Origin of the sequence: Micromonospora sp. FIMYZ51 (genome assembly GCF_038246755.1) — a bacterium.
Lineage (GTDB): Bacteria > Actinomycetota > Actinomycetes > Mycobacteriales > Micromonosporaceae > Micromonospora.
On sequence record NZ_CP134706.1, the window covers coordinates 454,617 to 567,166 of the forward strand.

The 112,550-nt window shown below is 71.0% G+C and carries 107 protein-coding genes, 1 tRNA gene, 3 pseudogenes and 1 riboswitch (2 of these 112 cut by a window edge); of the genes and pseudogenes, 60 read left to right on the plus strand and 51 right to left on the minus strand.

Annotated features, from left to right (window positions below; translation table 11 throughout):
• Positions 1 to 1,251 (minus strand): annotated as a pseudogene (locus QQG74_RS02235) (metallophosphoesterase) (its annotated part extends 525 nt beyond the left edge of the window); the annotation flags it as partial.
• Positions 1,252 to 1,373: 122 nt separating this feature from the next.
• Here QQG74_RS02235 and QQG74_RS02240 point away from each other — a divergent pair.
• Positions 1,374 to 1,447: transfer RNA gene (locus QQG74_RS02240), tRNA-Thr, on the plus strand.
• A 124-nt stretch (positions 1,448 to 1,571) separates the two neighbouring features.
• On the opposite strand, the gene QQG74_RS02245 is transcribed toward QQG74_RS02240, so the two are convergent.
• The 4 genes from QQG74_RS02245 to QQG74_RS02260 form a co-directional block, all read right to left on the minus strand.
• Positions 1,572 to 2,315 carry an LPXTG cell wall anchor domain-containing protein gene (locus tag QQG74_RS02245; protein WP_341718620.1) on the minus strand — a complete coding sequence of 248 codons (744 nt, stop codon included), beginning with the start codon at positions 2,313 to 2,315 and terminating at the stop codon, positions 1,572 to 1,574.
• Positions 2,316 to 2,400: 85 nt separating this feature from the next.
• Positions 2,401 to 2,883 (minus strand): hypothetical protein, encoded by a 483-nt coding sequence (locus QQG74_RS02250; protein WP_341718621.1) that lies wholly within the window; start codon positions 2,881 to 2,883, stop codon positions 2,401 to 2,403.
• 126 nt (positions 2,884 to 3,009) lie between these two features.
• Positions 3,010 to 4,023: a MerR family transcriptional regulator gene (locus tag QQG74_RS02255; protein WP_341718622.1), complete on the minus strand. Its 1,014-nt coding sequence runs from the start codon at positions 4,021 to 4,023 to the stop codon at positions 3,010 to 3,012.
• 6 nt (positions 4,024 to 4,029) lie between these two features.
• Positions 4,030 to 4,689, minus strand: coding sequence for a HEAT repeat domain-containing protein (locus tag QQG74_RS02260; RefSeq protein ID WP_341718623.1), 660 nt, complete (start codon positions 4,687 to 4,689; stop codon positions 4,030 to 4,032).
• A 303-nt stretch (positions 4,690 to 4,992) separates the two neighbouring features.
• Between QQG74_RS02260 and QQG74_RS02265 the strand changes: the two genes are divergently transcribed.
• From QQG74_RS02265 to QQG74_RS02290, 6 genes are all read left to right on the plus strand, one after another.
• A complete protein-coding gene (locus tag QQG74_RS02265) occupies positions 4,993 to 5,463 on the plus strand; it encodes a hypothetical protein (RefSeq protein WP_341718624.1) in 471 nt (156 codons plus the stop codon).
• Positions 5,464 to 5,649: 186 nt separating this feature from the next.
• Positions 5,650 to 6,057 (plus strand): VOC family protein, encoded by a 408-nt coding sequence (locus QQG74_RS02270; RefSeq protein WP_341718625.1) that lies wholly within the window; start codon positions 5,650 to 5,652, stop codon positions 6,055 to 6,057.
• A 33-nt stretch (positions 6,058 to 6,090) separates the two neighbouring features.
• Positions 6,091 to 6,288, plus strand: coding sequence for a hypothetical protein (locus QQG74_RS02275; protein WP_341718626.1), 198 nt, complete (start codon positions 6,091 to 6,093; stop codon positions 6,286 to 6,288).
• A 34-nt stretch (positions 6,289 to 6,322) separates the two neighbouring features.
• Positions 6,323 to 6,829, plus strand: coding sequence for a DUF2231 domain-containing protein (locus QQG74_RS02280; protein WP_341718627.1), 507 nt, complete (start codon positions 6,323 to 6,325; stop codon positions 6,827 to 6,829).
• Complete coding sequence (locus QQG74_RS02285) at positions 6,826 to 7,359, plus strand: Hsp20/alpha crystallin family protein (protein WP_341718628.1); 534 nt, start codon at positions 6,826 to 6,828, stop codon at positions 7,357 to 7,359. The genes QQG74_RS02280 and QQG74_RS02285 overlap by 4 nt, the downstream gene beginning before the upstream one ends.
• A gap of 10 nt (positions 7,360 to 7,369) precedes the next feature.
• Complete coding sequence (locus QQG74_RS02290) at positions 7,370 to 8,476, plus strand: glycosyltransferase family 9 protein (RefSeq protein WP_341718629.1); 1,107 nt, start codon at positions 7,370 to 7,372, stop codon at positions 8,474 to 8,476.
• 45 nt (positions 8,477 to 8,521) lie between these two features.
• Here QQG74_RS02290 and QQG74_RS02295 read toward each other — a convergent pair whose 3' ends face one another.
• Complete coding sequence (locus QQG74_RS02295; RefSeq protein ID WP_341718630.1) at positions 8,522 to 9,406, minus strand: glycosyltransferase; 885 nt, start codon at positions 9,404 to 9,406, stop codon at positions 8,522 to 8,524.
• A gap of 338 nt (positions 9,407 to 9,744) precedes the next feature.
• Positions 9,745 to 11,679 (minus strand): annotated as a pseudogene (gene rfaE2, locus QQG74_RS02300) (D-glycero-beta-D-manno-heptose 1-phosphate adenylyltransferase); the annotation flags it as partial.
• Positions 11,680 to 11,808: 129 nt separating this feature from the next.
• Between rfaE2 and QQG74_RS02305 the strand changes: the two are divergent.
• Positions 11,809 to 12,357 carry a type 1 glutamine amidotransferase domain-containing protein gene (locus tag QQG74_RS02305; RefSeq protein WP_341718631.1) on the plus strand — a complete coding sequence of 183 codons (549 nt, stop codon included), beginning with the start codon at positions 11,809 to 11,811 and terminating at the stop codon, positions 12,355 to 12,357.
• 105 nt (positions 12,358 to 12,462) lie between these two features.
• Here QQG74_RS02305 and QQG74_RS02310 read toward each other — a convergent pair whose 3' ends face one another.
• The 7 genes and pseudogenes from QQG74_RS02310 to QQG74_RS02340 form a co-directional block, all read right to left on the minus strand.
• Complete coding sequence (locus tag QQG74_RS02310) at positions 12,463 to 12,954, minus strand: NUDIX domain-containing protein (protein ID WP_341718632.1); 492 nt, start codon at positions 12,952 to 12,954, stop codon at positions 12,463 to 12,465.
• A gap of 248 nt (positions 12,955 to 13,202) precedes the next feature.
• Positions 13,203 to 14,213, minus strand: coding sequence for an NADPH:quinone reductase (locus QQG74_RS02315; protein ID WP_341718633.1), 1,011 nt, complete (start codon positions 14,211 to 14,213; stop codon positions 13,203 to 13,205).
• Between the two features lie 84 nt (positions 14,214 to 14,297).
• Positions 14,298 to 14,954, minus strand: a pseudogene (locus QQG74_RS02320) (HAD family phosphatase).
• Between the two features lie 65 nt (positions 14,955 to 15,019).
• Complete coding sequence (locus QQG74_RS02325; protein WP_341721110.1) at positions 15,020 to 15,847, minus strand: hypothetical protein; 828 nt, start codon at positions 15,845 to 15,847, stop codon at positions 15,020 to 15,022.
• A 48-nt stretch (positions 15,848 to 15,895) separates the two neighbouring features.
• Positions 15,896 to 16,549 carry an FKBP-type peptidyl-prolyl cis-trans isomerase gene (locus QQG74_RS02330; protein ID WP_341718634.1) on the minus strand — a complete coding sequence of 218 codons (654 nt, stop codon included), beginning with the start codon at positions 16,547 to 16,549 and terminating at the stop codon, positions 15,896 to 15,898.
• A gap of 211 nt (positions 16,550 to 16,760) precedes the next feature.
• A complete protein-coding gene (locus QQG74_RS02335; protein WP_341718635.1) occupies positions 16,761 to 18,185 on the minus strand; it encodes a M1 family metallopeptidase in 1,425 nt (474 codons plus the stop codon).
• A gap of 75 nt (positions 18,186 to 18,260) precedes the next feature.
• On the minus strand, positions 18,261 to 19,367 hold the full coding sequence (locus QQG74_RS02340) for a Ku protein (protein ID WP_341718636.1): 1,107 nt from the start codon (positions 19,365 to 19,367) through the stop codon (positions 18,261 to 18,263).
• 85 nt (positions 19,368 to 19,452) lie between these two features.
• Between QQG74_RS02340 and ligD (QQG74_RS02345) the strand changes: the two genes are divergently transcribed.
• The 3 genes from ligD (QQG74_RS02345) (at position 19,453) to QQG74_RS02355 (ending at position 22,413) form a co-directional block, all read left to right on the plus strand.
• Positions 19,453 to 20,394, plus strand: coding sequence for a non-homologous end-joining DNA ligase (gene ligD, locus QQG74_RS02345; RefSeq protein WP_341718637.1), 942 nt, complete (start codon positions 19,453 to 19,455; stop codon positions 20,392 to 20,394).
• Positions 20,395 to 20,417: 23 nt separating this feature from the next.
• The gene (ligD, locus tag QQG74_RS02350) at positions 20,418 to 21,335 is read left to right on the plus strand and encodes a non-homologous end-joining DNA ligase (RefSeq protein WP_341718638.1); all 918 of its coding nucleotides are present in this window, start codon (positions 20,418 to 20,420) and stop codon (positions 21,333 to 21,335) included.
• Between the two features lie 325 nt (positions 21,336 to 21,660).
• A complete protein-coding gene (locus QQG74_RS02355) occupies positions 21,661 to 22,413 on the plus strand; it encodes a TIGR03089 family protein (RefSeq protein WP_341718639.1) in 753 nt (250 codons plus the stop codon).
• Here the strand turns inward: QQG74_RS02355 and QQG74_RS02360 are convergent.
• Positions 22,397 to 22,690, minus strand: coding sequence for a hypothetical protein (locus tag QQG74_RS02360; RefSeq protein WP_341721111.1), 294 nt, complete (start codon positions 22,688 to 22,690; stop codon positions 22,397 to 22,399). The genes QQG74_RS02355 and QQG74_RS02360 overlap by 17 nt on opposite strands.
• A 435-nt stretch (positions 22,691 to 23,125) precedes the next feature.
• Here QQG74_RS02360 and QQG74_RS02365 point away from each other — a divergent pair, with 435 nt between their 5' ends.
• From QQG74_RS02365 to QQG74_RS02375, 3 genes are all read left to right on the plus strand, one after another.
• Positions 23,126 to 23,335 carry a winged helix-turn-helix domain-containing protein gene (locus QQG74_RS02365; RefSeq protein ID WP_341721112.1) on the plus strand — a complete coding sequence of 70 codons (210 nt, stop codon included), beginning with the start codon at positions 23,126 to 23,128 and terminating at the stop codon, positions 23,333 to 23,335.
• Between the two features lie 117 nt (positions 23,336 to 23,452).
• Positions 23,453 to 24,592 (plus strand): bifunctional glutamate N-acetyltransferase/amino-acid acetyltransferase ArgJ, encoded by a 1,140-nt coding sequence (gene argJ, locus QQG74_RS02370; RefSeq protein ID WP_341718640.1) that lies wholly within the window; start codon positions 23,453 to 23,455, stop codon positions 24,590 to 24,592.
• Positions 24,589 to 25,824: an aminotransferase class I/II-fold pyridoxal phosphate-dependent enzyme gene (locus QQG74_RS02375; RefSeq protein WP_341718641.1), complete on the plus strand. Its 1,236-nt coding sequence runs from the start codon at positions 24,589 to 24,591 to the stop codon at positions 25,822 to 25,824. Before argJ ends, QQG74_RS02375 begins: the two co-directional genes overlap by 4 nt.
• Before the next feature lies 1 nt (position 25,825).
• Here QQG74_RS02375 and QQG74_RS02380 read toward each other — a convergent pair whose 3' ends face one another.
• Genes QQG74_RS02380 through QQG74_RS02410 form a run of 7 tightly spaced genes read right to left on the minus strand, consistent with a single transcriptional unit; the run spans position 25,826 to position 34,597 of the window.
• On the minus strand, positions 25,826 to 26,914 hold the full coding sequence (locus QQG74_RS02380) for an aminotransferase class I/II-fold pyridoxal phosphate-dependent enzyme (protein WP_341718642.1): 1,089 nt from the start codon (positions 26,912 to 26,914) through the stop codon (positions 25,826 to 25,828).
• A complete protein-coding gene (locus QQG74_RS02385) occupies positions 26,881 to 28,683 on the minus strand; it encodes a M28 family peptidase (protein WP_341718643.1) in 1,803 nt (600 codons plus the stop codon). The genes QQG74_RS02380 and QQG74_RS02385 overlap by 34 nt, the downstream gene beginning before the upstream one ends.
• A 2-nt stretch (positions 28,684 to 28,685) precedes the next feature.
• A complete protein-coding gene (locus QQG74_RS02390) occupies positions 28,686 to 29,729 on the minus strand; it encodes a TauD/TfdA family dioxygenase (protein ID WP_341718644.1) in 1,044 nt (347 codons plus the stop codon).
• The gene (locus QQG74_RS02395; protein WP_341718645.1) at positions 29,726 to 31,876 is read right to left on the minus strand and encodes an FAD/NAD(P)-binding protein; all 2,151 of its coding nucleotides are present in this window, start codon (positions 31,874 to 31,876) and stop codon (positions 29,726 to 29,728) included. The genes QQG74_RS02390 and QQG74_RS02395 overlap by 4 nt, the downstream gene beginning before the upstream one ends.
• Positions 31,873 to 33,333 (minus strand): amidase, encoded by a 1,461-nt coding sequence (locus tag QQG74_RS02400; RefSeq protein ID WP_341718646.1) that lies wholly within the window; start codon positions 33,331 to 33,333, stop codon positions 31,873 to 31,875. Before QQG74_RS02400 ends, QQG74_RS02395 begins: the two co-directional genes overlap by 4 nt.
• Positions 33,323 to 33,535 (minus strand): hypothetical protein, encoded by a 213-nt coding sequence (locus QQG74_RS02405; RefSeq protein ID WP_341718647.1) that lies wholly within the window; start codon positions 33,533 to 33,535, stop codon positions 33,323 to 33,325. Before QQG74_RS02405 ends, QQG74_RS02400 begins: the two co-directional genes overlap by 11 nt.
• A gap of 15 nt (positions 33,536 to 33,550) precedes the next feature.
• Positions 33,551 to 34,597 (minus strand): alkaline phosphatase family protein, encoded by a 1,047-nt coding sequence (locus tag QQG74_RS02410; RefSeq protein WP_341718648.1) that lies wholly within the window; start codon positions 34,595 to 34,597, stop codon positions 33,551 to 33,553.
• Positions 34,598 to 35,038: 441 nt separating this feature from the next.
• Between QQG74_RS02410 and QQG74_RS02415 the strand changes: the two genes are divergently transcribed.
• The 10 genes from QQG74_RS02415 to QQG74_RS02460 all read left to right on the plus strand — a co-directional run bounded on the left by QQG74_RS02415 (position 35,039) and on the right by QQG74_RS02460 (position 45,500).
• Positions 35,039 to 36,025 (plus strand): nucleoside-diphosphate kinase, encoded by a 987-nt coding sequence (locus QQG74_RS02415; RefSeq protein WP_341718649.1) that lies wholly within the window; start codon positions 35,039 to 35,041, stop codon positions 36,023 to 36,025.
• Positions 36,022 to 37,020: a hypothetical protein gene (locus QQG74_RS02420; protein ID WP_341718650.1), complete on the plus strand. Its 999-nt coding sequence runs from the start codon at positions 36,022 to 36,024 to the stop codon at positions 37,018 to 37,020. The genes QQG74_RS02415 and QQG74_RS02420 overlap by 4 nt, the downstream gene beginning before the upstream one ends.
• Before the next feature lie 641 nt (positions 37,021 to 37,661).
• Complete coding sequence (gene asnB, locus QQG74_RS02425) at positions 37,662 to 39,884, plus strand: asparagine synthase (glutamine-hydrolyzing) (RefSeq protein WP_341718651.1); 2,223 nt, start codon at positions 37,662 to 37,664, stop codon at positions 39,882 to 39,884.
• Position 39,885: 1 nt separating this feature from the next.
• A complete protein-coding gene (locus QQG74_RS02430) occupies positions 39,886 to 40,653 on the plus strand; it encodes a CPBP family intramembrane glutamic endopeptidase (RefSeq protein WP_341718652.1) in 768 nt (255 codons plus the stop codon).
• A complete protein-coding gene (locus tag QQG74_RS02435; protein ID WP_341718653.1) occupies positions 40,650 to 41,435 on the plus strand; it encodes a hypothetical protein in 786 nt (261 codons plus the stop codon). The genes QQG74_RS02430 and QQG74_RS02435 overlap by 4 nt, the downstream gene beginning before the upstream one ends.
• Positions 41,435 to 41,719 (plus strand): PqqD family protein, encoded by a 285-nt coding sequence (locus QQG74_RS02440; protein ID WP_341718654.1) that lies wholly within the window; start codon positions 41,435 to 41,437, stop codon positions 41,717 to 41,719. Before QQG74_RS02435 ends, QQG74_RS02440 begins: the two co-directional genes overlap by 1 nt.
• Positions 41,716 to 42,552: an ABC transporter permease gene (locus QQG74_RS02445; RefSeq protein WP_341718655.1), complete on the plus strand. Its 837-nt coding sequence runs from the start codon at positions 41,716 to 41,718 to the stop codon at positions 42,550 to 42,552. The genes QQG74_RS02440 and QQG74_RS02445 overlap by 4 nt, the downstream gene beginning before the upstream one ends.
• Positions 42,553 to 42,559: 7 nt before the next feature.
• Positions 42,560 to 43,558, plus strand: coding sequence for an ABC transporter ATP-binding protein (locus QQG74_RS02450; RefSeq protein ID WP_341718656.1), 999 nt, complete (start codon positions 42,560 to 42,562; stop codon positions 43,556 to 43,558).
• Positions 43,555 to 44,373, plus strand: a complete 819-nt coding sequence (locus tag QQG74_RS02455; protein WP_341718657.1) for an ABC transporter permease — start codon at positions 43,555 to 43,557, stop codon at positions 44,371 to 44,373. Before QQG74_RS02450 ends, QQG74_RS02455 begins: the two co-directional genes overlap by 4 nt.
• Positions 44,374 to 44,417: 44 nt before the next feature.
• Positions 44,418 to 45,500 carry a diiron oxygenase gene (locus tag QQG74_RS02460; RefSeq protein ID WP_341718658.1) on the plus strand — a complete coding sequence of 361 codons (1,083 nt, stop codon included), beginning with the start codon at positions 44,418 to 44,420 and terminating at the stop codon, positions 45,498 to 45,500.
• On the opposite strand, the gene mca is transcribed toward QQG74_RS02460, so the two are convergent.
• The 6 genes from mca to QQG74_RS02490 form a co-directional block, all read right to left on the minus strand.
• On the minus strand, positions 45,425 to 46,426 hold the full coding sequence (gene mca / locus QQG74_RS02465) for a mycothiol conjugate amidase Mca (RefSeq protein WP_341718659.1): 1,002 nt from the start codon (positions 46,424 to 46,426) through the stop codon (positions 45,425 to 45,427). The genes QQG74_RS02460 and mca overlap by 76 nt on opposite strands.
• Before the next feature lie 106 nt (positions 46,427 to 46,532).
• Positions 46,533 to 47,615 (minus strand): hypothetical protein, encoded by a 1,083-nt coding sequence (locus QQG74_RS02470; RefSeq protein WP_341718660.1) that lies wholly within the window; start codon positions 47,613 to 47,615, stop codon positions 46,533 to 46,535.
• Positions 47,612 to 47,899: a PqqD family protein gene (locus QQG74_RS02475; protein ID WP_341718661.1), complete on the minus strand. Its 288-nt coding sequence runs from the start codon at positions 47,897 to 47,899 to the stop codon at positions 47,612 to 47,614. The genes QQG74_RS02470 and QQG74_RS02475 overlap by 4 nt, the downstream gene beginning before the upstream one ends.
• The gene (locus QQG74_RS02480) at positions 47,899 to 48,681 is read right to left on the minus strand and encodes a nucleotidyltransferase domain-containing protein (RefSeq protein WP_341718662.1); all 783 of its coding nucleotides are present in this window, start codon (positions 48,679 to 48,681) and stop codon (positions 47,899 to 47,901) included. The genes QQG74_RS02475 and QQG74_RS02480 overlap by 1 nt, the downstream gene beginning before the upstream one ends.
• Positions 48,682 to 49,100: 419 nt before the next feature.
• Positions 49,101 to 50,384 carry a phosphopyruvate hydratase gene (gene eno / locus QQG74_RS02485; protein ID WP_341718663.1) on the minus strand — a complete coding sequence of 428 codons (1,284 nt, stop codon included), beginning with the start codon at positions 50,382 to 50,384 and terminating at the stop codon, positions 49,101 to 49,103.
• Positions 50,385 to 50,589: 205 nt separating this feature from the next.
• Complete coding sequence (locus tag QQG74_RS02490; protein ID WP_341718664.1) at positions 50,590 to 51,051, minus strand: transposase; 462 nt, start codon at positions 51,049 to 51,051, stop codon at positions 50,590 to 50,592.
• A gap of 105 nt (positions 51,052 to 51,156) precedes the next feature.
• On the opposite strand from QQG74_RS02490, the gene clpX reads away from it, so the two are divergent.
• The 4 genes from clpX to QQG74_RS02510 all read left to right on the plus strand — a co-directional run bounded on the left by clpX (position 51,157) and on the right by QQG74_RS02510 (position 55,592).
• Entirely contained in the window at positions 51,157 to 52,509 is a 1,353-nt protein-coding gene (clpX, locus tag QQG74_RS02495) for an ATP-dependent Clp protease ATP-binding subunit ClpX (protein ID WP_341718665.1), read from the plus strand.
• Positions 52,510 to 52,809: 300 nt separating this feature from the next.
• Positions 52,810 to 53,634 carry a phytanoyl-CoA dioxygenase family protein gene (locus QQG74_RS02500; RefSeq protein WP_341718666.1) on the plus strand — a complete coding sequence of 275 codons (825 nt, stop codon included), beginning with the start codon at positions 52,810 to 52,812 and terminating at the stop codon, positions 53,632 to 53,634.
• Between the two features lie 439 nt (positions 53,635 to 54,073).
• Complete coding sequence (locus QQG74_RS02505) at positions 54,074 to 54,286, plus strand: hypothetical protein (RefSeq protein ID WP_341718667.1); 213 nt, start codon at positions 54,074 to 54,076, stop codon at positions 54,284 to 54,286.
• Between the two features lie 121 nt (positions 54,287 to 54,407).
• Positions 54,408 to 55,592 carry a hypothetical protein gene (locus QQG74_RS02510; RefSeq protein WP_341718668.1) on the plus strand — a complete coding sequence of 395 codons (1,185 nt, stop codon included), beginning with the start codon at positions 54,408 to 54,410 and terminating at the stop codon, positions 55,590 to 55,592.
• A 42-nt stretch (positions 55,593 to 55,634) separates the two neighbouring features.
• Here QQG74_RS02510 and QQG74_RS02515 read toward each other — a convergent pair whose 3' ends face one another.
• Positions 55,635 to 57,314 (minus strand): DNA repair helicase XPB, encoded by a 1,680-nt coding sequence (locus QQG74_RS02515; protein ID WP_341718669.1) that lies wholly within the window; start codon positions 57,312 to 57,314, stop codon positions 55,635 to 55,637.
• 462 nt (positions 57,315 to 57,776) lie between these two features.
• Between QQG74_RS02515 and QQG74_RS02520 the strand changes: the two genes are divergently transcribed.
• Positions 57,777 to 58,007, plus strand: a complete 231-nt coding sequence (locus QQG74_RS02520; RefSeq protein WP_341718670.1) for a hypothetical protein — start codon at positions 57,777 to 57,779, stop codon at positions 58,005 to 58,007.
• A gap of 57 nt (positions 58,008 to 58,064) precedes the next feature.
• On the opposite strand, the gene QQG74_RS02525 is transcribed toward QQG74_RS02520, so the two are convergent.
• Complete coding sequence (locus QQG74_RS02525) at positions 58,065 to 60,533, minus strand: helicase-associated domain-containing protein (RefSeq protein WP_341718671.1); 2,469 nt, start codon at positions 60,531 to 60,533, stop codon at positions 58,065 to 58,067.
• 83 nt (positions 60,534 to 60,616) lie between these two features.
• Between QQG74_RS02525 and QQG74_RS02530 the strand changes: the two genes are divergently transcribed.
• Together QQG74_RS02530 and QQG74_RS02535 are read left to right on the plus strand one after the other, a co-directional pair.
• Complete coding sequence (locus QQG74_RS02530; protein ID WP_341718672.1) at positions 60,617 to 61,240, plus strand: HAD family hydrolase; 624 nt, start codon at positions 60,617 to 60,619, stop codon at positions 61,238 to 61,240.
• Between the two features lie 29 nt (positions 61,241 to 61,269).
• A complete protein-coding gene (locus tag QQG74_RS02535; RefSeq protein ID WP_013731110.1) occupies positions 61,270 to 61,656 on the plus strand; it encodes a cold shock domain-containing protein in 387 nt (128 codons plus the stop codon).
• Here QQG74_RS02535 and QQG74_RS02540 read toward each other — a convergent pair.
• From QQG74_RS02540 to QQG74_RS02550, 3 genes are all read right to left on the minus strand, one after another.
• Positions 61,617 to 62,465: a 1,4-dihydroxy-6-naphthoate synthase gene (locus QQG74_RS02540; RefSeq protein WP_341718673.1), complete on the minus strand. Its 849-nt coding sequence runs from the start codon at positions 62,463 to 62,465 to the stop codon at positions 61,617 to 61,619. The genes QQG74_RS02535 and QQG74_RS02540 overlap by 40 nt on opposite strands.
• 92 nt (positions 62,466 to 62,557) lie before the next feature.
• On the minus strand, positions 62,558 to 63,229 hold the full coding sequence (locus tag QQG74_RS02545) for a futalosine hydrolase (protein ID WP_341718674.1): 672 nt from the start codon (positions 63,227 to 63,229) through the stop codon (positions 62,558 to 62,560).
• Complete coding sequence (locus QQG74_RS02550) at positions 63,226 to 64,884, minus strand: MFS transporter (RefSeq protein WP_341718675.1); 1,659 nt, start codon at positions 64,882 to 64,884, stop codon at positions 63,226 to 63,228. The genes QQG74_RS02545 and QQG74_RS02550 overlap by 4 nt, the downstream gene beginning before the upstream one ends.
• A gap of 88 nt (positions 64,885 to 64,972) precedes the next feature.
• Here QQG74_RS02550 and QQG74_RS02555 point away from each other — a divergent pair, with 88 nt between their 5' ends.
• Positions 64,973 to 65,800: a DUF3027 domain-containing protein gene (locus QQG74_RS02555; RefSeq protein WP_341718676.1), complete on the plus strand. Its 828-nt coding sequence runs from the start codon at positions 64,973 to 64,975 to the stop codon at positions 65,798 to 65,800.
• Between the two features lie 43 nt (positions 65,801 to 65,843).
• On the opposite strand, the gene QQG74_RS02560 is transcribed toward QQG74_RS02555, so the two are convergent.
• Positions 65,844 to 66,086: a DUF2530 domain-containing protein gene (locus QQG74_RS02560; protein WP_341718677.1), complete on the minus strand. Its 243-nt coding sequence runs from the start codon at positions 66,084 to 66,086 to the stop codon at positions 65,844 to 65,846.
• A gap of 88 nt (positions 66,087 to 66,174) precedes the next feature.
• Between QQG74_RS02560 and QQG74_RS02565 the strand changes: the two genes are divergently transcribed.
• From QQG74_RS02565 to QQG74_RS02585, 5 genes are all read left to right on the plus strand, one after another.
• Complete coding sequence (locus QQG74_RS02565) at positions 66,175 to 67,653, plus strand: NCS2 family permease (RefSeq protein ID WP_341718678.1); 1,479 nt, start codon at positions 66,175 to 66,177, stop codon at positions 67,651 to 67,653.
• A gap of 125 nt (positions 67,654 to 67,778) precedes the next feature.
• Positions 67,779 to 68,228, plus strand: a complete 450-nt coding sequence (locus QQG74_RS02570) for a MarR family transcriptional regulator (protein WP_341718679.1) — start codon at positions 67,779 to 67,781, stop codon at positions 68,226 to 68,228.
• 77 nt (positions 68,229 to 68,305) lie between these two features.
• Positions 68,306 to 69,583, plus strand: coding sequence for an MFS transporter (locus QQG74_RS02575; protein ID WP_341718680.1), 1,278 nt, complete (start codon positions 68,306 to 68,308; stop codon positions 69,581 to 69,583).
• A gap of 156 nt (positions 69,584 to 69,739) precedes the next feature.
• A complete protein-coding gene (locus QQG74_RS02580; RefSeq protein WP_341718681.1) occupies positions 69,740 to 70,249 on the plus strand; it encodes a hypothetical protein in 510 nt (169 codons plus the stop codon).
• A 37-nt stretch (positions 70,250 to 70,286) separates the two neighbouring features.
• Complete coding sequence (locus tag QQG74_RS02585; protein WP_341718682.1) at positions 70,287 to 71,018, plus strand: 2'-5' RNA ligase family protein; 732 nt, start codon at positions 70,287 to 70,289, stop codon at positions 71,016 to 71,018.
• Positions 71,019 to 71,308: 290 nt separating this feature from the next.
• On the opposite strand, the gene sepH is transcribed toward QQG74_RS02585, so the two are convergent.
• The 3 genes from sepH to QQG74_RS02600 form a co-directional block, all read right to left on the minus strand.
• Positions 71,309 to 72,379 (minus strand): septation protein SepH, encoded by a 1,071-nt coding sequence (gene sepH, locus QQG74_RS02590; RefSeq protein WP_341718683.1) that lies wholly within the window; start codon positions 72,377 to 72,379, stop codon positions 71,309 to 71,311.
• 258 nt (positions 72,380 to 72,637) lie between these two features.
• Positions 72,638 to 73,765 carry a phosphoserine transaminase gene (gene serC, locus QQG74_RS02595; RefSeq protein WP_341718684.1) on the minus strand — a complete coding sequence of 376 codons (1,128 nt, stop codon included), beginning with the start codon at positions 73,763 to 73,765 and terminating at the stop codon, positions 72,638 to 72,640.
• A gap of 609 nt (positions 73,766 to 74,374) precedes the next feature.
• Positions 74,375 to 75,481: a citrate synthase 2 gene (locus QQG74_RS02600; protein WP_341718685.1), complete on the minus strand. Its 1,107-nt coding sequence runs from the start codon at positions 75,479 to 75,481 to the stop codon at positions 74,375 to 74,377.
• Positions 75,482 to 75,713: 232 nt separating this feature from the next.
• On the opposite strand from QQG74_RS02600, the gene pdxH reads away from it, so the two are divergent.
• The 7 genes from pdxH to QQG74_RS02635 all read left to right on the plus strand — a co-directional run bounded on the left by pdxH (position 75,714) and on the right by QQG74_RS02635 (position 81,772).
• A complete protein-coding gene (pdxH, locus tag QQG74_RS02605; RefSeq protein ID WP_341718686.1) occupies positions 75,714 to 76,388 on the plus strand; it encodes a pyridoxamine 5'-phosphate oxidase in 675 nt (224 codons plus the stop codon).
• Positions 76,385 to 77,680, plus strand: coding sequence for an MFS transporter (locus tag QQG74_RS02610; RefSeq protein ID WP_341718687.1), 1,296 nt, complete (start codon positions 76,385 to 76,387; stop codon positions 77,678 to 77,680). The genes pdxH and QQG74_RS02610 overlap by 4 nt, the downstream gene beginning before the upstream one ends.
• 18 nt (positions 77,681 to 77,698) lie before the next feature.
• Positions 77,699 to 78,628 carry an aldose 1-epimerase family protein gene (locus QQG74_RS02615; protein WP_341718688.1) on the plus strand — a complete coding sequence of 310 codons (930 nt, stop codon included), beginning with the start codon at positions 77,699 to 77,701 and terminating at the stop codon, positions 78,626 to 78,628.
• Positions 78,629 to 78,649: 21 nt separating this feature from the next.
• Positions 78,650 to 79,252: a nitroreductase family protein gene (locus QQG74_RS02620; protein ID WP_341718689.1), complete on the plus strand. Its 603-nt coding sequence runs from the start codon at positions 78,650 to 78,652 to the stop codon at positions 79,250 to 79,252.
• Positions 79,253 to 79,441: 189 nt separating this feature from the next.
• On the plus strand, positions 79,442 to 79,747 hold the full coding sequence (locus QQG74_RS02625) for a type II toxin-antitoxin system VapB family antitoxin (RefSeq protein WP_204037961.1): 306 nt from the start codon (positions 79,442 to 79,444) through the stop codon (positions 79,745 to 79,747).
• Complete coding sequence (locus QQG74_RS02630) at positions 79,744 to 80,910, plus strand: acyl-CoA dehydrogenase family protein (protein WP_341718690.1); 1,167 nt, start codon at positions 79,744 to 79,746, stop codon at positions 80,908 to 80,910. Before QQG74_RS02625 ends, QQG74_RS02630 begins: the two co-directional genes overlap by 4 nt.
• Before the next feature lie 115 nt (positions 80,911 to 81,025).
• Positions 81,026 to 81,772: a DUF4230 domain-containing protein gene (locus tag QQG74_RS02635; protein ID WP_341718691.1), complete on the plus strand. Its 747-nt coding sequence runs from the start codon at positions 81,026 to 81,028 to the stop codon at positions 81,770 to 81,772.
• A gap of 96 nt (positions 81,773 to 81,868) precedes the next feature.
• On the opposite strand, the gene QQG74_RS02640 is transcribed toward QQG74_RS02635, so the two are convergent.
• A complete protein-coding gene (locus tag QQG74_RS02640) occupies positions 81,869 to 82,075 on the minus strand; it encodes a PspC domain-containing protein (protein WP_341718692.1) in 207 nt (68 codons plus the stop codon).
• Between the two features lie 264 nt (positions 82,076 to 82,339).
• On the opposite strand from QQG74_RS02640, the gene QQG74_RS02645 reads away from it, so the two are divergent.
• The 8 genes from QQG74_RS02645 to QQG74_RS02680 all read left to right on the plus strand — a co-directional run bounded on the left by QQG74_RS02645 (position 82,340) and on the right by QQG74_RS02680 (position 93,650).
• A complete protein-coding gene (locus QQG74_RS02645) occupies positions 82,340 to 83,167 on the plus strand; it encodes an ABC transporter permease (RefSeq protein ID WP_341718693.1) in 828 nt (275 codons plus the stop codon).
• The gene (locus QQG74_RS02650; protein ID WP_341718694.1) at positions 83,167 to 83,913 is read left to right on the plus strand and encodes an ABC transporter ATP-binding protein; all 747 of its coding nucleotides are present in this window, start codon (positions 83,167 to 83,169) and stop codon (positions 83,911 to 83,913) included. Before QQG74_RS02645 ends, QQG74_RS02650 begins: the two co-directional genes overlap by 1 nt.
• Before the next feature lie 11 nt (positions 83,914 to 83,924).
• Positions 83,925 to 85,748, plus strand: coding sequence for a DUF5941 domain-containing protein (locus tag QQG74_RS02655; protein WP_341721113.1), 1,824 nt, complete (start codon positions 83,925 to 83,927; stop codon positions 85,746 to 85,748).
• A 15-nt stretch (positions 85,749 to 85,763) separates the two neighbouring features.
• Positions 85,764 to 87,974 (plus strand): bifunctional glycosyltransferase family 2 protein/CDP-glycerol:glycerophosphate glycerophosphotransferase, encoded by a 2,211-nt coding sequence (locus QQG74_RS02660; RefSeq protein ID WP_341718695.1) that lies wholly within the window; start codon positions 85,764 to 85,766, stop codon positions 87,972 to 87,974.
• Between the two features lie 104 nt (positions 87,975 to 88,078).
• A complete protein-coding gene (locus tag QQG74_RS02665) occupies positions 88,079 to 89,380 on the plus strand; it encodes an ABC transporter ATP-binding protein (protein ID WP_341718696.1) in 1,302 nt (433 codons plus the stop codon).
• A 445-nt stretch (positions 89,381 to 89,825) separates the two neighbouring features.
• The gene (locus QQG74_RS02670) at positions 89,826 to 90,290 is read left to right on the plus strand and encodes a DUF4442 domain-containing protein (protein WP_341718697.1); all 465 of its coding nucleotides are present in this window, start codon (positions 89,826 to 89,828) and stop codon (positions 90,288 to 90,290) included.
• A gap of 235 nt (positions 90,291 to 90,525) precedes the next feature.
• Positions 90,526 to 91,278: a beta-phosphoglucomutase family hydrolase gene (locus QQG74_RS02675; protein WP_341718698.1), complete on the plus strand. Its 753-nt coding sequence runs from the start codon at positions 90,526 to 90,528 to the stop codon at positions 91,276 to 91,278.
• Positions 91,275 to 93,650: a glycosyl hydrolase family 65 protein gene (locus QQG74_RS02680; RefSeq protein ID WP_341718699.1), complete on the plus strand. Its 2,376-nt coding sequence runs from the start codon at positions 91,275 to 91,277 to the stop codon at positions 93,648 to 93,650. The genes QQG74_RS02675 and QQG74_RS02680 overlap by 4 nt, the downstream gene beginning before the upstream one ends.
• Before the next feature lie 126 nt (positions 93,651 to 93,776).
• Here QQG74_RS02680 and QQG74_RS02685 read toward each other — a convergent pair whose 3' ends face one another.
• Together QQG74_RS02685 and QQG74_RS02690 are read right to left on the minus strand one after the other, a co-directional pair.
• Positions 93,777 to 93,956 (minus strand): hypothetical protein, encoded by a 180-nt coding sequence (locus tag QQG74_RS02685; protein ID WP_341718700.1) that lies wholly within the window; start codon positions 93,954 to 93,956, stop codon positions 93,777 to 93,779.
• A gap of 124 nt (positions 93,957 to 94,080) precedes the next feature.
• Positions 94,081 to 94,971, minus strand: a complete 891-nt coding sequence (locus tag QQG74_RS02690) for an IS5 family transposase (protein ID WP_341718701.1) — start codon at positions 94,969 to 94,971, stop codon at positions 94,081 to 94,083.
• A 225-nt stretch (positions 94,972 to 95,196) separates the two neighbouring features.
• Between QQG74_RS02690 and QQG74_RS02695 the strand changes: the two genes are divergently transcribed.
• Positions 95,197 to 95,880, plus strand: coding sequence for an alpha/beta fold hydrolase (locus tag QQG74_RS02695; protein WP_341718702.1), 684 nt, complete (start codon positions 95,197 to 95,199; stop codon positions 95,878 to 95,880).
• A 215-nt stretch (positions 95,881 to 96,095) separates the two neighbouring features.
• On the opposite strand, the gene QQG74_RS02700 is transcribed toward QQG74_RS02695, so the two are convergent.
• Together QQG74_RS02700 and QQG74_RS02705 are read right to left on the minus strand one after the other, a co-directional pair.
• Entirely contained in the window at positions 96,096 to 97,250 is a 1,155-nt protein-coding gene (locus QQG74_RS02700) for an AI-2E family transporter (RefSeq protein ID WP_341718703.1), read from the minus strand.
• Between the two features lie 128 nt (positions 97,251 to 97,378).
• Positions 97,379 to 97,972 (minus strand): ABATE domain-containing protein, encoded by a 594-nt coding sequence (locus tag QQG74_RS02705; RefSeq protein ID WP_341718704.1) that lies wholly within the window; start codon positions 97,970 to 97,972, stop codon positions 97,379 to 97,381.
• 115 nt (positions 97,973 to 98,087) lie between these two features.
• Here QQG74_RS02705 and QQG74_RS02710 point away from each other — a divergent pair, with 115 nt between their 5' ends.
• Positions 98,088 to 99,317 carry an MFS transporter gene (locus QQG74_RS02710; RefSeq protein ID WP_341718705.1) on the plus strand — a complete coding sequence of 410 codons (1,230 nt, stop codon included), beginning with the start codon at positions 98,088 to 98,090 and terminating at the stop codon, positions 99,315 to 99,317.
• Here QQG74_RS02710 and QQG74_RS02715 read toward each other — a convergent pair.
• The 3 genes from QQG74_RS02715 to QQG74_RS02725 form a co-directional block, all read right to left on the minus strand.
• Complete coding sequence (locus QQG74_RS02715) at positions 99,280 to 100,068, minus strand: hypothetical protein (RefSeq protein ID WP_341718706.1); 789 nt, start codon at positions 100,066 to 100,068, stop codon at positions 99,280 to 99,282. The two genes, QQG74_RS02710 and QQG74_RS02715, sit on opposite strands and share 38 nt — an antisense overlap.
• A gap of 185 nt (positions 100,069 to 100,253) precedes the next feature.
• The gene (locus tag QQG74_RS02720) at positions 100,254 to 100,652 is read right to left on the minus strand and encodes a hypothetical protein (RefSeq protein ID WP_341718707.1); all 399 of its coding nucleotides are present in this window, start codon (positions 100,650 to 100,652) and stop codon (positions 100,254 to 100,256) included.
• A gap of 113 nt (positions 100,653 to 100,765) precedes the next feature.
• Positions 100,766 to 101,104 (minus strand): helix-turn-helix domain-containing protein, encoded by a 339-nt coding sequence (locus tag QQG74_RS02725; protein ID WP_341718708.1) that lies wholly within the window; start codon positions 101,102 to 101,104, stop codon positions 100,766 to 100,768.
• A 193-nt stretch (positions 101,105 to 101,297) separates the two neighbouring features.
• On the opposite strand from QQG74_RS02725, the gene QQG74_RS02730 reads away from it, so the two are divergent.
• Positions 101,298 to 101,996 (plus strand): carbonic anhydrase, encoded by a 699-nt coding sequence (locus tag QQG74_RS02730; RefSeq protein ID WP_341718709.1) that lies wholly within the window; start codon positions 101,298 to 101,300, stop codon positions 101,994 to 101,996.
• A 251-nt stretch (positions 101,997 to 102,247) separates the two neighbouring features.
• On the opposite strand, the gene QQG74_RS02735 is transcribed toward QQG74_RS02730, so the two are convergent.
• The 3 genes from QQG74_RS02735 to QQG74_RS02745 all read right to left on the minus strand — a co-directional run bounded on the left by QQG74_RS02735 (position 102,248) and on the right by QQG74_RS02745 (position 105,589).
• Positions 102,248 to 103,264 (minus strand): hypothetical protein, encoded by a 1,017-nt coding sequence (locus tag QQG74_RS02735; RefSeq protein ID WP_341718710.1) that lies wholly within the window; start codon positions 103,262 to 103,264, stop codon positions 102,248 to 102,250.
• Between the two features lie 3 nt (positions 103,265 to 103,267).
• A riboswitch (cyclic di-AMP (ydaO/yuaA leader) is annotated at positions 103,268 to 103,399 on the minus strand.
• A 166-nt stretch (positions 103,400 to 103,565) separates the two neighbouring features.
• Positions 103,566 to 104,930 carry a YibE/F family protein gene (locus QQG74_RS02740; RefSeq protein WP_341718711.1) on the minus strand — a complete coding sequence of 455 codons (1,365 nt, stop codon included), beginning with the start codon at positions 104,928 to 104,930 and terminating at the stop codon, positions 103,566 to 103,568.
• A 362-nt stretch (positions 104,931 to 105,292) separates the two neighbouring features.
• On the minus strand, positions 105,293 to 105,589 hold the full coding sequence (locus tag QQG74_RS02745; RefSeq protein WP_137781575.1) for a metal-sensitive transcriptional regulator: 297 nt from the start codon (positions 105,587 to 105,589) through the stop codon (positions 105,293 to 105,295).
• 119 nt (positions 105,590 to 105,708) lie between these two features.
• On the opposite strand from QQG74_RS02745, the gene QQG74_RS02750 reads away from it, so the two are divergent.
• From QQG74_RS02750 to QQG74_RS02765, 4 genes are all read left to right on the plus strand, one after another.
• The gene (locus tag QQG74_RS02750; protein ID WP_341718712.1) at positions 105,709 to 105,936 is read left to right on the plus strand and encodes a cation transporter; all 228 of its coding nucleotides are present in this window, start codon (positions 105,709 to 105,711) and stop codon (positions 105,934 to 105,936) included.
• Between the two features lie 14 nt (positions 105,937 to 105,950).
• Entirely contained in the window at positions 105,951 to 106,925 is a 975-nt protein-coding gene (locus QQG74_RS02755; RefSeq protein ID WP_341718713.1) for a hypothetical protein, read from the plus strand.
• Between the two features lie 11 nt (positions 106,926 to 106,936).
• Positions 106,937 to 109,186 carry a heavy metal translocating P-type ATPase gene (locus QQG74_RS02760; protein WP_341718714.1) on the plus strand — a complete coding sequence of 750 codons (2,250 nt, stop codon included), beginning with the start codon at positions 106,937 to 106,939 and terminating at the stop codon, positions 109,184 to 109,186.
• A gap of 78 nt (positions 109,187 to 109,264) precedes the next feature.
• Positions 109,265 to 109,438, plus strand: a complete 174-nt coding sequence (locus QQG74_RS02765) for a CsbD family protein (protein ID WP_341718715.1) — start codon at positions 109,265 to 109,267, stop codon at positions 109,436 to 109,438.
• Between the two features lie 106 nt (positions 109,439 to 109,544).
• Here QQG74_RS02765 and QQG74_RS02770 read toward each other — a convergent pair whose 3' ends face one another.
• Complete coding sequence (locus tag QQG74_RS02770; RefSeq protein ID WP_341718716.1) at positions 109,545 to 110,504, minus strand: sensor histidine kinase; 960 nt, start codon at positions 110,502 to 110,504, stop codon at positions 109,545 to 109,547.
• A 224-nt stretch (positions 110,505 to 110,728) separates the two neighbouring features.
• Between QQG74_RS02770 and QQG74_RS02775 the strand changes: the two genes are divergently transcribed.
• On the plus strand, positions 110,729 to 111,313 hold the full coding sequence (locus QQG74_RS02775; protein ID WP_341718717.1) for a sigma-70 family RNA polymerase sigma factor: 585 nt from the start codon (positions 110,729 to 110,731) through the stop codon (positions 111,311 to 111,313).
• Between the two features lie 46 nt (positions 111,314 to 111,359).
• On the opposite strand, the gene QQG74_RS02780 is transcribed toward QQG74_RS02775, so the two are convergent.
• Entirely contained in the window at positions 111,360 to 112,169 is an 810-nt protein-coding gene (locus QQG74_RS02780) for a zf-HC2 domain-containing protein (RefSeq protein WP_341718718.1), read from the minus strand.
• Between the two features lie 69 nt (positions 112,170 to 112,238).
• Positions 112,239 to 112,550: the 3' end of a glycoside hydrolase family 15 protein gene (locus QQG74_RS02785; protein WP_341718719.1), read on the minus strand. It continues 1,488 nt past the right edge of the window; 312 of the gene's 1,800 nt are visible here — the last part of the coding sequence; its start codon lies beyond the right edge, outside the window — the gene reads right to left on this strand; it ends in the stop codon at positions 112,239 to 112,241.

Sequence of the window (112,550 nt, forward strand, 5' to 3'; positions counted from 1 at the left end):
CTGCGAGCGGAAGTCGGTCACCCCGGCCATGGAGAACATCAGCAGGGTGTGCAGGATGCCGAGCAGGGTGGCGAAGCCCGGATTGCGGCGGGGCAACCGGCCGAAGATCCCCCAGCCGTACCGTCGGGAGCGGGCCGCGTCCGGGTAGCGGCCGGCCAGCTCGTACGTCTGGGAGGGGCTGGACCGGCGGGCCATGGTGTCCCGGGGCGGCACCTCGATCCGCTCGGGCAGCTTGTGGGTGGGGTACAGGTAGGCGCCGCCGCTGCCGGAGGTGACCAACTGTCGGTCGTCCGGCCCGGTGTACCGGGAATAGTGGTGCAGGTCGCCGGAGATCAGCAACCGGACCCGGGCGCCGGTGGGCGCGACGATGCTCCGGATGAAGTAGTCGATCGAGTCGTACGCCGTGGGGTGGTCGACGGCCTTGACCCACGCGGGCGCCGGCACGGCCAGGATCACCTTGCTCTGTGGCCCGAGCCGCTTCGCCACCGCGTCAAAATAGGTCAACTGCGGATCGTCGACGTACGAGCCGGACTGGTCGTCGAGGCCGAGCAGCCACCAGTCGGCGGGCAGTTCGATGGCGAAGTAGGAGCGGGACTGGCCGGTACGCCAGCCGCCGAAGTGCCGGTCCCGGGTGCGGACGAAGAGCCGCAGGAACGCGGTCAGCCCGTCGTACCAGTCGTGGTTGCCGGGGACCGCGAAGACCGTCGGCTGCTCGGGTGGGGTGCCCGGCAACGCCGCCTGGTAGGGCCCCTTGCAGCGATCCTCGTAGGCCGCGTACTCGGCCGACGGGTAGACCTGGTCGCCGCCCATCACCAGGGTCTGCGCCCGGGGCAGCCGGTGCCCGTCCACGGTGATCTCCGGCTGGGCGAGCAGATAGGCCACCGAGTACGTGGCGTTGAAACCGTCGCCCAGGTCGGCCACGTAGTCCAACCAGAGCCCGCCGTCCGGCCCGACCTGCTTGGCGACCTCCGCATCGAGGGCCTTCTGCAACTCCCGTTTGTCCAGGTACGCGCCGAAGAGCAGCGCCAGCAGCGTACGCAGGCCGGTGCTGATCAGCAGCAGCGGCGCGAGCCACGGCACCGGCTTGCGCGGCGTGAAGCCCAACTCCAGCGGATCGGTGCTACGCGGCCGTCGGGCCGCCCGCCCGCCGGCCGCCTCCTCGGCGTATGGCGTTGGGTTGGCGGGCTCGGGGCGCGGACCGTCGTCGGGAGTGCCGACCGGTTCGTCGCGGGGGGTGGGATCCTCGGTCACCCGCCGCAGCCTAGTGCCGACCGGGTGAGCGCGCTGCGCCGAAACCGCCCCGGCGTCCGGTTCGCGACTCGGCAATCCCGCTCCAACCGGGGTCGGCGCGTGCCGTACACTTGACCACCGTTGCCGCCTTAGCTCAGTCGGCTAGAGCGACGCACTCGTAATGCGTAGGTCGACGGTTCGATTCCGTCAGGCGGCTCAATGAAAGGCCCTGACCAGCATCAGCGCTGGTCAGGGCCTTATTTTCATCGGGCGCGCGACGCGTGCAACCATCCCGGTCCGGGAGAGCACCGCCCGTTGCGGCCCGGGGACCGGATCGCGGGCTACGCCACGAAGCGGGAACGGCGTCGGCGTCCGATCAGGTAGCCGGCACCGCCGAGGAGCAGAAGCGCACCGCCGATGCTGGCCACGGTCGCGGTGTCGGCACCGGTGACGGGCAGCCCACCGCCCTCGCCGTCGCCGGGAGCGCCCAGGCTGGCGGAGGGAGAAGGAACCGGTGCAACGGTCGCCGTGGCGCTGGGCGTGACGCTCGGCGTGGTGCTGGGCGTGGTGCTGGGCGTGGCGCTCGGCGTCGGGGTGGGCTGCGACGCGCAGTCGAGTTCACGTGCGGCGTACAGGTCGTTGTTCAGGTAAGCCAGGGAGGCATCGACGGTCCCCTCATCGAGCGCCTTCTGCGCCGCCGCCTGCACGTTGGCGCCAGCGCTCACCAACGTCCGGGCCACCGCGATCCGTAGGTCCGTTGTCCAGGCTTTCTGCACGTCCGTCTTGAGGAATGCCCGCAGATCATCCGGGGTGCCGTCCAGCCGCTTCTGTAGCGCCCCAGGCAGGACGGTCAACGCGTCGGCCTTCGCTGCGGCCAGGATCTGGTTGGCCAACACGCGCAGCTCTACATTGGTGGCGGTGTCCAGGTCGATGGTGACCAGCTGGCGGATGTCCTTGTACACCTTGCGCTCGACCGTTTGGCAGGCATCGTTCAGCACAGGCGGTTCGGTCTGCGCCATCGCCGGCACCGCCGGAAGCAGGAAGGCCAGCGCCATCAGGACGCCAGCCGGTAACTTCCATCGCATTTGGGTCTTCCTCCCCGTGGCAAGCAAAAACGTGGAGATGCTACCCGTCGCTCACGCAAAAGGTTGCCCCGTTTGTGACCGGCGGTCAGATTCGGGGAACGATCTGGATGATGCTGGTCCCGGTGGCTGTGGCGTCGTCGTCGATCATCGAGCTGACCAGCTTGTAGTAGCCGGGCTTGGCCTCGGGGGCGATTGGGATGACGCTTACCGGCTGCTCGTCGGGCGTACCGGTGGGTCGCACCGGCTCGGCGGTGTAGGTGGCCAGTCCGGGGACGGTGACGGTACCTGTCTCCGCGTCCTTGAGCTGTGCCTCGGTCGCGTACGGGCCGGTCAGGCTAGCCTGAAGCTCGACCCGGACCGGGGTGGTCGCGGCGGCGTCGCGTACGCCGACGATCCAGTGCAGGGTGAACGTCTGCCCGGGTTGGTAGAGCTTTTCGAGGTCTGCGGTCTCGCAGCAGCTGTATTCCAGTCGCGAGGCTGCCGGTGCGTGGGAGACCTCCGCGATGCACCCGGCCAGCAGCGGTACGACCGCCAGACAGGCAAGTAGCCGAACCAGGGGCGCCTTCATGCGCCGGAGCGTACTTCCGGCGCGCCACCCTGGGCCGCGCCGCCTGCGGCGACTGCTGGCGGCCCACCGGCTGCTGGATCGCCAGCGGGCGGTCGGTCCGGGCGGGCCAGACGTACTGGTCAGGGGTTAGTGTGCGTTGCGCAGGGTGCGGATGTAGGCGGCGGTGAGCGCGACGCCGCGATCCTCGTCGGTCGACAACTCGGCGAGGGCGCGAGACGCGACGGTCCCCGGAATGCCCGCGAGCGCCTGGGCCAGCCGTCGCCGGGCCGACGGATCAACGGTGCCGGGTGCGAGGCGGCCGACGAGGCTGGCGGCGATCTGATCCGCCATTGCGAGATCATCCGCCAGTCCGCTCAGCGCGTCGGCCGCATCGACGTCGTTCGCCTCCTCGACGATCATCTCGATGAGGGTCGGGACGGCGTCGGCCACGCCGCGGGTGCCGAGGGCCAGGGCGGCGTACCTGCGGACCACGACGTCGGAGTTGGCGAGCGCGTTACGCAGCAGTGCGGTCGCCGCGTCGTCCGGGATCTCGGCGATGGACTGGACGGCACGTTTGCGTACCTCGGCTTCCGGTGCGTCGATGCCCTCCGCCAGCAGGGCCAATGCACGCTCGCCCGACTGGGCCAGAGCCCAGCGTAGGGCCCCGGCGACGTTCGGGTCCGACTCGCTCAACACCGCCTCGACAAGCGCCTCCACCGGCACCGGAGCCTCGCCGACCGAAGAGACCGAGGAGAGGGCCGCGCGCTGACGCTTCCCGGCGCTCTCCGATCCCAGCGCATGCAGCAGGGCGACGATCTGGAGGACGTCCTCCCAGCCGGCGGGTTCTGCGGCACCGATCCGACGCAGTCGGTTGAGCAACTCCGTCTCCGCCGCGATGCGTGCCCGGGTCTGCCGGATCAAGTTGTCGACAAGCGCGGCGGGGGCGAAGTTGGGGTCGTCGAGCGCACGCCCGACTTCACGCAGCGACAGCCCCAGCGACCGCAGGCTCTCGATGTGGAAGATCCGCCGGATGTCCTCGCTCGAATACTCGCGATAGCCCGAACCGGTGCGACCCGTGGGCCGCAGCAGGCCGAGCGAGTCGTAATGCCGGAGCATGCGGGCGCTGACGCCGGACCGTCGGGCCACCTCACCGATCAACACTGCCGGTCACCCTTCCTGGCCGCTCCCACCGAGGGCCACGATTCGTTTCGCTTCCTCGATCGCATACTCGAAACCGGCATCCGGGTCGTGCAGCAGCCGTTGCGTGGCGATCGCGTGGTGGCGTACCCGAGGGTCGGGGTCGGTGGTCGCGGCGCGCAGGGTCGCCACGATCATCTCACCGAGCGCGATCAGCGCCCGGCTGAGACTCAGTTGCAGCTCACGCCCGCCGCGCCCGAGCTGGGTGGCCAACACCCGGGCCAACTCCGGTTTCTCATTTTCGGGTACGAGCGCGACCGCTGCCCGCCAGGCGCTCCGCGCCACCTCGTCGTCGGCGTCGGTCAGCAGTGCCTGCGTGATCGCCGGCCAGGCGCGCCGATCACCGATCTTGGACAGCGTGTGCAACGCCTGACTTCGTGCCTGCGTACGCGCCGAACGCAGTTCCGCCGTGAGTTTCGGGACCGTCATCGAGGCTGGGTGGCGGATGAGTGCCCAGGTGAGCATCTCGCGTACGGAGAAGTCGGGCTCGATCGCGCATCGTTCGATAAGCGGGTCGATGAACTGTGCGTCCGGGGTCGTGCCGACGGCCAACGCGGCCCGCAGCCGCATAGACGAATTACTGTGCTTCAGCCCCTGGAGAAGTCGAATGTCCTGTTCCGGCCCGCCCATCGGGATCACCTCCTGACCCCAAGGAAAGACCTTGTCACCGTGTCAAGGTCAAACGAAGCGTGCGGCCGGGGTCAAACGAAGCGCGCGGCCGGGGTGGAACGAAGCGCGCGGCCGGGGTGGAACGAAGCGCGCGGCCGGGGTGGAACGAAGCGTGCGGCCGGGGTCAAGCGGGGCACTATGCGGTGAACGGCCCGGCGGCGGGGTCGCGCTCCTGAAGACCGGCGGCTCTGCAAACCGGCCGGTGGCCTACGATCCGTAGACATAGCTGAATGCGATCGGGTGAGTGTCTTACGGGGAGGCATCATGGTCGGAAGGCTCGCTCGGCACCTCGCTGGTGCGGCTGCCGCCTGGTTCGTGTTCGTCGTGCAGACAGCCCTCGTCTATCTCGGACTGTTCGCGTACGCGGGAGTGACCAACGCGGATCTGGGTGGACCGCTCGGCGGGCCGTTCCTGGTGCTGCTCGCGGGCATCGTGGGGGCCATCCTGGTGCCGCTGCTCTTCGTACCGGCCGGCTTGATCGGGGACGCAGCCGCGAGGAGCGGACGATTCCTCGTGAAGATGCTGATCACGAGCGCTGCTGCGATGGTGCTGGCCGCGATCTACATGGCCGTCGTAGCCCTGACAACCGGGGATTCGCTCGACGTGATGTTGTGGTCGTGCCTCGGCGCTGCGGTTACCGTGCTCGTCCCGGCCGTCGCGCACGTCGCCGTCGCCGACGGCGTACTCAAGGTTGGTCGGATCTGGCGGCGCTTCCGCTCGCCGGCACCCGTCTGAGCGAGCCGGTGACGGTCTGAGCGAGCCGGCACCGGTCTGAGCGAGCCGGTAACGGTCCGGGCGAGCCGGACAGCCCGCAGCCGGCGTCGCCCCCGCGTGGCGGCGAGCGTGATGATGCAATCACTCACCGGGATGTCCGGCGTCTCCTGCACAATGACGAGATCCCGCTCGACTTTGGAGGTTGCTGTGCAGCATGCGCCGGTCATCGTCAGCCTGCCGATCGCCGATCGACGGGTCGCCCACGACTTCTACCGGGACGCGCTCGGTCTGGTCGGCATCGGGGAACCCGCCGAGGACGGGCTGCCCGAGCCGTTGCAGTTCGAGGTGAACGACGGTCTGCGGCTGATGCTGGTGCCGACCGGGGGCTTCGGCTGGGTGCTCGGTGGGCGGGAGGTGGCCGACGCTCGGCACAGCGAATGCGTCCTCGGGCTGAGCGCGACCGGGCCGGATGAGGTCGACGACCTGATCAAGCGGGCCCGGAACGCCGGCGCCGAGGTGGTTACCGAGCCCGGCCAGCAGCCCTGGGGGTACGCGGGCACCTTCGCCGATCCAGACGGCCACGTGTGGATGGTCGCCGTCACGGCGGGCACCTGACGACACCTGACGCGTTCCAGGGTGCGGGCGCGGGTGCCGAGCAGGTCGCGCGACTTCGCCGCCGACGTGATCTCCACCGTCACGTTCTGCCTTCCCGTGGCGTTGACCATGGTGACGGCACCCGGGCGGGACCGCCACGTTCGGTGTGGTCGCGTCTACCGCGAGGTTTGTCCGGTGCGGGCCGGGGTACGGCTCCACTGCGCGAAAGACGCCGCCATGACGCCGCAGTGACAAGCAGAACGCAGGAAGCAGTGGAGGCCCGGAGATGGAGAGTCGACTCAAGATCCTGGGTCACCCCGTCCACCCGATGCTTGTGATGTTCCCGGTCGCCCTGCTGACCACGGCCGTGCTCTTCGACATCATCGACACCGTCGGTGGGCCGGACTTTCTCGGCGAGGTGGCGTACTGGAATCTCACCGTGGGCCTGATCGGCGGCCTGCTGGCTGCGGCGGCCGGACTGTTCGACCTGTTGGCCATCCCCGCCGGCACCCGGGCCAAGCGGGTGGCGCTCACCCACGCCGCCGCGAACGTCGCGGTGATCCTGCTCTTCGCCGCGGTCTGGGTGGTGCGGCTCAACGCCGATTCGCGGGGTGCCGGTGGGGCGCTGATCGCCATCGAGGTGGTGGCGCTCGGCATCCTCGGCGTGAGCGCCTGGCTCGGCGGCGAACTGGTGGACCGGCTCGGCGTGGGCGTCGACTCGGACGCCAACCTGGACGCGCCAAGCTCGTTGCGGTCGAGCCCGGCGAGCCAACGGATAGGAGACGTGCGATGAGCGGACCGGGACGTGGCTGGCGGGGCGGGCAGCAGGGCTGGGACCCGCTGGGCGAGTTGCAGTCGCTGCGGGCCGAGCTGAGTCGGCTGGTCGGTGGCCGGCCAGGCCCGCCCGAGGTGGAACTGGGCGAGACCGCCGACGGCTGGGAGGTGGTCGTCCGGCTGCCCGGGGTGGCCCCCGAGGAGGTCGCGGTGGAGGTGGACGACCGCGAGTTGTGCGTACGCGCCCGGACGGAGGCCGAGGTCAACGCCGACCACGGGATTCCCGGCGGCTTCGAGACCCGGGGCTTCGAGTATCGGGTGCCGCTGCCGGCGCGGGTGGACGCGGACTCGATCGACGCCGTGATGGATCACGGTCTGCTCCGGGTGCGGCTGCCCCGGGCCAACCGGCCCACGCCGCGCACCATCACCGTCGGCCGCACCGGGCCGCACCGCGCCGGCTTCTCCGGCGGTACGCCGGTCAGCGTCGACCCGGCGGCGGATCGGGAGCTGCACCAGCCGGATGTCGCCGTCGGCGAGTCCGGCCGGTAACGGCCGGCCCGTGGGTCCCCCGGGCCTGCTCACTCCGGCCGTCGGACGGGTGCCCGACGTGGCCCGGATCGCCGTGTTGCGCGCCAACGCGCTCGGCGACTTCATCTTCGTCCTACCGGCGCTGGAGGCGCTGCGCGCGGCGTACCCGGCGGCGGAGATCGTGTTGCTCGGCGCGCCGTGGCACGCGGCGCTCTGGCGTGACCGGCCGGGCCCGGTGGACCGGGTGCTTGTGGTGCCGCCCGCGCCCGGGATCCGCGCGGCGACCGACGGCGAGGCGACGGCCGGCATTGTCGACTTCCTGGCCGACGTCCGCGCGGAGCACTTCGACCTGGCGCTCCAGTTGCATGGCGGCGGCGCGAACTCGAATCCGCTTGTCGCCGCGCTCGGTGCCCGGGTCACCGCGGGGCTGCGGGCGGAGGACGCCCCGCCGCTGGACCGCTGGCTGCGCTACGTCTACTACCAGCCCGAGGTGATCCGCTACCTGGAGGTGGCGGCGCTTGTGGGTGCCCCGGCCACCACGATCATCCCGACCTTGGCGGTGACCGACCCGGACCGCGCCGAGGCGCGGCGCGTGCTCGGTGCGCCGGAGCGTCCCCGGGTGGCGCTGCACCCGGGGGCGACCGACACCCGGCGGCGCTGGCCCACCGACCGGTTCGCCGGGGTGGCCCGAGTGCTGCACGCCGACGGGTACCAGGTGCTGGTCACCGGCACCCCCGCCGAGCAGGACGTGGTCGACGAGGTGGTCGCGGCGGCCGGGGTGCCGATCCGGCCGCTGGTGGGCACGCTCAGCCTGGGCGGGCTGGCGGCCTGCTATGCCGACTGCGCCCTGGTGATCTCCAACGACACCGGTCCGCTGCACCTCGCCGCCGCCGTGGGTGCCCCCACTGTCGGCATCTTCTGGGTCGGCAACCTGATCACCACGGCCACCGCGCTGCGGGGCCGGCACCGGCCGATCATCTCCTGGACGGTGCACTGCCCGGTCTGCGGTGTGGACTGCACACCCGGCATCTACCCGCACCGGCCCGGTGACGGTGAGTGCCCGCACCGCGATTCGTTCGTGACGGACGTGCCGGTAGCCGAAGTGCTCGAAGCCGCCCGCGAACTCCTCTTCACGTAAGGAAGGGCACCTTATTAACGCCTCAGGTAGAGCACGGGCCCCCTGTTAACACCCGGCCTCACGCCCGACCGGACCGTCGCTGAGTACGACCTCCCATGCCTCCACGTCACGTTCGGTGACCGTGGTCGGCGACTCCAGGTGGTAGGCGCCGCTGGGCAGGACACCGGCGCCGCCGTGGCGCGCCAACACGGCGAGCTGGGCGGCAACGTCCTCGCCCTGGTGCGCCGCCGGCACCCGGCGCCAGAATTCGAAGCCACCGGAGTCGACAAGCTTGGCACGGTCGTACAGCACGCATCCGCCGATCCAGGAGACCTTGTACGCCCGCCAACTATCCGGTGGCAGCGCCAACGCCTCGGTGACGTGCAGCAGGTTCGCCGCGGAATGGATCTGCGACCGGTCCCACTCGGGGGTGCCCGGTCGGATCCGCTCCGGCTCGGGCCGACCGGTCCACTCCTGGTAGTGCCGGTGCGTCTGGGGCCGTACGTCGTCCAGGTAGGACAGCCCGTGCACCGCGTTGCCGACGAAGCCGCAGCCCAGTTCCTCGATCGCGGTGACCAGTCGGCGCAGCGTCCCCGGTTCCAGCCAGACGTCGTCGTCGAGGCAGAGCACGTACCGGGCGGCGGACGCGGCAAGCAGGGCGGCCCGGTGTTCGGCCAGGCCGCGCCGGGGCAGCCGGCGGGTCAGCAGCACCGGATGGCCCCGATGCCGCAGGACCCGGACCATGGTGGCGGTGGCCGGGTGGGCGTACCCGGGTTCGCCGTCGGACTGGTCGCTGACCACCACCCCGAAGCCTGGCACCCCCTCCTGCGCGGCCAGCCCGGCGAGCGTGACGGCCAGTTCGGCGGGCCGGTCGCGGGTCGGCACCAGCACGTCGAGCAGGCGGTCGGCCCGGAAGTCGCGGTGCGTGCCGCCGTCCAGCGGTCGGTTCACGGCGCCTTGCCGGTGAGCGGCGGCGTGGCCGTACCGCCCGGCGGCGCGGTCGCGTCAGGCGGCGGCGCGATCGCCGCAAGCGGCGGCGTGGCCGTACCGCCCGGCGGCGCGGTCGCGTCAGGCGGCGGCGTGGTCGCCGCGAGCGGTGGCGTGGACTCAAGCGGTGGCGTGGTGGCCTCACCCGGCGGCGTGGTCGCCGCAAGCGGTGGCGGCGCGGACTCAAGTGGCGCGGTGGGCTCACCCGGCGGCGTGGTGGACTCAAGTGACGGCGCGACGGCGTCGGCCGTGGCGGGCGGCGGCGTCGGGCTGCCGGCACCGACCTCTGCCGCGCCCTGCTGACCGTACGCCCGGATTCGCTCGATGATCGCTGAGGTGGAACGGTCCGGCACGTATCCGAGGGTGCGTACCTGGCCGCCCAGCCGCTGCACCAGCGGTGCCTCCGGCACCAGGTCCGGCGGGTAGTCGCCACCCTTGACGTACACGTCCGGACGGATGGCCTCGATCAGCTCGGCCGGTGAGTCCTCCTCGAAGATCACCACATGGTCCACACAGGACAGAGCGGCGAGCAGGGCGGTGCGGTCCTCGACCGGGTTGACCGGTCGGTCCGGCCCCTTGAGCCGCCGTACGCTGTCGTCGGAGTTGACCGCCACCACCAGCAGGTCGCCGAGGGCGCGGGCCTGTTCCAGGTAGCGCACGTGGCCCCGGTGCAGCACGTCGAAGCAGCCGTTGGTGAAGACGACGGAGCGGCCCGCCCGACGCTGCTCGGCGATGATCGTGGTCAGTCCTTCGGCGCCGACCAGCACCTCCCGGCCATTGCCTGCCGGCGTCGGCCGGCCCAGCGCCGCCAGCAGGTCCTCCTGGTGGCAGACGCAGGTGCCGGTGCTGGCGACGGTGCTCGTCGCGGCGAGCTGCGCCAACTCGGCGGCGGTCGACAGCGGCGCGTCGGCAGCCAGCGCGAGCGTCATGGCCGCCAGGTACGCGTCCCCGGCGCCGACGGCGTGGCTGGCCGGCACCGGGGTGCTGTGGCTGCGGGCCGGCCGGCCATCGGCCCCGCCGACCACCGCGCCGTCGGTGTCCAGGGTCACCGCGACGACGTCCGCGCCGGTGTGCGCGCGTAGCTCGGCCAGTCGGGACTCGGCCAGCACCGCCCGGTCCACGCCGGCACCGGCGTCGGCGTTCACGGTCACACCGGTGCCGGTCACGCTGAGCCCGTCCCGGGTCATCGCCACCCGCCCCTCGGCCGGGGTGGGCTCGCCGGTCGGCCCGTCGGTACGCCGCAGTCCGGCACCGCCGGGTGCGGCGCCGACGGTCAACTCGGACGGACCGTCGGCCAGGTCGACCTCCGGATGCTCCAGACGCAGCCGGCGGCCACCGCCATCGCGGTCGCCCTCCTGGTGGAGGCTGCCCCGGTGATCACCGTTCTGGTCACCACCGGGGACAGGCTCGTCGTTCGGGGCGGCGCTGCGGCTACCGCCCGCGGCCGGGGCTACAACTCCCGGGGCTACGGCTCCCGGGGCTACAACTTCCGGGGCTACGGCTCCCGGGGCGACGGCGGGCGGGGGGTTGGCGGCGGCCAGGGCGACGGTGCCGGCGCGGGCGAGCAGCCGGCTCGCCTCCGCGAAGCTCGGAGTGACCACGGTCGGGGCCAGGCCACGCCAGTCGGCGAGGTCATGCGCGTCAAGCGCGACAGTGGCGTACCGGGTCCGTTCGGCGACCAGCCAGGCGCGCACCGGCGCGGGCAGCGCACCCAGGCCGTAGTCGCAGATCACCAGGGCCGGGGCGGCACCACCGGCGGCGGCCTGCAACTCCTCGGTCGCACATTCGAGCGCGGTGAGCAGGCAGTCCACCCCGAGATCGTTCAGCGGATCGTCCGGTTCGCCGGAGTCCTCCCGCAACAGGATCTGGTCGCCGGCCAGCATCCGGCGCTTGACCGGCGTGGGACGGCCGGGCTGGCTGACCGTACGGTCCCAGACTCCCGCCCGGTCCAGACAGTCGTGCAGCTCGTCACCGGCGGCATCCGCCCCGACGGGTGCCACCAGCGCCGACCGCCCGCCAAGCGTGGCGATGTTGACGGCGGTGTTGGCGGCTCCGCCCGCAGCGGAGATGCGGCGGCGCAGAGTGAGCACCGGTGCCGGGGCCTCCCGACACAGCCGGTCCGAGTCGGCGAACCGCCATTCATCGAGCATGGCGTCACCGATCACCAGCACCGGGCGCCCACGCCAGCTCTGCACGACGTCGGCGAGTCGGAGATGGTCCGCTGCTGCTCGTGCCATGCCGGCGGATCCCCCGGGCCGGCGGGGTCAAACCTGCCGCCGGCAAGCGACGCGGACCACGCCAGGAGGCCGTTTCGGGCGTTCCAGGGCGGGAACCGTTTCTGCTGAACCTCGGAGAGGAGAAACAGCATGACAGCCACGTTGCAGGGCAAACGAGTCGCCTTCCTGGCCACCGATGGTGTGGAGGAGGTCGAGTACGTGCAGCCGCGCAAGGCGGTCGAGCAGGCCGGTGCCGCCGCCGAACTGGTGTCGATCAAGACCGGCAAGATCACCTCTTTCGAGCATCTGGACCAGTCGACGGCGTACGAGGTGGATGTGACCGTCGCCGACGCGGACCCCGAGCGGTACGACGCGCTCGTGCTGCCGGGCGGGGTGGCCAACCCGGACTTCCTGCGCGCCGACCCGGACGCCGTACGGTTCGTGCGGTCGTTCTTCGACGCGGGCAAGCCGGTCGGGGTGATCTGCCATGGCCCGTGGACGCTTGTCGAGGCGGATGTGGTGCGCGGTCGGCGCCTGACGAGCTGGCCGAGCTTGCGTACCGACCTGGTCAACGCCGGTGCCGAGTGGGTCGACGAGCAGGTCGTGACCGACAACGGGCTGGTCAGCAGCCGCAACCCGGACGACCTGCCGGCCTTCTGCGCCAAGATCGTCGAGGAGTTCGCCGAGGGTCGACACTGACCGCCGGACGCCTTCGATCGTGGGGCTCGCGACCCTCGCCCGCACGGGCGAGGGTCGCGTCCGGTTTCGGGAGGCGTCTCTCTGCGACGATGCTCCGCGCCGGCCCTACTTCAGGATCAGGCGGTTGGTCTGCTCGAAGACGTCCAGGTCGGCGAGGGTCTCCGAGACGCTGGCGGAGAGCGGGTACGGCATCGCTTCGCGGTGGAAGAACCCGGCGTCGCTTGTCTCGTCGGTGACCCGGGCCAACTGACCGTCCCACTCCTCCACCCGGAACGCCGTGGTGAAGATCTGGTACGTGTGGCCGTACATGTTGGTGTGGGTGCGGTCCGGGCCGGTGTAGAGCGCGAAGGCGCTGACCCGCAGGGCGCGCAGGCCGGTCTCCTCGCGTACCTCCCGCACGGCGCAGTCGGCGATCGACTCGCCGAGTTCCATGGCCCCGGCGGGCATCGCCCACTGCCCGTTGTCGGAGCGACGGATCAACAAGATCCGGGCCGCGTTGTCGCGGACCACGGCACGGGCGCCGACGAACATCAGCGTCCGGTCGCCGGCCAGCGCGCGTAGCTGCCCGACGTACGAATCAGCCCAGGAGATGCTCACCCGGACAAATTTACGGCGGCGGCCCGCGTACGACGGCCCGGATCTGCGAAAACAGGCCCGGCGTAACGTTTTTGAGCGCATCATCGCCATTAGGGACAGCGGCCTCGCACAGACCTCTCTCCCGGTGGGCGGCCCCGGCGTTCGCACCGCGCCGGGGCCGCCCTTTTTGCGGGCGACCCGCACTGTCAGTATTGCGAAACTTGTTCGCCTGTGTCCCGGCGATGGGGAAATCAACCCACTACCGCCCGTTACTCGCTTGCGCTGACCAGCACCTTGCCCACCACGGCGTCCTCCACCGCCTGATGCGCGGCGGCCGTCGCCGACAACGGGTACCGGTGCAGCGGCAGGCCGGCCTCCTCGCCCACCCGGATGCCGCCCTGTGCGGCAGCCGCCGCCACGTCCACCACCGCCTGTGCCTTGGCCGCCTTCGGCAGGGTGTAGACCAGCACGAACTGCCAACGGGCGTTCGGCACCATGAGCGGTCGGATCGGCAGGGTCACCTCGTCGCCGCCGTCGTCGGCGTAGACGCAGACCACCCCGCCGTGGTGGAGCAGTTGGGCGTCGGTGGCGGCGTTGCGGGCGGCGGAGACCTCGACGATCGTGTGGACCCCGTCGGGCGCGACCTTGCGGACCTCCTCGACCACGTCCTGGTCCCGATAGTTGATCACCACCGAGGCACCCGCCGCCGCAGCCAGTTGTGCCTTCTCGGCGCTGCTCACCGTGGCGATCACGCAGGCATCGGCCCAGGCCGCGAGCTGGATCGCCGCGTTGCCCACCGCGCCAGCCCCGCCCTGCACCAGCACCGTGTGGTCGCTCAACGCGCCCGGGCCCAGGCTGTCCGGCAGGTACTCACCGGCGGTCAGGCACCGGTGCGCGGTCAGGAACGGGATGCCCAGGCAGGCACCCAACTCGAAGGAGGCGTCACCGAGGCGGACCGCCTGGCGCACCGGCACCACCGTGTACTCGGTGGCCGTGCCCCAGGGGCGCTGCCAGGCCGCCTCCCAGAGCCACACCCGCTCGCCGATCAGGTCCTGGTCGACGCCCTCGCCGACCGCCTCGACCACCCCGGCACCGTCCTGCCCGGGGATCTGCCAGCCGGCCGGCAGCGGAAAGCTCCGGCGGGCCTTCCAGTCGGTCGGATTCACCCCGGCGTACGCGATGCGCACGAGCACCTCGCCCCGGCCCGGCTCGGGCACCGGCCGGTCGACCAGTTCGAGCACCGAAGGGTCGCCCGTGCGCTCGTAAACGATCGCCTTCATCCCCGTCTCCTCCCGTTTACCGCCCCGGTCGAGATGCTGATCCACCACCGACCGTAGGCGGGTCGGGGAGCGGCCGGTAGGGGTTCAGCCGAGCTGGGCCACGACCTCCGGGGTCAGCTCGTCGATCGAGTCCAGCACGGTCGACGCCAACCGCTGCGCGTCCGGATCGAGCGGGTACGCCCCGTGCGGCACCGCCACCACCCGCATCCCGGCCGCGGCGGCCGACCGTACGCCGTTTGCGGAGTCCTCCACCGCCACGCAGCGGGTCGGGTCGACGCCGAGCCGCTGTGCCACGGTCAGGTAGACATCCGGCGCCGGCTTGCCGCGCTCGGTCTGCTCGGTCGAGAGCGTGGTGCGGAACGTGTCGGTCAGCTCGGTGGCGGCCAGCGCCGCCGCGATCAACCGGGTCGGCGAGGAACTGGCCAGGCCGAGCGGCCACCGCGCGGCCAGCCGGCGCACCACCTGGTCCGCCCCGTCGATGAGCGGTACCCGCACCGCGTACCGCCGGGCCATCTCCTCGACCACTTCGGCGGCGACCTGCTCGGCGGTACGCCGTACGCCCAACTCGCCGCTGAGGTAGCGGGCCCACTCCCCGGTGCTCATCCCCATCAGCCGGCGCTGGGTGTCGTCCTGCCAGGTGCCGCCGTGCTCCGCCACGTACGCCCGCCGGACCTCCTCCTAGACCGGCTCGGAGTCCACGATCACGCCGTCAAGATCGAACACCACCGCATCCACCGTCATCCCGCCATCCTTCCAGGCAAGGAAGGGCCCCTTTTTAACGCCTCAGGTAGAGGAAGGGCCCCTTATTAACATCCGGGTTCGGGAAGACCGATCGGGTTGTCCGAGGGGATGACGCGGTACGCGGCATTGGCCAGGGGCGCCAGCAGGGCACGCAGGCGGTCCAGGGCGTCGGGATCGAGGGCCTGCCAGGGGCGGGCGGCGCTGGCGTCGGTGGCGTCCTCGACGGCCTGGAAGCCGGCCCGGCCGCGCTCGGTCGGTTCGCCGGCCGGGGTGAGCCAGCCACGGGCGGCCAGCCGCTCGCGGGCCTGGACCCACTCTTGCTCCGACCAGCCCCGGCGGAGCAGGGGCTGCGCGGCCATGCCGGTCGCGATCCGCCAGGCCAGCGTCTCCACCGGGTCGAGGTCGGCGGCGACCAGCGCCGCCACGTGCCCGTCCCCGCGGTGCTCGCGCAGTGTCGTGGTGGCCTGCCAGAGCCGGGCCAGCGGATAATCGCCGCGCGGCAGGGCGGCGTTGGCCGCGCCGAGCACCCGGCCGGGCGCGGTACCGACCGCCTCGGCGGCGGCCTCCAGCAGCTCGGCGGTCTCCGCCAGGTGCCGCTCCGGCAGCTCGTACGTCAGCTCGGCGAGCGCCTGCACCGCCCCGGTGAGCCGGGCCCGCAGCGCCTCCTCCGGCGTGGCCAGCTGCCACACGGCGGGCAGGGCCCGGGTCACCATGTGCGGGGCGAAGGTGAAGAAGGTGGCGATCACCGGCGCGGGTCCGATCGGCCCGAGCGGGGCGGCCCGGCCCGCGAAGTAACCGCGCCAGAATCCGCGCAGCCCGACCGCCTCGTAGGCGGCGCGGGCGCGCGGATGGAAGTAGGTGACGGCGTGCACCGGCTCGTAGTAGGTCCACATCAACCGGGCGAGCCGCCCGGGTTCGTCCACCGCCGTCACCACGACCCCCTACTGAGCGGCGAGCACGTCCACCACGAAGCGCAGCGGGCCGCCGGGGCGTCCGCCCGCGCCGTCGCCGTACGCCAGTTCGGCCGGGATGTCGAGCTGCACCCGGCTGCCCACGGTCACCCCGACCAGGCCCTTGTCCCAGCCCTCGATGACCTGGCCGACGCCGATCGGGAAGGTGGCCGGCTCGCCCCGGTCCCACGAGGAGTCGAACTGCTCACCGTTCTCGTAGAACACGCCCACGTAGTTGGTGGTGATCGTCTGGCCGGCCGTGACCTTCGGACCGGTGCCCTCGATCAGCGGGGTGACGGAAAGCTCGGTCAGCTTGCCCTCGCCGGCCGTGACGTTCGGCTTGCTGCCCAGCGCCGGGTCGGCACCCTCCGGCAGCTGCGGCGCCGGTGGCGCACCCGGGGCCGCCGGGTCCACGTCGCTCGGCGACGCCGACGCGGTGCCCGCCGCCTGCTCGGGAGAGTCGTCCCCACCGCGCTGTCCGATGATCACGAACACGGTGATCAGTACGCCGACCACGGCGACGGCGGCGAAGGCCCCGGCCCAGGCCTGCCGGCGGCGCTTGGCCTCGGCCGCCTTCTGCTCGGCCAACTGTTCGGCCAGTCGCCGCCGTGCCTTGCTCTCCTGCCCGCCCGCGTGCTCGCTCACGTCCTCGGCTCCCTGATGAGAGATGGATGCGTCCGGCCACGGACGCCGTCGCCGACACACGGTACCTGGTGGCCGGCGTACTTCCGACGGTCGATCGTGACCGGTGGGATTCCTGCGTCGATTGGGACAGATGTGCGGGGCCCGGAAAGGATTCCGGGCCCCGCATCGATGCCGACGCCGATCGGCCGCCACCTGCTGAGGACAGGGCGGTTCACCAGGAGGTCGGCTTGCCCTTCTGGAACAACCACACGTCGAAGAAGGCGGTCAGATCCTGCCCGGACTCCCGCTCGGCCAGCCCGATGAAGTCGGCCGTGGCGGCGTGGCTGTACTTGTAGATCTCCGCCCACTGCCGCAGGATCCGCAGGAACGCCTCCTCACCGACCTTGCCGCGCAGCGCGTGCAGGGTCATCGCGCCCCGGTTGTACGGAATGCTGCTGAACATGTCCATCGGGCCGGGGTCGGCCAGGACCACCTGCCAGAACGACGAGGAGGCGGCCCGCCCGTAGTTGCTGCTGCTGTTGAAGGTCTGGTTGACCGTCGCACCGCCGTTGTGCTCGGTGTACATCCACTGGCCGTAGGTGGCGAAGCCCTCGTTGAGCCAGATGTCCTTCCAGCGTTCCGGCGAGACGCTGTTGCCGTACCACTGGTGCGCGATCTCGTGGGCCATGGTGCCGACGCTCGCCGTGTTCGAGAAGATCGGCTTGGTCTGGGTCTCCAGGGCGTAACCCACCTGCGGGGCGTAGTCGACGATCGCCCCGGTCGAGGCGAACGGGTACGGCCCGAACAGCTCGGTGAAGAACTCCATCATCTTCGGGATCTGGGACACCGCGTTTGCCGATCCGGCGACCAGGCGGGGGTCGATCGCCACGTACGACGGGATGCCGCTGGGCGTGACCGACTCGGTGACCACGAACCGGCCGATGGTGATCGTCGCCAGGTAGGTCGCCATCGGCTCGGTGTTGTCCCAGACGTACGTGGTCCAGCCGTCGCGGGTCTGCTGGGAGAGGAGTTGGCCGTTACCGACGGCGGTCAACCCCTCCGGCACCTTCGCGGTGAAGCGGAACGTCGCCTTGTCGGTCGGGGTGTCGTTGCTCGGCAACCAGGCGGGCGTGCCCTGCGGCTCGCCGACGACGAAGGCACCGTCGTCGGTCGGGATCCAGCCCTCGATCGAACCGTCCGGATCGGTCACCGGGCCGGGCACCCCGGCGTACGTGACCACCACGGTGAACATCTGCCCGGTCTTCGGCTTCGGGCGTGGGGTGACGATCAGTTCCTGGCCGTCCCGGGTGAAGTCGTTCTTCTTCCCGTTCACGGTCAGCGAGGAGATCTCCGGCCCCCGGAAGTCCAGGTTGAACTGATCGAGATCCTGGGTGGCTCGGGCGGTGATCGTCGCGGTGGCGGCCATGAAGCGGGTCGCCGGGTCGTAGGAGAAGTTCAGATCGTAGTGCTGGACGTCGTACCCGCCGTTGCCCTGGTCGGGGAAGTACGGGTCGCCGACGCTCGGCGCGCCGGGCGAGAAGCGGGGAGCGCCGGGGTTGCCGGGTGCCGCGCCAGCCGTGCCCGGTGCCGCCAGCGCACCGGCGGCCAACAGGCCGGCGGTGGCCAGCGCGGCACCACGCGAGCGAGGAAATCGCATGTGAATCCTCTCCATGGGGGTTGCCCGGGAGCGTAAGGATTCACGATTTACCTGGTCAATGACTAACGGTCAGGATCAGGCGGTCTTGCGCGGGGCGGCCTTCTTCGCTGTCCTCGTCGTCTTCTTCTCAGCGGCCTTCTTGCCCGGCTGGGCCTTCTTGGCCGGCGTCTTCTTCTCCCCGGTGGCCTTTTTCGCCGTCGTGGCCTTCTTCTCGGTGGTCTTCTTCGCCGGCGCCTTCTTCGCCGCCTTCTGCTGGGCGGAGCGCGCTGACGTGATCGGGGTCGGCTCGCCAGCGCCACCGCCGGCGGCACGACCGCCACCGCCACCGCCACCACCGCCACCGCCGGCACGACCGCCGCCACCACCACCGCCACCGCCGCCGCCGGTTGCCGCGCCCGCCTCGCCGCGCGCCGCGCGAGCCCGCTCGACCGACGCCTTGAGGGCGGCCATCAGGTCGACGGCAGCCGGCGGAGCCTCCTCGGCCTCCTCCGGCTGGACCACCTCGCGTCCCTCCACCTTCGCGTCGATGACCTCCTGCAACGCGGTCCGGTAGTCGTCGGTGAACTCGTCCGGCTGGAAGTCGCCGGCCATCGAGTCGATGAGCGAGGTGGCCATGGCCAGCTCCGGCGGCCGGACCTTCAGGTCCTCGTCGAGAAAGCCGAAGTCCGGCTTCCGGATCTCGTCGGGCCAGAGCATGGTGTTCAACAGCAGCACGCCGTCGCGGACCCGCAGGGTCGCCAACTGCTCCCGCTGGCGCAGCGCCACCTTGACGATGGCCACCCGCTCGGAGTCGGTGAGCGCGTCCCGCAACAGCAGGTACGGCTTGGTCGCGGTGCCCTCCGGCTCCAGGAAGTACGCCTTGTTGTAGAGGATCGGGTCGACCTGCTCGGCCGGTACGAACTCCAGCACGTCGATCGCGTGCGAGGTGCTCAACGGCAGGTCGGCGAAGTCGGAGTCGGTGAGGATCACCATCTCCCCGCCGCCGATGTCGTAGCCCTTGGCGATGTCGTCGTAGCTGACCTCCTCGCCGCAGACCTGGCAGGTGCGCTTGTAGCGGATTCGCCCGCCATCCTCCCGGTGCACCTGGTGGAACCGGATGTCCTTTTCCTCGGTCGCCGAGTAGAGCTTGACCCCGATCGAGACCAGCCCGAACGACACCGCTCCCTTCCAGATGGCCCGCATCCTGCGCCCCCTTCCCCGGTATCGACCATGCTCGCACCAGATGGAACCGGGCGCGAGGCGTTCTGCCTGGTACTACAGTCGGAACGTGCCCGGCGCGCCGCTCAAGCCGATGCTCGCGATGACCGGGCAACTCCCGGCCGGCGACGGCTGGGCGTACGAGTTCAAGTGGGACGGCGTACGCGCGCTTGCCGACATCGGTGCCGGGCGGCAGCGCCTCTACGCCCGCTCCGGCGCGGAGATCACCACTGCGTACCCCGAACTGATCCCGCTCGCCGAGCAGGTGGACGACGCCCTGCTCGACGGGGAGGTGGTCCTCTTCGACGAGGCCGGACGACCCTCGTTCACCGCACTGGCCGAGCGGATGCACGTACGGAATCCGGTCAAGGCGGCCCGGCTGGCGGCGAGCGTGCCCGTCACTTACATGATCTTCGACCTGTTGCGGCTGCGTGGCGCGGACCTGACCGGCTGGTCGTACGCCCGACGCCGGGAGGCGCTCGACGAGCTGGGACTGGGTGCGGCGCGCTGGGCCGTGCCCCCGGTCTTCGCCGACGGCCCGGCCACCTACGAGGCCGCCGGTGAACACGGCCTGGAGGGGGTGATGGCCAAGCGGCTCGACTCGGCCTACCGGCCCGGGGTCCGCTCGCCCGACTGGCTCAAGGTCAAACTGGAGGTGACCGGCGACTTCGTGGTCGGTGGCTGGCGGCCCGGTGCGCGGCGGATCGGCGGCCTGCTGGTCGGGGTGCCCGGTGCCGGCGGGCGGCTCGTCTACCGGGGTCGGGTCGGCGGCGGCATCGGCGCGGCGCTGGAACGGCAACTGCTGCGCGAGTTGGAGCCGCTACGCACCACCGCCTCGCCGTTCACCGGTGACGTGCCCCGGGAGGATGCCCGGGGCGCGATCTGGGTAACCCCTCAGGTGGTGGTGGAGGTCAAGTACGGCCAGCGCACGCCGGACGGGCGGCTCCGGTTTCCCCGGGTGCTGCGGCTGCGGCCGGACAAACCGGCCGAGGAGGTCTCGGATGGCAGCTGAACGGCTCCGGGTGGAGGTCTCCGATGGCAGCTGAACGACTCCGGGTGGAAGTCGAGGGCCACACCCTTGAGCTGTCCAACCTGGACAAGGTGCTCTACCCGCAGGTCGGCTTCACCAAGGGTGAGGTGATCGACTACTACACCCGGATCGCGCCCGTGCTCCTGCCGCACCTGGCCGACCGCGCACTGACCCGGATCCGCTACCCGAACGGGGTGGAGGGCAACTCGTTCTTCGAGAAGAACGCGCCGGCCGCCACCCCGGCCTGGGTCCGCACCGAGAACCTGCCCGCTCCCGGGTCGAGCAAGGGCCGGGAAACCATCGACTACGTGGTCGCCGACGACCTGCCCACCCTGGTCTGGCTGGCCAACCTCGCCGCGCTGGAACTGCACACCCCGCAGTGGAAGGTCGGCGCGCACCCGGACCTGATGGTCGTCGACCTCGACCCGGGCCCGCCCGCCGGGCTGGAGGAATGCTGCACGGTGGCGATCCTGATGCGGGACCGGCTCGCCGACGAGGGTGTCGACTCGTACCCGAAGACCTCCGGCAAGAAGGGCATGCAGCTCTGCTGCCCGATCGCCGGCACCCAGTCCGCCGACGACGTGTCGGCTTACGCCCGGCGGATCGCCCAGGACCTGGAACGCGAACACCCGAAACTGATCGTGTCGAAAATGGCGAAGAAACTGCGTCCCGGAAAGGTGTTCATCGACTGGAGTCAGAACAACGCGGCGAAGACCACGGTCGCGCCGTACTCGCTGCGCGCCCAGGCCGTCCCGTCGGTGTCGACGCCGCTGACCTGGGAGGAGGTGGAGGCCGGCACGCGCGGAAAGCGGCCGGCCGTCCGCCGGTTCACCGCCGCCGAAGTCCTGGAACGAGTCGAAGAGTACGGCGACCTGTTCGCCCCTCTGCGAAGGAAGGGCCCCCTATTAACGCCTCGTGCATAGGAAGGGCCCCCTATTAACGCGCGGTCGCCACGGACCGGTTAACGCGCGGTCGCCAGGGATCGGCTGTCCACCGGCACCATCAGCCGAGGCGATCGTGGGCGTCGAGGACCTCGGCGATCACGTGCTGGTTGGCGGCGGCCAACTCGGGTGCGGTGTCGAGGTGCTGTCGCACCAACAGCAGCGCCTTCCACAGCGCCCAGCCGCGCGCCCGCGCCCAGGCGCCGTCGTCCTGGCCAATCGCCTCCCGGACCGCCCGGCGTACTTCAAGTCCCGGAACTGACGGGACGGGCTCGACAGGTCGGGCAGCAGATAGTAGGACGTAGCTATGTCTGCTGCCCTGCCCGTGCTCTCCGTCGTCGGCCTCGCCGAGCGGGAGCAGCCGCTGCTCGCCTACCTCGACCAGCGGACCGGGCAGCGCCAGCAGTTGACCGCCGCTGAGCTGGGCGATTGGTCGGCGCGAGCCGCTGGCCTGCTGCGGGACGGGTGCGGGCTGATCCCGGGCAGCCGGGTGGCGGTGCTGCTGCCGCCGCATCCGCGTACCGCTGCGGTTTTGCTCGGGGCCTGGTCGGTGGGGCTGGAGGTGTCGTTCCGGCCGCGCGCCACCGCCGGGCTGCCGGTGCTTGAGCCGGGCGGCGAGCGACCGTACGACGCCGTGCTGGTCACCCCGGAGCGGCTCGACGACTGGCTGGAGGACGTGCCCGACGGCGTGCACCGCTACCTGGTCGGCACCGGGCCGGAGCCGCTGACCGAGGTGCCGGCCGGCTGGCTCGACTGGTCTTCTGAGCTGCTGCGGCATGGCGGCTTCCCGGCCGACCGGCCACTGTTGCACGCCACCGACTCGGCCACCCCGGACGGCACCAGCTATGCCGAATGGGGCCAGCTCGCCCAGGCCGTCGCCGAGCAACTCGACCTGCGGGCCGGTGACCGGCTGCTGGTCGATGTCGCCGAGCACGACCATCCGTTGAAGTGGCTGCTCGCGCCGCTGGCGGCCGGCGCTTCGGTGGTGCTCTGCACCAACCTGGACCCGGCCCACCGGGACACCGTCGCCACCGCCGAGCAGGTCACCCGCATCCTCTGAACCGGCGCGTCGTCCGGCGGTCGAGCCGCGCCGGGCGCGCGGAACAGGGCGGGCTGTGATCCACCGCAAGCACGCACCGCCCGCCGCCGGGCATCCGCTGGTCACAGAAGACCCAATGGCGTACGCACTGCTGGTCCTCGGCCGAGACGGTCGCCCCGCCCGGCTCGACGCGGGCGCTGAGCCGGGCCAGCAACCGAGCGACGGTACGGGCGAACATCCGCGCCCGAGCCAGATCGGGCGCACTGACCGGCAGATGGATGACCCACCGTTCACCCACCGGTGGCCGCTCGTCGTCGATGGAAAGTTGATCTCCGCGTGGTGTCGATTCGTGCTGCACGGGTTGCCGCCCTTCCTCGGATCACGTGAAGTGGAAGGGCGGCCTCCGCCACGGTGCCGGCGGCGGAGGCCGCCCCTGCCCTACCGCCGCAGCCTCGATCGGCGGTACGACAGCAGGGCCGCGCGGGGGAAGCGCGCGGGAGTGGGGGTCTACCAGCGGCGACACGAAATCTGGTACGAGAGGCGCCAACCGACCGCAACAGCCCGCATCACCGAGAGTCACAGTATTGCCACTGAACCACCTATGTCAAGGATGTCTCTGAGTCAGCTACCTACCTATGTCATCAGCGCTACATGTGTTGCCTGCGTCTCGATCGCTGACTGATACTGGGTCCGCCAATCGACCGCAGGGGACCCTGTGCCAATTCCGCCCACCATGGACGAGCTGCTCGATGCTCTCCTTGGCAAGATCAAGGACGGGACCTACCCGCCCGGCTCTCAGCTGCCCTCCGGACGCAAGCTGGCAGCCGAGTACGACGTCTCGCAGTCCACAATCAGCCGCGCGGTCGCCACGCTGCGGAAGCAGGGTGTGCTTGTCGGTCGCCCGGGTCGCGGCGTCTTCGTGGCGGAGGCTGCCGAGCGCTGAGGACAGGGCGGGGCCGGCGCATCCGCCACCGCGTACCGCTCTCCAGCGGGACAACGGGGGTGATCGACGACTGCCATACTGATGTCGAGCGTTGTCCATGACGGGGGAATCAGGACGATGAGCGACCCACGGGGCTTTCGATCGGTCGTGACCAATGCCGGGCTGCGCGCCGATGGTGATGACTTCGCGGTCCTCGTCTCGGCCGCCCCGGCCACCTGTGCCGCAGTCTTCACCCGGTCCCGGCTGGCCGGGCCGAGTGTCGAGCTCAGTCGGTCGGCGCTGCGGGCCGCCGCCCCGCAGGGGGTGATCGTGGCCTCCGGCAACGCGAACGTGGCCACCGGCCAGGAGGGCCTGGCGAACGCCCGGGAGACCCGCGACCTGGTGGCCGACGCACTCGGCATTCCCGCCGAGGAGCTGCTCATCGCCTCGACCGGGTCGATCGCGCGCCAGTACCCGATGCCGACGATGCGCAAGCGGCTCGCGGCGCTGCCCAGCTCCTTTCCGCCGGCCGACTTCCACCGGATCTCCCGGGCGATCCTCACCAAGGACACCCGACCCAAGATCGTCCACCGTCGCTGCGGCTCGGCTTCCATCGTCGGCTTCGCCAAGGGCATCGGCATGATCGAGCCGGACATGGCGACGATGCTCGCCTTCTTCGCGACCGACGCCCTGCTGCCGGCGGACGCCCTCGACAGGATCTTCCGGCAGGTGGTCAGCTCCACGTTCAACGCGGTGAGCGTCGACTCCGACACCTCGCCGAGCGACACCGCCGCCGTGTTCGCAAACGGACTGGCCGGCCCGGTCGACGAAGCGGAGTTCACAAGCGTGCTGCACGACGCGGCCCTGGCCCTCACCCGGATGATCGCCCGCGACGGCGAGGGGGCGACCAAACTCATCGAGGCGCGGGTGGGCGGGGCGCGGGACACCGCCCAGGCGACGAGGGTCGGTAAGGCGATCATCAACTCGCCACGGGTCAAGACCGCCGTCCATGGCGGTGATCCGAACAGCGGCCGGGTGCTGGCGGCCATCGGCACCTGCGTCGACGACACGGACATCCACGCCGACCGGGTTCGGCTGTCCTTCGGTGGGGTGCCCGTCCACCCCGGCGGCGTCGCTGCGCCCCACCGCACCGCGCTTACCGACCACCTGCGCGGCGACCACGTCGTCATCGGAGTCGACCTGGGCATCGCCGACGGGGCCTTCACCGTTTACGGCTGCGACCTCAGCGCGGCGTACGTGACGGTGAACGCCCGATGACCGTCACGGAACACTCCTGGCCGGACCACCCGGCAGCACCGTCCGATCTCGTTGTCGCACCGCACGACTGGCCCGCCCTCACACCCACCGAACTGGCCCGCGCCCGCCGAGCCGGGCAGAGCAAACGGTGGCACGCCGTCGGGCCGGATCACCTCGCCCTCGGCGTGGCCGACATGGACCTACCCTCTCCGCCGATGGCGTTGCAGGCGATCGAGGACCGGCTGCGGCATCCGATCCTGGGCTACCATCGCCTGCTGCCGACGCTGCCCGAACAGGTGTCGCAGTGGTACGTCCGACACACCGGGTGGAAGCCTGACCCCGACGCCATGGCCGTGTTGCCGTTCGGTCTGAAGACCGCCATCCGGTTGCTGCTGGAGACGCTTGCCGACCGGAACCACCCCGTCGTCGTGCTCACGCCCTGTTACGACGGGCTGCGTCGGGTAGGCCGCGACGCCACGTGTGGGCTGGTGGAGGTGCCGCTGACCCGCGGCCCTGACCTGGCGTACGGACTCGACATCGAACTCCTGCGGGCGAGGATCCTCGCCACGGGAGCCCGGACCCTGCTGCTGTGCAACCCGCACAACCCCCTCGGCCGGGTCTGGTCGATCGACGAACTGCGGTCGCTCGCCGGTCTCGCCGAGGAACTTGATCTCTTGGTGGTCAGCGACGAGGTGCACAGTCCGCTGACCCATCCCGGGCGGCGGCATCATCCCTGGCCGCTGGTGGCGCGCCACGACCGATGGGCGGTGGCCAGTTCGCTGGGTAAGGCTTTCAACGTCTCGGGGATCGCCGGAAGCTGGCTGATCTGCGGCCGACCGGCCGAGCGGGCTCCGCTGCTGCGGGCGCTGAAGTCCTGGGGACACCACCAGGGCAGCCTGCTGGGCGACCAGGTGATGGACGCCTGCCTGCGGCACGGCGACGACTGGCTGGCCGAGCGAACGGCGTTGGTGCAGCGCCTCGTCCAGCACGCGCGGCGGGTGCTGGCCCGGGATGCGCCGTCGATCGGATGCGCCGCACCGGAGGCCGGCTACCTGCTCTGGTTGGACCTGCGCCGGGTCGTGCCGGCGTCGGCACCCGACGACCTCTCGGCGTACCTCGAAGAACGCTGCGGCCTGCGGCTCGTGGCCGGCGCTCGCTTCGGCGGCGACCATGCCGGCTTCGCGCGGATGAACGTGGGTACGTCCTGGCCGGTGCTCGACGAGGCCCTGCGGCGGCTCGGCCGGCTGGCCTGACCTACGCCGTGAGCCCGCCCAACTTCGCCCGCAACAGCGCCATCCGGTCGCTGCGCAGCGGCACGCTGAGCCGGTACCGGTAGGCCGTGCTCCGCTGCCGTTCGCTCCAGTACGTGTGCCGCTTGCCGAGGATCCCGAGCGACCGTAGCCGGACCGGCCCGGGATCATCCTCGTCGGCGAAGAAGAGAAATGGCACGTGCCGGGCTGCCGGACGTGCGCCGTGCACGCCAGCGTCGTCGAAGACGGCCAGCGTCTCGCTACGGGCCTGAGCGACCCGGCTGCGCAACGGCCCGAAGACGTCACCGGCCGCGAGGATCGCCCGGGCCAGGCGTAGGGAGAGCGAGGACGGCAACATCGGCGGGAGCAACTCCCGTAACCGGGGGGTCACCTCGGGCGAGGACACCGCGAAGCCCACCCTGAGGCCGCCCATGCCGTATCCCTTGGACACGCTCCGGACGACCACCAGGTTGGGCACCTCGTCGACCAGCGGCACCACGCTGTCCTCGGGCGGGAGATAGTTCGCGTACGCCTCGTCCACGACGACGGTCACCTGCTCGGGCAGCCGGCTGCACAACTCCCGCAGCTCGTCATGCGCCATGGACACCCCGGCCAGTGCCGGCCGGTCGAGCAGGACGAGCCGTGCCCCGCCACGCACGATGTTCCGGACGTGGTCCGCAGTTGCGAAGTCGAACCGCGAGACGCACCGCCCGCCGGCCATCCGCACCCAGTGCGGCAGGTCGGGATACACGTCACCCAGGATGTAGGCCGACTCGCGCCCGGCCAGACCGGCGAGCGCGTGCAACAGCGGAATCACCCCGGCGGCGGCGGTGACGTGGAGTCGGCCGGCGGCCGTCGGGTTGAGTGCCGCAACGGTCGGGCCCAGGAACGCCTCCCCGTACGGATCCTGCACCAGATAACTGCCGATCGTGGGCAACCCGGTGGCGATCTCGTCGGCCAGCTCACCGGTGAGCAGAGCAGCCAGGTCGACCGCGAGGAACTCGCGCTCGTCCACCGTCCAGGCCAGGTTCAGCAGGTCACCGTCGTCAGCCAGGGAGGTCAGCCCGCGGTACGAGTCGTTGGCGAGGGGCATTGCGTTGCTCCTTCCGTGACCCAGCCGGACTCCAGCAGCGCGTCCACAAGCAGGTCGACGACCGGTCCGGCCAGCGGCCGGCGCAGGGCGTACGAGGTGGTGGCCACCAGACCGTGGCGGTCGGTGCTGCCGTCGGCCCGGATGGCGAGGTTGAAGAGCACGGACAGCCAGGACTTGTCCGTCGCGATCGCCCCGGCCACCGCCGCGCGGGTCCCGCCCGGCAGGGCCTGTTGCATGGCCCGTAGATTCAGCGGCCCTTCCCAAGCTGCGGTGAGCCCGCCGAGGTCCCGCCGGTCCGGGGCAGCTACGGGTGCGCCGTAAAGCAGTGCGCCGACGCCGGCCGTGTAACGCGCCACGTGGTCGCGAAGTCCGTACCCCCACGGGTCGCCGTGCCGGGCGGCGATCCGCGCCGCCGCCTCCTGCTGCGCTGCGCACCACCGCCGCACCGCGCCGGGCCGGGCCGAGCCCGGCTCACCGGGACCCGCCGCCAGGTGGACGAAGGCCGCTGCGGCGGCGGTCGAACGACGCATCTCCAACGGTGAGACCTTGTCCGGCGTATCGGCGGCGGAGTGGTTGAACCGGTCAGCCGGATGGCAGAACTGCACGGCGGGTCGCTGGATCGAGGGGTCGGCGAAGAGGGCGTGATCGGAGAAACCGTCGAACTCCACGGCCGTCCAGGTGTCGCCCGTCCCGGTCGACGTGCCCGCGAACACCGCGTCGACCACATGTTCCGCAAGCGCCGGCACCAGCGAGGGCCGCAGATCCGGCGGTCGCTCGACGACGAACGGGGAACCACACCTGGCCTGGTCCTCGCCGACCATGTCGAGGTTGAGCACGGCAGCGGGTAGCCGCCCGTCGCGGTGCTCGTGCAGCACGGCGGCTACGCCGAGGAACTCCGGCCCCCAGAACCAGCGGATCCCTCGGGCGGGTCGATCCGGACGGCCCGACCGGCCGGCACGACCGATGGCGGCGGCGGCACCCAGAGCCGCCGCCACCCCGGAGGCGTTGTCGTTGGCGCTGGGACGCGGGTGACACAGGTGGGCGGTCACCCAGATCTCGTCGGCCTGCGGATCCATGCCTGGCAGCAGGCCCGACACCACCGGCATCCTCGCCGTACGGTCGACGACGATCCGGACCGTCGCCTGCCCCCCGGCCCGGGCCAGCTCAGCGGCGACGCGGAACTCGGGCGGGGTCAGGCTGAACGCCAGCAGGCTGGTGTCGGGCGGTAGTTCGATCCGTCCGCGCCAGGTGGTTCCGCCGTCGTCCCGGGCCGGCCCGTCGGTGACGAAACCGATGGCGCCGGCCGCCACCAGCCGGGGCAGCAGGGAACCGTCCAGGTAGTCGGGCCGGTCCACCACGACGAGCGCACCGCCCAGGGGGGTGGCACCGTGCAACTCGACCAGAGGCGCGGTCGTGCCGCCGGCCGGTGTGGCCGAGGAGTACGTGGCGACGGCGAACGGGCTGCGGTGGTGGTCGAGTTCGACGGCGGCACCGCCGGGACCGCTGAGCCGGAGGAGGGCCTCTCGGGGGGTCCAGCTCACGGGGGCCCGGAACGACCACCAGTGCGCGGCGCCGTCGGCGGGATACTGACGGATCTGCACCTCGGTGAGCCCAGCCCGATCGGCGGCGTCGGCCACGACATCGGCGGCCCTGGTCAGCCCGGTGGACGCCTGGTAGCGGTCGAGGCCGGCCAGCCGCTCGACACAGGAGAGAGTCTCGTCGACCGCGACCTCGGCGAGGTAGTGGTTGACGATCGGGTCCGGCCCCACGGTCAGTCCACCGGGTAGCCGTCGTACGTGGGTGCGCCGTGGTCGCGGTACCAGACCCGGATGAGATGCCGCTTGCGTTCCGGCTCGTCGAAGTCTTCGAAGGTGCTGCGGTAGTGCCCGCACTCCAGGTTGTTGAGGTATTGCAGCTGGCCGGGCTCGATGGTGAACTCCACCTGCAAGGACTCGTCGGCGAGCACGGAGTCCAGCAGGTCGAGCGCAGCCACCAGCGGAGCGTCCATCTCCTCTTCCATCAGGGTGTATCCCCGACGGACCAGGTTGCGGACAAGGCGTACCGAGAGCTGCCCGTCCTCATACCGGAACATCGGCGCCCACAACACGGCGGGCGCGCCGGGCGCGAACTCGGCCTGCCGGTCGAAGTACATCGGCTGGTACAGCCGGCGCAGCAGGTCCGGCGCCCGGCTGAGCAGCTCGTTGTGCACGGTGTAGAGGCTGCAAAACCGGCTCACGCCGCCGGAGCGTGCCTGTTGCAGGCAGAGCAGCCCGACGAACCGGGGCAGGGTCACGCCGAACCCGTTGTCGGTGTGGAAACTCAGCTCGACGTTCGTGGCGGAGCCACGCACACCGAAACCGAACCGCTGCCCGGTGTCGCGGACGTCGTAGAGCATGGTTCCGTCCCACTTCGTCGCCACCGGGCTGCTCATGAGCTGCCCGAGCACCCAGTAGGCAGCCGTCGCCTCCTCCCGGCTCAGTTGCTCAAGCGGCAACCGGTCCACCACGGCGAGGCCGATGCCGTCGGTCAGCGTGTGCCGGACCCGGCGCATCAGTTCCCTGCTCTGCGGCAGGTCGAACTGCTGCGGGGCGCGTAGCAGCAGTGGCAGCGGTGCCTTCCGCATCTGCGTGACCAGGTGGGTCACCTCGTCCAGGACCTCGCCAGGCAGGCGGATCAGCCAGTCCTGCGGACCGATGTCCTTCCCCCGCCAGGCGCGGTCCGGTCCCACCTCGGTGTCCAGCATGGTCACCGGCGCGTTGTCGGCCACGAGTCGCAGCACCCGCGAGTCGTCGATCTGGGCACGGACCATGGTCATGAGTGGGCTCCTTCCCGCGCCCGGGGCGTCGCGCCACGGGCCGCCAAAACGTCCACGAAGTTGTTGGCCCACCGGGCCACGAGGTTGATGACGCTGCTGTCGGCGTGCGGGCGGGCGGCGGAAAGCTGGAAGAAGACCATTCCCTCCACGGGCGCACCCAGCACCGTGAGGCGTTCGTCCACCCAACCGTCGCGGTCGCGCGGATGGAAATCGGGGGAGACGTCGATCGCTCCCGGCAGGTAGTCGTCGGCGGGGTCGGCAGCCGGGTTGCGCCACTGCCGCAGCAAGCCGCGTCGGATGAGATTGCGGTAGAGCGGGCCCCGGTCCAGGTGCGGGTCGAAGGGATGGCCTCGGCCCTCCACCACGACGTCCACCTCGTGACACACCTGGCCGTCGCGGTCGCGCAGCCGAAACGCCGGCCGGCCGGCAACCGGTTCCACCACCGGGTCCGGGCCGACCGAGAGGTCAAGTACGCCGCTCTCGACAAGCGCCAGCAGCTTGAGCATCGGCTCCACCCCGGTGCCGTTGGACATCCGGGCGTAGTGCCGGAGATACACCTCGCGGAACTGCCGGTGCGACCGGGCGGTGAGTCCGCCGAAATCGAGCACCGCCGAGAACACCTGGCGCAGGTCACGCCACACCCCGTCGCAGGCCGCCTTCACCGGGTTGCGCAGGTTGCCCTGCACGGCGGCGGTGATGTCCCGGCGCAGATGTCGGATGACCCGCAGCTGCCAGCCGGTCCCGTCATCCGGCCCGGCACTGTCCAGCGGGTCGAAGAGCGTACGCCAGTCGAAGGCGTGGTCGCGCAGGTCGGTGGAGTGACCCCACGGCGACGTACGGGCGGGTCCGTCGCCGAAGACGAAGCGGCGGAACGACTCGGTCTGCTCCGGGTCCGCGCAGCCCCGCGCGAACCGGTCGCTCACCTCGTCGAACCAGGCGGCCACGGGGGCCAGGAGGTGATCGACGGCGTGGTCCCTGGGGCAGTGGACGACGCCGTTGAGGAACTCGAGATACCGAGGGCGTGCCCGTTCCCGCAGTTGGGTGGCGGCGGTGCTGCCGAGCAGCGTGCGGTGGTACGCGTAGGCCATCTCGAGCACCACCAGCGGGAAGATGTGCGCCTCGAAATCGAGCTGCCGCACGGTACGCCCGTCGAGGACGGTCGGGCGGCCGACCGAGGCCCGCAGTGCCGCGACGGCCGCCAGGGTGAGGAACGCCGGCTTGTGCTCCAGCGCCGCGTGGCCGTTCCCGGTGCCGTCGTCGGCCTTCTGGTTGTCCGGTCGACACCAGGGTGGCAACCCGCTCGGGCTGACCGCCACGATCTGCCGTGGCTCCGCGCCTGCCGGCTGGTATCGCAACCATGGCACCGGACCGTCCGCGACCGGCACGAACGACCCGCCCCGTCCCTCGGTGAGGTGGAGTACCAGGTCGATCGAGGTAAGCCCGAGACCGAGGACGCCGAGCCGGCAGCCCGGCGGCACCGTTTCGGTGGTCAGCCGATCGCCGAGCGGGTAGGGGCTCGGGACGTACCGTGCGTGGGGTTGCCTGGCGGCGTGGCGTTGCAGACTCGCGGCGAGCGAGCCCGGCGCCGGCCGGTTCTCCGACTGGCCGGTGACGAGCAGCACGTGGTCAACCGGGACGGCCAGCTTCTCGGTCCGGACCACCAGTCGGCCCTGGATGTCCTCGATGTCGATGACCTCACCGGCGTGCAACCGGACCCGCACCCCCGCGACGGACCGCAACAGGTCGACGTACCGGTCGAACATCTCGCGCAGCGCGATGCCGTGCAGGTACCGGCGTGGCACGTCGCGCGGGCCAAGGTCGAAGCGGCGGTCGCCGCTCTCGGCGAACCGGCGGCGGCACCACTGCACGAACGTGGGGCGTAGCTGCGGCGCCAACAGGTGCCGCGCTTCCCGGTTCGACTCGTCCGCGGCGAACGACAGTTGGCTCGCGACCCGGTTGAGGTAGTTGGTGGTGGGTTGCTGATCGTCGTGTGCCGCCCCGGAGCCGAACCGGCCGGTCCGCTCGATCACCGTGACGTCCAGACCATCGGGCAGCGGCACGTGCGGAAGCTCGGCACAGAGCCGTTCCAGGGCGTACGTGCACCAGGGGCCGCCGCCGACGATGGCGAGCCCGGGGGAACCGGTCATGGCACGTCCCGTCCGCTGTCGGCGCCGGTCGCGGTCAGCTCCGGCGACCGGCTGAGGAAGTCCGACGCCGATTCCAGCGCGGCGGCGACGCGGAACACCGTCCGCTCGTCGAAGGGCCGACCCACGATCTGCACGCCGAGCGGAAGCCGGGCCTCGGAGAGGCCCACCGGCAGTGCGAGCGCAGGGTTTCCCGTGACGTTGAACGTGGGAGTCTGCACCGACACGGCGTGGCTGGGCGGCGGCCAGTCGAGGGGGAAGTCGTGGAACGGCGCCGCCGGGGCGATGCCGGTATTGGTGAGCAGCGCGTCGTGGTCCCGGAACACGGTGTTGAGCGCCACGGTGAGCTCGCGGCGGGTGCGCAGGGCCTGGACGAGGTCCGCCGCGCTCAACGTCGCGGCTGGCGCGATGCGCTGGTACGTGTACCGGCCGTAGTCGTACGGGCGGGTGCGCAGGGTCTCTTCGTGGATCGCGTACGCCTCGGCCAGCATGATGATCCGCCCACACGCCTTGAACAGGTCGAAGGGCGGCAGCTCCACCTCGTCGACCACCGCGCCGAGCCGCGCGAGCCGGTCCGCTGCGGCGTCCACCGACGAGACGACCTCGGGGTGGATGCCCGGCAGCGTGGCGAACATCTTCCGGGCGTAGGCGATCCGCATGCCGGCCACCCCGGCGTCGAGTTCCCCGGTGTAGTCCTGCGGGGCGACCGGCGTGCTGCTCGGGTCTCGCGGGTCGAAGCCGGCCAGCACCGACAGCGCCAGCGCGGCGTCGGCGACCGTGCGGGTGAGGGTGCCGCAATGGTCGAGGGAGTACGACAGGGGATACAGACCGAACCGGGACACCAACCCGTACGTGGGTTTCAGCCCGACGACGCCGCAGTTGAAGGCAGGGGAACGGATCGAGCCGCCGGTGTCGGAGCCGAGCGCGAGCGGCACCAGCCGGGCGGCCACCGCCGCAGCCGACCCGGCCGACGAGCCGCCGGTGAAGTGGGTGGGCTTCCACGGGTTGCGGGCGGGCGGAAAGGGCAGGTCGAAGCCGGGACCGCCGAGCGCGAACTCGGCGGTCGCGAGCTTCCCGACGAGCACCGCACCACCTGCCCGCAGCAGCGCCTCGCTTGTGGCGTCCTCGGCCGGCACGTGATCGAGCAGGAGCCGGGAGTTGCAGGTTGTCGGGATGCCGGCCGAATCGATGATGTCCTTCAACCCGTACGGGATGCCGTGCAGCGGGCCGCGATCGACCCCGGCGGCGAGTTCGACGTCGGCGCGGGCCGCGTCGGCACGGGCCCGCTCCGGAGTCACCCGGATGAAGGTGTGCAGCTCCGGGTCGACCGAGGCGATTCGGTCCAGGACGTGTTCGGTGAGCGCCCGGGAGCTCAACGTCCCCTCGCGCAGGGCGGCGCCCAGTTCGGTGATGGTCCACTCGTGCACCGGTCGGTCCGGGGCGATCAGGTCACTCCGCACGGAGCACCTCGGCCAGATCGAAGACGATCGCCGGCTCCGCCGAGGCATCCCGGGGCTGGCGCATCATCGCCGCCATGGCGCTGAGTTCCCGGAAGCCGGCGAGGACACCGGCCCGGCGGTCATCGGGCGGGCTGATCCCGGCCCGTGCCATCAGGACGTCCAGGACGTGGTCGTCCGCTGCCTCGCTGCGGATGTCTGTCATGCGTGTCTCCATCCGTCACAGCCCCCAACTGGCCAGGGGGGTGTCGACCTCGTCGGCAAGCGACGACCCGTGCTCGTAGCGGTAGCCCGGATCGACGATGAAGCGTTCGCCAAGTGCCGTGAGCACCAGTTCGCCGACCCGGTGGCGCGCCCGCGAGGTGCCGGTGGTGGCGAAGACCTCGTCGGCGTGGTGCAACCGGACCGAGGTCGGCAGTCGCGCCCGGAGTCGGTCGGCGACCCGGTCGACGGCGCCAGCCGGGGGATACAACCAGCGGGTACGGCCCGCGCCGCCCATCTCACAGCGCTGCTCGACGCAGCTGGCGCGCAGCAGTTCGGCCAGTTCGTGATCTGGTGTGGTCGGCACCAGGCCGTGGTCGGCGTGCGCGAGCACCACCGCGCCGTCGTCGGCCAGGTCGCACGCGAGGCGCTCCAGGCCGGTAAGCACCGCGAGGGTGTGGGCGTCGTAGCCGTGGTGATGGAGGTGTCGATCGATCTCGACGTAGCACCACAGCAGACGCGGCCGGCGTCGCGGCTCGGCCAGCCCGGCGCGCACCGCCGCCCGGAGGAGCGCGACGAGTTCGTGGGGTGGCCGCTGCTGGTACGGACCCGGGGCCGGGGTGTAGAAGCGGTGCCCGGTGAGCTGGTGTGCGCCCGCCAGGACCGCGTCGCGCCACCGACCCGGGCACGTCTCCATGTCCCCCAGCACCGCGACCGGCGTGTAGCCGAGCCGGGTCGCGTCGTGGAAGACGGTCGTCAGGGGCGGGACGAGATCCTCGCCCGGGTAGCTGAAGGCGTTTACCAGACCGGCGCCGGCCGTGGCACGGAAGACCACTCCCGGTACCCCGTGTGTGGCGACGTCGACGCCGGTGGTCTGGCTGAGCCAACTCGTCGCGGTCGTGGTCGGCCAGACCGAGCGGCGCAGCACGGTGTGTGCCGACGGCCAGCCGTCCCGGGCGACCCGGTAGCCGATGCCGTCGAGCGCGAGCACCACCACGTCTCGCGGCCGACCGGTGCCGCTTTCTGCGGCGAGGACGCCGGCCAGGTCGGTACGGAAGTGGGTCACCGACAGACCGTCCGCACCGAGGGGGCCCGCCGGGAGGGGCCTGGTGGTCGGCCCGGCCGGGGCCACTACAGCATCCACCCCCGGTTCACCCCCGTTCGCAGTTCCGGCTTTCCGAAAGCCTTGACGTGGAACTGTCCGTCGTCAAGGTCGCGTTCACTCCGATTAGTGACAGGCGGATGCCGCGATGAGATGACCGCTGCTCAGGTGCCTAATTTTTGTGCTCGTCGGGTAGCCGTCGGTGCGATATCCAAACTGTCTCTGATGGTTCGAGGAGATGCGTTGTCTCAGATGGCGGAGAAACATTCGGCCACCCTGGTTCAGGGGCCTGCTGGAATCGCTTCTCCTGGTACGTTGCTGGGCGGCCCGACCACGCGGACAATGGAACGGCCACGACGATCGGAACGGGGGAACGGGCAGATGGATTGGGCGAGGCTCACCCGTATGCCACGGAAGGCCGAGGCGTACCGGCGGGAGACCTACTTCCGGGATGCGCTTGTCGACGCCACGGACCTGTTCGGCGACGCGGCGCTCGACGTCGTGCACGACGGCGCGTTGGTCATGATGAAGCCCGACGGGCTGCGGTCGGGCAAGCTGGGCATGGTCCATGACTTCGTCACCGACCACGGGTTCGAGGTGGTCGCCGTCGAGGAGGTGACGTTCACCCGGCACATGTGGCGGGAGTTGTGGCGTCACCAACTCAACGCGGCGACCCTCGACCGGCTTGCGATCAAGGATGCGCTCTACACCGACCGGGACGTGCTGGTGCTGGTGCTGCGCTGCACCGCTTGTGGTGCCCTGCCCGGCACGGTGCGGCTGAGCCGGCTGAAGGGCTCGGCCGACCTCACCGTGCAGGCGTACGACACGCTTCGTAGCCGCCTGCGGCAACCCAACCGGGTGTTCAGTCTGGTGCACTTCGCCGACGAACCCGCGGATCTGCTGCGTGAGCTGGGCGTGCTCTTCCCGGACGAGACACGCCGCCGCCTCCTCGGCGCACTCGCCAGTGGCCGGCTGGCAGGCCGGGACCGCGCGCGACTGGACGCGGCCCTGGCCCACGAGGCGACCATCGAAGGTGACCCCTTCGCACTGCCGGATGCGGTGGCCCGGGTCGAGGCCGCGCTTGCCGACACGCCGCTGGACAGCGCCGAGAAGCGGTCCCGGGCGGCATCGGTCGCCGAGCACGTCCGCACCGCGACCGCCGGAGCGGGCATCGACTGGCGCTGGCTGGTCGCCGAGTTGTCCGCCCTGGGCTGTCCGGTCGATCCCTGGGACGTCCTGGTCGTGGGCAGCTACACCGTCGTCGCCGACGAGCCCGGCGAGCCGAAGTTCATCGGCAACCCCGACCAGTTCGCGTGGGACGGGCCCGTGCTGTCTTCGGTCGGCGCCGTACCCGTGCTTGTACCCGACCTGGGCCGCGAGGAGCGACAGTGAACCCCACCACCTGGTCCGATCCGTTGCCAGACGCCGCCGACTGGTTCGCGCTCACCGCGTCGGACCGTAAACGCCAGGCGTACGCCCAGGATCTCCACTTCAGGGAGAGCTGGGCGGACGTGGTCGACCTGTTCGGCGCGGAGCGTCATGCGAAGCTCGGCGCATTGGCGATGTTCACGTTCAAGGCCGACGGGGTCGCCGGGCGTCGCCTGCGCGCCACGATGGAGTTCTTCGACACGCACGGTTTCCGGGTGGTCGGGGTGGCGCCGTTCCAGCACAACCGCCAGTCGATGCGGGCCGTCTGGCAGTACGACTGGCACATGTATCCGGTGGAGCGCCTGCTGCTCTGCTCGGTGATGCACGCGGCGGCGCCGACGCTCCTGCTGCTGCTCGTCGACACCCGGTACGACGGGGTGGTGCCGGGCACGATGCGGCTGTCGGAGCTGAAGGGGTCCAATGCGGTAGCCGAACGCCAGGAGCAGCATCTGCGTACCGTCCTGGCACCGCCGCACAAGGTGATCAATTTTGTCCATGTGGCGGACGAGCCCGCCGATCTGGTCCGCGAGATCGGCATCCTGTTCGAACGCGATGTCCGGCGCATACTGCTCACCCAGGCGCGTGACCACTTCGACGACGACCTGGCTGACCTGGCCGAGGCGGAGATCGACCGGCTTGAGCGGCGTTGTCCGGCGAGCGACTTCGACATCGAGGCGGCCTTTGAGCGGCTGGCCGCACGGGGCGTCGCCGGAGCCGATCTCGACCGGCTACGGGCAGCCCGTGGTGCGGCCGAAAAGCTGTCCTGGGACGAACTGGTCTCGGTGGTCGACCCGGCAGAGCCCGACCTGGTCTGGGACTTCGTCCGCATCGCAACCGAGGTCCTGCCGATGGAACGCCCCGGCTTCACCGGCACCATGCCGGCTCCGACGTCCGCCGAGTGGATGATGCGGGCGAATCAACGAGCGGTCCGCCAGCCGGACGCGCTTGTCGCTGACTAGCCCGCACGGGCCCGGCTTTCCCGCCTGCACCGGGGAATCCACAGCTGGCGCCGGTGCCGGCCGTGGCCGGGATGACGGCTGTTCGGAAACGCTTCAAAAAGGCGGGAGCAGCAAGTCGAATATTGGTCATGGCGTGTATCTATTGGCGGACCTGCGCCGGTTGGTGCATCCCTCCAGCGGGTCGAAGAATTTGCGTCGGAAACTGGTTACCGGTTGTCGGTTGAATCGCAAGTGGTCGCCATGAGGAGCTCTTGCGTTCGGCGTGGAACTTTGCTTGACTTGCGTCACTGGCTGACGACGGATTGATCAATCCTTGATCAGCCAGTCTGCGGGGGCGGAATCGGGGGAATGTCATGACGAGGTCAGTGCAGTGAGCTGTGCTGTCTCAGTTTCGTGCCTCTCTCGACGTGAGTCGCCAGCCCGCTGAAGCCAATTCCTGCGGGAGGGAGGTGGACACGATGCGTAAGTACACCAAGCCGGTCGCCAAGAAGGTGACCTTCGGCGCCATCCTCGGCGTCTCGCCGTGAAACACGGCCGGGGTCGTGCTGTTCGCAGCAGGGCCCCGGCCTCGCCGTGGTCCATGCCCAGGTACCGACCGACGACGGTGCGGGCAACGAACGACGTTCGAATGAGGTGCGCAGATGTGTGGTCTGGCGGGTGTGGCGCGGGTGGACGGCAGCGCCCTTCCGGAGCACGCCGACAGCCTGCTCGACCGGATGGCGGACGCGGTCGCCCATCGCGGTCCGGACGACCGGGAGATCCTCCGGGACGGTCCCGTCGGCCTGGCGTTCGTGCGTCTCTCCCTTGTCGATCCCGCGCACGGCGGGCAGCCACTGACCAGCCCGGACGGCAGCGTGGTGTTGATCGCCAATGGCGAGATCTACAACCACCACGAGTTGGCGGCGGAGTTGCCGGCCGGGACCCGGTTCCGGACGCGGTCGGACTGCGAGGTCCTGCTGCACCTCTACCAGCGCGACGGTCTGCGCTTCCTGGACCGCGTCCGGGGCATGTACGCCATCGTGCTCTGGGACCGGGCACGCCACCGGCTGGTCGTCGCCCGGGACCGGTTCGGGGTCAAGCCCCTCTTCCTCCACCAGGACGCCGAGCGAGTGGTCTTCGGGTCGGAGATGAAGGCCCTTTTCGAGGATCCGCGCTGCCCACGGCGGGTGGACTGGGCCGGCTCCCTGGCCGACCAGATGGTCAGTGGCGCCCCGGCATTCTCCGAGGCGCCGATCAACACCTGGTTCGAGGGGATCGAGCTGGTGCCGGCGGGGACGATCGTCACCATCGATCTGCGTACCGGAGCCCGTGGCGGTCGCCGGTACTGGGAGTTTCCCCGGTTCGCCGACGGCGGCGACATCGGCGAGAGCGAGCTGGTCGGCGCGTACCGGGACGCCTTCGTCTCCGCCGTGACGGACTGCGGTATGGCCGACGTGGAGATCGGTCTGTTCCTCAGCGGCGGAATCGACTCGGCCGCGGTGGCAGCGCTCGCCCGGGAGAAACCGCGCACCTTCACGGTCCTGCACGGCAGCACCCTGGCCAACGGTGACGCCGAGCACGCGCACCGCCTCGCGGCCTCCCTGGGCCTGGTGAATCACCAGCTTCTCGTCGACGCCGAGGACGTGCCGAGCGTGGCCGAATGGCGGCAGCTCGTGTGGCTGCTGGAATCGCCGCTGTGTGGTCCCGAGGTGTACTACAAGTACGAGCTGTACCGGTACGTCGGACGCTACGCCCCGGAGATCAAGGCGATGCTCCTCGGCGGCGGAAGCGACGAGTTCAACGGCGGCTATTCGGTCCAGTCGGCGGGCGGCGGAGACTGGACCGACCTGCTGCACAACCTGCGCCGGATGCGGCAGCGTCAGCTCCGCTACGGGCGACCCCTGCTGGGCGAGTGGTGGGAGCAGTCGGAGTTGCCGCTGCTCAGGGACGCCGTGCTGGGGGAGCCGCCCGGTGGGCTTGAGCTGTCTCCGCTCGAAGCGATGTTCCGGTGGAAGTACCGCGACGTCCAGCAGTACAACTGCTGGCACGAGGACCGGACGGCGGCCGGTAACGGGATCGAGGCCCGGGTGCCCTTCCTCGACCACCGCCTCGTGGAGATCGTGGCGTCGATCCCGCCGGCACTGCATCACCGGCTCATCTGGGACAAGCAGATCCTGCGGCGCGCGATGGAGGGCCTGCTGCCCGCGGAGGTCATCCACCGGCCGAAGGTGCCCTTCTTCTACGGCGACGGGGTGCGACACACCTACCGGACCTTCGCCCGGATGGTCGCGCAGAACGACTGGGCGCTGCTGGAGGAGGCCACCGCCGGTCCACAGGCCCGCGAGTTCATCGACATCGACGCGGTGCGCGCCACCGTGAGCAGCCTCGTCCACCAGCCGGATCGGGGACACGTCGAGTTCCTGCTGCGGGTGCTCAATCTCGGCCTCCTCGAACAGTTGGTCACCGAGCCGCCGACCCGGCACGTGGCCGCGGTCAAGGCACCGGTCCGCGAATCCGTCACCATTCGGGACTGGGACGCGGACGCGCCGGCGATCCGGGACCAGGTGCTGCGTCCCCGTCCGATCGAACTGGACCTGACCCCCACGGTGGCGGAAAACGTCCTCTTGCTTCGCGCGGCGGACGACCCGTCCACCTGGTACGTGGCCGTGGACGGGTCGATCGAGTACGTGATCGACAGCGACGAGCAGCCGGAGTGGCTCGGCCTGCTCAGTGCGATGGACGGGCAGAAGACGCTGCGATCGTTGCTCGCCGAGGTGGGCTGCGATCTGGACACCGTGCTGAATCCGCTCACCGAGGCAGGTGATCTGGGTCTGGTCCTGCTTGCCGTCGCCGAGCCGGCCGAGCCGGTGTCGGTCGGACCCTGACATGGTGACGCAGGCTGAGCGCGTCAGCGGCCCGCTGTCCACCTGGGACTGGTCGAGTTGGCGACTGAGCCCGCGTCGGCTGGCGGCGGCGGCAGTCGTGGCGGCGTACGCCGTGCTGCTGGCGGCCAGCGCGGAGACGGCGCTGCGTTGGCTGGCGGTGTTGTTGGCGATCGAGGTGGTGCTGCTCTGCCTGCCGTGGCGGCTGCCGCGCAACCGGCGCAGTCGACCCAGCTTCTGGCTGGAGGTTCTGGTCGGTCTGTCCGCACCGCTCGGGGCGTTGCTGGTCGCCGCCGTCGTCGATTCGAGCCTGTGGGGCGGCTGGCCCGCGTGGTGGTGGTATCCGGTGGCGCTGCTGTGCGGCGCAGGGCTGGTGCTGCTTGGCGGAATGGATCTGCGCAAGCTGCGCAACGGTGATCTGGCGTTCCTGATGGGGCCGACACCGCACGGCCGGGCCCGGGCAGCCTCCGGGGCCCTGGCACCGCCGGGCGAGGAACTGCTGTTCCGCGCGCCGCTGCTCGTCGTCTCGTCCCCGGCCGCACTGCCGCTCGGGTTGCTCTCCGGGCTGGCGTTCGTGGCCATCCACTATGTCCAGCCGGGGTCGAACGGCCGTGACTCGACCCGATCGTTGGCGGTGGCGATGGTGGCGGCCGTCATCCTGGCTGCCTTGACGCTGCTGTCCGGATCGGTCTATCCGGCGATCCTCGCCCACCTGCTCAACAATGCGCCGGGCGTCCTGCTGCACCTTCAGTGTGAAAGGGAAGATCCGTGATCGAGGAACGCTTCGCCGGTTGTCTGCCGGAACTCGGCCGACGGCAGCTTCTCCCGGCCGAGCTGCGGGCGGCCCTGTTGGTCGGCTCGATGGCGCGTGGCTGGGACAACAGCACAAGCGACTACGACATCAATCTGATCTGTGCCGGCGAGATGTGGCCGGGGTCCGGCCCACAACTTGCCATACCGCTGGATCCGCCGGTCGTGACGACGGAGCTGCTGCACGCCGACGGGCGGCGCTGGGAGGTCAAATACTGGCTCGACAGCCAGGTGGACCAGATGCTCGACAAGGTCACCTGGGAACGGTTCGAGCAGACCGGTGCGGCCAGTGAGGTGCTGTCGAAGATCGAGGAACTCTTCCTGGAGCGGCTGGTCACCTGCGTACCGCTGGCGGGCGGTGACTGGCTTGCCGCGCGGCGTGCCGCCCTGGAAGCCACGGCGTTCCGCGCCATCGTGGTGACCCGGTCGCTGGAGAAGGCGGACAACGCCGCCGAGGACGCCCTCGGTCAGCTGGCCGCCGATGACATCGAAAGCGCTGTGCTCTCGGCGCGTCAAGCCTTCTCGTACACGGCCGATGCCCTGTTGGAGAGCCTGGGACAGTACGGCTCGCACACACCGAAGTGGCGGGCGCGTCGGTTCCGGGCCGCCGCCCCCGCAGTCCTTTCCTTCACCGACTACTGGGCGATCGAGACCATGACCGACCTACGCCCGGGCGCGGAGCGGCAGTGGGTCTCCGACGTCGTGACCACGTGCAAGAACATCGCCATGAAGGTCGAGATCTGATGACTGATCGATTCGTACCACCCTCGCTCGAGTGGATTCCGCAGCGTCGGCTGGAGGCCCGGATCCGCCGCTTCCGGGGCCGGACGCTTGTGGCGGTCGACGCCGAGGCGATGGAGTTGGATGAGGTGGCAGCCTTCATCTTCGGGCAGGTGGACGGGGCCACGAGCCTGCGTGAGATCGGCGAGCGGGTCGCCGCCACGTACGACGTGTCGGTCGAGGAGGCGACCACCGACAGCGCGGAGCTGCTGGCCCAACTGGTCGACGTCAACCTGGTCGGCGCATGAGCCGCAGTCCCACGCGAGACCGTTACGCCGGCAACGTCGTGTGGGCCACGTTCGTGCGTAGCTGGACGATGAACCGTCGCGCCTACCCGTGGACCTACTTCACCTCCACGGTGCTCGCCGGGGCGCTTACCATTTCGCTTGCCTACCTGGCCTTCCATGCGGTGGGCGGATCTGCCGTCAACGCCGAGTTCGCGCAACGCGCCGGCTCGGCTGATTACGTCGGGTACGTGGCGGTCGGCGCGCTCGCCTACGCCTTCATGGTCCGGATGCTGCTGTGGACTGCGAAGGCGCTCATCACGGAGGAACGGGAAGGGACGATCGCGGCGCTGGCCGTGGCGCCGGCGCACCGACTGCCGTACCTCATGGGGTTCTCGCTGTTCGCAGTGGCCAGCACCGGCCTGGAAGTGGCCGCGTTGTCCGGTTTCGCGCTGCTGCTGGGGGTGCAGCTACCCGTGCCGTCGCTGCTCAACCTGGCGCTGGTCCTGCTGATCCTCACCATCGCGGTGTTCAGCCTGTCCCTGGTGGTGAGCGCGGTGATGCTGTACGCCGGTGAGGCGCACATCACCCAGAACACCGTCTTCCTGCTCCTCGGCTTGATCTGTGGGTTCACCTTTCCGCGGTCGTATCTGCCGGACCTGCTGCGTTGGCTGGCGGAACTGGTGCCGATAACCGCCGCCCTGGACGTGGCGCGACCGTTGCTCAACGGCGCGATCGACGCCGCAGAACTCACGCCGCGTCTGGCCGTGGCACTCGGCGTCAGCGTGATCTACCTGATCGCCGGATTCTGGCTGCTGCCCCGCGCGGAGAGCCGGGCGATCGAGAGGAGCTTCTGAAGCCGCCATGACACAGGGAATTGTCACCCGACGGATGCGTAAGACCTTCCGCGTGCGCCGTCGGCTGTTCGCAGCCGCGACGGAGAAGGTCGCGGTAGACGGTCTGGACCTCGAAATCCCCCGGGGTCGCGTGACAGGTCTGCTCGGGCTCAACGGCGCCGGCAAGACGACCACGATCAAGATCCTTTCCACCCTGCTGCACCCGAGTTCCGGCGAGGTGACAGTTGACGGGCTCGACGTCGTGCGCGACGCCCGGGAGATCCGTCGGCGCATCAACCTGATCGCCGGTGGCGAACGCATGGTCTACGCCCGGATGACCGGCAGGGAGAACCTGTTCTACTTCGGCAATCTGTACGGCGTGCCGAACCGGGTGCTACGCCGACGGAGCGAGGAACTGCTCGACCTGGTCGGCCTGAGCGACGCCGCCGACACCCTGGTCGAGCAGTACTCGCGCGGCATGACCCAGCGCCTCTCGATCGCGCGCGGGCTGGTCAACGAGCCCGACTACCTGCTCCTGGACGAACCCACCCTCGGGCTTGACGCGCCGATCGCCCGGGACCTGCGCAAGGTGATCGGCCGCCTGGTGGACGACGGGAAGGGGATCCTGCTCACCTCGCACTACCTCGACGAGGTGGAGGAACTCTGCGGTCACGTCTACGTGATCGCGGACGGCCGGCACCTGGCTGCCGGCAGCCCTCGGGAACTGACCGCACTCACCCGCTCCGACCACCTGACCGCAGTCACGTTGCCCCGCGCCGACGAGCAGGTGGTCGCCGCGGTGCAGGCGTTCGCCGACCGGATCGGCGCGGCGGTGGTGACGGAGCCCGACGACACCGGCGCGCTGGTGGTCAGGTTGACCCATGCCGACGACATCGTCGGTGCGCTGGTGATGGCGATCGTGGCGGCGGGCGGCACGATCGGTGGGCTGGAGACCCGGAAACCGACCCTGGAGAGTGCCATCCTGTCGCTCACGGCCGACCGGGTCAGAGGCGCGGTGCGGGCGTGATCAGGGCAAGCATGAAGGTCTTCGCGGCGGAGGGGCTGAAGCAGCACCGCCGGATGGCGAGCAACAAGACGATGGTCTTCTCCCAGCTGTTGTGGCCGTTGCTGGAACTTTTCACGATCTACTTCACCATCCGTCCGGTGGCGGACAGCGGCGAGCAGCGCTGGCCGCTCGCGGCCACCCCGGGCGGCCTGCTCGCGTTCCTGGCCACCGGCGCGCTCGGGTTCGCCTTCTTCTTCGCCCTCGTGCAGTCGGCCTGGCACTTCTCGTTCGAGCGGCAGACCGGCACCCTGGAACTGCTGTTCCTGTCGCCGGCGAATCGGTTGGTCCTGGTCATCGCCAACGGCGTCGGCGCGCTCGTGCAGAACCTGTGGCTGTTCCTGTGCTTCGCGGGGGCGCTTGTCTTCGTCCCCGGCGTGCTGCGCCTGGCGCACCCCGCCATGTTCGTGGTGGTCTTTCTCGCCCTGCTGATTCCGGCCATCGCCTGGGGGGCCTTCCTGAACAGCATGCTGATCTTCTCCCGGGACTCGGCCTTCCTGTTCACGGTGTTCAGCGATCCCATGGCGTTCGTCAGCGGGGCCCGGATCCCGGTGGCATTCCTGCCGGGTTGGATCGCCGCGGTCGGCACCGTGCTGCCGCTGACCGCCAGCCTGGTCGTCGTCCGGGGCGCGTTGCTACAGGCAAACACCTTGGCTGACCTCGGCGGCAGCCTCATCCAGTTGGCGGTCATCAGTGCCGTGCTGGTGGCCCTCGCCGCGCTCCTGCTCAAGCTCGGTGAGCGCAGGGCACAGCGGACGGGGCAGCTGCGCTTGTTCTAGTCGTTGTTACTACCACGGGGGTTTCTGTGTGCGGCATCGTCGGGATGTTCGTGGGGTGCGCTGCGCTCACCTTCTGCCCGCGAAAGCTGGCGCTGCCCGACCCCGCCGACATCGACGGCGCCGGGACGACCGGGCCCGGCGTGGATCAGTACCGCAGCCCGTTCCGGAGCTGGGACACCCGGGCCACGGTCCGCCAGGCGGAACGTCGGGTCCTGAGCGAAGGCGCCGACGACGGGCGGTTCTTCTTTCCACCGGAGCTGGTGCCGGTGACCCGCCACCCACTGGTGCAGGCCCTGCCGCCCGAGGTGTTCGACAGCCTGCTCGTCCAGCACCTCTACCGATTCCTTGACTTCACTGCGAAGTTGGAGACCCTGGTGGTCAATCGGACCGTGCTGGGCATCGCGCACGGCAGCGTGGGTATCGACGTACCCGAGGAGATGCGCTTCGACGCTTACAAGATTTACTGCGACGAGGCCTACCACGCGCTCTTCTCGGTCGACCTGGCTCGGCAGGTCACCGACCGTACCGGCATCGCGCCCCGGCTTCCGGCCCAGCCGTTCTTCCTACAGCGCCTGTCTGCGGTCCTGGAGGACCTGGCGCCCGCGGAGAGACCGCTCGCCGAGCTGCTTTTCGTGATCGTCTCGGAAACCCTGATCACGGCATACCTGGCCGACGTGCCCGCCGCCGACTCGGTCGAGCCGGCGGTGCGCGCCACGATTCGGGATCACGCGATCGACGAGGGCCGCCACCACGCCTACTTCGCGGTGTTTCTCCGCTATCTCTGGGGCCAGCTGGACCGGGCGCAGCGCCGTCGTGCGGCCCTGCTGGTGCCACGTCTGATCGACGCATTCGTCCGGCCCGACACGGCGGCGATGACGGCGGAGTTGACCGGCTACGGTCTCAGTCGCCAGCAGGCCGAACAGGTGGTCGCCGAGATCTACACGCCGGACATCCTCCGTGCCCATGCCGCGGGGACCGCCCGACAGACCGTCGCCTATCTGCGTGAGCTGGAAGCGTTCGGGGACCCAGCGGTGATCGACGAGTGTCACCGCTACGGCTTGCTCCCGGACATGCCAGCCGGCACCGTCGTGGGCGCACCCGCCGTCGCAGCGGAGCGCTCGACCTGAGCTTCGGCGGTCGACCGGGCGGACGATGCGGGCGTAGCTTCCACCATCGACGCATGCAGCTGCCAGCGGACGCCAGCGAACAGGTCGGATTCCGGTACGGAGGTCTCGACAAGCGAGTGGACGAGTTCGAATTCCTCGGTCGGCCAGGCACGTTGCTCGACCTTGACCGGGGCGCAGCACCAGAGACTGTCCGGGGCGATCTGGGTGGCGTGGGCCCGCATCGCCTCGTTCCGGGCCGGAAAGTAGGTCGCGCACTCCACCCGGGTGGTGGTCCGCTCGCCCCGGTCGTAACGGCGGCCCTTCTCCAGTAGCCACCCGGCGAACGGTGACTCCAGCCCGGCCTCCAGCATGCCCTCATGGAGGGCGGCCATCCGTGCCCTGGTCCGGCGGGCGTGATAGTAGAGCTTCAAGGGCTGCCATGGCGGCCCGAGTTCCGCGTGCCGAGCCGCGTCGCCTGCGGTGTCGAAGGCCAGGCGGCTGATCGTGTGGCACATGACGTGGTCCGGGTGAGGGTAGCCGCCCTCCTCGTCGTAGGTCGTCACGACGTGCGGGCGGAACTCGCGCATCAGCCTGATCAGAGGCATGGCCGCGACTTCGGGATCCATCGCGGCGAAACAGCCCTCCGGCAGGGCGGGGGCAGGATCGCCCTCGGGCAGACCGGAGTCCACGAAGCCGAGCCAGGCATGTCGTACGCCCAGCGCGCGGCTTGCCGCAGCCATCTCGGCGCGCCGTACCGCAGCCATGTCCACACCGGGCGCGAGCCGATCCAGCAACGGGTTGAGGACCTCGCCGCGCTCGCCGTTGGTGCAGGTCACGACCAACACCTCGACCCCTTCTGCGGCGTACCGAGCGGTCGTCGCACCGCCCTTTGTCGCCTCGTCGTCGGGGTGGGCATGCACCGCCATCAGTCGTAGCCGCGCCGTCATGCGTACTCTCCGTCTCGTGCTTGTGGTCCCGCCGCGCTTCCGGGCGGGGACAGGGCACCTGCCGCCGGCCGAGGGGTCGAGACTCAGGAATCTGAAGCGGTGCTGCTCATCGCGGCACGTCCCCGGCCAACTGCCGACAGTGGCGGATCGTTGCCCGCGCCTCGGCGGAGACCGCTGACGCGAAGGTGGTGCCCCACCGTTCCAGGAACGGGTCGGCCACCTCCGTCCGGTCGCCGGAGAGCGACTCGATGATCCGCAAAAAGCACAGTGGCAGGTACGACAGCGCGTAGCCGCCCTCGTGGGTCATCAGCAGGCGGCCGTTCGCGTACCGGTCCGCCACGTCGACCAGCTGCTGCGTCATCCAGCCGTAGTCGCCGGAGTGCAGGGCGAGGCGGGCCGAGGGGTCGAGGTAACTGGCGTCCAGCCCACTGGCGACGAGAACCAGGTCGGGGCGGAAGCGCTCGGCGGCCGGAATGATCACGTCCTCGAAGACCGCGCGGTAGACCCCGCCACCGGACCCCATGGGCACCGGCACGTTGATATTGCTCCCGAACCCTTGGCCGGCACCGCGTGCGTCGGTGCCCCCGGTGCCTGGCGGAAAGGCTCGATCCTGGTGGACGGAGATGGTGAGGACGGCCGGATCTTCCCAGAAGGCGTGCTGCTGGCTGTTGCCGTGATGGGCGTCCCAGTCCACCACGAGGACCCGCTCGGCACCGTGCTGGCGCGCCCGGAGCACGGCCAGGACGCCGTTGGCGAAGAGACAGCCGCCGCCCGCCGAGTTCGGCTCGGAGTGGTGGCCCGCCGGCCGGACCAGAGCGTAGGCGTTTGTCAGCTCCCGTGCCCACACCTGGTCGCACAGCTCCAGTACGGTGCCGACGGCGTGCAGCCCCGCCGCCAGCCGCCCGTCGGGTTCGACCGGCTCCAGCAGGCCCTGCGACCTGGCGTACTGCGGCTTGTGGAACTGCATGATGGTTTGTGGATCGGCGGCCGGTGCGGAGGTGACCAGGCGGACCGATGAGAGCGCCGGCAGGAGCTGCCGTAGCAGGTCGTGCAGACAGCTGACCCGGATGCCGCGGTCCCACCTGTCGTCGGGCAGCAGGTCGTGTGGCCCGAGGAACGCCGCGCCGGGCTCATCGGCGTAGTCGGCGAACAGCGACGACCAGCCGACCCCGGTCACTGTCGGGGTCACGGCACCATCGTCAGCAACTCGTGCTCGATCATCTGGTCGAGCAGTTCGAGGGTGTCCGCCTCCGCCTCGGCGGGTGACAGGTTGTACTCGGTCGCCAGTCGGCTGGCGAGTTCCGCCACCGTACGCGACCCGTCGACGCTCATCAGGAGGAACGCCGCGGCGTCGTGCAACTCGAACGCGTGGCTGGCCGTGGCGACCATGACCGCCCCGCGGAATCGCCGAATCCGGACGTCGAGCCTGCGGGACGGCACCCTGGTCAGCGGGGCGATGACGCGGTTTGGCATCAGATCTCCACCTCTAGGGAAAGTTGCTTGCAGAACAGGATCACGCTGTCGATCCAGGGACGTGGGTTGTCCTTGTCGAAGCCGGCCATGGTCTCGTAATCCCAGTAGCGTTCGAACGGCAGCATGGGGAGCCGGGCTTCGCGAACTCGCCGGGCCCGCCACTTGGGCAGTTGGCTGCCGTAGTGGCCGCGACTCTCCAGCAACGCATCGACCGAGTGGCCGAGTGCCTTACGGGCGGAGAGGACGGCGCTCGGTGGATCCCCGTCGGCCAGTTGCCCGAGTGCCTCCTCGGCGCAGGCGTCGGAGAGGGCTAGCGACCGGGTCACCAGAATGGCCTGGAAGGCGCTCTCCTTGAGCTCGGCCCGGCGCCGCCGTACCCAGTCCGCGCCCTCCACCGGGATGCAGGTGAACAGCCGCTCCAGGAACAGTTCCTCGGTCTCCGACAAGGGGCCGGCCGCGGAACCACCCGCCTCGAACCGTGCCCAGCTCACCTTTTGCAGCATCTGGTCCACCTGGCGGTCGAGCCAGTATTTGAGTTCCCAGCGGCGACCGTTCACCCGGAGCGCCTCCCGGGCGACCTGGTTGGGCTGGAGCGGGACCGCGGTGGTGACGCCGCCACGGCGGCGCCAGGGTGTCCGGGTGATGACGTAGAAGTCGTGGTCGCTTCCCCGGTTGGCCCAACCACGGGCCACCGACCCCACGATCACGACCGCGATCCGGTCAGACGGAATCAGCGCACGAGCGGTGAGTTCCCTTCGGCATTGGTCTAAGTCCACTTTCATCGACGGGTCCTGCGCGTCGCGTCGGGCGGCGCGGACCGTACCTCGTCGGCATAAAGATGACTGGCGGAATAAATCCGGATCACCGAAGGTGGGCGGAAATTATTTCCTGCTGCGAATGCGCTCCGCCCGAAATTCTTGACACAAATCCTAAATGTACCTGTTAAACCCAGGTCAAGCATGCGGCAGCTCCCCGTTAGCGCGCAGAGCACCATTCGATCAGCCGCTGCCAACCCATGTCAAGAGGTCGATCAGGGGGTACGCCACCGTTGAAGACTGATGGCCGGAGGATGTGCAAGATCGGTCGACGGCCGTCAAGACCGATCATGGTGGAATGGTAAGTGCGACGGCAATCACACTCGGCGCTGGACTGTCGCCGTTCGGGCCGCGCCGCTGAGGCCCGGAACGACGACTGTCGAGGATCAGCGCCGGACGGTAAGCGCGGCACGACCGGCGTAGATGGCCTGGTCGCCCAACTCCTCCTCGATGCGGATGAGCTGGTTGTACTTCGCCGTCCGGTCCGATCGCGACAGCGAGCCGGTCTTGATCTGTCCACACACCGTGGCGACCGCCAGGTCCGCGATCGTGGTGTCTTCGGTCTCTCCGGACCGGTGCGACATCACGACCGTGTAGCCGGCCTTGTGCGCGGTCTCCACGGTGGTCAGGGTTTCGGTCAAGGTGCCGATCTGGTTGACCTTGACCAGGATCGAGTTGGCGTACCCACCCTCGATGCCGTCGCGCAACCGGACCACGTTGGTGCAGAAAACATCGTCACCCACGAGCTGTGCCCGGTCCCCGGCGACCGCCGTCAGGTGCTTCCACCCGTCGATGTCGTCCTCGGCCATCGGGTCTTCGATGGAGGCGATCGGGTAACGGGCGATGAGCTCGTTCAGGTACGCGACGTGCTCCTCCATGGTCCGCTTGCGGCCCTCACCCGCGTAGTCGTAGACCCCGTCCCGGTAGAACTCGGAGCTGGCGGGGTCCAGGCAGATCGAGATCTGCTCACCCGGTTCGTAGCCGGTCTCCTCGATCGCCCGCACCACGAACTGGAGCGCCTCGTCGGCGGTGGCCAGGCGCGGGGCAAAGCCGCCCTCGTCGCCCACGTTCACGTTGTGTCCCGCCTTGGCCAGGGACTTGCGCAGGGTGTGGAAGACCTCGGAGCCCATCCGCACGGCCTCGGCGAAGCTCGGCGCGCCGATCGGCGCGATCATGAACTCCTGGAAGTCGAGGGGATTGTCGGCGTGCGCACCGCCGTTGATGATGTTCATCATCGGAGTGGGCAGCAGCCGCGCCCCGACACCGCCCACGTACCGGTACAGCGGCTGACGGTGGGCGGCAGCCGCCGCGCGAGCGGTGGCCAGGGAAACCCCGAGGATGGCGTTGGCGCCGAGGTTGCTCTTGTTCGGGGTGCCGTCCAGGGCGATCATCGCCTCGTCCACACCGGCCTGGTCCTCCGCGTGCAGACCCGTCACGGTGTCGGCGATCGTGCCGTTCACCGCGTCGACCGCCTTGCGGACGCCCTTGCCGTGGAACCGGTCCGCATCGCCGTCGCGCAGCTCAACGGCCTCATTGGCGCCGGTCGACGCCCCGGACGGTACGGCCGCCCGGCCGAAGGAGCCGTCTTCCAGTACCACGTCGACCTCGACGGTCGGGTTGCCCCGACTGTCCAGGATCTGGCGGCCGATGATGCGACTGATTGCGGTCATCTCACTCCTCCGAATATGGCTCGTCCTGATCCGTACGGGACGGACCGGTGCAGAGCATATCGGTCGGCTGCTTCGGGGACGTGCCGTCGATGAGCTGGTGGAGGCCCCGGTGTTGGTCCCGGAAATGATTGCTGATTGGTAAATCGGCAGGTCGCATCCGCCGAGCCGATAGGCGGCCCGGGACGGCGGGGTCAGGTCGTGATCCTTAGGCGCGCTTTCTGGGGCCGAAGATCCGTTCAGCGAAGTCCGCAGGCAGGTGACGGCGGATCGCCAGCCGCCGGGCCGCCGAGTCGAGGGCCGCACCGTCGGTCAGGGACTGTCGCCGGCTGGTGGCCCGCGCGGCTGCGGCCAGGGCGAGCACCTCCCCCCAGTGCCGCACGTCGGATGAGGCGTTTCGCCCGGTGGCGGCCCTCAGGCGGGGCCACAGGTCGACGTCGGTCCAGTCGCCGAACCGACGGTGAGCGGTCTGCCACGCAACGTCGAAGACCCGCGGGAGGGTACGCCACGCGGACGCCGTGACCAGCACGAAGGAAATGGCGGCAAAGGTCGCCTCGTCGTCGGTACGTCGGGCTCCGCCGCCCTGTGGCCGGACCGTCTGCACCGGCAGCAGCTCCTGGGCCGTCGGCCATACGGACATCGGCGCCAACCACGAGAACCTCTCCGACATGGCTCAATGATCGATAGACCTGCGTCGCCTGTCCAGCACCGGGGGAGGTGCAGGGGGCGACCTGAGTGCAACTTCTGTGCCACAATGGTCTGCGCTAACCAACGCATGTATCTCAATGTGGTGCGCGACGGTGAAACTGTCGCAATTCGTGCAGGTAGCGAACGGGGAGCAGGTCGAAGATTGCGGTGCTCATTCTGCAACAAAGAAGAAAAAGCCACCGGTCCGTTCATCAAAGGACCCGACGGTCGTATCTGTGCGGCCTGCGTCGCGATCTGCGGTGAGGTCATCCGGGAGCGGCGTGGGCAGGCTGCGACGCAGGAATTCCGCGCGCTGCCCAGGCCGCACGAGATCCGGGCCTTTCTCGATCAATACGTGGTCGGCCAGGACCGGGCCAAGAAGGCCCTGTCCGTCGCCCTCTATACGCACTACAAGCGGGTCCAGTTCCACGCCGCCGGCGGTGACCGGCACGGCGCCGAGATGAGCAAGTCCAACATCCTCCTGCTCGGTCCCACGGGCTCGGGCAAGACCCTGCTGGCGCAGAGCCTGGCCCGCAATCTCGATGTGCCCTTCGTGGTCGTGGACGCGACTGCCCTCACCGAGGCCGGCTACATCGGCGAGGACGTCGACTCGATCCTGGTCCGGCTGCTTCAGGCGGCGGGCAACGACGTCGGCAAGGCCGAGACCGGCATCGTCTACATCGATGAGATCGACAAGATCGCCGGCCGCGGTGGCTCCACCGGTGGGCGGGACGTCTCGGGTGAGGGTGTCCAGCAGGCGTTGCTGAAGATGCTGGAGGGCAACGTGGTCTCCCTCGGCTCGGCCGCGAAGTCGGCCGCCGCCCCCGGCGGGCGCGGATACTCCCGCGCCGAGCAGACGAAGATCAACACATCGAACATCCTGTTCATCGCCGGTGGGGCCTTCGCGGGCCTGGACGACATCGTCGCCACGCGCCTGGGCGCGGGAAACGTCGGTTTCGGCGGCACCGTCCGTTCCCGGGTCCAGGACGACGTCGACTACTTCGCCCAGGTGACGCCGGACGACCTCATCGCCTTCGGGATGATTCCGGAGTTCATCGGCCGCCTGCCGATCGTGACCTCGGTGCAGCCGTTGGACCGGGCAGCCCTGGTGCAGGTGCTCACGGAGCCGCGTAACGCCCTGACCAAGCACTATCGGCTGCTCTTCCAGATGGACGGCGTCGAGTTGGAGTTCACCCGGGAAGCCATCGAAGCGGTCGCGACCAGGGCCATCGAGCGCGGAATCGGTGCCCGTGGCCTCCGGTCGATCCTGGAGGAAGCGCTCATCTCGATGATGTACGACGTCCCGTCCCTTGAGGACGTCGTGAGGATCGTGGTGACCGAGGAGTCCATCCTGCATGCCGGCGAGGTCACCATGGTCCGGGGCGAGCGATCGCCGAACCCTCGGCTCCTGCCCGTCGGGGCGACGACCGGCACCGCCTGACCGCGAAATCCAGTGGGCGGGGGCGACCGCCCCGGCAAGGCTGCACGGCACCGACCGGCATGCAGGGCGCCTGCGTGTGGCTCGACCACACCGCTTGCCGTCCGGATCCACGACTTCCGAGTGGTGCCGCGTTCGGCGGCGCTCGCCGGCCATCCGTGACTGGAGGTGATCCGCCAGGTCCGACCCTGATCCGGGCACGGCCACGTGTCCCGGCGACACCCCTGGCCGGTGCGTTCGCCTGACGCGCCGGCGATCCGAAGCCGGACCGGTAGTGGCCCGGCCGACATGAGTGAGGTACCGATGTCCGTCACAGAGTTCGCGGCAGCCGTCCGACCCGTAACCGACGACGAGGTCGAACATTTCCGCCTGAACGGTTGGGTCAAGCTCGAAGGACTGATCGACATGTCGATCGTCGAAGGCATTCTCGCCAGAGCGAAGGCGAGGATGGGCGAGAACCCCCTGACCCTGAGCACCGACCGCCCGAACGACCTACGGCCCAACGACTTCAACTGGTACGAGCGCTGGGACGGCTGCTCGCACCATGACGACTGGATCAGAAGCTTCTCGCATTCCTCGCCCATCGCCACGGTCGCCGCCCGGCTGATGAACAGCGCGGTGCGCTTCTACTACGACCACATCTTCGTGAAGGTGCCGGCGCGCTCGGCGGGCACGGAAACCCCGTGGCACCAGGACCTGCCCCATCACCCGCTCGACCGGCAGGGCGCGCTCACCATGTGGATGGCGCTTGTCGACTGCCCGCCGGAGAAGGGCACGATGCGGTTCCTCAGTGGCTCGCACCGGTCGGGTCCCCTGGGTCGGTATCTGAACCGAGCCGATGGGATCAACCTCCTGGACGAGCATCCGGAGATGGCGGAGCGCTTCGAGATCTCGCCGCCGCTGCATCTCAAGCCGGGTGACGCGACAGTGCACGACCTGGGCATCGTCCACTACGCGCCGCCGAACGTGACGGACACGCCGCGGTGGGTGTACGCCTTGCAGTGGCTTCCGCCGCACGCCCGCTACACCGGGGCGCCGAATCACCGTACCGACAACCATGGGCTCGAGTTGGACAAGCCGTTGGACCACCCGCGCTTCCCGATCATTCCGACCGACTGGCCCCGCTGACCGGGCGTCGATCGTCGCCGCGACCAGCGGTCGGCCCGAAGCAGCCGGCGACGCGGTGCACCGGCCGCGATGATCTGGTACGGCCCACCGGGAGCTGCTCGCCGGGGCCGGTGCCCTACCGACGGTGTCGAGAAAAACGACGGCCGAACCCGGTCGGGCGAGAGTTCCGAGCAGACCATCAATGATCATTGACGCGCGTGGTGTCGCCTGCGCCAAGAACCATCTGAGACACAATTTTGTACGGGTGCCACCTGAGACAGATTCCCTCGGTTGGCGCGATCGCTTTGGTCGTCCCGGTAAAGTGCCCGCGACCTGCCATTAGGAAGCGGGTTCGAAGTGGTCAACGCTTATGTCATGAGGGTCGGTCTTGACAGGCTGACATCGGATTGGTGAGCCTGATCCAGCGGGAACAAGTCCCGTACGGAGATTGGAGGGGCAGATGCGGGAAGCAATTTCGACCGCTGTCCAGAGCACCAACTTCAACCTCAAGAACGAGCACGTTGCGCTGATCCCGGCCGCTGGCCGGGTGTCGGACGTCGTGGTCTCCGTTCGCGAGCTCGAGGGCATGCGGACGGGCGCGGCCTTCGTCCCGGCGTCGAAGCACGGGCTCGAGGTCATCACCGGGGCGAGCTGCGAGACCGGCGCCCAGTGATGTGCCGGGCGGGCAGCCTGTCGGGCTGCCCGCCCACCCGCTTCCACGTGCCTTACGCCGTCTGACGAAACAGGTTGCGCCGATGACTTTCCCCTTCACCACCCTTCCGACGGTCTCCGTTGTGACGTCTCACGGTCGGCAGCAACTGGCCGGGGACCCCGAAGACCGGATTATCGACATCCTGAACCGGCACAATGTCCCGTGGTCCGCCGTCGCCGTATACGTGGTGCCGCAGTCCGGCGGTGAGCCTCGATTGGCGCCGTGTCTCGACACCCGGCTGTCGGATTTCGAGGGGATCTCCGACGTCCTGCTCTATTTCAATCGGAACGTCAATCCCTTCATTTTTTCGCTCGGTGATTTCCTCACCATCCCGAGCGGAAATCCGGAGTCCGAGGCGACGGAATACTTCTATCAGCGGATGGACAACGAAGCCGGCCGCACGGAGTCCTTCCTGAAGAAGCTCAGCCCGGAAGAGTGTCAGGAGATCATCGCCGACCGGGTGGGCGACACCGTGCGCCAGCATGTGCCCGCCGGGGCGCACATCGTCGTCGGAGTCAGCGGGGGAGGAGACAGCAACGCCCTGCTGTACGGCCTGAGCCAGCTGGCCGACCACCAGGTGACGATTCACCCGGTCATCCTGAAGGGCATTCCGGACTGGGACGCCGGCGTGCCACGGGCCCAGGCGTTGTGCGAGAAGTACGGCCTGGACCTGCGCGTCATCGAGGCCGAAGAGGTCAAGAGCCTGCTCAACATCCCGCACGACTCGGTCGACCTCATCGACCGGTTCGAGCAGGAGTTCCAGGGTGACGACTTCGAGTTCCTCGGCACGCTGCTGATCCGGCTGGCGCTCTCCAAGGCCGCCCGCGACCTGGGCACCTCGTACATCTGCACCGGAGTGAACCTTGAGGACATCGTCTGCGAGAACCTCTTCCGGGTGTCCAGCGGCCTGAAGCCGGCGGCTTTCCCGATCCGTCCCATCGGCGATGTCAAACTTCTGCTGCCGCTGTGGCTCTGCCCGAAGCGCATCATCGACGGCTGCTTCCCGAAGTACTCCCTGGAGAACTACGACGCGCGATACCCGTGCTTCTCGCTCGGCCGCAACCTGTACTACAGCGTCGTCTACGCGCTTCAGTCACAGTTCCCCGGCTACCTTGAGCAGGTGGCACGCGGCCTGTCCACGCTCAGCCTCAAGGACCCGGTGCAGTACACCTTCAACGAACAGCTCGGCTTCTACGTGGAGCGCTCCGTGCCGTTCCCACTGCTGCACCGGTTCCAGCGCATGCTCGGGGTCGAGCAGAACTCCTAGCAGCGCCGGCACACGTCCCACCGACGCCGCGCACTCGCCTGATCAGTCGACAGTGGGCAGGGAAGGGCCGAGGACATCGTCGGCGTCGACGATTGTGTACGCGTACCCCTGCTCGGCCAGGAAACGCTGGCGGTGCGCGGCGTACTCGGTGTCGATGGTGTCCCGGGAGACGACCGTGTAGAAGTGCGCCTGCCGGCCGTCGGCCTTGGGGCGGAGCACCCGACCCAGGCGTTGCGCCTCCTCCTGACGGGAACCGAAGGTGCCGGACACCTGGATCGCCACCGCCGCCTCGGGCAGGTCGATGGAGAAGTTGCCGACCTTGGAGATGACCAACGTCCGGATCTCCCCGGAGCGGAACGCGTCGAACAACCGCTCCCGCTCCTTGTTCGTGGTCGACCCCTGCACGATCGGCGCGTCCAGGTATTCGCCGAGCTGGTGCAACTGGTCGATGTACGCGCCGATGACAAGCGTCTGCTCGTCCGGGTGCCGGTCGACAAGCGCCTTGATCACGGGGAGCTTGGTGCGGGCGGTGGCCGCCATCCGGTAACGCTCCTCGGCCTCGGCGGTCGCGTACGCCATCCGCTCGGCGTCGGTCAGGGTGACCCTGACCTCGATGCACTCGGCCGGGGCGATCCAGCCCTGCGACTCGATGTCCTTCCAGGGTGCGTCGTACCGCTTCGGGCCGATCAGGCTGAACACGTCGCCCTCCCGGCCATCCTCGCGTACCAGGGTGGCGGTCAGGCCCAGCCGGCGGCGGGCCTGAAGGTCCGCGGTGAACCGGAAGATCGGCGCGGGCAGCAGGTGCACCTCGTCGTAGACGACCAGGCCCCAGTCGCGGGCACCGAAGAGGTCGAGGTGGGTGAAGGCACCGCCGCGCCGCGAGGTGAGCACCTGGTACGTGGCGATGGTGACCGGCCGGATCTCCTTGCGCTCGCCCGAGTATTCGCCGATCTCCTCCTCGGTGAGCGAGGTGCGGGCGATCAGTTCCCGCTTCCACTGGCGGCCGGCGACCGTGTTGGTGACCAGGATCAGCGTGGTCGCCTTCGCCTCGGCCATCGCCGCCGCACCGACGAGCGTCTTGCCGGCGCCACAGGGCAGCACCACCACGCCCGACCCGCCGGCCCAGAACGCCTCGACGGCCTCCCGCTGGTACGACCGCAGCGTCCACGGCTTGCGGCCGTCCTTGCCCTGCTCGGCCAGCTCGATCGGGTGCGCCTCGCCGTCGACGTACCCGGCCAGGTCCTCCGCCGGCCAGCCCAGCTTCAGCAGGGCCTGCTTGAGTCGACCCCGCTCGGAGGGGTGCACCGCGATCGTGTCGGCGTCCAGTTTCGCGCCGAGCATCCCGGCCAGCTTCTTGCTCTTGGCCACCTCGACCAGCACCACCCGGTCCAGGGCCCGCAGCACCAGGCCGTGCGCCGGATCGTTGGCGAGCTGAAGCCGGCCGTACCGGTCCATGGTCTCGGCCACGTCCACCAGCAGGGCGTGCGGCACCGGGTAGCGGGAGTACTTGATCAGCGCGTCCACCACGCTTTCGGCGTCGTGACCGGCGGCGCGGGCGTTCCAGAGCCCGAGCGGAGTCAGCCGGTACGTGTGCACGTGCTCGGGGGAGCGCTCCAGCTCGGCGAAGGGCGCGATGGCCATCCGGCAGGCCTGGGCGTCCGGGTGGTCGATCTCCAACAGCAGCGTCTTGTCCGACTGCACGATCAGGGGTCCACCGCTCACGCCGAATCTCCTCCTCCGTACGGCTGATCCGACCGCCACAGCAGGTGTCTGACCTGCCTCAGGGCGACCATCCAGTGTTGCACGCCGCAGCGGGTGGCAAGAAAGTCGCGCACCACGCGCAACCAACTGGTGGCGTTCAGCCGTCTAGCTGGAAGGGGGCGAGGTATCGAGGGCGGCGCTCCATGCGGTCGCGCCGCCCTCGCGATCGTCCCGCCGGTCGGCACCGGTGCGTGTGCGTTCGACCGTGGTAGACGGGCCAGACGCGGGGGCCGCTCCCGTCATCACGGATCAGCCAACGGGGGCGAGCGGCGCGCCCGGTCCGGCCGGCGAATCCCGCACTGCCGTTTCGCCGCCGCACCGTGCCGGGTACCAGCCGTGAAGATCGGTACGCGCTGGTGCTGGCCGGTGGCCGTCGTGGGTGACACTCTTGACGGCAGAGCCGGACCGTACGGGGGAGGGTAGATGTCCGTCGACCAGGAAGTGATCCCCGAACGAGAGCAGACAGAACCCGTCTCCACCGCGACGGTGGTCGGATACACGGCCTTCGGGGTTCTTCTGACTGGCTGGTTCCTCTTCATCTGGTTGGTGGTACAGAAGGGTTTTGTGGACTCGGTCGGCGAGGTGGCCGGCATCGGGTTCGCACTGCTGCTGCTCGTGGCGATCGTCGGCTCGGTGCGACGCAACGGACGCTGACCGGCCCGCCCGACGCAACGGACGCTTACCGGGCCGCCGGCCGGGTCGGCTGACGGCTCACTTCTCCAGCACCGCGGCGGTGATCCGATGCAGTGCGAAGGTGTGCAACATCTCCGTCCGCTCGTCCTCGGCGCGCAGGTAACCCGCGCCGAGTGAGACGGGCCGGACCAGCCGGGACGCGGTCGCCCCGTGCGCGTCGACGTAGCCTACCCAGACCAGCGCCTTGTCGCGTACCGCCTGCTGGAGGACAGCCAGCGCGTCGCTGTGACTGTGCGCGGGCGCCGGCCCGGTCGGCGTCGCGCCGCGTACCGCCGCCGGTGCCCGCCGGGCCGCCCGCGCCACCGCCTCACCCCGGCGGATCTGCTCGACCACGCCGAGCAGGCGCGGCAGTGGCAGGCGCGGCGTCGCCAGCGGGTCGAGCGCCCGGCTGGTCACCGAGACCCGCGCCGGTGCCCGCCGGGCCTTCGGGCGGGTGAGCACCACGGAACCGGTGGTGTCCTCCGCCACCGGCGCGTAGCCGGCCTCCCGCAGCACGTTAAGCATCCGCCCGGCCTGGTACGGGGTGATCAGCACCGTCGGCGCGAGCCGGCGCAGCGACAACTCCGCCACCCGCCGGTCGGCCAGCACCTCGGCCAGCAGGGCCTCGTCATCGCTGCGCAGGTACGCCCCGGCGGAGCCGGCCCGCAGCCCGCCGTGCTTGCGAGCCACGTCGTCGATCAGGTAGGTCAACCCCTGCGGCACCGGGGTACGCGACCGGCGCCGGAAGAGTTCGTGCAGGTCGTCTGCGGAGTAGCCGGTATCCAGCGCCCGGCGCACACTGCCCGCGGTGACCCGGTGCACGCTCGCCCCACCGGCTGACTCGGGCTCGGCGGCCAGGTCGAGTTCGGTGGCGAGCGCCGGTTCCGGTGGCCCGGGCACCACCACGGTCAGGTCGGCCTGCACCAGGAAGTGGTCCACCGGGGCGGGCAGCAGCGCGTCCAGCGCCCGGACCGCGGTGCCGGCGTCGCCGTCGTCGGCCCGCAGCCCGAGTGGGTCGTCGGTGTCCCGTTCCTCGGTCGCGGTGGCCTCGGTCAGCAGCAGCCGCCCGTACGAGGTGAGCGCCCCCAGTCCGGTCACGCCCAGCGTGGCCGCCTCGGCGAGCGCCTCCCGATGGGCCGCCTCCCGGCCCCGGCTGCGGCGCGGCGCCCGCCACTCCAACAGCGCCTGCACCTCGTCGACGGTGGGTGCGGTCGCCGGTTCCAGCTCGGCGAGTACGCCGAGCACCGCCCGCCGGGTGGCCGGCGCGCCGGCCCGCTCCGCCTCGGCGGAGAGCACCGTGATCGGCCGGTCCCGATCGTCGCGCTGGCCGACCAGACCGGCCTGCCGGGTCATGGTGAACCAGGCGCGGGCCAGCTGCTCCCAGCGTTGGGCAAGCGAACCGGCCCGCCACAGCTCGTACCCGCCGGTGGGCAGCACCTGCTGGTCGGCGCCGTACCGGGCGGCCGAGCCGGGCAACTCCACCTCGCCGGTGAGCCCGGCCGCGTACGCCACCTCCAGCAGCAGCGCGGCCGTCGACTCGTCCAGCCCGGTGGCGCGGGCCAACCGGCGCAGGTCGCGTACGCCGAGGCCGCCCGAGCGCAGCACCGGTGCCGGCTCGGCGGCCAGCTGGTCCAGCAGCGCCTCGGTGTGGCGTACCACCTCCATGGTCTGCCCGGCCCCGGCGGAGTCGACCGCCTTCGGCTCGCGGCCAGGGGCGGCCACCGGTGGCGGGTTGGCGTTCAGCGGGCCCAGCGGCCCGCTGTCGCGGCGCAGCAGCAGCCCGATCTCCCGGGGCAGCTCGACCATGCCCGCGGTGCCGCCCTTGCCGCCGGCGATCCGGACCAGCAGCCGCTTGTCGACAAGCCACCGGATCGGCGAGCCGGTCGGCGCCCCGCCGTTGGTCTCGTCCGGGGGCAACTCGTCCTCGGCACCGGCTGCGGGGGCCTGCAACGCGCCGGGCGGCACGCTGCCGACCGGGGGACCGGCCGCGAGCCGGTCCAGGATGGCCCGCGCCGACGGGGGCGCGGCCAGCAGCGTCCGCCGCAGCTTCGCCGGGTCCGCACAGAGCGCGGCCGTACGCGGGTCCAGCTCGGCTGCGGGGCGACCGAGCCCGGCCGGGTACGGGGCGATCTCGTCGATGCCCCCGATCAGCTGCAACTGGTGGTCCGGCCCGTAGAGCAGGAGGCGGGCGCGCAGCCGGTCGACGGCGGCCCGGACGGAGGTCGGTGCGGGTGGGTGCGGGCCGGCGGTGGCCATCGCGAGGACCCCGTCGACCGAGGTGGTGCCGTCGGCCGGGTCACGGGTCAACCGGGCGGCGTCCATGATCTGGAGGGTGAACTGGTCCAGCTCGTCCAGGGCGCGCGACACCGAGACCCGGGACTGGGCCCGGATCGCCAGCGCGGCGATGTCGGCGGGTACCGGTACGACGAGGTCTGGCCGCTGCTGGAGCAGGGCGGCCAGCGACTCGTCAGGCAGCGACCGCAGGTGGTCGGCGAGTGAGGTGCTCATCGTCGTTCCACGCTAGCCCGCACCGGCCTGCTCCCGCCCATCGGACGACCGGGCCGGGTCGGGCGGCCGGGTAGCTTTCCAGGATGCCTCCATTGACGGTCGGCTTCGATCTCGACATGACCCTGCTCGACACGCGCCCCGGCATCGCTGCGGCCTTCCGGGCGTTGACCGAGCTGACGGGCGTACCGATCGACGCCGACGCGGCCGTGTCCCGGCTCGGCCCGCCGCTGCGGGTCGAGATCGCCCGCTGGTTTCCGCCCGAGCAGGTCGACGAGACGGTCCGGATCTACCGCGAGCTCTACCAGGCGTACGCGATCGCGCCAGCGGTGCCGCTGCCCGGCGCCCGGGCGGCCATCGACGCGGTGCGGGCGCGCGGCGGGCGGGTGCTCGTGGTCACCGCGAAGCACGGCCGGCTGGCCCGGCTGCACCTGGACCACCTGGGGCTGGTGGTGGACGAGGTGCTCGGAGACCTGTTCGCGGAGGAGAAGGCGACGGGTCTGCGCGCCCATCACGCTACCCACTATGTGGGAGATCATGTGGCGGACATGGTGGCCGCCCGGGCGGCTGACGTGCCCGGGATCGCGGTGGCCACCGGGCCGTGTTCGGCCGAGGAGCTGCGGTCCGCCGGGGCGGCGGTGGTGCTGGCAGATCTCACCGGATTCCCGGCGGCGCTCGACGGCGTGATCCGGCTAGCCTTGAGGCAGTAGACGGCTCAACACGAAGCAGAGGTTCTCAGGTGCCTACGGGTCGAGTGAAGTGGTACGACGCGACCAAGGGATACGGGTTCGTCACCAGTGACGAGGGTGGCGACGTGTTCCTGCCGAAGGCCGCGCTACCGGCGGGTGTCACCGACCTCAAGGGCGGCCAGCGGATCGATTTCAGCGTGGTGGACAGCCGGCGGGGCACCCAGGCGATGGGCGTGAAGCTGCTGGAGGCGCCCCCGTCGGTGGCGGAGCTACGCCGCCGGCCGGCCGAGGAACTGCACGGCCTGGTGGAAGACATGATCAAGGTGCTGGAGGCGAAGGTCCAGCCCGACCTGCGCCGGGGCCGCTTCCCGGATCGCAAGACCGCCCAGAAGATCGCTCAGCTGGTCCACGCGGTCGCCCGCGAGCTGGAGGTCTGAGGCACGAGCCCGGCGTCGGCGGCCCGGCCGAGCAACGCCTCGACGGCGGCGAACCCCGACTTTCCCAGGTCGGCGGTGTACTCGTTGACGTAGAGGCCGATGTGCCGGTCCACCACGTCGGGCTCCATCTCCTGGGCATGCGCCAGCACGTAGTCCCGACTCGCCGTCGGGTCGGCCCAGGCCCGCTGGACGGATTCCCGGATCCACCCGGCGGCCTGTTCGGGGTCGACCGCGCCACGCCGGGCCAGGATGGCGCCGAGCGGGATCGGCAGGCTGGTCTCCGCCTCCCACCATTCGCCCAGGTCCACCAGGGCGGTCAGGCCGTGCCGTGGATAGGTGAACCGCGCCTCGTGGATCACCAGACCGGCGTCGTACCGTCCGGCGGCGACGCCGGGCATGATCTCGTGGAACGGCACCACCTCGATCCGCTTCGGCGTGCGGCCCGTCGCCCAGAGCCGGAAGAGCAGGTACGCGGTGGTCCGGTCGCCCGGCACCGCGACGGTCGCCCCGCTGAGGTCGGTGCGCTCCGGCCCGCCCGCGTCGTCGGTCCGGGTGAGCACCAGCGGCCCGCACCCCCGCCCCAGCGCGCCTCCACAGGGCAGCAGGTGGTAGTCCTCAAGCAGCCAGGGCAGCGCCGCGTAACTCACCTTGACCAGGTCGTACGCCCCACGCTCGGCGGCGGTGTTTGTCACGTCGACGTCGGCGTAGGTCACCTCGACCGGCGGCGCGCCGGGCACCTGCCCGTGCACCAGGGCGTGGAAGACGAACGTGTCGTTGGGGCAGGGCGAGATCGCCAGCGAGAGCGCCACACCACCACGGTAACCCCGCCCCCACGCCCCCTCCCCGTTGATCATGAGGTTAGCGGCAGTAGTTGATCTTCAAGGTGCCGCTAACCTCATGATCAACACGTCGATGGTGGGGGTGAGCGCAGGGCGACGGCGGCAGCGGTGAGGGCGGTGAGGGCCTCGCGGAGGCGCCAGGCGTCCCGGTCGCGCGGGCCGATCGGGTTCGAGATGGTACGCAGTTCCGCGAAGGGCAGCCCGGCATGACTTGCCGCGACGGCCACGCCGTACCCCTCCATGGCCTCGGCCACCGCGTCCGGGTGACGTCGGCGCAACACCTCGGTACTGGGCGCGGTGCCGGTGACGGTGCTCACGGTCAGCACCGGCCCGACGGTGGCCTGCGGCAGCGCGCTGCGCAGCGCGGCCAGCAACTGCGGGTCGGCAGCGACGGCCGGACCGCCACCGAGCAACTCGGCGGGCATGCCCAGCTCGTCGACGGGAATGAAGCCGTCGGGCGACTCGGCGCCCAGATCGGCGGCGACGGCCCGGGTGCCGAGCACGGTGCCGCCGACCGGCACCCGGTCCGGGAAACCGCCGGCCACCCCCGCGCTGACCACGCCCCGGTACGGCCGCCCGGCGGCCTCGGCGAGCGCCAGCAGCCGGGCGGTTGCCGCGCCGGCCACGGCCGGACCGACTCCCACCGGCACCACCGTCACCGTGGGATCGTCGAGTCCGGCCTGGACCGCCTCCGCCTCGGCGGGGACCGCGGTGACCACCAGCAGGGCGGTCACGTGAGCGGCCCGGAGGAGCTGTGCCGGGTTTCGTCGTCGCTGCCACCGGACCGGGTGGCCGCGGACGACGGCCGGTAGATGTGGAAGCCCGGCGGGGCCAGGTGCGGTTCCTCGGGTGTCGAGCCGCCCTGGACGGGAGCGGGCGAGGCGGGTGCGGGATCGGCCACCTGCTCCGGGTCGGCCCGTACCGGGTCGGTTGGTGGGTCGGTCGGTGGGTCGGTGGTCGGTGGGTCGGCGTCCCGTTCGGCAGTGGCCAGTTCCTCGTCGGTGAGCGGACGACCGCGCAGCCGCTCGTCCCGCAACCGGCGGGCCATCACCAGGCCCCGCGCGGCGGCCAGCGCCCCGACGCCGGCCGCGACGGCGATCCCGATCCGACCGTTGAAGGGTACGAGTCCGAGCCCGCCGCCGGCCACGAAGGCGAGCATCAGCACCGTCTCCGAGTGGGCGAAGGAACTGGCCCGCAGCCGCTCCGAGATCCGTTCCTGGATCGACGCGTCCACGGCGAGCTTGGCGATGCCGCTCATCATTGCCGCGACCACGCAGAGCAGGGCGACCATCGGCAGCGAGAAGCTCAGCGCGGTGAGGACCGCCACGCCGGCCACGATGACCATGCCACTGGACACCAGTGCGGCCGGCCGGTGGATGCGCAGCCGGGTGCCGAGCGCGGTGGCCAGGAAGGTACCGATGGCCAGCGCCGCGCCGACCAGGCCCAGTGCTCCCTCGTCACTCAGGTCGCGCCCGAACACCACGGTGGTCAGGTCACCCGCCTTGATGGTGAAGGCGAGGAAGAGCAGCAGGAAGCCGTAGATCGCGCGCAGCGTCGCCGCCCCGATCAAGTTCGAGATCACCAGGCGACCGGCGGGACGTCCTCGGCCCAGCGGGCGGTCGCCGGTGCTCCGCCGCAGCGCCCGCAGTGGCCGTGGTACCCGCTCCGGCGGCTCGGAGTCGGCCTTCGGCGGCAGCCGCAGGGAGATCACCATGCCGACCAGGAAGATGACCGAGGCGACCCGCAGCGGCCACTGTGGCCCGAGCCAGAACGCGGCCAGGCCGATCGGGGCGACAAGCGCCCCGGCGACCGTGCCGTAGACGCTGGCCCGGGCACCGACCTGGGACAGGCCGAGCCCCTCGGGTAACAGTCGGGGCACGGCCGCGGAGCGGGCCACGCCGTACGCCCGGGAGAGCGCCAGCACGCCGAAGGCCGCCGGATAGAGACCGAAGCCGTGGATGTAGTCGGAGATCATCCAAGCCAGGAAGGCCCGGCCCAGCATGGTCGTGGCCAGGGCGTACCGTCGGCCGTGCCGGAAGTGGTCGAGCAGGGGGCCGACCACCGGGGCGAGCATGGCGAACGGCACCATGGTCACCAGCAGGTAGAGCGCCACCTTGCTGCGGGCCTCGCCGAGCGGCACGTTGAAGAAGATCGTCCCGGCCAGGCCGATGGCGATCAGGGTGTCCCCGGCGCAGGAGACCGCGTGCAGGTCGAACAGGCGGACCATGCCGGTCTCGCCGCCGGCACCCCGGGCCCGGGCCCGGGCGGCGCTGCGGGTCACCCAGCGGCCACTGCTGAGCGAGCCACGCAGCAGCAGCCGGGTGGCGCGGATTCCGGTGCCGACGGTCCGCCCGAGAAGGGACCGCTCGGAGCGGGAGAACAGCGGCATGGGACCCATCCTCACCCATCAGCGGGACGGATGGCGCGTCACCGCCACAAGAACACCTCCGGGGAGTGCCTCGCAGCCGGAGCCACCGATGGGGAACAATGGTCAGGTGACCAGGCCCGCCTCCGCCCGCGCCGCTCGTCTCGACCAGGTCTGCGCCGCCGCCGTCGATGCGGCGCGCGCCGCCATCACCGAGGTGGATCCCGACGATGTCGGTGATCACCTTCAGGTGGTGGCTGAAGGTGACCGGCTGGTCACCCACTATTTCGAGTGCCGGCTGGCCGGTTACCGGGGCTGGCGTTGGGCGGTCACGGTCACCCGGGTGCCCCGCAGCCGTAACGTGACGATCTGCGAGACCGTGCTGCTGCCCGGGCCGGACGCGCTGCTCGCCCCGGGCTGGCTGCCCTGGCAGGAGCGGCTCAAGCCGGGCGACCTCGGCCCGGGTGACCTGCTGCCGACGCCGCCGGACGACGAGCGGCTCCAGCCCGGCTACCTCCACTCCGATGATCCGGCGGTCGAGGAGATCGCCTGGGAGTTGGGGCTCGGCCGGCCCCGCGTGATGTCGCGGGACGGGCGGATCGAGGCGGCCCAGCGCTGGTACGACGGGGACCACGGCCCGTCGGCGCCCATCTCGACCGCTGCACCGGCGGCGGCACGCTGCGGCACCTGCGGGTTCTATCTGCCGCTCGCCGGCCGGCTGCGGCAGTGCTTCGGGGTCTGCGGCAACTTTTACGCCCCGGACGACGGTCGGGTGGTCAGCGCCGACCATGGCTGCGGTGCGCACTCCGAGACGTTGGTCGAGACCGAGACGGCGGTGGACGAGATGCCCACCGTCTACGACGACAGCGCGGTGGAGCCGATGTCGGTAAGCCGGCTGCCCGGCACGGACGAGCCGACGGAGTCGTACGGCAACTCCTGACCGGGACGCGACGGACGGCTGACCGGGACGCGACGGACGGTGTTCAGCGGGCGGCGCGGCGCCGCCGGCGGTTGGCGTCGTGGCGCATCATCACGGCGAGCCCGGGAAACCCCCACAGGAAACCGGCCAGGCAGGTCCAGAGCCAGTTCTCGTGGCCGCTGGCGGCCAACCGGTCGCGAAAGAGCAGCAGCACCAGACCGGCGACCGCCCAGGCGGCCATCCCGGCGAGCGCGAACGGCACCATCGGCGGGTCGAGCGGCTCAGGTCGGGGCGGCTGCTTCGGCACCCGGCCAGGGTACGCGATCGGCTTTGCTGTACGCCGGTCATCTGCGACGATGCGCCCGACGACCTGATCATTCGCTGCGAGGATCCCGATGGCAGTAGCGCCGCCCGAAAACGACACATCCCCCGACCCCAGTCGGCCGGTCAACCGCTTCGACCGGTACTTCGAGGTCACCGCCCGAGGCTCGACGATGAGCCGGGAGGTACGTGGTGGCCTGGCCACCTTCTTCACGATGGCGTACATCGTGGTGCTCAACCCGCTCATCCTCGGCAGTGCCGTCGACATCGAGGGCAACAGCCTGCCGATCCCGGCGATCGCCGCGGCCACCGCCCTGATCGCCGGTCTGATGACCATCATGATGGGCGCGGTCGCCCGGTTCCCGCTGGCGCTCGCCGCCGGCCTGGGCATCAACGCCCTGGTGGCGTACGAGATCGCACCGGAGATGACCTGGGCCGACGCGATGGGCCTGGTGGTCATCGAGGGTGTGATCATCGCGATCCTGGTGCTGACCGGGCTGCGTACCGCCGTGTTCCGCTCGGTGCCGACCCAGCTGAAGACGGCGATCGGCGTCGGTATCGGTCTCTTCCTGACCATCATCGGCCTGGTGGACGCGGGCTTCGTCCGCCGGCTGCCGGACGAGGCGAACACCACCGTCCCGCTCGGCCTGGGCATCGGGGGCCGGTTGGTCAGCTGGCCGATGCTTGTCTTCGTGCTGGGTCTGCTGCTGACCCTGGTGCTTGTGGTACGCCGGGTCAAGGGCGCGATCCTGCTCGGCATCCTCGGCTCGACGGTGCTGGCGATGCTTGTGGAGGCGGTCGGCAACATCGGCCCGTCGGTGGTCGACGGCGTACCGAACCCGAAGGGGTGGTCGCTGAACGTCCCGACGCTGCCGAGCAACCCGTTCGACGTGCCGGACCTGTCGCTGCTCGGCAAGTTCAACGTGTTGGGTTCGTGGGAACGGGCCGGCTGGCTGGTCGTGCTGATGTTCATCTTCACGCTGCTCATCACCGACTTCTTCGACACGATGGGCACGATGGTGGCCGTCGGCCAGGAGGGCGGCATGCTCGATGAGCAGGGCACTCCGCCCCGGGCGAAGGAGATCCTGCTTGTCGACTCGATCGGTGCCGCCGCCGGTGGCGCGGCCAGCGTCTCCAGCAACACGTCGTACATCGAGAGTGCCGCCGGTGTCGCGGAGGGTGCCCGGACCGGGGTGGCCAACCTGGTCACCGGCCTGCTGTTCCTGCTGGCCATGTTCCTGGCGCCGCTGGTGGTGATCGTGCCGTTCGAGGCGGCGTCCGTCGCACTGGTGGTGGTCGGCTTCCTGATGATGACCGCGGTACGCGCCATCGACTGGTCCGACTACGAGATCGCCATCCCGGCGTTCCTCACCATCGTGCTGATGCCCTTCACCTACTCGATCTCAAACGGCATCGGGGCGGGTCTGATCGTGTACGTGGTGGTCAAGCTGGCCAAGGGCCGATTCCGCGAGATCCATCCGCTGCTGTACGGGGTGGCCGGGCTCTTCGTGGTGTACTTCCTGCGCGGTCCGCTGGAGGCGTTGCTGTTCTGATCCTGGCCGGGCGCGCGGGACCAGTCGAGTGGCTTCCGCGCGCCCGCCCCGGGCAGACCAGGAGGCCGGGTGAGCATGGTCATATCGGCTGCGACCGGACCACAAAATTAGTTAGGCTAACTATCGTGACGGAGCGGACGGTGACGGCTCAGAGCATGCCACCGGCGCAGCTGGCCCATCAGCTGCGTGATGCGATAACCCGGCTGAACCGGCGGGTCCGCCAGGCCCGACCGGTCGGTGACCTGACGGTCACCCAGTTGTCCGCGCTCACCAGCATCCGGCTGGGGGGCGCGCTCACGCCGCGGGAACTCGCCGACGTCGAACGGGTGCAGCCACCGACGATGACCAAGATCGTCGCGAAGCTGGAGGAACGCGGCCTCGTGCAGCGCAGCCCCCACCCGACCGACGGCCGGCAGGTCATCCTCGCGGTGACCGAAGGGGGCCGGGCCGTGCTCGACCAGTTCGAGCGGGTCCGGGACGAATGGCTGGCCCGCCGGCTGGCCGAGCTGAACGACGTCGACCGGGAGACCCTGCACCACGCAGCGGAGATCCTCCAGCGAATCTCCCGCGCCTGACGCCGCACACCTGGTGTGCCCCGCGCCGCGCCGTCCGTCGTTGACGACGCGTACGACCGCGAGGAGGCGCACTGAGAGTGCAGGCACGGCTCAGCACGATGTTCCAGTCCCTACAGGTCCGCAATTATCGGCTATTCGCGTCCGGACAGTTGATCAAGCTGCTCGGTGTCTGGATGATGTTCATCGCCCAGGACTGGCTGGTTCTCGAGCTCTCCGGCGACTCGGCCACCGCGCTCGGCGTGGTGGTCGCCCTTCAGTTCACCCCGGTCCTGCTGCTCACGCTGATCTCCGGCCGACTCGCCGACCGGTACGACAAGCGGATGCTCCTCTTCGCTGCCAACGCCTTCTGGACCGTGCTGTCGTTGGCGATGAGCGTGCTCGTGTTCACCGGCATGGTCCGGCTCTGGCACGTCTTCGTCTTCGCCGCGCTGCTCGGCGTGGCCAACGCGGTGGAAACGCCGGTGCGGCAGGCGTTCGTCTCCGAGTTGGTCGGCACCCGGCTGCTGCCCAACGCGCTCTCCCTCAACGCGGCCGTGTTCAACTCCGCCCGGATCATCGGCCCGGCGGTCGCGGGTCTCGCCATCGCCGCCTTCGACGTCGGGCCGGTCTTCCTGTTCACCGCGCTCAGCTCGATCGCGCCCCTCGCGACGGTGATCCAGATGCGCCCGGCAGAGCTGTACCGGGAGCCGCTGCCGCCGCTCGGCGAGCGGGCCGCGGCGACCGTGCTGGACGGGCTGCGCTACGTCGGCCGCCGCCCCGACCTGCTGCTGCCGATGGTGGTGATGTCGGTGATCGGGATGTCGCTGTTCAACTTCCAGCTCACCCTGGCGGCGCTGGCCAAGACCGTGTTCCACACCGGTGCGGCCTCGTTCGGCCTGTTCAGTACGACGCTGGCGGTCGGTGCGCTGGTCGGTGCGCTGGCCGGTACCGGGCGGCGGAGCCGCCCCTCGGTCTGGCTGGTGCTCGGCGCCGCGATCGGCTGTGCGGTCTTCGGTACCCTCGTCGGGCTCGCGCCCGCGTACTGGATGGTCGTGGTGCTGCTGCCGCCGACCGGCTTCTTCATGGTCTACTTCGCGCAGGCAGCCAACCAGCGGGTCCAGCTCGGCACCGACGCCGCGTTCCGGGGACGGGTGATGGCGCTGTGGGTGCTGGTGTTCCTCGGCACCAACCCGGTCGGCGCGCCGATCATCGGCTGGATCGCGGAGACCTTCGGTGCCGGCACCAGCATCTGGGCCGGTGGCCTGCTCTCCCTGGCCACCGCGTTGATGGCGCTGGCCTGGCAACTGCGCCGCGACGGTGCCCGGCTGCGGTTCCGGGTCCTGCCGATGCCCCGCTTCTACGTCACCCAGCTGTAGGCGGCCCCGATCGGCCCCGCTGAGCACAGCGGCCCTGATCGGCCCCGCTGAGCACAGCGGCCCTGATCGGCCCCGCTGAGCACACAAGCGGGGCCGGCAGGTCGGGATTCGGGAAAATCGGTTACGTCACGGTGCGCTGCGGCATAACTTCGGTGGGTGGAGGTCCTACGCTTGCTGTTGCTCACCCTGGCGCTGGTCGCCGTGGTGCTGCTGCCCGTGCTGATCGCGCTCGTGGTCTGTGCGGACGGGATGGTGGACCGCTTCACCCGTGGATACGCCGAGTGGCGGCAGCGGCGGCAGGAGCGACGCCTGATCGCCGAGCTGAACCGGGCGGTGGAGGCGGACCAGCTGACCAGCCGGATCGACCTCGCTGCCCTGGACCGGGCCGATCGGCGTCCCCTGGAACAGGTCGCCGCCGACCTGCGCTGCCTGCGTCGGGAGCGGGTCGGTGGGGGCGGCCGGGCGACGGTGTGGCACAGCAGCGTGCTCGACGCGTACGACGACCGGCTCCGGCTGGCCTGCCAGGCGCTCGGCATCACCGAGCACCTGACCGAGCTGGCCGGCGTCGACCGGCAGATCGAACGGGTCCGGGTGGAGGGCGAACTGGACGCCGCCGGCCTGAGACTGCCGGCGACCCGTCCCGGGCAACACGAGCCGCATCCTTGACGACCGTCGGCCGCCCTCGACTGCGACCCTGTATCGGGTGCGCCTCTTCACCGCGATCTACCCACCGGCCGAAGCGATCGGGCACCTGGCCGCCCAGGTGGCCGGGTTGCGGGTGACCGCAGCCGCGACCGCCGGAACGAACGTCCGGCTGGTGGACCCGGCCCGCGTCCATCTCACGCTCGCCTTCCTCGGCGACGTCGACCCCGCGCGGGTGGCCGCCGTACGGCAGGCCCTCGCCGACACCGCGTCGACTGCTCGCGACCGCCGTGCCGGGTCGACGGGTGGCGACCGCTGTGTCGGGTCGACGGGTGGCGACCGCTGTGTCGGGTCGACGGGTGGCGACCGCTGTGTCGGGTCGACGGGTGGCGACCGCTGTGTCGGGTCGACGGGTGGCGACCGCTGTGTCGGGTCGACGGGTGGCGACCGCCGTGCCGTGCTGCGGCTGGGCGGCGGCGGTCGGTTCGGCTGGGGCCGCAGCACCGTGCTCTGGGTCGACGTACGCGGCGACGTCGACCGCCTGCTGACGCTGGCCGGCGACGTCCGTGCCGCACTGGCCACGGTCGGGATACCCGGCGACGACCGGCCGTTCCGGCCGCACCTGACCATCGCCCGCCCCGGTGACCGGATGCCGCACGCAGACGTCGAAGCCGACCTTGCCGCGCTCGACGGCTACCTCGGCCCGCCCTGGCCCGCCGACGAACTGGTGCTGGTGCAGAGCCGACCCGGGCCGCCGGCCAGCTATCACCGGCTCGCCGCCTGGCCGCTCTGAACCAACACTCGCCGGCCCTGAACCAACACTCGCCGGCCCTGAACCAGCACTCGCCGGCCCTGAACCAGCACTCGCCGGCCCTGAACCAGCACTCGCCGGCCCTGAACCAGCACTCGCCGGCCCTGAACCAGCAGCCGCCCGTCCTGCGCTACTGGACACGGACCCGGGCGGACCGCCCTCCGCTGCGCTGATCTTGGACTTCTGGTCGCTGGATCGTCAGCTTTCGAGGCTCATGTCCGACCGGAGCGCAAGCTCGACACCTGCTGCCGGTGGCGGGTGGGCTGGGGTTGTCAGGAGGACTCGCGGGCGGCCGGGCCGCTGCCGAAGAGGACGTCGTCCCAGCTGGGGAGGCGCTTGCGCGGCTTGCCGGCGGCATCGGCGGACTCGGTCGCGGGCGCACCCTGACGGCGGGGTCGAAGCACGGCCAGCGAAGGGACGGCCGGAACTTCCTTCGGCGCGTCGGAGTCGTCGTCGAAGGCCGAACCCTGACCACCACCGAGCAGTGCGGCGGCACCACCGCTGACCGCCCGCTGCCGGGGCGAGTCCGACCCGGCCAGCGCAGCCGGCGAGCGGGGCTCCAGGCCACGGCCCGAGGTCGAGCCGAGTGGCCGGTCGAGCGAGGCGAGCAGGGCGTCCCGGCCAGCCCGGATCGGATCCCGGCCCGGCCGGCCCGACTCGGCGGGAGCGGGCAACCCGTGCCCGCCCCGGCTCGGCTCGCCGCGCGACGGGGTGGGCAGGGCGTGACCGCCCCGCTCGGGTGCCGGCTCCTGGCCCAGGATGGGCGTGGGGCGCTCGGCGCAGAGGTACTGCGCCATGTCGTCGTGCGGGGTCACCGACTGGCGGGTCTTGTCCAGATCCCAGACCGCTTGAGCGGTGGCCTTACCGGACGGCCAGGTGGCGACGATCCGCCAGGTGCCGTCGTCGCGGCGCCACGCGTCCCAGGAGATCTTCTCGGTGTCGATCCCGTGCTGCGCGAGCCGGCCGTTGACCACCTCGGCGAGCGGCGTCGGCTTCTCCGCACCCTTGAGCCGGGTGCGGCGGGCGTGCTGGGCGAGCATCGCCCGCTCCTGAAGCACCGGCCCGGCGTAACGGAGCACCCGGTCGACCGGCACACCCGCGATGCGGGCCACGTCCTCGGCGGACTCACCAGCGCGGATCCGGGCCTGGATGTCCCGTGGGGACAGCGACGGCACCGGATCGGCAGTGGCCGGGGCCACGGCGAGCGTGGGCGCACCCGGCTCGGCGTGCAGTGCTCCGGCGATACGCTCGTCGATGGGCAGGGCGAGCAGCCGCCCGACCTCGTCGGCGAGCACCAGGGCCTGGCCGTCCTCGGAGAGGGCGACGAAGCGTACTGGGCGCATCGCGTTGCCTCCGTCCCGCTTCGCTGGCCGTACGCCACGAGCCGGCCACCCGGGGCGTTACGTACCACCGTACGCCCATTCCGGTTCAGGTGGGAGACGCCACGCCCGGGTAGCGGGCCGATTCGGGCTGCTCCGCCGCTGTCTGGCGGCTCAGTGCGTACCCGACGGACGGCTCAGCCCGGGTCCGGCCGGCACCGGCGCCACGGGCCCGGACACCCCGGTGGGTGGCCGAGCCCGCGGCGGTACGTCATGGTCCGGTTACAGCCGCTCGACGACGTAGTCGATGGCGGCCGTCAGCGCCTCCACATCGGCGGGCTCGACGGCCGGGAAGAGCGCGATCCGCAGCTGGTTGCGGCCCAGCTTGCGGTACGGCTCGGTGTCCACGATGCCGTTGGCCCGCAGCGCCTTGGCGATCGCGGTGGCGTCCACCCCGTCGACGAAGTCGATGGTGGCGACCACGTTCGAGCGCAACGCCGGATCGGTGACGAACGGCGTGGCGACGGCCGACCGCTCCGCCCAGCCGTACACGGTCGCGGCGCTCTCGGCCGTCCGCTTGGCGGCCCAGGCCAACCCGCCCTGGGAGTTCATCCAGTCGGTCTGCTCGGCGGCGAGGAAGATCGTGGCCAGCGCCGGGGTGTTGTACGTCTGCTCCAACCGCGAGTTGTCGATCGCGGTGACCAGGTCGAGGAAGGCCGGGATGTACCGGCCCGACGCCTTGACCGCGGCGGCCCGCTCCAGCGCGGCCGGCGACATCAGGGCCAGCCAGAGCCCACCGTCGGAGCCGAAGCACTTCTGCGGGGCGAAGTAGTAGACGTCGGTCTCGCCGACGTTGACCTCCAGCCCGCCGGCACCGGAGGTGGCGTCGACCAGCAGCAGCGAGTCGGAGTCGGCCCCGGCCACCCGGCCGATCGGCACCGCTACACCGGTCGAGGTCTCGTTGTGCGGGGTGGCGTAGACGTCCACGCCCGCCTCGGCGACCAGGGTCGGCGCGCTGCCCGCGTCCGACTTGCGGATCGTGGGCTCACCGAGGAACGGGGCGTCCTTGACCGCCTTGGCGAACTTCGCGCCGAACTCGCCGAAGCTGGCGAACTGGGCCCGCTCGCGGATCAGGCCGAACGTGGCGACCTCCCAGAACGCGGTGGTGCCACCGTTGCCGATGATCACCTCGTAGCCCTCGGGGAGGGAGAAGAACTCGGCGATGCCGGAACGCAGCCGGGCCACCTGGTCACGGACGGTCTTCTGCCGGTGCGAGGTGCCCAGGTAGCTGGTCGCCACCTCGGCGAGCGCGGAGACCGCCGCCGGACGGACCTTGGACGGCCCGCAGCCGAATCGGCCGTCGGCGGGCTTGATCTCGTCGGGAATCCGGATGGTCGGTGCGTCAGCCACGATCTTGAAGATCCTTCCGAATGGGCGAGGGCGGGCCTGGTTTACGCCGGCCGGTGCGGATTGCGGACGCCATGCGTGGCCGCACGGCTCGGTCGGGATCCGGCCCCGGTCCGGCGACACTGCCGGTCTCATCCTCGCACCAGCAGGGGCCTGACCGGCCGTTCGTCTCACCATCGGTGCTGAGTCCTGCGCCACACCGTCTGCTGGTCCTGGGCTCGGCCCCACCCACCGTCCGCTGGTCCTGGGTTCCGGTGCCGCCTGTCCGCTGGTCCTAAGCCCTCCGCCCCCGTCCGCCGTTCCTGGGTCCGGTGCCGCACCGGCTGCCGGCTGCCGGCTGCCGGCTGTCGGCTGCTGGCTGCTGGCTGTCGGCTGCTGGCTGCTGGCTGCTGGTCCTGGGCCCTGCGCCGCCCGTCCGCTGACCTAAGCCCTGCGCCGCCCGTCCGCCGTTCCTGGGGCCTACCGCGCCCCGATGAAGGACGAAACCGCGAAGATCCCGGCGGGCTGGCCGGCCGGGATCTTCGCGGGGTGTCGCGTGAGCTCGTACGTGTGGTTGTTAAGAAGGGGCCCTTCCTATACACGAGACGTTAATAAGGGGCCCTTCCTTACACCTCAGACGTTGTGGGGGACGGCGTCCCAGCCGTCGACCTCGTGCGGCTTGCGGGGGCTGTGGCCGACGTAGCGGGCGGAGGGACGGACCAGGCGCTGGAGCTTCTTCTGCTCCAGGATGTGCGCGCTCCAGCCGCCCATCCGGGCGCAGGTGAACATGGAGGTGAACATGTGCGCCGGTACCTCGGCGAAGTCGAGCACCACGGCGGACCAGAACTCGACGTTTGTGGCGAGCACCCGGTCCGGGCGCCGGGCCTGCAACTCGGCCAGGGCGGCCTTCTCCAGCGCCTCGGCGACCTCGAAACGCGGCGCGCCCAGCTCCTTGGCGGTGCGGCGGAGCACCCGGGCGCGCGGGTCCTCGGCCCGGTAGACCCGGTGGCCGAAGCCCATCAGCCGCTCGCCCCGGTCGAGCACGCCCTTGACGTAGCTTTCGGCGTCACCGCTGCGCTCGACCGCCTCCAGCATGCTGAGTACCCGCGACGGCGCGCCGCCGTGCAGCGGGCCGGAGAGCGCGCCGATGCCGGACGAGATGCAGGCGGCGGCGTCCGCGCCGGTGGAGGCGACGATCCGGGCGGTGAAGGTGGAGGCGTTCAGGCCGTGCTCGGCCGCCGAGATGAAGTAGGCGTCGACCGCCTTGACGTGCCGTGGGTCGGGCTCGCCGCGCCACCGCTTCATGAAGCGCTCGACCACCGTGGAAGCCTTGTCGATCTCCTTCTGCGGCACCGCCGGCAGGCCGAGGCCGCGCGCGGACTGGGCGACGAAGGAGAGCGCGGTGACCGACACCCGGGCGAGATCCTCGCGGGTCTGCTCGTCGGAGATGTCCAGCAGCTGCTGCAACCCCCAGTACGGGGCGAGCATCGCGACGGCGGACTGCACGTCGACCCGGATGTCACCGGAGTGCACGGGCACCGGGAACGGCTCGGCCGGCGGCAGGCCGGGGCCGAACCGGCCGTCGACCAGCAGGGCCCAGACGTTGCCGAAGGAGACCTGGCCGATCAGGTCTTCGATGTCGACGCCGCGGTAGCGCAGCGCGCCGCCCTCGCGGTCGGGCTCGGCGATCTCGGTTTCGAACGCTACGACACCCTCAAGTCCGGGTTTGAAATCGGCCATCTCACTACTCCTGGTGTGTGGTCGGTGCGCCCGCCCGGGCTCGGTGTCCCCGGCCCCGGCCGGGTGAGCGCCTTAGGCGACCCTCTCCGGATGTGTTCGTGACATCTTGCCTGCTGGTAACCGGGTATGCGAGACGCGATCGATGTGCTGCACACGACATCCCCGGTCGCGCAAGCCGCCGGCCGTTCGGCCAGACTGGGCCGTAGCGGCTGGTCGGGCCGGCAGCGGCCCGATGGTCAGGGGAGGGAACGTGACGGGGGACACACCACCGCCAGCAGGGATGCGCCACGAGTACGCCGCCGAGTCCGGGCTGGTCGAGGCCGACCTGGCGGGTGACTGGCACACCCAGTTCGACCGCTGGTTCGCCGAGGCGGTGGCCGCCGGGCTGCCAGAGCCGAACGCCATGGTGCTGGGCACCGCCGACGCCGAAGGCCGGCCGAGCGCGCGGACGGTGCTGCTCAAGGGGTACGACCCGGAAGGCTTCGTCTTCTTCACCAACTACCGGTCCCGCAAGGGCACCGAGGCGCTCGCCAATCCGCACGCCAGTCTGGTCTTCCCGTGGTTCCCGGTGCACCGGCAGGTGGTCGTCGCCGGGTCGGTGGAGCCGGTCGACCGGGCGGAGACCGAGGCGTACTTCGCCGGCCGGCCGCGCGGCTCCCAACTGGGCGCGTGGGCCAGTGCCCAGTCGTCGGTGCTGCCGGACCGGGCCGCGCTGGACGAGGGCTACCGCGCGGCGGCGGAGCGGTTCGCCGAGGTGGAGCCGATCCCCGCCCCGGAGCACTGGGGCGGGCTGCGGGTGCGACCCGAGTCGGTCGAGTTCTGGCAGGGCCGGGCGAGCCGGCTGCACGACCGGCTGCGCTTTCGGCGTACCGGCGGTGGCTGGGTCGTGGAGCGGCTGGCGCCGTGACCGCGACCGACACCTCCCGGCCGCGCGAGCAGCGCCGTTGGGCGATCGACCTGCGTCCGCTGCGGGTGCCGGCGTACCGGCGGCTGTGGGTCGGCAACGGCATCGCGATGTTCGGCTTCCAGTTCACGGCCGTCGCCGTGCCGGTGGAGATGTACGCGCTGACCGAGGACTCGCTCTGGGTGGGGCTGCTCGGCGTCGCCGCCTTCGTACCGCTGCTGATCTTCGGATTGTGGGGCGGCGCGGTGGCCGACGCCGTCGATCGGCGCCGGGTGCTGGTGGGCAGTTCGGTGCTGCTCTGGGTCTCGTTGGTGGGCCTGCTGGCCCAGTCTGTGCTCGGGGTCGGCAGCCCGGTGCTGCTGCTGGCGCTGGTGGCGTTGAGTTCGGTCTCGTTCGCGATCGGCGGCCCGGCCCGGGGCGCGCTCGTCGGCCGGCTGGTGCCCGCCGAGTTGGTGCCCGCCGCCACCACGCTCAACTTCACCACCGCGATGGCCACCGCGGTCCTCGGCCCGCTGGCTGCCGGCTTGATTCTCGCCGTCTTCGACCTCGGGGTCGCGCTGCCGCTCGCGTACGCCCTGGACGCCACCCTGCTCGTCGCCCTGGTCTGGGCGGCGTTGCGGCTGCCCGCCATGCCGCCCGAGCCGGACCCGGACGGTACGCCCCGGCAGGCCGGGCTGCGCAGCATCGTCGACGGCGTCCGTTATCTGGCCGGTGCACCGGTGCTGCTGCTCTCCTTCGCCATCGACCTGATCGCGATGGTGCTCGCCTTTCCCCGGGCGCTCTTCCCCGAGGTGGCGGCCGAGCGGTTCGGCGGGGGTGCGGCGGTGGGCTGGCTGTACAGCTCGATCGCGATCGGCTCGCTGCTCGCCGGGCTGGTGTCCGGCTGGATCGGCCGGGTCCGTCGGCAGGGGCTGGTGCTGGTGCTCTCCGTCATCGGGTGGGGGGTCGCGGTGGCGCTGGCCGGGCTGGCCCGGCAACTCTGGCTGGTCGTCGCGTTGCTGGTGCTGGCCGGGGCGGCCGACCTGGTCAGCTCGGTGGTACGGCAGTCGATGCTGATCGTCTACGCGCCGGACCGGATGCGCGGCCGGCTCCAGGGGATCAACACGGTGGTGGTGGCCGGTGGGCCGCGCCTGGGTGACCTGCGGGCCGGCGCGATGGCGACCGGTTTCGGCAGCGGGGTGGCCTGGGTCGGTGGCGGCCTGGCGGCGGCGGTGCTCGCGGTACTGCTCGCGGTGGCGTTCCCGGTGCTGACGCGGTACCGGACGCCTACCACGTCGAGCGAAGAGCGAGCCTGACGGCTAGGGTCTGGCGACATGGAAACCCCCGAGCCGCGTCCCCTGTCCGGGGCACAGTGGACCATTTCCGCAGCCGGTCACGAGGCGGTAATCGTCGAGGTGGGCGGTGGGCTGCGCGTCTACCGGCAGGATGGTGTCGAGCACCTCGACGGGTACGCCACCGACGAGATGTGTCCCGGCTCGGCCGGCCAGGTGCTGGCCCCCTGGCCGAACCGGATCCGCGACGGCGCCTACACCTTCAACGAGCGGTCGCTCCAGCTCAACATCACCGAACCGGAACGGTTCGTGGCCCTGCACGGCCTGGTGAACTGGGCGTCGTGGCAGCTGATCGAGCAACGGCCGGATGAGGTCACGGTCGGCTACGACCTGTTGCCGCAGCCGGGGTACCCGTGGCCGTTGCGGCTGCGGACCCGGTGGAGCGTGTCCGCGGACGGGCTGCGGGGCGAGCACGAGGTGACGAACGTCGGCGTCGAGCCGGCACCGTTCGGCTTCTCCGTGCACCCGTACCTCCAACTGCCCGGGGTGGCGGTGGACGACATTCTGCTGCGGATCCCGGCGCAGACCCGGATGGTGGTGGACAGCCGGCTGCTGCCGGTCGGCGTGACCAAGGTCGCCGGCACCGAGTACGACTACACCGACCCTCGCCGCATCGGCGACGCGACGTTGGACCTCGCTTTCGGTGAGGTGATCCGGGACGCCGACGGCGGGTCGGCGGTGACCCTCACCGACCCGGACGGCAACGGCGGGCTGCGGATCTGGGCCGACGAGCAGTTCGGCTGGTGGCAGGTCTTCACCGGCGACATGCTCACCGGTGAGCGGTACCGCCGGTCGGTCGCGGTGGAGCCGATGACCTGCCCGCCGGACGCGTTCCGTTCGGGTCGGGACGTGATCGTTCTGGCGCCGGGGGAAACCTGGCGTGGCGGCTGGGGCATCCGGCCGGAGAACTGAGCGGACGCTGAGGAGAGTCGGGTGGAGTTCGCGGAGGTCGTACGGCGGCGGCGGATGGTGCGCAACTACGACCCGGACCGTCCGGTCCCGCCGGAGGTGGTGCAGCGGGTGCTGGAGCACGCGGTACGGGCCCCGTCGGCCGGGTTCTCCCAGGGCTGGGGGTTCCTGGTGCTGGAGGAGCAGGCGGACCGGGAGCGCTTCTGGGCGGCCAGCACGCCGGAGGGCGGCGGGATGGAGCGGTGGCTGACCGGGATGCGCCGGGCCCCGCTGATCGTGGTGCCGCACGCCAACCGCTCGGTCTATCTGGAGCGCTATGCGGAGGCGGACAAGGGCTGGGCGGACCGGTCGACGGAGCGCTGGCCGGTGCCGTACTGGTACGTGGACACCGGCTTTGCCGCGCTGCTGATGATGCTGACCGCGGTCGACGAGGGGCTCGGTTCGTGCTTCTTCGGCATCCCGCCGCAGCGGCTGGAGTCCTACCGAGCGGCGTTTGGCGTGCCGGAGGCGTACCACCCGATCGGCGCACTCACGATCGGTTACCGTGCGCCCGACCACCGGTCACCGTCGTTGCGCCGGGGGCGCCGTCCGGTGGAAGAGGTCGTCCGTCGAGGACGGTGGAGCTGACCCGAACCGGTGGTTTCGTCCCGTTGAGAACCGGACGACCGGTAGCGAAACTGGCATCAGGGAGCAGAACGAGGGGTGCGGCGTGCGGCTACGCTGGCAAGGTCATCGGTGCTGCGGGTCGCGGCACCGTGCCGTGACCCGGCCCGGTGTCGCGGCTCGTTTCGGCCAGGGGGAGAGGAGCGTGCCGTCGTGATCTTCAGAGCGGTCCGGGACGGGCGTCCTTACCCGGAACACAACCTGACACTCAAGCAGTGGGCGGAGATCCCGCCTCGCCCGCTGCGCCTGGACCAGCTCATCACCACCAAGCGCGAGCTGGCGCTGGACAAGCTTCTCGCCGAGGACTCCACCTTCTACGGCGACCTCTTCCCGCACGTGGTGCAGTGGAACGGCGGCCTCTACCTGGAGGACGGCCTGCACCGCGCGCTGCGCGCCGCGCTGCAACAGCGCAACCAGATCCACGCCCGGGTGTTCGTGCTGGCCGGGCCGGTCGAGTGAGGTCGAGCCCGGTCGACCTGCTCGACCTGGACTCGGCGCTGACCGAGGAGGAGCGAGGGATCCGCGCCGTCGTGCGCCGGCTGGTCGACGATCGGGTACGCCCGCACGTCGCCGACTGGTACGAGGCGGGTCAGGTGCCGGCCCGGGAGTTGGCCCGCGAGTTCGGCCGGCTCGGCCTGCTCGGCATGCACCTGTCCGGGTACGGCTGCGCGGGCTCGACGGCCGTCGCGTACGGGCTGGCCTGCCTGGAGCTTGAGGCCGGCGATTCCGGCGTCCGGTCCCTGGTCTCGGTGCAGGGTTCGCTGGCCATGTACGCCATCTGGCGCTACGGCAGCGAGGAGCAGAAGCAGCAGTGGCTGCCGGCGATGGCCACCGGCGAGACGATCGGCTGCTTCGGGCTGACCGAGCCGGACCACGGCTCCGACCCGGCGTCGATGGCCACCCGGGCCCGCCGCGACGGCGACGACTGGGTGCTCTCCGGCGGCAAGATGTGGATCACCAATGCGCCGATCGCCGACGTGGCGGTGATCTGGGCCCGCACCGACGAAGGCGTGCGCGGGTTCGTCGTACCGATGGACACCCCGGGGGTGGCGGCCCGCGAGATCGGTCGCAAGATGTCGCTGCGCGCCTCGGTGACCGGCGAGATCTCGCTTGACGACGTCCGGCTGCCGGCGGCTGCCCGGCTGCCCGACGCGACCGGGTTGAAGGCGCCGCTGAGCTGCCTGACCGAGGCCCGGCACGGCATCGTCTGGGGCGCGCTCGGCGCGGCCCGCGACTGCCTGGAGACCACCCTGACGTACGCGACCACCCGCACCCAGTTCGGTCGGCCGCTTGCCGGGTTCCAGCTGACCCAGGCCAAGCTCGCCGACCTGACCGTCGAGTGGAACAAGGGCTACCTGCTGGCGATGCAGCTCGGCCGGCTGGCCGAGGCCGGGAAGCTGCGCCCTGAGCAGGTGAGCGTGGGCAAACTCAACAACGTACGCGAGGCGCTGGCGATCGCCCGCCAGTGCCGCACCATTCTCGGCGCCAACGGGGTCTCCGGCGACTATCCGGTGATGCGGCACGCGAACAACCTGGAGAGCGTGCTGACCTACGAGGGCACCTCGGAGATCCATCAGCTGGTGATCGGGCAGAAGCTCACCGGCATCTCCGCCTTCACCTGAGCCAGTATCGGCTCTGAGCTGCGGAAACTGGCGATCATCCGACTCGGCGAGCGGCTGTCGTACCGGGGGCTTACCGTCATCACAGAGAACGCGTCTGACAAGGACGGTGAGGGCGATGGCACGCGACGGCGACATCAACGAGCCCACCAGCGAATACCCCGAGGTTGATCGGCAGCCGGAGCAGCCGGACCAGCCGGACGGCCCGCCGCCGGCCTCGGGCGGCGGCGCGGTGCGTGCCCTGCTCTGGGTGCTCGGCGCGGCGGCGTTGACGGTGGTGGTGTTGCTCGGCGTGCAGACCGCCGGGATCCTGCCGGAGTTCCGTAACCCGTTCACCAAGGAACAGACCGACCGCAGCCAGCCCGCGCTGTTGGAGTCGATGCGGGATCTGAGCCGCTACGTGGCCGCCGAGGGCAACTTCCAGGTGGTGGTCGACCTCCAGAACGACCGGCGTCACGTGCCGGACTGGCTGGTCAACCAGCGGACCCTCTTCGTCGGCGCGGGCAGTGTGGAGGCGTACGTCGACTTCGGCACCCTCGCCGAGGGGGCGATCGTGCCGTCGGCCGACGGCAAGTCCGTCGAGATCAAGCTGCCCGCACCGCAGCTCGCGGAGACCAACCTCGACCTGGAGAAGAGCTACGTCTTCGCGGAGGAGCGCGGCCTGCTCAACCGGGTCGGCGACCTGATCGGCGGCGACCCGAACCGGCAGCAGCAGGTCTACCGGCTGGCCGAGGACCGGATCACCGCCGCCGCCCGGGAGAGCGGGCTGAGCGCGCGGGCCGAGGAGAACACCCGCAAGATGCTCGAGGGCCTGCTCGGCTCCCTCGGCTACGAGAAGGTCACCGTCACCTACACCGCCCCCTGACCGCCGCGGCGGTGCCACCCGCTCGGTTGGCCATGAGGGTTGGCGGCGGAGTTGATCTTCTCGACTGCCGCCAACCTCATTGTCGACATGGCCTGCTCAGTAGCCGGCGACGGCGTAGCGATCCTCGTTGGGCATGATGATCCAGAGCGCCAGGTAGATGATCACCTGGGTGCCGGGCAGCAGCAGCGACAGCAGGAACAGCAGCCGGACCATCCCGGCCGACATGCCGAATCGCTGGGCCAGGCCGGCGCAGACCCCGGCGAACATGCGCCCCTGCCGGGGCCGGACGAGTTTGCGGCTCATCGTGACACTTCCCCTCCGCGGCGGTCCGCCGCTTCCACAACCAACGCTAGAACCGGATGGTCGCCCCGCCCTCGGTCCCGAGGAGGAACGCCATTCCCCTGACCCGTAGGTGCTTACCCGTGCGGCCTGCGCGTGACGCCTGACGCCGGCATCCGGGCGAGCGGGGTGGGCCGGGCCGTCGACGTGATCGAGTGCCCCGCTTTCGGCTCGCCGGGGCGGTGGGCACTGTTAACCTGTCGTCCGTTGCGCAGGCGGGAGACGGCGGTGACCTCTGGCGTGGGGGCGTTGTGGTCGCACCGCAATTCGTTGCGCATCCTGGTCCGGCGCGATCTCGCGGTGAAGTACCAGCAGTCGGCGCTTGGCTACCTCTGGTCGCTTATCGAGCCGCTGGGCATGGCGGCCATCTACTGGTTCGTCTTCGGCGTGCTGTACTCCCGCGACACCAACCGCCACCTGGGCGACGCCGCCGGGTCGTACCCGCTCTTTCTGATCACCGGGATCTTCGCCTGGATGTGGACCAGTTCGGCGCTGAGCGAGGCGACAAACGCGTTGACCGGCCAGTCCCGGCTGATCACCACGATGAACGTGCCCCGGCAGGTGTTCCCGATCGGCCGGGTCGCCGGTCGCTTCGCCGAGTACGCCGCCGGCCTGCCGATCCTGGCCGCCATCGCGATCTTCTACGTGGCGCACGGTCGGATCGAGTTGGGCTGGTCGCTGCTGGCCCTGCCGCTCGCGGTGCTGGTGCAGGCCACCCTGCTGATCGGCGTGGCGCTGCTGCTGTCGGCGATCAACGTGCTGATGCGGGACGTGGAGCGGTTCATGCGGCTGGTGGTCCGGGTGCTCTTCTACGCCACGCCGATCATCTACCCGCTGAGCCTGGTCCGCAGCTCCGGGCTGCCCGGCTGGCTCAAGCTGGGCTACGAACTCAACCCGCTGGTCGGCATCTTCCAGCTGCATCACGCCGCGTGGTACCCGGATGAGTTTCCCGGTGCCCGGATGCTCGGCAGCACCATCGGCATCAGCCTGCTGATGCTGGTCACCGGCTGGTGGGCGTTCCGCCGGCTCGAACCCGCCGTGCTCAAGGAACTGTGATGGCCGACGCGATCATCGAGGCGGACGGCCTCGGCATCCGGTTCGTGCGCAACCGCCGCCGGCAGCTGCGGCTGCGCGAACTGGTCATCCACCGGGGCCGGCGGGGCAGCTCCGACGGGCAGTTCTGGCCGCTGCGCGAGGTGAGCTTCTCGATCGCGGCCGGCGAGACGGTCGGGGTGGTCGGCCGCAACGGCACCGGCAAGAGCACGCTGCTGCGCCTGATCGCCGGGGTGCTGATCCCCGACGAGGGCCGGATCCGGGTGCGTGGTGACGTGGCCCCGTTGCTGGAACTCTCGGCCGGTTTCTCCAGCGATCTGACCGGGCGGGAGAATCTGTACCTGGTCGGTGGTCTGCACGGGCTGTCGTCGGCGTACCTTAAGCGACACTTCGACGAGATCGTGTCGTTCGCCGGTGAGCAGGTCGAGCGGGCCATCGACACCTCGGTACGGCACTACTCGTCGGGCATGAAAGTTCGGCTCGGTTTTGCGATCATCTCCCATCTGCCACACCCGATCCTGCTGATGGACGAGGTGACGGCGGTTGGGGACGCGGAGTTCCGGGCGAAGTGCTACACGACCATCGACCGTCTGCTCGGGGAGGGGCGCACTCTGGTGCTGGTCTCACACAACGAAAACGATCTGACCCGGTTCTGTCGTCGAGGGCTCTACCTCGACGCGGGCCGGCTGAGCGTCGACGGCACGATCGCCGAGGCGCTTGCCGCGTACGACGACGCGGTCACCCCGTGACGCTCGCGATCGTGCTCGCCGCCGGTGCGCCGGCCGCGAGCCTACGAACGGGCAGCGGCGAATCGCTCGTCGACCGGCTGGTCGACCAGTGGCGTCGGGCGGGCGCGGCCGAGGTGCGGGTCGCCGCCGACCCGATCGAGCTGGCCGAGCTGGCCGGTTCGGCCGACGGGCCGGTGCTGGTCAGCGCCGCCGACCTGGTCGCGCACACCGCCGTACTGCGGCACCTGCTGACCAGCCCGGTCGGCGCGTCCGTGGCGCTGGTGCTCACCGACCCGCCGGCCGCCGGCCGCACGGCGGTCCGGGAGGAGCGCGGCCAGGTGGTCGAAGCCGGGCCGGCCGAGCGGCTGACGGGCGGGGCCACCGGCGTTTTCGGTGGCGCGGTCCGGGTCGGACCCGCCGACCTGCCGGCCCTGGTCGCCGCCGCCCACGCCGTCGCGGCCGGAGAGCTGTCGGCCGGCTCCGGCGGTGCCGGCGACCTGCCGGTCGGCTCGGGTGTGGACGAGGTCTTCGCCGGGCTCGCCGGGCAGGGGACTCTGGTCGCCGCCCACCGGGTACGCCTGCTGGTCGCGCACCGGGTCGACGATGCGCCCGGGCTGGCCGCGGCGGAGACGGCGATCGCCGCCGTCGACGAGGACCGGGCCGAACTGCGGCTCTCGGTGAAGGAGAAGGACGACTTCTTCACCACGTACTTCGTCAGCACCTGGTCGCCGTACGTCACCAAGGTCTCGGCCCGGCTCGGGCTGAGCCCGACCGGGGTGACCATGCTGTCGGTCGGGTTCGCGGTCGCCGCGGCGGCACTCTTCGCCACCGGCGGCCGACCGGCGCTGGTCAGCGGCGCGATCCTGCTCTACCTCGGGTTCGTACTCGACTGCGTGGACGGCCAGTTGGCCCGCTACACCCGCAACTTCAGCGCCTGGGGCGGCTGGTTGGACACCATGGCCGACCGGGCCAAGGAGTACCTGGTCTACGCCGGTCTCGGGTGGGGTGCCACGGCGGCCGGGGTCCGGTACGGCTGGGCGCTGGCGATCGCGGCGATCACGTTGCAGACCGTGCGACACATGACCGACGCCTGGTACGGCGCCCTGCACGACGAGGCGGCCCGGCGGCCGAAGCAGGTCGGCACCGGCGGCGGGGGCATCGGCGACCGGCTGAACGCCGCCTCCACCCGGGTACAGGCCGACACCGGCTCGGTGTCGTACTGGCTGAAGCGGACGGTGGTCTTCCCGATCGGGGAACGGTGGGCGCTCATCGCGTTGGCCGTGGCGCTGTTCGACCAGCGGGTCGCCCTGCTCGCGGTGCTGACCTGGGGAGTGCTGGCGTTCGCGTACACCGGTGCGCTGCGTACGCTGCGGGCCCGCTGGATGCGGGTGTCGGTGCTGGACACGGTCGACGCGACCCTGCACCGCGACGACGGCCCACTGGCCGCCCGTTTGCCGCTGCGTGCGGGCTCGCTGGACTGGCTGGTGCCGGCCGCGCTGCGGGCGGTGGAGTATCTCTTCGCCATCGCGGTCGGGGTGATCGGCGGCGCGCCGGCCTGGCTGATCTTCGGGTACCTCTTCGTGCTCACGCTGCACCACTACGACCTGGTCGCCAGGCTGGAGAAACGGCAGCCCGCTCCGCCGCTGCACGCTGCCACGCTCGGCTGGGAGGTGCGTTCGGCGGTGCTGGCATTGGCGGCGATTGCCGGAATTGTGAGTGTTGCTCTGGCTACACTCGGTGCCTATCTCCTGGTGCTCTTCGTGGCGAGCGTCGTGCTGGCCTGGTTCGTCCGACCGGCCCGTGTCGTGCGGGTGCCGACCGCGTCCACTCGCACCGGAGACCGCGCGACGGGCTGACGGGGGGCCGGGACCATGACGCTTATCAGCTTCGTCGTCCCGGCCTTCCGGGTACAGGGCTACCTGCGGGAATGCCTCGATTCGATCCTCGGCCAACCGGTCACCGACATCGAGGTGATCGGGGTCGACGACTGCTCGCCCGACGCTGGCGGCGACATCCTCGCCGAGTACGCGGCCCGCGACGACCGGGTACGGGCCGTGCGGCTGGACCACAACGTCGGGCTCGGGCCGGCCCGCAACGCCGGCCTCGACCAGGCCGTCGGCGAGTACGTCTGGTTCGTCGACGGTGACGACTGGCTGGCCCCGGACTGTCTCGCCGAGGTCGCCGCGCGGCTGCACCCGACCCGCCCGGACGTGCTGCTTGTCGACCACGTCCGGGCGCACTGGGACGACACGGTCACCCGCAGCGCGATGGACGAGGTCTTCCCGGTGCCACCGGGCCCGGTCACGTTCCGGCTGGTCGACCGGCCGGAGACGCTGGAACTGCTGCACACCGCGTGGAATCGGCTGATCCGCCGGCAGTTCCTGGTCGACACCGGGCTGCGCTTCGCTCCCGGCTGGTACGAGGACGTCTCGTTCAGCTATCCGTTGCTGCTGGCCGCCGACCGGATCGGCGTGCTCGACGTGGTCTGCGTGCACTACCGGCAGCGCCGCGCGGGAGCGATCACCCGGACCCGGGGCGAGCGGCACTTCGAGGTGTTCGAGCAGTGGCACCGGGTCTTCCAGGAGGTGGACCGGCTCGGCGCCGAGCAACTGCGCTCGGCGGTCTTCGCGCGGATGATGTGGCACTACCTGACCGTGCTCGGCAACGACGACCGGATCGCCCCCGAACTGCGGCCCACCTTCTTCGCTCGGGTGGCGATCGAACACGCCCGGTTCCGGCCACCCGGCGGGCACCGGATCCCGGCCGGCGTCGAGGGGCTCAAGCACCGGCTGGTGGCGGCCGGTCGATGGCGGACGTTCAGCGCCCTGCGTACCAGCAGCCAGGTGGGGCAGGCCGCCCGGCGGAGCGCGGTTCGGGTCCGGCGTCGGATGGTCCCGCCGGCCCGGCTCGCCGCGCGGGCGGCCCGGGACCTGACGCTGCGCGGCTACCAGCGGGCGGAGCGGCGCCGCCCGCTCGACGAGCACCTCGCCCTGTACGCGGCCTACTGGTACCGCGGCTACGCCTGTAACCCGGCGGCGATCTACGAGGCGGCCCGCCGGCTGGCGCCGCAGATCCGGGGCGTGTGGATCGTACGCCGCGACCGGGTGCACACCCTGCCCGAGGGCGTCGAGTACGTGGTGGCCGGCACGGTCGCGTACCACCGGATGCTGGCGCGGGCGCGCTGGCTGGTCAACAACGTCAATTTTCCGGATTCGGTGGACCACCGGCCGGGCTCGGTGCACGTGCAGACCCACCACGGCACGCCGGTCAAGGTGATGGGGCTGGACCAGCAGCGGTACCCGCTGGGCGCGACCGGGATGGACTTCGCCGGGCTGCTGCGCCGGGTGGACCGGTGGGATTTCAGCGTGACCGCGAACAGCTTCTCCACCCAGATGTGGGAACGCGCCTACCCGGCCGCGTACACCACCCTGGAGGTGGGATATCCGCGCAACGACCGGCTGGTCAACGCCACCGCCGAGGAGGTGTTGCGGCTGCGGGCCGAACTCGGTGCCGGTCTCGGCGAGCAAGTGGTGCTCTACGCCCCGACGCACCGCGAGCACCTGCCCGGGTACCGGCCGCCCTTCGACCCGACGCGGCTGCTCGACGCGCTCGGCCCGACCGGGTTGCTGCTGATGCGCAGCCACTACTTCCACGACCGGGACCGGCCGGGGCGCTCCTCGACCGACCGGGCCCGGATCGTGGACGTCAGCGATCATCCCCGGGTCGAGGATCTCTACCTCGCGGCCGATGTGCTGGTCACCGACTACTCGTCGGCGATGTTCGACTACGCCGTCCTGGACCGGCCGATCGTCCTCTACGCCCCGGACTGGGATGCGTACCGGCTGACCAGGGGCGTCTATCTCGACATCGTGGCGCAGGCACCCGGCCCGGTGGCGCGTACCTTCGCCGAATTGCTCGACGTGTTCCGCGACGGGGAGCCGTACTCGTCCGCCGCCGACCGGGCCCGGGCCCGCTTCCGGGCGCGGTTCTGCGCGCTTGAGGACGGGCACGCCGCCGAGCGGGTGGTCCGCCAGGTCTTTTTCGGCGAACCGCTTCCCCGGACGTCAATCGAGGGAACGTAATAGGTCTGTCACGAATTAAACATGGCACGTTTACCCGATGTGCCGGCGCGATGATCCTGGTCACAGTCATTCGGGGTTCAGCCGACGACGTGGGGGAGGAGACGGTGACCACCGTCGCGCTCAAGGATGTCACAAAGGTCTTCCGGGACGGCACGGTCGCGGTGGACAGCATCAACCTCGACGTCAACGATGGCGAGTTCATGGTGCTGCTCGGGCCCTCCGGCTGCGGCAAGTCGACCGTGCTGCGCATGGTCGCCGGGCTGGAGGATCCGACCACCGGCGCGGTGATGCTCAACGGGGAACTGGCCAACGACCTGCCGCCCAGGGAGCGGCGGATCGCCATGGTCTTCCAGGACTTCGCCCTCTATCCGCACATGAGCGTCGGGGACAACATCGCCTTTCCGTTGAAGCTGGCCGGCATCGAGCCGGCCCCGCGCGGGGAACGGGTCACCGACGTGGCCAGTGCCCTCGGCATCGGCGATGTGCTGGCCCGACGCCCCAGCCAACTCTCCGGCGGGCAGCGGCAGCGGGTGGCGATGGGGAGGGCGATCGTCCGCCGGCCCGGTCTGTTCCTGATGGACGAACCACTTTCCAACCTGGACAGTGGCCTGCGGGCCGAACTGCGTGCCGAGATCTCCGGCCTGACCCGGGAACTCGGTGTCACCACCATGTACGTCACCCACGACCAGGCCGAGGCGCTGACCATGGCCGACCGGGTCGCCATCATGCGCAAGGGCGTCCTCCAGGACGTGGGCACCCCCACCCAGGTCTACAACCGGCCGGCGACCCTCTACGTGGCCGCCTTCCTGGGCAGCCCTCGGATGAACCTGCTGGAGGCGTCGGTCTACGTCCACCTCGACCGGTACGTCACCCTCACCCTCGGCGAGCAGGCCCTCTACCTGCCCTGGGACGACATCCGCAGCCGTGCGGTGGCGCACTACCACGGCGAGCGGATCGTGGTCGGGATGCGGGCGGAGGCGCTCACCCCGGTCGCCCCGGACACCCCGGGTGACGTGCTTCAGGGCCGGATCCGCTACCTCGAGCACCACGGGCACGAGTCGCTTGCCTTCCTCGACATCGGGGCGACCGCCATCATGGTCGACGAGGCCGGTGCCCCGCCGGACGGCGACGCTCCGCTCGGCCAGCGCGGCCTGCGCCGCTTCAGTCAGGTGATGCAGCGCTTCGCCGGCCGGGCCAGCACCGCGCCGAGGCCGGTGGCGAACGACAACCGGACAAGCGTCCTGGCCGACCCGGGCCGGCACCACCGCCGCCCCGCCGAGTTGGCCGTCCGCCTCGCGCCCTACCCGGCCGTCTCCGCCGGCCATCCGCTCGCCATCAAGGTACGCATGGACGCCCTGCACTTCTTCGACGACCGCGGCGACCGCATCGACGTCGGCTGGCGCTGAGGTGTAAGGAAGGGCCCCTTATTAACGCCTGCGGTAGAGGAAGGGCCCCTTGTTAACACCCGGCCGACGCCGCCGCATACCGCGACGGCCCGGCCGCATACCGCGACGCCGGCCGCAATCGGCGACGCCGGCCGCATACCGCGACGCCAGGCGAATCCCCGACGCCGGGTGCAATCCGCGACGCCAGGCGAATCCCCGACGCCGGGAGCAATCCGCGACGCCGGGAGCAATCCGCGACGCCGGGAGCAATCCGCGACGCCGGGAGCAATCCGCGACGCCGGCCGCATACCGCGACGGCGGGCGCAATCCCTGACGGCGGGCGCAATCCGCGACGCCCGGGCGCATAGCGCGACGCGGTCGCGTGTCGGGACGCGGCTGGCGTCCGCAGGGGTCGGCTGAGCGCGTTGCTTGTCGGAGTGATTACTCGCGGGTAGCGTCGTTTGATATGACCATCGACTCGCGGCAGGTGGCGGCCGGCATGCTCGCGGCGGTGCCCTTCGCCCGTACGCTCGGAATCGAATTCGTCGAGGTGGCGCCCGAGGCGGAGGGCGGGGTCCGGGCCGTGGTCCGGCTGCCCGACTCGCCGGCCACCCACAACCATGTCGGCGGCCCACATGCCGGGGCGATGTTCACCCTCGGCGAGACCGCCTCCGGTGCGGTGGTGCTGGCCGCGTTCGGTGACCTGCTCGACCGGGCCACGCCGCTGGCGGTGCGGGCCGAGATCGCGTACCGCAAGCTCGCCCTGGGGCCGGTACTGGCGACGGCGCGGCTCGGTCGCCCGGCGGCCGAGGTGGTCGCGGAGTTGGCGGCCGGCGAGCGACCGGAGTTTCCGGTGGCCGTGGAGATCGTCACCGAGGCCGGCAAGCCGACCTCGGAGATGACCGTGGTCTGGACCCTGCGCCCGAACTGACGACCCGTCCGCTGCCTGGCCCGGGTCGGCGTCGCGCACCTCGGCGCTCGGGAGCCCACCGGCAACTGACCACCCGCCACCGGCAACTGACGCCCCGGCGGTAACTGACTACCCGCCACCGGCAACTGACCACCCGCCGCCGGTAACTGACGCCCCGTTGCCGGCATTCGACGTGCTCCTGGTTGCATGCGAGGAAGCGGGTTTGCCGACAGCCGCCGATGGTTAGATTGGGGGGATGCTCGGCCTGCCCACTCACGTGACCGCTTGTCTCTTCGATCTGGACGGTGTGCTGACGCAGACCGCCCGGGTGCACAACGCCGCGTGGACCGAGACGTTCGACGATTTCCTGCGCCGGCACGCCGCCCTCACCGGCGACGCCTTCCGGCCGTTCGATCCCGGTCCGGATTACCACCGCTACGTCGACGGGCGTCCCCGGCTCGACGGGGTGCGTAACTTTCTCGCCTCCCGGGACATCACGGTGCCCGAGGGTACGCCGGACGATCCGCCGGGCGCACAGACCGTGTACGGCATCGGCAACCAGAAGAACGCCCTGGTGCTGGAGCGGATCCGCAGCATCGGGGTGGACGTTTACCCCGGTTCGGTGACCTACCTGAAGGCGGTGGTCGCGGCGGGGCTGCGCCGGGCGGTGGTCACCGCCAGCGCCAACGGCCGCGAGGTGATCGCCGCCGCCGGGCTGGAGCCGTTGCTGGAAGCCCGGGTGGACGGGCTGACCGCCCGCGCCGAAGGGCTGCGCGGCAAGCCGCACCCGGACACCTTTCTCGCCGGGGCGAAGCTGCTCGGCGTGGAGCCGAAGCAGGCGGTGGTCTTCGAGGACGCGCTCGCCGGGGTGGCGGCCGGCCGGGCCGGCGGCTTCGGTTACGTGGTCGGGGTGGATCGCGCCGGTCAGGCCGACGAACTGCGCGCCCATGGCGCGGACGTGGTGGTCACCGACCTGGCGGAGCTGCTCGAAGCTGGACGGCCCGAATGATCCGGGAGCGGGCGTACCCGGTCGAGCCGTGGCACGTCCGAGAGACCCGGCTCGACATGGACGTACTCGCCCAGTCCGAGTCGGTCTTCGCGCTCTCCAACGGGCACATCGGGCTGCGCGGCAACCTGGACGAGGGCGAACCGCACGGCCTGCCGGGCACCTACCTCAACTCCTTCTACGAGCTGCGTCCGCTGCCGTACGCGGAGGCCGGCTTCGGCTTCCCCGAGTCCGGCCAGACCATCGTCAACGTGACAAACGGCAAGCTGATCCGGCTGCTGGTCGACGACGAACCGCTGGACGTGCGCTACGGCGAGGTGCTCGCCCACGAGCGGGTGCTCGACCTGCGCGCCGGGACCCTGCACCGGACCCTGCACTGGCGCTCGCCGGCCGGCCGCGAGGTCCGGATCAAGACCACCCGGCTGGTCTCCTTCCGGCAGCGCTCGGTCGCCGCGATCCGCTACGAGGTGGAGGTCGCGGACGACAAGCCACTGCGGCTGATCATCCAGTCGGAGCTGGTCGCCAACGAGACACTGCCGCCGCAGAGCCGGGATCCCCGCGTCGCCGCCGTGCTGGAGTCACCGCTTCAGGCCGAGGAGGAGCTGACCACACCGGACGGCGGGTTGCTGATCCATCGGACCAAGGTCTCCGGGCTGCGGGTGGCCGCCGCGATGGAGCACGAGGTGGGCTCCCCGGCGGGTACCAGCATCGAGTCCGAAGGGTACGAGGACTGGGTGCGGACCACCATCGGGTGCGTACTTCAACCGGGTCAGCAGCTCTGCGTGGTGAAGTACCTGACCTACGGCTGGTCCAGCCGGCGCTCCCTGCCGGCGCTGCGCGACCAGGTCGGTGCCGCGCTGGCCGCCGCCCGGCTGGACGGCTGGGACGGGTTGGTACGCGAGCAGCGGGAGTACCTCGACGAGTTCTGGGACGCCGCGGACGTGGAGGTGGAGGGCGATCCCGAGGTGCAGCAGGCGGTCCGGTTCGGGCTGTTCCACGTGCTCCAGTCCGGTGCCCGCGCGGAGCGTCGGCCGATCTCCGCCAAGGGACTCACCGGTCCCGGGTACGACGGGCACGCCTTCTGGGACACCGAGATGTTCGTGCTTCCGGTGCTCACGTACACCCATCCCACCGCGGTGCGGGACTCGCTCTACTGGCGATACTCGACCCTGGAGAAAGCCCACGAGCGGGCCCGGACGCTCAACCTGGGCGGCGCCGCCTTCCCGTGGCGCACGATCGAGGGGCCGGAGTCGTCGGGCTACTGGCCGGCGGGCACCGCCGCCTTCCACATCGCGGCCGGCATCGCCGACGCGCTGCGGCGGTACGTGCTGGTCACCGGGGACCGCCAACTGGAACGCGAGATCGGGCTGACCCTGCTTGTGGAGACCGCCCGGTTGTGGCGCTCCCTCGGGCACCACGACCGCGACGGCGCGTTCCACATCGACGGGGTCACCGGCCCGGACGAATACACCGCCGTCAAGAACGACAACATCTACACGAACCTGATGGCGCAGCGGAACCTGCTGGCCGCCGCGGATGCGGCGTCGCGCTACCGGGACGAGGCGTTCCACCTCGGCGTGACCGACGAGGAGACCGCCGCATGGCGGGACGCCGCCGCGAGCATGCACATCCCGTACGACGCGGAACTTGACGTGCACCAGCAGGTGGAGGGCTTCACCCGGCTGGAGGAGTGGGACTTCGCCAACACCCCGGCGGACAAGTACCCGCTGCTGCTGCACTACCCGTACTTCGACCTGTACCGCAAACAGGTGATCAAGCAGGCTGACCTGGTGCTGGCCATGCACTGGCGGGGCGATGCGTTCACCGCCGAGGAGAAGCTGCGCAACTTCCTCTACTACGAGCGGCGCACGGTGCGCGACTCGTCGTTGTCGGCCTGCACCCAGGCGGTGTTGGCTGCGGAGGTCGGCTATCCGGAGCTGGCGCACAGCTACCTGCGCGAGGCGGCGCTGATGGACCTGCACGACCTGAACGAGAACACTCGCGACGGGGTGCACATGGCGGCCCTCGCCGGGGCATGGATCGCGTTGGTCGCCGGGTTCGGCGGACTACGGGACCACGACGGCGTACCGTCCTTCCAGCCGCACCTGTCGAGCCGGCTGAACCGTCTGGCCTTCTCGCTCCAGTGGTGCGGCATCCGGCTGCGGGTCGACGTGCGACCGCACCAGACGACGTACGCGCTGCACCACGCCGATCCGGACGCGGTGCTTGAGTTACGCCACTACGGCAAGCCGGTGCGGGTCACCTGCGCTGAGCCGGTGACCGTGCCGAACCCGCCGCCACCGGCGGATCTGCCGCCGGTCGAGCAGCCGGCCGGGCGGGCACCCCTGCTCCGCCTGCCGGAGAAGCCGGCCTGACGGTAGGCGCTCGCGGCCGACCGCTCCCGGCGCTGCGGTGCCAGCGTCCGGGCTGGTGCCGGCGCTGCGGTGCCAGCGTCCGGGCCGGTGCCAGCGTCCGGGCTGGTGCCGGCGCCGACACGGTGGTCAGATCGGCTCGCCCTGCGACGGCCGACCGGTGGCGTCGTGCGGTGTCCGGGCCCGTGGGTCGCCGGCCGACCGGGCCTGGGCCGCCTCGTCCGCCCAGTCCTGGCCACGCTCGGTGTCCTGCTTGCGCCGTTCGCGCTCGGCAGCCTCCGGACGGGGCTCACGGTCATGATGCGGCATGACGGTCCTCGCGATCTGGTCGGCGGCGCCGATGACGCCGATCCGGCTGCGGTCGACCGGTCGGCTACCCGGCCGACCCATCCGCAAACGCCCGCGCACCTCCTAGGGCCTGTGTCGAAGTCGGTCACAGCCACTCGTTGATCGCGGCGATGTGAACGGTAGCTTCGTAGCGGACGGCGAGTTTGTCGAAACGAGTCGCTACGGCTCGATAGCGTTTGAGCTGGTTGATGCCGCATTCCACGGCGTGACGCTGCTTGTACCGCTCGGGATCGAAGGCCGGTGGCCGGCCGCCCTTGGACCCCTTCTTGCGCCGGTTGGCGTCTTGGTCGGCCTTTGACGGGATCGTCGCGGCGATGCCGCGTCGGCGCAGGTAGCGGCGGTTAGCTCGGGACGTGTACGCCTTGTCGGCCAAGACTCGGTCCGGGCGGGTTCGGGGCCGGCCGCCGCCGAGGCGGGGCACCCTGATCCCGTCGAGCACCGCCACAAACTGCGGGCTGTCCCCACGCTGCCCAGCGGTCAACACGATCGACAACGGCTTGCGCCCTTGCTCGCAGGCCAGATGCAGTTTCGTGGTCAGCCCACCCCGCGACCGCCCAAGCGCGTGATCGGTCGGCTCGACCATGACCCCGCCCGGCGGCTCGGCCTGCAGATCCCCTTTACGCGCCCCGGCGGCGTGCTGATGAGCCCGGGCAACCGTCGAGTCCACCGACACGTCCCAGACGACGCGTCCGGACGCATCAGCCACCGCCTGCAACACCGTCAGGATCCTCGCCCAGGTCCCATCACGCTGCCAACGCCGAAACAGCCCGTACACCGCAGCCCAGGACCCATAACACTGCGGCACGTCCCGCCACGGGGCACCGACCCGAATCCGCCACCGAATCCCATCAATGAGCTGCCGTTTCGTCCATACCGACGGCCGACCTGGCCTACGCCCCACAGGCAGCAGCGGCTCCAGCGCCACCCACTGTGCGTCGGTCAAGTCGTGCCGCCTCGCCACCGCTAGGGTATCCACGAGGTCTCCGGTGTTCGGGTTCTGCTTGGTCGCTGAACCAGATACCGGAGACCTCGCTACATCTCGAACACCGACACACGAAGATCCTCAAGCCGGCAGCTCAAGCCCTGCCACCGACTTCGACACACGCCCTAGGCGCGGTGCGGTTGCCAGGATCGTGCGGGCGTGCGGCGCGTCCGCCCGGGTATCCGGCAGGACGGGTGCCGACGTGGCGGGGAGGGTGAGATGGACGTACGGGCCAGCACGGTGACGATCCCGGCAGCGGAGGTCGACCTCCCGGCCGACCTGCTGATGCCGCCGGAACCGACAGGCGTGGTGCTGTTCGCACACGGCAGCGGCAGCTCCCGGCACAGTCCCCGCAACGTGGCGGTGGCGCAGGCGCTCAACGCCGGTGGTTTCGGCACCGTCCTGGTCGACCTGCTCACCCCGGCCGAGGACGAGGTGGACGCGGTCACCGCCGAGCTGCGCTTCGACATCGGTCTGCTCGCCGATCGACTGGCCGGAATCGTGGACTGGCTGGACACCGAGCGTCCCGGCGGGACGGACTCGATCGGCCTCTTCGGCGCCAGTACGGGTGCCGCCGCCGCCCTCGTCGCGGCGGCGCAGCGGCCGAACCTGATCCGGGCGGTGGTGTCCCGGGGCGGACGGCCCGACCTGGCCGGTGCCGCCCTCGGCCAGGTACGTGCGCCCACCCTGTTGCTTGTCGGCGGACTCGACGAGCAGGTCATCACCCTCAACCAGGAGGCGCTGCGCCAGCTGACCGTGCCGGCCGAGTTGCAGGTGATTCCCGGCGCGACTCATCTCTTCGAGGAGCCCGGCACCCTGGAACAGGTAGCCGAGAAGGCGAGCAGCTGGTTCCGGGCCAACCTGCCCGCCGTCACCCACCCCGCCACCACCCACCACCCCTAACCCACCCACCCGCCCACCCGCCCACCCGCCCACCCGCCCACCCGCGTCGATCATGCACTTTCTGTCCTCGCATAAGGGGTAAACCAGTCCAAAAGGCGACCGGAAGTGCATGATCGACGGGGTGGCGGGTGGTGGGTGGTGGGTGGTGGCGGGTGGTGGGTGGTGGTGGGTAGTGCGGGGGTGCGGGGGTGCGGGGGTGCGGGGGTGCGGGGGTGTTAGGCGGGGGTGGGTGGGGGTTCGGGTTGAGGCTTGGGTTTGGGTGGGGGTTGGGGTTCGGATTGGCGTTCGCGTTGGACGGTGTCGATGACGCGCCAGGCGACGGCGGCGATCGGGACGGCGACGAAGGCACCGGCGATGCCGGCGATCAGGGTGCCGGCGGTCACCGCCACCAGGATCACCACCGGATGTAGTCGTACCTGGCGTTTCATGACAAGTGGTTCCAGCAGGTTGCCCTCCATCTGTTGGACGGCGATCACCGCGGCCAGGGTGAGCAGGGCGGTGGTCGGGCCGTCGGCGGCCAGCGCCACAAGCACGGCGACCGCGCCGGCCACGGTGGCACCGATGATCGGTACGAACCCGCCAATGAAGGTGATCAACGCCAGCGGAAACGCCAGCGGTACGCCGAGCAGGACCAGGGCCAGGCCGATTCCGATCGCGTCGATCGCCGCGATAAGCATGGTGCCCCGGCTGTACGAGCCGAGGGTCCGCCAGCCGACCCGACCGGCCTTGGTGGCGATCTCCCGGTTCCGCCCGGTCATCCGGTCCAGCGTCCAGTGCCACATCGCCCGGCCGTCCTTGAGCAGGAAGAAGAGCAGTACCAAGGCGAGCAGGGCGGAGCCGAACACCTCCGCGACGGTACGGGCGCTGGAGACCGGGTCGACCTCCTGCGAGGTGGCGGCCTGACGCAGCTGGTCGAGCAGCCCGTCGAGCTGCTCGTCGGTGACCGGCAACGTGGAGGTGATCAGGTCGCGGGTGCGCCCCAGGCCCTGGCGCAGCTCGTCGGCCAGTTCGCCGAACTGGTTCGCGGTCAGGTTCCAGACCAGCACCCCGACGCTGCCCAGGATGACGAGCAACAGGAGCACGGTGAGCAGAGCGGCCAGTGCGGCGGGCAGTCGCAGCCGGCGCAGCGCCAGCTGCACCGGGTCCAGCAGCGCGGCGAGGAACAGGGTGGCGGCCACCGCGATGGCCAACGGGGTGATCAGCATGGTGATCTGGGCCAGCAGGTAGAAGCCGGCGGAGATCACCACCAGGCAGGCGCTCCACACCACCGCGGTGCGGACCAGCCAGGGTAGGGCCGCCCAGGTCTGTCGTGGTCCGGCACCCCGGTCCGGCCTATCTTCGGGCGTCCGCCCGGCACGCGCTGCGACCACGTTGGTCCTCCTCGTGTCCGGCGAGGGCGGTACCCGTCCTGCGCCCTTCCGACACCGATGCGGGCCGATCGACCCGGCCGGCCCTCATCGCGTCGCCCGGGTGCGCCGGGCAGCGACATAGCGCCGCATCATCGCGTCGCCCGGGTGCGCCGGGCAGCGACATAGCGCCGCATCTTCTCGGCGGTGCCGCAGTCGTCCATGCTGCACCAGCGCCGACTGCGGTTCTTGCTCTCATCGTGGTAGACGAAGCGGCATCCGGCGCAGCTCTTGATCCGGTTCAACGCCCCGGTGGTGAGCAGGTGAACGGCGGCGAGCGCCACCGGCCGCAGTGGCCGGGCGAGGGTCCGGTCGTGCCGCCAGGTCCAGGCGAACCCGCCGTCGCCTTCGAGTTCCGCGTGGGCGAGCGAGTCCGCCGCGTCATCGCGCAACCGGGCCAGCGCCGACGTGCTCGGGGCGCGGCCGGCGGCCAACGGCCGGAAGATCTCGTCGAGGTGGTCGCGGGCGTGCAGCGCCCGCGCGAAGGCGGCCTGCGCAGCGTCCGGGTCGTCCCCCGACAGCGCGTGCAACGCCACCGCCTCCGCGTCGGTCAGGGCACCGGCGTACACCGCCCAGGCGACCAACTCGGGATAGCCCGTCAGCACGTCGTCGTCCGGCGGCCCAGCGGGTGGACCGCTGCGGGTGTTGATGAAGTCCAGCGCGAGGTTGCCGCCCACCAGGCGCATCCGTGTGACACCGTCAGCTGTTTCCATCGAAACCGACTTTACCAGTTGCTCGCGTCGAACCGGCCCCGCTAGCATGTTGCCGCTGAAACACATTTAGCCGGTAACGAGGAGTCGGATGATGCGCGGACGGGCTGTCGGAGCGTTGATCGGCTTGTCCGGCGGCACATTCCTCTACACCACCGCCGAGGCGCTCCCGGTCGGGCTGCTGCTCACGATGGCTACCGACCTCACCGTCTCGCCGGCTCAGGTGGGGCTGCTCGTCACCGCGTACGGCGCGGTGGTCGTGGTCGCCTCGGTCCCGTTGACGGCGCTGGCCAGAAGGATCCCCCGTCGCCCACTCCTGTCGGCGCTGCTGGCCGGGTTCGTCGTCAGCACGGCGGTCACCGCGTTCGCCGGCAGCTTCGTGCTCGTGCTGGCGGCCCGGCTGGTGACGGCGGCGACCCACGCCCTGTTCTGGGCGGTGGTGGTGCCGGCTGCGGCTGAACTGTTCCGACCCGGGCTGCGCGGGCGAGTGGTCGCCATCGTGTTCGCCGGCGGCAACATCGCGCTGCTGTTGGGCGTGCCGGCCGGTACCTGGCTGGGTGAGCGTGCCGGCTGGCGGACGTCGTACCTGGCGGTGGCCGCACTCGGCGCGGTCGTGCTGGTGACGGTGGCCTCGTTGCTGCCCTCGACCCGGCCCGATCAGGGGCACGCCGCCCGGGGTGCCACGCCCGACGCCCGCCGCTTCTGGTTGCTGGTCGCCATCGCCGTCCTGACCACCGCCGGTGCCATCGCCGGCTACACCTATGTCGCCGTCTTCGTCACCGAGATCAGTGGGTTCGCCGCCTCGTCGGTCGGGGCCATCCTGCTGGCCCGCGGCATCGCCAGCGTGCTGGGGATCCTCGCCGTCGGAGCGGTGGTGGACCGCCGCCCCTGGCTCGTCCTCGGTGCGGTCGTCGCGCTCCAGTCGGTGGCACTGCTCGGGCTGTACGCCGTGGGCCACCGGCCCGCAGCCTCCGTCGGCCTGCTCGGGCTGAGCGGGCTGGCGTTCGCCGCGTTCACCGCGACGCTCGGCGGTCTCGTCCTCCAGGTGGCACCCGGACGGTCCGACCTGGCCGCAGCCACCCTCTCCGCCGCGGTGAACGTGGGCATCACGGCTGGTGCCCTGGTCGGTGGCCTCGCCCTGGAGCGTTACGGCGTACGCAGCACGATGCTGATCGGCGCCCTGCTGGGCGGCATCGCGCTGCTGCTGGCCCTGGGCGAACGGCTCGTGCCGCCCGCCACCGGGCAGCCCGCCGGCAGCGCCGCCGAGGTTGTTCGGCCCTCGGCTAGGCGGGCACCGGTGCCCGACCGACGACCACGGTAGGGATGTCCCGGGTCTGCTCGGTGTCGCCCAGCCCGACCAGCGGCAGCACCGACTCGCGCTCTTCGGCCGCCGGGAGCAGCGCGGCCATCATCTCCTCGCGGAGGCTGCGCGCTGCCGCGCCGGCAAGCTCCGCGGCCCGCCAGGCTGCCTGCTCCTGTTCCCGGGCCGCCCGCTGCCGGGCGAAAAGGTGGTCGCGTACCGCCCGGCGCAGCAGCAGCTCCTGCTCGACCGGGTGCAGCCGGGGATCCCAACCACGGTGCGCGAAAACGTCGCTGAGCTGTTCCACCGACAGCTCCCGCCGCCAGTACGCGTCAAGCGCTGCTCGGTGCAGCCAACGCTCCCGGTCGGCGTACTCGGCAGGGGTGCGTGGGGTCTGCGGCAGGGGCATCGCGGCGGCGTCCGACAGTCGACGGACGTTCGCCTCCGCCGCCTCGTACGCCTGCCAGGCCCGTTCGGCCTCGTCCTGCGCGGCGACCCACTCGTCGCGTCGGCGGCGTGCCGTCGCCTCGGCCCGGTCGGTGGCGACGGCCACCTCCCCGGTCCAGCGGTCCCGGTCGCGCTGCCGGTCGGCGTGCTCGTCGGGGGTGGGCAGGGCGGCGTCGAGAATCCGGGCGGCGGCGTCGAAGCGGAGCCGCCGGGGCCGCAGCAGCAGCCCGCCGACGGCGAGCGTCAGTACGCCCAGCAGGCTCAGCCAGATCGCGGCGGCCCGGGGCACATCGAGCAGTACGGAGGAAAGAGCGGTAGGCATCATCAACACCTCGCGGTCGAAGGAGGGTCGTCGACTGGGCGGGACGGGTGTCTGACGGCTGGTCCGCTGCCGAGGATCGCGGGTTCCGCTCGTCGTCGCCGGGTCGGCCGGCGACGGCGGATCGAACGCCAGGGGGCGAGCGAGCGGGTGAGATCGCGGCGGACGGCGAAGCGGTCCGGGGCCGTCGGTCAGGCGGCGGGCGGACCGCGTCGAGTCGGCTCGCCGGCACCGGCGGCCACCTGCGCGGTGACGAGGTCGGCCGGGACGGCGGGGGCCGGCGCGGGTCGGGTGTCGGCGAGGTCGGCGCGGGCCGGGCCGGTCGCCGGCTGCTGCGCCGCGATCCGCTGTTGCCGGGTGGTCGCCTCGTCGGTCGTCTGGCTGGGCTCGACCGCCGATCGCGCCACGACAGTGGCGGTCACCGGCCGGGCCGGTAGATCGAGGGCGGTGGGCTGACCGGGTAGGCCGGTCGCGACGGCCCCGCCGAGACCGACGACGAGCACGAGGGCCGCCAGCGCCAGGCGGGTCAACTCCCGCAGGGCGCGCAGCGTCGCCGGCCACATCGGACGGGCGAACGCGGGAGACGGCACGCCTCCAACCTATCGCTCCGTTGCGGAGATCGCAGTGCCAAGGCGGTGCCCGGATCGTGAAGCACACCACTTCGTCCGGAGTGGACGGTCGGGCGGCTCGGCCTGCGGCGGGCTCACCGGTGCTCGGTGGTTGCGCCGGTCACCGGCTCCGTGAACAGAGCCAGCAGGTCGCCGACCTGGCGGTCGGCCTCGGCCGGGTGACGGAACCGGCCGGCCGGGTTGATGGTGTACTCGTTGCGGCGGCCGACCCGGGTGCGCCGCAGGTAACCGCCCGCCTCCAGATCGGCGACGATGGCCTGTGCGGCCCGCTCGGTGACTCCCACCTCGACCGCCACCTCGCGCAGCCGGGCGGTCGGGTTGCGGGCGATGGCGAGCAGTACGTGGGCGTGATTTGTGAGGAAAGTCCAGTTACGGGCGCTTTCCCGTTCGCCTGTGGTCGCCATGGTGGCCATCGTATGACTGTCTCTCCGGGTCTGGTCCGCTGTGCCCTGTCTCCCGCCGTTGGCAAGCGTTCTGGAATACCTGAAATGCATATCACGCATATCTTGACGTAGCTTCGCGGTGCGTGTGACGGTGGTGGCGGCCCGTGACCAGTGTCGGCCGGGATGACCAGGCATTGCACCGAGAGAGGCGAGGTGACGCCGGATGAGTCGACCCGGATCGATAAGCGAGCAGCGAGCACCGGAGCGGGAGTTCCTCACCGCGGACGTGCCGGGCGCCCCCAAGCGGGCGCTGGCCGAGTTGATCGCGGGCAACCGCCGCTTCGTCACCGGCACGCTCCGCCATCCCAACCAGAACGCCAGCCACCGGGCCGCTGTCGCGGCCGAGCAGCACCCCTTCGCGGTGATCGTCGGCTGCTCCGATTCCCGGCTCGCTGCCGAGATCATCTTCGACCGTGGGCTGGGTGACCTCTTCGTGGTCCGGACCGCCGGGCACACCGTCGGGCCCGAGGTGCTGGGCAGCGTCGAGTACGCGGTGACCGTGCTGCGTACGCCGCTTGTGGTGGTGCTCGGGCACGACTCGTGCGGTGCCGTGCAGGCGGCCCGTGCGTCGGTGGCGACCGGCACCACCCCGCCGGGTCACCTGAGTGCCGTGGTGGACGCGGTGGTGCCGAGCCTGCGCCGGGCCCGCGAGGCGGGCGTCGACGAGCTGGACGGGATCGTGGACATCCACATCGCGCAGACCGTGGAGGCGATGCTGGAGTCCTCCGAAACGCTCGCCGCCGAGGTGGCCGCGGGCGGGTGTGCGGTGGTGGGCATGTCGTACCGGCTGGCCGCCGGTGAGGTGCGGGCGGTCACCGCGCAGCCCGCCGAGCTGGCCGACGCGCCGGCCCGAGCCGCCTGACCGCCCTGCGAAAGGCTGGCCCGAGCCGCCCGACCGACGCCGAAAACCGCCCCGAGCCGCCCGACCGACGCCGAAAACCGCCCCGAGCCGCCCGACCGACGCCGAAAACACGTCCCGAGCCGGCCGACCGACGCCGAAAACCGCCCCGAGCCGGCCGACCGACGCCGAGGGCCGTTCCGAGCCGGCCGACCGACGCCGAGGGCCGTTCCGCCAGGTGGCGGAACGGCCCTCATTTGTCGTGCCCGGGGTGCTCAGAGCAATGACACGTGCACGTGGTCGGTGTGGTCGGACGGGCCGCTGTAGGAACTCCAGCGCTCCGTCGCCGCGAACCAGATCTGCCGGTTCCAGATCACGTAGTAGATGCCCAGCCGGTCAGCGTTGCGGACCAGGAAGGCCGCCAGGTTGTTGCCGTATATCCGGGTGTCGTTGTTGTGCCACGGGGAGAAGCCGCTGTTCTGCAACGACCAGTCGCAGGCCCGGCCCTTGGGGTGCTCGAACTTGTCACCGGGGCGCCAGCAGCCGACGAACCGGTTGAAGCCGGCCCGCTTGACCTCCTTGTACATGTGCAACGTCCGGGGCGTGATGCAGCCCGACGTGGTCGGGTCGTTCTGGTTGCACGACTCGGTCTTCCAGCCACCGTCCGCCGCCCGGTTCGGTGCGATCCGGGCGACCGGGGAGGTGGCGGCCACCAGGCCGCCGGTGAGACCCTCGCCACCGACCAGCCGGAGCGACTTCTCCGCCTCGGTCTTCTTGCGGGCCATGTCGTTTGTCAGCTTCCGCTGCTCGCGTACCTCGGCGTCGAGCGCGAGCTTGGCCGTCTCGGCGCGCAGCTTCACCGTGTTGACCTCAGCCAGCTTCTTGTCGTTGACCAGGTTCAACTCGTCGAGCGCGGAGGCCCGGTCGATGAACGAGTCGGGGGCGTTGCTCTGCAACAGCATGCCGATCGCGCCCACCCGACCGGTCCGGTACGACTGGGTCGCGATCTCCGCGACCTGCGGAGCGAGTTCGTCCAGGGCAGCCTGGGCGCGGCGGACCTCCACCGCGAGTTCGAGCTGCTTCTTCTTGGACTTCTCCAGCTTCGCCTTGGCCTTTGTGTAGTCCCGGTTCGTCGCCTCGATCAGGTCGTTGAGCATCGGCGGGTCGTCGTCGTGCTCCGCCGGTGCGGGTGGCTTCGGCGCGGCCGTCGCAGGCATCGGCCCCGCGAACACGGCGAACGCGGCGCACACGGCCACCACGGGTGTCAACCAGCGGCGTAGGGGTGCCGTCACTGTTTTCCCTTCCATCGACCGCCGACCGGGTTAGCTGACGGGTTCGGGACGGAAGCGGCCCCTACCGCAGTCGCGGATTCACCCCACGTACCTGGGTTCCCGGTTCGCCTGGTGGCGATTGGGCGGTGGCACCGCAGGCGCTGGGGTACGCCTTCGGCGGTGACCGGCAGTGAGGTTACCCGAGAGTCCACTTGGGCTTCTACGCCCCGAACCCGGCCAGATGCGTCATTTCGTAATCGCGGTGAGTGACCAGCGACACTCGTGCTGGCCTCGCCGGCCGAGGCGGTCACGTTGAGGAGTGTCACCATGTGGTGTCCGTGCTCCTGTCCGGGTCGGGCCACCCCGGCGGGGTGGCGGTGGACGTGTTGCGGGTACGCGGTGTGCTGAGGGCGTGCAGCGCCTCGGCCCGGTCCGTCGCCGGCCGGGAAACCCTGGAATCGTCATCGTCGTCCGGGCCGGCGGGGTCGCCACCGACCCTGCCGCGCTGCTGCCCGGCCGTGGTCACCAGTGCCGCCAGGGCGGTGGTGAGCGGTACGGCGGCGATCAACCCGAGCGTGGCCACCACGCTGCGGACGATCTCCTGGGCGAGGAACTCGCTCGTCACGATCTGCCCGAGGGCGCGGGAGTCGGCGGTGAGCAGGAGCAGCAGCGGCAGCGACGCGCCGGCGTACGCCAGGATGATGGTGTTGACCACGGAGGCGATGTGGGCCCGCCCCACCCGGGTCGCCGCGCGGTACAGCTCACGGCGAGAGAAGTTCGGGTTGGCGTGCCGCAACTCGGTGACCGCTGCGGCCTGGGTGACCGTGACGTCGTCGAGCACGCCAAGCGATCCGATGATGATGCCGGCCAGCAGCAGGCCGTGCAGGTCGACGTCGGCCCGGAACATGGAGAGCGTGGTGGCGTCCTCGCTGCCGAAGCCGGTCAGGTGGGTGGCCCTGGTCGCGATCAGGCCGAGTAGCCCGGTGAGCACCAGACTGCCGAGGGTGCCCAGCACGGCCACCGAGGTCTGCGCGGAGATGCCGTGGGTCACGTACAGCACCACGAACATGATCAACGCCGAGCCGACGATGGCGACCAGCAGCGGCGGATTGCCGGCGCTGATGCCGGGCAGCACGAAGGTCAACAGGATGCCGAAGCTGGCGGCCAGGCCGGCCAGCGCGGCCAGGCCGCGCAGCCGGCCGAAGGCGACGATGGCGGCGGCGAAGAGCACCGCCAGCCAGATCAGCGGCGTGCCCCGCTGGTGCTCGGCGATGTTGTACGTGCTGATCGACGGATCCTCCGGGTCGAAGAGCGCGACCAGGATGACCTCGTCACCGGTGCTGACCCGGGGCGCGCCGGGCCCGGCCGGGATGGGCGTCTGCACCTCCTGGCCCGCGTCGGGGCCGTCCTGCACCCGGACGGTGACCGTGCCGCACGGGCCGGCCGCTGTCGTCGGCGTGCCCTCCGGGACCGCCGGGTTGGGCGGACAGGTCTCGGTCACCACCCGGGTGACCGTGCCGTGGTGACGGGGGGTGTCGTCGGCCGCCTCCGGCCGGGGGGCGTCCGTGGGCCAGAGCACCAGGGCGGCGATCAGGGTGACCAGAAAGAGGGGGACCACCGTCACGACGAGGATCCGCCGCACCCCGGGCGGGGTGGGCGGAGCGGAACGGGTGTGGTCGGCGCCCATTCAATGTCTCCCAACGATTCCAGGGCGGAGTACGTGCCGGCGGCCGGGTCGGTTCAGTGCCTGCGCACCACCGTTTGTCGACGCGACGCGGATGGTCTGAGCGTGGCGGAACGGCTGCGTACCGTGATGTGTCGGCCGGCTCTCGACGGCCGCCGCGGTGCGGCGGCGGAGGCGGACGCCCGAGGGCGGGCGTGGGCCGCGGGGCACGGATGTCGGCTGGGCATCGTGAGCGAATGGTAGCCAGCCCGGCATCCGAACGCAGGTCGCGAGGGTTTGTCGGCGGTTCGTGGCGCGCCGGGGCCGGTGTGAGCTGCGGCGGCCGGGTCAGTGGCCCGGCCGCCGCAGCTTGTCGGTGTCGCTGGTCAGCCGCGCTTCATCAGGCGGCCCACGGCGGCCATCATCTCGGTGGCCATCTCGTCGGCGCGTCCCTCGGCGGCACCCTCGTGCATGCAGTGCCGGGCGTGCCCGTCGAGCAGACCGAGGGCGACCTTGTCCAGCGCGGCCTGGATGGCGGAGATCTGGGTGAGCACGTCGATGCAGTAGCGGTCCTCGTCGACCATCTTCTCGATGCCACGGACCTGACCCTCGACGCGACGCAGCCGGGCGAGCAGCTGGTCCTTGCTGGCGGTGTAGCCGCGGATCGGCGCAGGTGTGGTCATGCGGCAAGCATAACGTACCCCCCGGGGGTATGCTACGGTCGACAGGTCAGATACCCCCGCCGGGTATCTCGACGGGTCGTCCGGTCCACTACCTGGCCGGGCGTGGAGAGGAGAGTTCCATGGTCACCACGACGTACCAGGTGCAGGGCATGACCTGCGGGCACTGCGTCAACGCGGTGAGCGCCGAGGTCGGTGCGCTGCCCGGGGTCAACGAGGTACAGGTCGACCTCGCCACCGGTCGGGTCACCGTCAACAGCGCGCAGCCGCTGGCCGACGACGCGGTCCGCGCCGCCGTCGACGAGGCCGGATACGAACTGGTCGGCGGCGCAGCCGACCAGCGGCGGTAGGCCGAGGCGTACCGATGAACACAGCGACCAAGCTGGGCAGCTTCGCGCTCGGCGTCGCGCTGGTCTTCGGCGCGGCGTACGGAGCCGGTCAGCTGGCCGGCCCCGTCACCCCGGTCGCCACCACCGACCATCCGACGGACGACAGCGGGCACGACGCCGACGGCTCCGCCACGCCCGGTCACGACGAGGGCGGCGGCCACGAATCGGCCGGCGACCGACTGCCCGGTGGGCTGCTCGTCGCCGACCGTGGGCACACCCTGGTACCGGTGGCGGCGCCGACGGGCGAGTTCGCCTTCCAGATCGTCGGACCCGACGGGCGGCCGGTCACCGGGTACGACGTCAGCCACGACAAGCGGATGCACCTGATCGTCGCCCGGCGCGACCTCTCCGGCTTCCGGCACGTGCACCCGGAGATGTCGCCCGACGGCACCTGGCGGGTCGCCTCGCCGCTGGGTGGCTCAGGGGTGTGGCGGGCCTTCGCCGACTTCACCCCGACCGGTGGTCAGCCGCTGACGCTCGGCGTCGACGTCACCGTCCCGGGCGAACTGGCCGAGGTGCCGCTGCCCGCCCCGGCGAGCAGCACCACTGTCGACGGCTACACCGTCGACCTCGACGGCACGCCGCAGCCCGGCCGTAGTACGACGCTGACGTTCACCGTCAGCCGTGCCGGCGTACCGGTCGGCGACCTGGAGACCTATCTGGGTGCGTACGGCCACCTGGTGGCCCTGCGCCGGGGTGACCTCGCGTATCTGCACGTGCATCCGGAGGGGGCTCCGGGCGACGGCCGGACGCCGTCCGGTCCGCAGGTGAGCTTCGCCACCGAGTTCCCCACGGCCGGGGCGTACCGGCTCTACCTCGACTTCCAGCACGGCGGAGTGGTACGCACCGCCGAGTTCACGGTGCACGTCGGCGACCCGGGCGACCTGCCCGCACCGCAGAGCGCCGCGCCCGACGACGGGCACGGCGCACCCGGACACGAGCACGACTGATCGGACCAGCGATGACCACGAGCAGACCGCTGCCGGCGGCGACGAACCTGATCGAGCTCGCCATCGGCGGCATGACCTGTGCCTCCTGCGCCGCCCGGATCGAGAAGAAACTCAACCGGATGGACGGCGTACGGGCCACAGTCAACTACGCCACCGAGAAGGCCACCGTCTCCTACGACGCGCCGGTCACGCCGGACGAGCTGATCGCCACGGTGGAGAAGACCGGTTACCGGGCGACACTGCCACCGCCGCCCGGCGCCGCCGAGCCGGAAGCCGCCGAGCCGGCGGACGAGCTGCGGAGCCTGCGTACCCGGCTGTGGGTGTCGGCGGTGTTGACCGTGCCGGTGATCGCGCTGGCCATGGTGCCGGCCTGGCAGTTCACCTACTGGCAGTGGTTGTCGCTGACGCTTGCCGCCCCGGTCGTGGTCTACGGCGGGCTGCCGTTCCACCGGGCCGCGCTGGTCAACCTGCGACACGGTGCCGCGACCATGGACACCCTGGTCTCGGTGGGTACGCTTGCCGCCTTCGGCTGGTCGCTCTGGGCGCTGTTCCTCGGCACCGCCGGTACGCCGGGGATGACCCACCCGTTCAGCCTCGACATCGGCCGCACCGACGGTGCCGGCAACATCTACCTTGAGGCGGCGGCCGGGGTGACCACCTTCATCCTCGCCGGGCGCTACTTCGAGGCCCGCGCGAAGCGGACCGCCGGGGCGGCGCTGCGGGCGCTGCTGGAACTCGGCGCCAAGGACGTCTCGGTGCTGCGCGACGGGGTGGAGGCCCGGATCCCGGTCGACAAGCTCGTGGTGGGGGACACCTTCCTGGTCCGGCCCGGCGAGAAGATCGCCACCGACGGGACGGTGGCGGAGGGCAGCTCGGCGGTTGACGCGAGCCTGGTGACCGGTGAGTCGGTGCCGGTCGAGGTGGGCGTGGGTGACCCGGTGATCGGCGGCTGCGTCAACGCCGGTGGGCGGCTGGTGGTCACCGCCACCCGGGTCGGTGCCGACACCCAGCTGGCGCAGATGGCCCGGCTGGTCGAGCAGGCGCAGACCGGCAAGGCCGCCGTGCAGCGGCTCGCCGACCGCATCTCGGGGATCTTCGTACCGATCGTGATCGCGCTGGCCGCCGCCACCCTGGGCTGGTGGCTGGGCACCGGGGGCGGGCCGGGTGCCGCCTTCACCGCTGCGGTGGCCGTCCTGATCATCGCCTGCCCGTGCGCCCTCGGCCTGGCCACGCCCACCGCGCTGCTGGTCGGCACCGGACGTGGCGCCCAGTTCGGCATCCTGATCAAGGGGCCGGCCGCGTTGGAGTCCACGAAGCGGGTGGACACCGTGGTGCTGGACAAGACCGGCACGGTCACCACCGGCCGGATGACCCTGCTCGACGTGACGCCCGGCGCGGGCGAAGCGACCGCCGAGGTGCTGCGGTTGGCCGCCGCCCTGGAGTCCGGCTCGGAACACCCGGTGGCGCGGGCGATCGTGGCCGGTGCCGCCGACGCTCGTCAACTTCCCCCGGTCACCGGCTTCGCCAACGTCGAGGGGCTCGGTGTGACCGGCACCGTGCAGGGCCGCCAGGTGCTGGCGGGCCGGCCCCGGCTGCTGCGCGACCGGAGGCTGGACGTACCGGACGATCTCGCCCGGGCGGCGGCCGACGCGCAGGCCGCGGGACGCACGGCGGTGCTCGTCGGTTGGGACGGTCGGGCGCGCGGCGTGCTCGCCGTGGCCGACCAGGTCAAGCCGACCAGCCGGGAGGCGGTACGGCGGCTGCGCGCCCTCGGCCTGACCCCGGTGCTGCTCACCGGCGACAACGCCACGGTCGCCCGGACGGTGGCCGCCGAGGTCGGCATCGACGAGGTGATCGCGGAGGTGCTGCCGGCGGAGAAGGTGGAGGTGGTCACCCGCCTCCAGGCCGAGGGTCGCGCGGTGGCGATGGTCGGCGACGGGGTGAACGACGCCGCCGCGCTCGCCCAGGCCGATCTCGGGCTGGCCATGGGCACCGGTACGGATGTGGCGATCGAGGCGTCCGACCTCACCCTGGTGCGCGACGACCTGCTGGCCGCGGTGGACGCCATCCGGCTGGCCCGGCGCACCCTGGGCACCATCAAGGGCAACCTGTTCTGGGCCTTCGCGTACAACGTCGCGGCCCTGCCGCTGGCCGCCGCCGGGCTACTCAATCCGATGATCGCCGGTGCGGCGATGGCCTTCTCCTCGGTCTTCGTGGTGGCCAACAGCCTTCGGCTGCGGCGGTTCCGTCCGGTCACCTGAGCGGTGGGCGATTGATTGGCGGCCGGTCGGGGTACCTGTGGGGGTGTACCGCTGAGACGCAGATCCCGGGAGGCTGACATGGGTGTCGAGGACAAGTTCAACAACACCACCGAGAACACCGCCGGCAAGGTCAAGGAGGGCGTCGGCCGGGCCACGGACAACGAGCGGTTGGAGGCCGAAGGGCGTGCCGACCAGTCGCGCTCCAGCCTCAAGCAGGCCGGCGAGAAGATCAAGGACGCGTTCCGGAGCTGATCGGACGATCGACCAACCGCCGGGCCGGCGACCGCCGGCCCGGCGGTCGCGTGTCTGGCCGACTCCGCTGCGGTGGCGGGCGGCGTGCGCGTTGCCGGACGGTCCGCTATCCGGCCGGCGGGCGGCCGGCGGTGAGTCGCAACGTGAAGCCGTCGGCGTCCCGGTAGTGGGTGACGTGGTTGCACGACTGGTGGGTGATCCAGAGACCCAGCCCGCCCACCTCGCCGGCACCGGACGGGAGCAACCCGGCGTACGGGTCGTCCGGCCCGGTGCCGCTGTCGCTGACCGTGGCCACCACGCGGTCCGTACCGACCCAGAGCCGGAACCGGACCGGCGGCTGGCCGTGCCGTAGCCCGTTGGTCACGATCTCGCTGACGGCGACCAGGAAGTCGTCGAACTCGTCCTGCGGCAGCAGTCCACGGCTGGCGTGCTGCACCGCCGCCCGGGCCTGGCCGGCGCTCGGGCCGAGCAGGTCGACAAGCGGCGGGGACGCCTGGATCGGATCGGGTGGCACCGGCCGCTGCTGGCGTAGGAACGTCTCGGGCGCCAGGTAGTCGGCGTTGGGCCGGCACCGGCCGTCGGGCGTGACGAGGTACGGGTGAGTGACGCAGACGTCGGCCCGCACCGCCTCCGGCGTGCTCCGGGTGTCGTACGCGCACATGCTCCACAGTGGCCAGTCGTCGTACGCCCGGTTGATCGCCGCCTCGTAGCGGGCCCACCAGTCCCAGGTGGGACCGAGGGCGATCCGGGGAACCTCCCCGATGATCCGGATCTGGGCCGCCCCGCCCGATGTCAGGTCGGCGAGGAGCCGGCGGTACGTGCGGATGGCGACGGCGGGCCGGGCGTAGATGTCCCCGCCGGTCAGGAACTCGACCTTCGCATCGGCGGGCAGGGCGCGGCGGACCAGCCCACCGGTGCGCTCGCCGAGCGCCACGAAGGTGGGCTCACCCGCTTCGACCCCGCCGAGCAGGAACGGCACCACGACCGCCAGCAACTCCTCGTCGGAGCCGTAGCACAGGGCTTCGTGGTGGTAGCCGGTGCGGCCGGCGGCGGGCCCGATTCTCACCGGATCACCGCTACCCACCGGGCCGGCAGCTCAAGCCGGGCGGCGCGTCGGGTCAGGCCGGCCCCGGGTCGGGTCGAGCGGGCCGGAAACCACCCTGTGTCGGTCACCTTGCCTGCTCCACCGCCGCAGTCTATGCCGTTGGCCGGTCGTGGCTGGCCAGCCGATCTTTCGAGTTTCCGTTCCGGCCGGGAACCAAACCGGGTCGCCGGCCGACCAATACGGCAATGACAGCCGTGACCGACGACATCACCGGGTACGCCCTCGCGGCGGGCCAGGGCGACCACGCCGCGGCGGCGGCGCTCGTCCGTGCGACCCAGCACGACGTGCGCCGATTCCTGGCGCATCTGCCCGGGGTGCGGGAGGTCGACGACCTGGTCCAGGAGACGTATCTGCGCGCCTGGCGGGCCCTGCCGTCGTTCGCCGGCCGATCCACCGCACGGACCTGGCTGCTCGCCATCGCGCGGCGGGTCGCGGTGGACCAGGTGCGGGCGGCCACCTGCCGTCCCCGCACAGCGAACCTGACCGACTGGCAGGCCGCCGCCGAGGCGACGCCGGCCGGAGTGTGCGCCGGGGTGGACGAGCGGGTGGTGCTGCACGGCCTACTCGACGGCCTCGCCCCCGAACGTCGGGAGGCGTTCGTGAGCACCCAGTTGCTGGGCCTGTCGTACGCCGAGGCGGCGCAGGTCTGCGAGGTGCCGGTCGGCACCATCCGGTCGCGGGTGGCCCGGGCCCGGGAGGACCTGGTCGCGGCGATGCGGCCGGCCGCCCCCGGCCAGCACCGGCGGGACCGCCCCGGCGCGACCGGCTGATCCGCGCCGAGCGCCGACCCGGTCGAGGCCGGCACGCCCGACGGCGTCAGGCCGCGTGACGGCGGCCGTGCTCCGGGGCGTGGGCGCCGTGGCGGGCCTGGGCCGAGTAGGGCGGCAACAGACGCAGGGGAGTCGGCTCCTCGGTCTCGTCGAGCCGGAGCCGCCAGCGGGACCGCTCAGGCCGACTCCGGTCGCTGGGGTCACCAGGCTGCCGCGAGCCGCCGGCCAGCAGCACGGTGATCAGATAACCGACCACCAGGAAGCCGTGGCTGACCAGCCGCTCCACCGCTACCTGCGAGGCGACGAGATCGTTCACCGACAGCAGCACCAGGGTGGCCACGAAGGCGCTGAGCATCGGCAGCAGCCCCGACGGCGAGGTCCGGCGCAGCGCGACGAAGAGGAACCCGGCACCGACCGCGACGTTCCAGGCGGCGGACTCGTGCCACAGATGCTGGCCGCTGGCGTGCAGGTGCCCGGCCATCTCGGACCGCCCGATCTGGGCCAGCCCCAGCACCAGTTGGACCGCACCGAGCAGGCCCAGCGCGACGCGCAGCCCGGTGACCCGTTCGGCGAGCGGCGCGAGCCGGCGCACCAGGTGCGGCGCGCGGGCGACGAGCGGCCGGCGCCACCGCCGGGTACGCGGCGGCGGCGCGGCGGCGAGGATCTCCTCGCTCAGATCCGGCAGGTCGGTCACCACCTGGGTACGCGCCCGCCGGGTCACCGTCGCCGCCGCGTCCAGCCAGCCACGGCAGCCGGCGCAGGTCTCCAGGTGCCCGGCGGCCGTGTGTTGCTCCTCCGCCGTGGCCTCACCGTCCAACTGCGCCGACAGGATTTCCCGCCACTGCTCACACGCCATGTATGGGTAGTCGCTCCACGGCCCGAAGTGGTTCCCGCCGGGTGCCTGCGCTGTCGGTGCCGAACCTGGTCAGGAGCCGCCGCGGGCCGCCCAGGCGTGCAGCGCCTCCCGGTCGCCCGCCCCGTCCAGGTTGAGGGCCGCCTCGATCAGCGCCAGGTGGGTGAACGCCTGCGGGTAGTTGCCCAGCGCCGTCCCGTCGGCGGCGAGTTGCTCGGCGTACAGGCCGAGTGGGCCGGCGTACTGGCTGAGCTGGTCGAAGACCTTCGCGGCCTCGTCCCGCCGGCCGGCCAGCACCAGCGCCGAGACCAGCTCGAACGAGCAGAGCAGGAAGGCGCCCTCCTCGCCGGGCAGACCGTCGTCGGCCCGGTAGCGCAGCAGCAG

Excerpts from the sequence above, each read along its gene's own strand:
- QQG74_RS02380 (WP_341718642.1), bottom strand. The coding sequence starts at position 26,914 with ATGCCCCTCGCCAACGACTCGTACCGCGGGCTGACCTCCCTGGCTGAC.
- QQG74_RS02600 (WP_341718685.1), bottom strand. The coding sequence starts at position 75,481 with ATGGCCGATTTCAAACCCGGACTTGAGGGTGTCGTAGCGTTCGAAACC.
- QQG74_RS02670 (WP_341718697.1), top strand. The coding sequence starts at position 89,826 with ATGACCATCGACTCGCGGCAGGTGGCGGCCGGCATGCTCGCGGCGGTG.
- QQG74_RS02750 (WP_341718712.1), top strand. The coding sequence starts at position 105,709 with ATGGTCACCACGACGTACCAGGTGCAGGGCATGACCTGCGGGCACTGC.
- QQG74_RS02480 (WP_341718662.1), bottom strand. The coding sequence starts at position 48,681 with ATGAAAGTGGACTTAGACCAATGCCGAAGGGAACTCACCGCTCGTGCG.
- QQG74_RS02415 (WP_341718649.1), top strand. The coding sequence starts at position 35,039 with ATGCCACGGAAGGCCGAGGCGTACCGGCGGGAGACCTACTTCCGGGAT.
- QQG74_RS02340 (WP_341718636.1), bottom strand. The coding sequence starts at position 19,367 with ATGCGGGCCATCTGGAAGGGAGCGGTGTCGTTCGGGCTGGTCTCGATC.
- QQG74_RS02640 (WP_341718692.1), bottom strand. The coding sequence starts at position 82,075 with ATGAGCCGCAAACTCGTCCGGCCCCGGCAGGGGCGCATGTTCGCCGGG.
- argJ (WP_341718640.1), top strand. The coding sequence starts at position 23,453 with ATGAGCGACCCACGGGGCTTTCGATCGGTCGTGACCAATGCCGGGCTG.
- clpX (WP_341718665.1), top strand. The coding sequence starts at position 51,157 with ATGTATCTCAATGTGGTGCGCGACGGTGAAACTGTCGCAATTCGTGCA.
- QQG74_RS02660 (WP_341718695.1), top strand. The coding sequence starts at position 85,764 with ATGACGCTTATCAGCTTCGTCGTCCCGGCCTTCCGGGTACAGGGCTAC.
- sepH (WP_341718683.1), bottom strand. The coding sequence starts at position 72,379 with ATGCGCCCAGTACGCTTCGTCGCCCTCTCCGAGGACGGCCAGGCCCTG.
- QQG74_RS02250 (WP_341718621.1), bottom strand. The coding sequence starts at position 2,883 with ATGAAGGCGCCCCTGGTTCGGCTACTTGCCTGTCTGGCGGTCGTACCG.
- QQG74_RS02780 (WP_341718718.1), bottom strand. The coding sequence starts at position 112,169 with ATGGCGTGTGAGCAGTGGCGGGAAATCCTGTCGGCGCAGTTGGACGGT.
- QQG74_RS02730 (WP_341718709.1), top strand. The coding sequence starts at position 101,298 with ATGAGTCGACCCGGATCGATAAGCGAGCAGCGAGCACCGGAGCGGGAG.
- QQG74_RS02635 (WP_341718691.1), top strand. The coding sequence starts at position 81,026 with ATGGCACGCGACGGCGACATCAACGAGCCCACCAGCGAATACCCCGAG.
- QQG74_RS02745 (WP_137781575.1), bottom strand. The coding sequence starts at position 105,589 with ATGACCACACCTGCGCCGATCCGCGGCTACACCGCCAGCAAGGACCAG.
- QQG74_RS02475 (WP_341718661.1), bottom strand. The coding sequence starts at position 47,899 with ATGCCAAACCGCGTCATCGCCCCGCTGACCAGGGTGCCGTCCCGCAGG.
- QQG74_RS02760 (WP_341718714.1), top strand. The coding sequence starts at position 106,937 with ATGACCACGAGCAGACCGCTGCCGGCGGCGACGAACCTGATCGAGCTC.
- QQG74_RS02520 (WP_341718670.1), top strand. The coding sequence starts at position 57,777 with ATGTCCGTCGACCAGGAAGTGATCCCCGAACGAGAGCAGACAGAACCC.
- QQG74_RS02505 (WP_341718667.1), top strand. The coding sequence starts at position 54,074 with ATGCGGGAAGCAATTTCGACCGCTGTCCAGAGCACCAACTTCAACCTC.
- QQG74_RS02705 (WP_341718704.1), bottom strand. The coding sequence starts at position 97,972 with ATGCGCCTGGTGGGCGGCAACCTCGCGCTGGACTTCATCAACACCCGC.
- QQG74_RS02260 (WP_341718623.1), bottom strand. The coding sequence starts at position 4,689 with ATGGGCGGGCCGGAACAGGACATTCGACTTCTCCAGGGGCTGAAGCAC.
- eno (WP_341718663.1), bottom strand. The coding sequence starts at position 50,384 with ATGACCGCAATCAGTCGCATCATCGGCCGCCAGATCCTGGACAGTCGG.
- QQG74_RS02440 (WP_341718654.1), top strand. The coding sequence starts at position 41,435 with ATGACTGATCGATTCGTACCACCCTCGCTCGAGTGGATTCCGCAGCGT.
- QQG74_RS02525 (WP_341718671.1), bottom strand. The coding sequence starts at position 60,533 with ATGAGCACCTCACTCGCCGACCACCTGCGGTCGCTGCCTGACGAGTCG.
- QQG74_RS02565 (WP_341718678.1), top strand. The coding sequence starts at position 66,175 with ATGGCAGTAGCGCCGCCCGAAAACGACACATCCCCCGACCCCAGTCGG.
- QQG74_RS02390 (WP_341718644.1), bottom strand. The coding sequence starts at position 29,729 with ATGACCATGGTCCGTGCCCAGATCGACGACTCGCGGGTGCTGCGACTC.
- QQG74_RS02245 (WP_341718620.1), bottom strand. The coding sequence starts at position 2,315 with ATGCGATGGAAGTTACCGGCTGGCGTCCTGATGGCGCTGGCCTTCCTG.
- QQG74_RS02685 (WP_341718700.1), bottom strand. The coding sequence starts at position 93,956 with ATGCCGCATCATGACCGTGAGCCCCGTCCGGAGGCTGCCGAGCGCGAA.
- QQG74_RS02405 (WP_341718647.1), bottom strand. The coding sequence starts at position 33,535 with ATGACAGACATCCGCAGCGAGGCAGCGGACGACCACGTCCTGGACGTC.
- QQG74_RS02375 (WP_341718641.1), top strand. The coding sequence starts at position 24,589 with ATGACCGTCACGGAACACTCCTGGCCGGACCACCCGGCAGCACCGTCC.
- QQG74_RS02695 (WP_341718702.1), top strand. The coding sequence starts at position 95,197 with ATGGACGTACGGGCCAGCACGGTGACGATCCCGGCAGCGGAGGTCGAC.
- QQG74_RS02315 (WP_341718633.1), bottom strand. The coding sequence starts at position 14,213 with ATGAAGGCGATCGTTTACGAGCGCACGGGCGACCCTTCGGTGCTCGAA.
- QQG74_RS02710 (WP_341718705.1), top strand. The coding sequence starts at position 98,088 with ATGATGCGCGGACGGGCTGTCGGAGCGTTGATCGGCTTGTCCGGCGGC.
- QQG74_RS02355 (WP_341718639.1), top strand. The coding sequence starts at position 21,661 with ATGTCTGCTGCCCTGCCCGTGCTCTCCGTCGTCGGCCTCGCCGAGCGG.
- QQG74_RS02725 (WP_341718708.1), bottom strand. The coding sequence starts at position 101,104 with ATGGCCACCATGGCGACCACAGGCGAACGGGAAAGCGCCCGTAACTGG.
- QQG74_RS02430 (WP_341718652.1), top strand. The coding sequence starts at position 39,886 with ATGGTGACGCAGGCTGAGCGCGTCAGCGGCCCGCTGTCCACCTGGGAC.
- QQG74_RS02775 (WP_341718717.1), top strand. The coding sequence starts at position 110,729 with ATGACAGCCGTGACCGACGACATCACCGGGTACGCCCTCGCGGCGGGC.
- pdxH (WP_341718686.1), top strand. The coding sequence starts at position 75,714 with ATGGTCAGGGGAGGGAACGTGACGGGGGACACACCACCGCCAGCAGGG.
- QQG74_RS02555 (WP_341718676.1), top strand. The coding sequence starts at position 64,973 with ATGGGGAACAATGGTCAGGTGACCAGGCCCGCCTCCGCCCGCGCCGCT.
- QQG74_RS02530 (WP_341718672.1), top strand. The coding sequence starts at position 60,617 with ATGCCTCCATTGACGGTCGGCTTCGATCTCGACATGACCCTGCTCGAC.
- QQG74_RS02490 (WP_341718664.1), bottom strand. The coding sequence starts at position 51,051 with ATGTCGGAGAGGTTCTCGTGGTTGGCGCCGATGTCCGTATGGCCGACG.
- asnB (WP_341718651.1), top strand. The coding sequence starts at position 37,662 with ATGTGTGGTCTGGCGGGTGTGGCGCGGGTGGACGGCAGCGCCCTTCCG.
- QQG74_RS02265 (WP_341718624.1), top strand. The coding sequence starts at position 4,993 with ATGGTCGGAAGGCTCGCTCGGCACCTCGCTGGTGCGGCTGCCGCCTGG.
- QQG74_RS02765 (WP_341718715.1), top strand. The coding sequence starts at position 109,265 with ATGGGTGTCGAGGACAAGTTCAACAACACCACCGAGAACACCGCCGGC.
- QQG74_RS02675 (WP_341718698.1), top strand. The coding sequence starts at position 90,526 with ATGCTCGGCCTGCCCACTCACGTGACCGCTTGTCTCTTCGATCTGGAC.
- QQG74_RS02650 (WP_341718694.1), top strand. The coding sequence starts at position 83,167 with ATGGCCGACGCGATCATCGAGGCGGACGGCCTCGGCATCCGGTTCGTG.
- QQG74_RS02305 (WP_341718631.1), top strand. The coding sequence starts at position 11,809 with ATGACAGCCACGTTGCAGGGCAAACGAGTCGCCTTCCTGGCCACCGAT.
- QQG74_RS02280 (WP_341718627.1), top strand. The coding sequence starts at position 6,323 with ATGGAGAGTCGACTCAAGATCCTGGGTCACCCCGTCCACCCGATGCTT.
- QQG74_RS02680 (WP_341718699.1), top strand. The coding sequence starts at position 91,275 with ATGATCCGGGAGCGGGCGTACCCGGTCGAGCCGTGGCACGTCCGAGAG.
- QQG74_RS02755 (WP_341718713.1), top strand. The coding sequence starts at position 105,951 with ATGAACACAGCGACCAAGCTGGGCAGCTTCGCGCTCGGCGTCGCGCTG.
- QQG74_RS02550 (WP_341718675.1), bottom strand. The coding sequence starts at position 64,884 with ATGCCGCTGTTCTCCCGCTCCGAGCGGTCCCTTCTCGGGCGGACCGTC.
- mca (WP_341718659.1), bottom strand. The coding sequence starts at position 46,426 with ATGACGGCGCGGCTACGACTGATGGCGGTGCATGCCCACCCCGACGAC.
- QQG74_RS02715 (WP_341718706.1), bottom strand. The coding sequence starts at position 100,068 with ATGATGCCTACCGCTCTTTCCTCCGTACTGCTCGATGTGCCCCGGGCC.
- QQG74_RS02460 (WP_341718658.1), top strand. The coding sequence starts at position 44,418 with ATGTTCGTGGGGTGCGCTGCGCTCACCTTCTGCCCGCGAAAGCTGGCG.
- QQG74_RS02740 (WP_341718711.1), bottom strand. The coding sequence starts at position 104,930 with ATGGGCGCCGACCACACCCGTTCCGCTCCGCCCACCCCGCCCGGGGTG.
- QQG74_RS02615 (WP_341718688.1), top strand. The coding sequence starts at position 77,699 with ATGGAAACCCCCGAGCCGCGTCCCCTGTCCGGGGCACAGTGGACCATT.
- QQG74_RS02445 (WP_341718655.1), top strand. The coding sequence starts at position 41,716 with ATGAGCCGCAGTCCCACGCGAGACCGTTACGCCGGCAACGTCGTGTGG.
- QQG74_RS02395 (WP_341718645.1), bottom strand. The coding sequence starts at position 31,876 with ATGACCGGTTCCCCCGGGCTCGCCATCGTCGGCGGCGGCCCCTGGTGC.
- QQG74_RS02365 (WP_341721112.1), top strand. The coding sequence starts at position 23,126 with ATGGACGAGCTGCTCGATGCTCTCCTTGGCAAGATCAAGGACGGGACC.
- QQG74_RS02500 (WP_341718666.1), top strand. The coding sequence starts at position 52,810 with ATGTCCGTCACAGAGTTCGCGGCAGCCGTCCGACCCGTAACCGACGAC.
- ligD (WP_341718638.1), top strand. The coding sequence starts at position 20,418 with ATGGCAGCTGAACGACTCCGGGTGGAAGTCGAGGGCCACACCCTTGAG.
- QQG74_RS02335 (WP_341718635.1), bottom strand. The coding sequence starts at position 18,185 with ATGCGATTTCCTCGCTCGCGTGGTGCCGCGCTGGCCACCGCCGGCCTG.
- QQG74_RS02450 (WP_341718656.1), top strand. The coding sequence starts at position 42,560 with ATGACACAGGGAATTGTCACCCGACGGATGCGTAAGACCTTCCGCGTG.
- QQG74_RS02325 (WP_341721110.1), bottom strand. The coding sequence starts at position 15,847 with ATGTGGACCTACTACGAGCCGGTGCACGCCGTCACCTACTTCCATCCG.
- QQG74_RS02285 (WP_341718628.1), top strand. The coding sequence starts at position 6,826 with ATGAGCGGACCGGGACGTGGCTGGCGGGGCGGGCAGCAGGGCTGGGAC.